Source organism: Mycobacterium sp. E2699, from assembly GCF_001666745.1.
In the GTDB taxonomy this organism is placed as follows: Bacteria; Actinomycetota; Actinomycetes; order Mycobacteriales; family Mycobacteriaceae; genus Mycobacterium.
Genome location: NZ_LZJH01000147.1, coordinates 1 through 114,695 on the forward strand (window position 1 = coordinate 1; position 114,695 = coordinate 114,695).

Below are 114,695 nucleotides of genomic sequence, written 5' to 3' on the forward strand. Positions count from 1 at the left end.
CGACCGCCGTCCCGGCCGCCCTGTCGACCCGCGACAAGCTGGCGCAGCTGCTGATGGTCGGGGTGAAAGACGCCGACGACGCCCGCGCGGTGGTCACCCGCTACCACGTCGGCGGCATCTTCGTCGGCGGCTGGACGGACCTGTCCCTCTTCAAGGGCCCGCTGGCCGACATCGTGCGCAGCGCCGGCCCGTTGCCGCTGGCGGTCGGCGTCTTTCACCCCGACCATCAGCAGCTGCGCCAGCTTGTCGCGGGTCGACAGGGCGGCCGGGACGGCGGTCGGGTCGGCGCAGACCGGCGGCGCGGGGGACGCCGCCGGCTTGCCGGTCGAGGCGCTGGGCGTCCGTGCGGCGTGGTGGCCACAGCCGGCAACCAGCGCTGCCGCGACGGCGAGCACGGCCAGGATCCGGGGGAAAGCCATCGGGACATGTTGTCACGGCGGGCGTTTCGTCCCGCCCGCCAGGGGGCATCAGCGGTACGTTGGCCAGAGCATTTGCCTGGCAGGGAGGAGCCGGCGATGGCGGGGTTCTCGTTGGCTGCCGCGGCCAGCATCGCGGCGGGGCTGATGATCGGCGCCGCGGCGACCGTCGGCGTCACGCTCGCCGTCGGGGACCACAAGACGGCGCCGGCACCGACCGCGCCGGCCGTGCGGAACCCCGCTGGGCCGTATCTGGTGGACTACGGCTCTCGCTGCTGGCATGGTCACTGCGTCCCGTGGCCGTGACTCGGCGGCCCGGCCGGCCGCGGCGGTTCTGCTAGGTTGGCCCTAGGTCGGACGCCACCCAGAGGAGCCATGTTGAACCGGATCATCGCGCCCGCCGCCGCGAGCGTGGTGGTGGGTCTGTTGCTGGGCGCGGCCGCGATCTTCGGGATCACGTTGATGGTGCAGCAGGACACGAAGCCGCCACTCCCCGGGGGCGATCCGCAGTCGTCAGTGCTCAACCGGGTCGAGTACGGCAACCGTAGCTAGCCCCGGGTCGCGAGCGCGGATCGCCGCACCGGCCCCCGCCCCACCGGCTGCCTCGCGCCGCTGGTTGCTGCTGGTCGGCGCCGTCGCGCTGGCGCTGACGTTCGCGCAGTCGCCCGGGCAGGTCTCCCCCGACACCAAGCTCGACCTCACCGCCAACCCGCTGCGCTTCCTCGCCCGCGCGACCAACCTGTGGAACAGCGAGCTCCCCTTCGGCCAGTCGCAGAACCAGGCCTATGGCTACCTGTTTCCGCACGGCACCTTCTTCCTCGCCGGCCACCTGCTCGGCGTGCCGGGGTGGGTGACCCAGCGGCTGTGGTGGGCGTTGCTGCTGACCGTCGGGTTCTGGGGGCTGTTGCGGGTGGCCGAGACGCTCGGGATCGGCAGCCCGGCGTCGCGGGTGATCGGCGCGGCGGCGTTCGCGCTGTCGCCGCGGGTGCTCACCACGCTCGGCTCGATCTCGTCGGAGACGTTGCCGATGATGCTGGCGCCGTGGGTGTTGTTGCCGACGATCCTGGCCCTCCGGGGCTCGACCGACCGGACGGTGCGCGCGCTGGCCGCGCAGGCCGGGCTGGCCGTCGCTCTGATGGGCGCGGTCAACGCCATCGCCACGCTGACCGGGTGCCTGCCCGCGGCGATCTGGTGGGCGTGCCACCGGCCGAACCGGCTGTGGTGGCGCTACACCGCGTGGTGGGCGTTGGCCCTGTGCCTGGCCATGCTGTGGTGGATCGTGGCGCTGGTGTGCCTGCGCCATGTCAGCCCGCCGTTCCTGGATTTCATCGAATCCTCCGGCGTGACGACGCAATGGTCGTCGCTCACCGAGATCCTGCGCGGCACCGACAGCTGGACGCCGTACGTCGCCCCCACCGCCACCGCAGGCGCCCCGCTCGTCACCGGGTCGGCAGCCGTCCTGGCCACCTGCCTGGTCGCCGCGGCCGGGCTGGCCGGGCTGGCGAGCCCCGCGATGCCGGCGCGGGGCCGGCTGGTGACGATCCTGCTGGTGGGCGTGGTGTTGATGGCCGCCGGCTACAGCGGCGGGCTGGGGTCGCCGTTCGCCCACGGGGTCCAGGCGTTCCTGGACGCCGCCGGCGCGCCGCTGCGCAACGTGCACAAGCTGGGCTCGGTGGTGCGCATCCCGCTGGCGCTGGGCATCGCGCAGCTGCTGGGCCGGGTGCCGCTGCCGGGCCGGGTGTCCGTCCCGGTGTGGCTGCGCGCCTTCGCCCACCCCGAGCGCGACCGGCGGGTGGCCGTCGCGATCGTCGTCCTGACCGCCCTGGCGGTCAGCACCTCGCTGGCGTGGACCGGGCGGCTGACCCCGCCCGGCACCTTCAGCGCGATACCCCGCTATTGGCAGGACACCGCCGACTGGCTCGACCGGCACAACACCGGGACGCCGGTCCCCGGGCGGGTGCTGGTGGTCCCGGGATCGCCGTTCGCCACCCAGGTCTGGGGCACCAGCCACGACGAGCCGCTGCAGGTGCTCGGCAGCAGCCCGTGGGGGGTGCGTGACTCCATCCCGTTGACCCCGCCGCAGACCATCCGGGCGCTGGATTCCGTCCAACGCCTGTTCGCCGCCGGGCGGCCCTCGGCCGGCCTCGCGGATACCCTGGCCCGGCAAGGCATTTCGTACGTCGTGCTGCGAAACGACCTGGACCCCGACACGTCGCGCTCGGCGCGCCCGATCCTGGTGCACCGCGCCATCGAGGGCTCGCCGCGGTTGCAGAAGGTGGCGCAGTTCGGCGCGCCGGTGGGCCCCGGCACGGTGGCGGGTTTCGTCGCCGACAGCGGGCTGCGCCCCCGCTACCCGGCGGTGGAGATCTATCGGGTCGCCTCGTCAAATGGCGGGCCCGGGGATCCGGGCGCGCCGTACCTCGTCGACACCGACCGGCTGGCCCGGGTCGACGGCGGGCCCGAGGTGCTGCTGCGTCTCGACGAGCGGCGACGGCTGCTGGGCGAACCGCCGCTGGGTCCGGTGCTGATGACGGGCGACGCGCGCGGCGCCGGGCTGGCCGCGCCCGTCGTCACCGTCACCGACACCCCGGTGGCCCGCGAGACCGACTACGGCCGCGTCGACCAGCATTCCTCGGCGATCCGGGCGCCCGGCGACGCGCGGCACACCTTCAACCGCGTCCCCGACTACCCCGTCCCCGGCGTCGACCCGGTGTTCGGCGCCTGGAACGGCGGCCGCATCACCGTGTCGAGTTCGTCGTCGGATTCCACCGCGATGCCCGACGTCGCGCCCGCGGCCTCCCCGCCCGCCGCGATCGACGGCGACTCGGGAACCGCGTGGGTGTCCAACGCGCTGCAGTCCGCCGTCGGGCAGTGGCTGCAGGTGGACTTCGACCACCCGGTGAGCAATGGCGCGATCACGCTCACGCCCAGCGCGACCGCCGTCGGCGCCCAGGTCCGCCGCATCCTGGTCGAGACCGCCAACGGCAGCACGACGCTGCGGTTCGACGAGCCCGGCAAGCCGCTCGCGGTCGCGCTGCCCTACGGCGAGACCCCGTGGGTGCGGGTCACGGCCGCCGGCACCGACGACGGCTCGCCCGGCGTGCAGTTCGGCATCACCGACCTGTCGGTCACCCAGTACGACGCGTCCGGCTTCGCCCACCCCGTCGACCTGCGGCACACGGTGCGCGTGCCCGGCCCGCCGCCGGGCTCGGCGATCGCGGCCTGGGACCTGGGCTCGGAGCTGCTGGGCAGACCCGGCTGCGCCCAGGCGCCCGACGGCGTGCGCTGCGCGGCCTCGATGGCGCTGGCGCCGGAAGAGCAGGTCAATTTCAGCCGGACCCTGACCGTGGCCGCCCCGGTGGCGGTGACACCGACGGTGTGGGTACGACCACGGCAGGGACCCAAGCTGGCCGACCTGATCGCGGAGCCGAAAACGACTCGGGCCCAAGGCGATTCCGATGTGGTGGACGTTCTCGGCTCGGCGTTCGCGGCCACCGATGGCGACCCGGCCACCGCGTGGACCGCGCCGCAGCGGGTGGTGCAACACCGGTCGCCGCCGACGCTGACCGTCACGTTGCCGCGGCCCACCGAGGTCGCCGGCCTCCGCGTGACGCCCAGCCGGTCGGCGCTGCCGGCGCACCCGACGGTGCTGGCCGTCAACCTCGGCGACGGCCCGCAGGTCCGGCAACTGAAAACGGATGGGCCGCAAACCCTTTCGCTGCAACCCCGGGTGACCGACACCGTCAGCATCAGCCTGCTCGACTGGGAAGACGTCATCGACCGCAACGCGCTGGGCTTCGATCAGCTCAAGCCGCCGGGGCTGGCGGATGTGGCGGTGCTCGGCGCCGACGGCAATCCCATCGCGCCCGCCGACGCCACGCGCAACCGGTCTCGCGAGATCACCGTCGGCTGCGACCAGGGGCCGGTTATCGCCGTCGCGGGCCGGTTCGTGCACACCTCGATCCGCACCACCGCGGGCGCACTGCTGGACGGCGAACCGGTGGCGGCGCTGCCCTGCGACCGGGATCCGGTCGCGCTGCCGGCCGGCCAACAGGAGCTGCTGATCAGCCCGGGCGCCCAGTTCGTCGTGGACGGGGCCCGGCTGTCCACCCCGGCCGCCGCCGACATGCCCGACGCCCCGCTCACCGGTGCCCCCACCGGCACCTGGGGCCCGAGCCGCCGCGAGGTGCGCGCCCCGGCATCAACCACGTCCCGGGTGCTGGTGATCCCGGAATCCATCAACCCCGGGTGGGTGGCGCGCACCAGCACCGGCGCCCGCCTGACACCCGTCGCCGTCAACGGCTGGCAGCAGGGCTGGGTGGTCCCGGCGGGCGACCCCGGCACCATCACACTGACCTTCGCCGCCAACTCGCTGTACCGGGCCGGCCTGGCGGTCGGTCTGGCGTTGCTGCCCTTGCTGGCCGCGCTGGCGTTGTGGCGCACCCGCCGGGGCCGCGGCGACGAGGAACCCGCGCGGCCCTGGCCGTCGGGCCGCTGGGCCGCGGTCGCCGTGCTGGCGGCCGGGGCGGTGATCGCCGGCGCGGCCGGGGTCGTCGCGGTCGGCGCCGCGCTGGGCCTGCGGTATGCGCTGCGCGATCGGCCGCGCCGGCTCCAGGCGGTGACCGTCGCGCTCAGCGCCGGCGGGCTGATCCTGGCCGGGGCGGTGCTGTCCCGGCATCCCTGGCACTCCGTCGACGGTTACGCCGGACATTCCGCGGGCGTGCAACTGCTGGCGCTGACTTCGCTTGCCGTGCTCGCCGCTTCGGCGGTGACCGTGCCGGCCCGGGAGCCGCGGCCCCGCAAGGAGTGACTTTCGGCTGTTGGCTAGGCGTTTTCCGGCTGGTTGACTGGCTATACGTGACGGCCATGGGATGGTTTTCGGCGCCCGAATACTGGCTGGGCAGGCTCGTCGTGGAGCGCGGGGTCGCGGCGATCTACCTGATCGCCTTCGTCGCGGCCGCACGTCAGTTCCGGGCTCTCCTGGGCGAACACGGAATGCTGCCCATCCCACGGTTTTTGGCCAGGCAGTCGTTTTGGCGGGCGCCGAGCCTTTTTCATCTGCGCTATTCGGATCGGCTGTTCGCGGGCGTGGCGTGGCTGGGTGCGGCGCTGTCGGCGGCCATCGTGGCCGGCGCGGCCGACCGCGCGCCGCTGTGGGCCGCGATGCTGGCGTGGCTCGCGCTGTGGGTGCTGTACCTGTCGATCGTCAATGTCGGGCAGACGTGGTACGGGTTCGGCTGGGAGTCGTTGCTGCTGGAGGCGGGATTCCTGATGGTCTTCCTCGGCAACGACCGGGTCGCGCCCCCGGTGCTGACGCTGTGGCTGGCGCGGTTGCTGTTGTTCCGGGTCGAGTTCGGCGCGGGACTGATCAAGCTGCGCGGCGACCCGTGCTGGCGCGACCTGACCTGCCTGTACTACCACCACGAGACCCAGCCCATGCCGGGGCCGCTGAGCTGGTTCTTCCATCACCTGCCGAGGCCGCTGCACCGAATCGAGGTGGCGGGCAACCATTTCGCCCAACTGATCGTGCCGTTCGGATTGTTCGCGCCGCAGCCGGTGGCCGACGTGGCCGCCGTGATCGTGGTGATCACCCAGCTGTGGCTGGTGGCGTCGGGCAACTTCGCCTGGCTCAACTGGGTGACGATCCTGCTGGCGTTCAGCGCGATCGACGACTCGGCTTTCGGGATGCTGTTTCCCGTGCCCGCGCATCCCGCCTGGCCGGCGCCACCCCTGTGGTTCGCCGGCCTGGTGATCGTGTTCGCCGTCACGGTGCTGTTCCTGACGTACTGGCCGGTGCGCAACATGCTCTCCTCCCGCCAGCGAATGAACATGTCGTTCAACCCTTTTCACCTGGTGAACACCTATGGAGCGTTCGGTAGCATCGGCCGCGTCCGGCGCGAGGTGGTGATCGAGGGCACCGACGACAACCAGATCACCGCCCACACCGCGTGGCGAGAGTACGAATTCAAGGGCAAGCCCGGGGCTCTGCGCCGGCCGCCCCGGCAATGGGCGCCGTATCACCTGCGCCTCGACTGGCTGATGTGGTTCGCCGCCATCTCGCCGGGGTATGCGGGGCCGTGGCTGGTGCCCCTGCTGCAGCGGCTGCTGCGCAACGACCGCCCGACGCTGCGCCTGTTGCGGCACAATCCCTTTCCGGATTCGCCGCCCACCTACGTGCGCGCGCGGCTGTATGAATACCGGTTCACGACGTGGCGGGAGTTGCGGCGGGAGCGCGCCTGGTGGCATCGCACGCTCATCGGTCCATACGTGCGGCCGCTGGCCCTGCCGGCTGAGACAGCACCGCGCAACCGTTGAACCCACGCGACCGACGCGGCGATGCCGGGCTCAGGTAACGGGATCGAAGTACAAGGTCCCACCGGTGGTGCTGTACGAGAGGTAGATCGGTATCCCGTCGGGGGCCGGGGTGCCAGGGGCGGGGCCGGCGGTGAGGCCCGTTCCCACGTCGGGGTAACCCGAGAAGGGAAAGATGCCGGAATTGAACCCACTGCTGACAATGCCTATGCCGCCGTTGCTGACCACCTGGTACAGCAGAGTGCCACCGCTGGTGGGGTCGCCAACGTAGACCGAGATGACATCTCCGACTGGCACGTGGGTGGTGCCGACCGGAGTGTTGCCGGGCATCGCGGTCGAGGGGACGACCCCGTAGATACCACCGCTGTCGATGTACCCGACCGACGGGTTCACCGTGGCGCCGGTAGTCGCGCCATCCGTGATCGATATGTAGAGGTTGCCGGAAACCGGCGCTCCGGGAACCGTGGCGTACGGAGTCGCCGGGAGGGTCAGCGGGTTGGCTCCGAACTGCAGAGCGTTCCCCGGATTGTTCAGGAGCACACCCTGATTGAGCGTTCCCGGCAGCGCCTGCACGGGGCTGGTGCCCACCACAACACCCGTGTTCACCCCAACACCCATCTTCGGTGTCGCATAGGTGAGGTCGATGGGGGCCGGAACGCCGTTCGTATATTGCGTCCCGGAGGTCATCACGCCGATGGTGGTTGGCGCGGTGACGATTCCGTTGCCGTAATCCACCGGCGCCATGTACGTGTTGTAGGTGAACACGTCATAGTTGTCGGCGAAGCCGTAGTGGGCCGTGGTGAGTCCCGTCGCGGTGGGCGGGCCGAGGATCGACAGATTGACGTCTTGCGGCGGAACCAGGATGCCCAGTGAGCCGGTGTCGACGATCACCGGAACGCTCGGTCCGCCACCCATGGAGATGTCCACGATTTCGCGGGGGACGATGACGGTCGGCGAGTTGTAGGGCAGCTTCTCATAGGACAAGGTGACGCTGGGCGGGCCGCCGGTGCCGCCGGCGTTCCCGCTCGTGCCCAACAGGCCGCCGAGGCCGCCGGCGCCGCCCTCGCCTCCGGGGACTCCCCCGGCGCCACCCGAGACGCCGCCGGTGCCACCCGGTCCGCCGTTGCCGACGAACAACCCGCCGGCGCCGCCGGTTCCGCCGGTGCCCCCGAGTTCGCCGCCCAGCCCTCCGGGTCCGCCCGTGCCGAACAACAGCGCGCTGCCGCCCGTACCGCCGACGGCGAAGGCTCCGCCGATGCCGCCCGGGCCGCCATTCCCGTACAGCAACCCCCCGGCGCCGCCGACCCCGCCGGGCGCGAACCAACCGCCCAGCCCGCCGGCGGCGCCGGCGCCGATCAGCCCGGCCGGCCCGCCCGGGCCGCCGCGCACCCCGGTTGCGAGGCTGTCGCCGCCGCTACCGCCATTGCCGATCAGCCACCCCCCGGGTCCCCCCGGCGTGCCCACTCCCTGGGTGGTGGTCGTGCCGTTGACCCCGTTGCCTACCAGCGGGCGCCCGGTCAGCGCCACGAAGGGTGCGTTGACCGCGTTGAGCAGAAGCTGCCCGACGCCGGCCGCTTCGCTGGCCGCATACGTGGCGGCGCCCGCATTCAGGGTCTGCACGAACTGGCCATGAAACGCCGCCGCCCGCGCGCTCAACGCCTGAAACGCCATGCCCTGCTCGGAAAACAGCGACGCCACCGCGGTAGACACCTCGTCGGCCGCGGCCGCCAACACCCCCGTGATGGGTGCCGCCGCGGCCGCGTGCGCCGCGTTCATCGTCGAGCCGATACCCGCCAGACTTGCTGCCGCGTCTTCGACCAGTTGCGGCGCCGCGACCGTGAACGCCATGGGACACCTCCGGTTGCCCGTGCGACCGAGCTGCCCCCGCGTTCAGCAATGAATTGATGTTAAGCACCTGAAGTGGCGGATGCCATCCTTCGGGCCACAATCGACTTGCTACAGAAACGGTTACAGCGTCTCGTCCAGCTCGCCGAGCCGGTCGGTCAGCCGCAGGTTCTCCGAGTAGTCGACCGGACAGCAGATCAGCGACACCCCGTCGTCGTCGAGGGCGGCCCGCAGCGTCGGCAACAGCTCCTCGGCGCTGTTGATCCGATAGCCCTTGGCGCCGAAGCTTTCCGCGTAGGTCACGATGTCGGGGTTGCCGAATTTCACGTAGTAGTGCTCGCCGAGTTCGAGGTCCATCTTCCATTCGATGAGGCCGTAGCCGCCGTCCTCCCAGATCAGCACCACGAGGGGAATCCGCTCCCGGACGGCGGTCTCGATCTCCTGGGAATTCATCAGGAATGCGCCGTCGCCGACGACGGCCAGCACCTTGGCGTCGGGCCGCGCCAGCTTGACGCCGAGCGCCCCGGGCAGGGCAAATGCCATGGTGGACAAGCCGTTTGAGATCAGGCAGGTGTTGCGCTCGTAGGTCGGGTAGAGCCGGGCCATCCACATCTTGGTGGCGCCGGTGTCGACCAGCACGACGTCGCTGCGGCCCAGCGCCTCGCGGGTGTCGGCGACCACCCGCGCGGGTGCCAGCGGGTAGCGAGAATCCTGTTGTCCCCGAGCGAATTCCTCGGCGAGCAGGCCCGACCCGGGCACGTCGGCGGCGTGGGTGAAGGTGTGCCCGGCGAGTGCGTCGGTGAGCGCATTGAGGGAATCGCTGATGTCCCCGATGATCCCGACGTCGACCGAGTAGTGCGCGTCGACCTCGGCGGGGAAGCGGTGAACGTGGATGATCCTCTTGTCGGCCTGCGGGTTGATCCGGACCGGGTCGAACTCCTGCAGTTCGTAGCCCACGGCGATGACGGCGTCGGCGTTGTCGAAGCCGAAGTTCACGTAGTCGTGCCGCATGAACCCCAGGGTGCCGATGCTGTTGGGATGGTCGTCGGGCATCACGCCCTTGCCGTGGAAGGTGTTGGCCACCTGGATGCCGAACTCCTCGGAGAACCGGACCAGGGCCTTGGTGGCGTCGGCGCGCGCGGCGCCGTGCCCGGCCAGCACCACCGGGCGCTGCGCCTTGCGCAGTATCTCGACGGCGCGCTCCACCTGCCGCGGGGCCGGCGCGTCGGGGCGAACGACGTTGCGCGGCAACGGCTTCAGGTCGTAGTCGGTCTCGTCGGCGTCGATGTGCTCGGGCACCGCGAGATAGACAGCGGCCGGGCGTTCGGTCTCGGCGACCTTGAACGCCTTGCGGACCATCTCCGGGATGGCCCGCGCGGTGGGGACACCCGCGGCCCACCGGGTGATCGGCGCAAACATCGACACCAGGTCGACGTATTGGTGCGACTCCTTGTATTCCCGGTCCTGGCCCACCTGCGCGGAGATGGCGACCATCGGCGTGCTGTTGGTGGTGGCGTCGGCGACGCCGAGCTGCATGTTGATCGCGCCGGGGCCCAGGGTGGCCGACACCACCGCCGCGCGTCCGGTGACGCGCCCGTACATCTCGGCCATGAAGGCCGCGCCCTGCTCGTGCCGCGTGAGCACGTACCGGATGTGTGATGCGGCCAGCGCCTGCACGAAGCGGATGTTCTCCTCGCCGGGCAGCCCGAAGACGACCGAGACGCCCTCGTTCTCGAGGCACTTGACCATCAGTTCGGCCGCTTTGCTCATCCGGCACCTCCCTCCTCGCCACCCTAGCGGCGACGGTGCGGCGTCAGTCGCGGTGCGGCCCGGCCGGCAACAGCGCGAGAACCGGGATCGTGCGGCTCGTCTTGCGTTCGTATTCCGCGAACCCGGGGTACCGCTTGGCTTGTTCGGCGTATTTCTCGTCGCGTTCGGCGCCCTCGAGTTCGACGGCGTGCACGTCGAGGTGCTCGTCACCCACCTCGATGCTGGCGTCGGGGTGGGCGACCAGGTTCCAGTACCAGGCGGGGTTGCGGTCGGCTCCCGCCGCGGAGGCGAAGACCAGGTAGCGGTCCCCGTCGCGCAGGTACATCATCGGGCTCACCCGTTCCTCGCCGCTGCGCGCGCCGATGGTGTGCAGCAACAGGACAGGGGCGCCCTCGAACTGTCCGCCGACCCGGCCGTGGTTGGCGCGAAACTCCTCGATGTTGCGTCGATTGAAGTCGCTGACGTCGCTGTCGGTCATGGTGCCTCTTCGAAGAGGATCGGTCCAGGGTCGGGTGGTCGGACGAGCGTGCCCGCAGCCTTCCTACCCGCGGCCGAGCCATAAGAGTCGCGGAAGTGGCAGGCTGGTAGGGGACGCTTCTATAAACCCAACCACACGAAGGACGTCAGCGTGCCCATCGCCACGATCAACCCGGCCACCGGCGAGACAGTCAAAACCTTCAGCCCGGCAACCGACGACGAAGTCGACGCGGCCATCGCCCGCGCGTACGCCCGGTTCCGGGACTACCGCCACAACACCACCTTCGCCCAGCGCGCAAAGTGGGCAACCGCCACGGCCGACCTCCTGGAAAAAGAGGCCGACGACACCGCCGCCATGATGACCCTCGAGATGGGCAAGACCCTGAAATCGGCCAAGGCCGAAGTGCTGAAGTGCGCCAAGGGCTTTCGCTACTACGCCGAAAACGCCGAGCAGCTGCTCGCCGACGAGGCGGCCGACGCGGGAAAGGTGGGCGCCAAGCAGGCCTACACCCGCTGGCAGCCGCTGGGCGTGGTGCTGGCCGTGATGCCGTGGAACTTCCCGCTGTGGCAGGCCGTCCGGTTCGCCGCACCGGCGCTGATGGCCGGCAACGTCGGCATCCTCAAGCACGCGTCCAACGTGCCGCAGTGCGCGCTGTACCTGGCCGACGTGATCGCCCGCGGCGGCTTCCCCGACGGCTGCTTCCAGACGCTGCTCGTGCCGTCGGGCGCGGTGGAGAAGATCCTGCGCGATCCCCGCGTCGCGGCGGTCACCCTCACCGGCAGCGAACCGGCCGGGCAGTCGGTCGGCGCGATCGCCGGTGACGAGATCAAGCCCTCGGTGCTCGAGCTCGGCGGCAGCGACCCGTTCATCGTGATGCCGTCGGCCGACCTGGACGAGGCGGTCAAGACGGCCGTCACCGCCCGCGTGCAGAACAACGGCCAGTCCTGCATCGCCGCCAAGCGGTTCATCGCACACGCCGACATCTACGACGAATTCGTCGAGAAGTTCGTCGAGCGGACGCAGGCCTTGAAGGTCGGCGACCCGACCGACCCCGACACCGACGTCGGACCGCTGGCCACCGAGTCGGGCCGCGACGACGTGGCCAAGCAGGTCGACGACGCGGCCGCGGCCGGCGCGGTGATCCGCTGCGGCGGCAAGCCTTTGGACCGGCCGGGCTGGTTTTATGCGCCGACGGTCGTCACCGACATCACCAAGGACATGGCGCTGTACACCGAGGAGGTGTTCGGGCCGGTGGCCTCGATCTATCGGGCCGCCGACATCGACGAGGCGATCGAGATCGCCAACGCCACCACCTTCGGCCTGGGCTCCAACGCCTGGACCCGCGACGAGGCCGAGCAGCAGCGCTTCATCGACGACATCGAGGCCGGCCAGGTGTTCATCAACGGGATGACGGTGTCCTACCCCGAGCTGCCGTTCGGCGGCGTCAAGCGGTCCGGCTACGGCCGCGAACTCGCGGGCCTCGGGATCCGCGAGTTCTGCAACGCCAAGACCGTGTGGGTGGGTTCGTCCGAGACCGGCGACGCCGCCGGCGGCAGCAAGGTGGAGTAGCCGGGCCGCCGAACATGGGGTCCAGGGACTTATCGCGACGACGTTTCGTACGTGGCGCCCACGTTCGGCGAGGGTCAACCGAGGGTCTAGGCCGACGCGCCGGCCAGCGCCTTCTCGTCCTCGTCGGCGAAGGTGTCCTCGAGCGCCAGCGGCGAGTAGTCGAGGTCGATCTCGCCGACCGGCCGGCCGCGGGCGCTGGAGATGGTGCCGAACCGCCGCATCCCCTTGTCGGCGCTGTACTGCATCAGCTCGTCCTCGGTGATCCCGAACGGCATCGGGTCGTACAGGGCGAAGCTCTGCTGGACGGCCTCCAGTGCCATGGGGAGAAGCTCGTTCATGCGGGTTTCGAACACGCCCCAGTTGGCGTCGTCGGCGGCGACGTGGCGGCGGCAGGTGAAGGTGCCCCACGCCATGTGGCGCCGCTCGTCGTCGCTGATGCGCCGGATCAGCTCCTGCATGCCCGGCAGGATGTTGCGGTCCACGCAGATCTTGTGCCAGATGTAGTAGCCCGTCAGCGCCAGCATGCCCTCGACGATGTGGTTGTAGGTCACCGCAGCCCGCACCTGCGCGGCCGGCGACGGGTCGGTCGACAGCGCGCCCAGGCAGTCCGGCAGCTCCTGGTAGAAGATCTGCCGGTATGCGACCAGGGGCTCGAGGAAGCCGTGCAGGTCGTCGGTGATGCCGACCGCGTCCAGCCACATCCGGAACACCTGCGTGTGCTTGGCCTCCTCGAACGCGAACTGCGTCAGGTACATCTCGTCGCCGAGCCGGCCCTCGGCCCGCATGGCCGCCACGAACGGCTGGATGTCCTCGGTCACCGCCTCCTCGCCGGCGATGAACTCGGCGCACAGCCGGGTGGCGAAGTGGCGCTCGACGTCGGTGAGCTTTTCCCAGTCCGCGCGGTCCCGGGAGAAGTCGATGTCGGCGGGATCCCAGAATTTCGCGTTGCCGCCGGCGAAGAGCTTGAGCGGCAGGCTGTCCCAGTTGAGCCCGCCCTGGGCGAGCGAGCCCGAGCGTGAACGTGTCATGTGATCTCCTCAAATAGTGCCGGCCTCGGGCTGACGGCGTGCGCCGAGAACGCGGCCGCCAAGACGGCGACGATCCGGCGCACCGCCAGCGCCGGCTGCTCCGGCGTGGGCTCGTCGAGCCCGAGTATCGGGTCCAGGCCGCGCATGTAGGGGGCCAGCGCAAGGTGCGGAAAGATCAGCAGCAACAGCGAGAGCAGCACGTCGGTGTCGGCGTCCGCCTGCAGGTCCCCGCGGGTCTTGGCGGCATGGACCAGCGGCCGCAACACCTCCAGGTAGTGCCGGTGGATCACGTTGCGCACGCTGACGCGCGCCTCGGTGTCCACCTCGAGCGTCGCCGCGGCGTGCAGCGCTCGTTCGTGCGGGTGCTCGGCGTAGTAGGCCACCCAGCCGTCGAGCAGGTCGGTGAGGTGCTCGAAGAACGGGCGGCTCGGGTCGAGCCTGACGATCAGGTCCTCCATGTACGCCCGCACCCGCTGGCTGCCCATGTCCGCGATGAACGCGTACAGGTCCCGCTTGTCGGCGAAGTACTGGAACAGGCTGCCCTTGGCGACGCCGGCCCGGCGGGCGATGACGTTGAGGCTGCCCCCGGAGAAACCGTGCGCCCCGAACTCGGCCTCCGCGGCCTCGATGATCGCCGCGCGTCGAGCGGGGTCGACGCGCGCCCATGTCACCGTCGGCAATGCGGCCTCCTAGCGTCGATGACCACCGGTCATTCTACGGTGAGCCACGTCACAGTCAAGCGGTGTCAGGGCCGCATGGCGTACGCGCCGTTGATCGGGAGCACGTGTTCCTTCCAGATCTGGTCGTAGCGCGCGGGGTCGTGGGCGGGGCGCCGGATCATCCGCATCGCCAGCCGGGCCTGTTCGTCCGTCGTCGCGGGCTTGTCGCTCAGTTCGACGGCGTAGGCGTTGAAGTCCCGCACCAACACGGCGAAGATCGCGTCGATCAGGGCGTCGTCCACCCCGGACAGCGGGGCCTCCTCGAGTATGAGCTGCGCATACGGCACGGTCGCGAACAGCTGGCCGACGGCAAAGGCGAAGTCAATGTCCTTCTGCTGCACGGCATCCGGGGTGGCGCTGGCCAGCATCTCGGTGAGCACATCGACCTGCTCGCGCAACAGCGCGACGTTGGGCAGGCGGGCGAAGCTGTCGAACGGCGCGCGCCAGTCGGAGAACCGCACCTTGCCCAGCCCCCCGGTGGGCCCCTGGGCGAACAGGAACGTGTCGTCGGCGGCGTCGTCGCGGCGCGCGATGACGGGCAGTTCGGCGTCGGGGGCGAACAGGAAGTTGGGCATGAACTTGCCGAGCAGCCCGATGTTGATGTGGACGGTGCCCTCCAGCCGCGGCAGCAGCCCGATCTCGCGGGTGACGGCCTCGAAGAAGGTGTCCTTCTCAACTCCCTTGGCGGCGATCACATCCCACAACGCGGTGATGACCCGCTCGCCCTCGCTGGTGATCTTGGCCTTGGTCAGCGGGCTGTAGAGCAGGTAGCGGCGGTCGGCGGCCGAGGCGCTGCGCATGTAGTCGCAGGCGCGGGTGGCGACCAGTTTCATCGCGATCAGGCGCACGTAGGCGTCGGTGAGCAGCCGCCGCACGTGCGAGAAGTCGGTGACCACGGTCCCGTAGAGGTAGCGGTTGGCCGCGTGGGTGACCGCCTCGTACATGGCGTGGGTGCACATGCCGACCGCGCCCCAGCCCAGGTTGTACTTGCAGACGTTGACGGTGTTGAGGGCGGCGTGGAAGGCGTCGGGACCGCGGTGCAGGATGTCGGCCTCGGTGACGGGGTAGTCGCGCAGCGCGTAGTTGGCGACGAAGTTCTGCGAGTTGACCACGTTCTTGATCAGCTCGTAACGGTCGTGCTGGGAGTCGGCGGCGAAGAAGACGTATTCGTCTTCCCCACCTGAAGTGCCGGCGATCTTGCCGAAGGTGGAGACCATCCGCGCCACGTTGGCGTTGCCGATGTAGTACTTCTCGCCATTGGCGACCCAGCCGTGCTCGCTGGGCGTCAGGATCATGTCGGTCTGGTAGACGTCGGCGCCGTGCGTCTGCTCCGACAGCCCGAAGGCGAACACCTCGCCGGCCTCCAGCTGGGCCGCGGCCTTGCGCTTGGCGTCCTCGTTGCCGCTCATCCAGATCGGGCCCAGGCCCAGCGCGGTGACCTGGAACGGATACCAGTAGCTCAGGCCGTAGAAGCCGACGATCTCGGCGAACTCGCTGAGCCGGTAGGTGTCCCAGCGGCAATCGTCCGCGCCGTATTCCGCCGGCGTCAGCAGGGAGGCGAAGATGCGCTCGCGCCCGATGTGGTCGAGGAAGTCGGAGTACCAGACGCGGTTGTGGTCGTCGGACTTCAACCGCGCCTTGCCGCGGGACTCGAAGAAGTCCACCGTCGCGGCCATGATCTCCCCGGAGCGGCGGTCCGGGTAGCGGCGTTGCAAGTGATTGGGGTTGAGCAACATGCGGTGACCGTACTGCACCGGCGCCGCCGCGGGAACGCACCGGACAAAACACCTCTGTCGGTCGGGCACCGAGTCGACCTAGAGTCGATCACGTGTCAGAACTCAATACCGCCCGCGGCCCCATCGATACCGCCGATCTCGGCGTGACGCTGATGCACGAGCACGTGTTCATCATGACCACCGAGATCGCGCAGAACTATCCCGAAGCGTGGGGCGACGAGGAACAGCGGGTGGCCGACGCCATCGACCGGCTCAACGAGCTGAAGTCGCGCGGGGTGGACACCATCGTCGACCTCACCGTGATCGGGCTGGGCCGCTACATTCCGCGCATCGCGCGGGTCGCCGCCGCCACCGAGCTGAATATCGTTGTGGCGACCGGGCTTTACACCTACAACGACGTGCCGTTCTACTTCCACTACCTCGGCCCGGGCGGGCAACTGGGCGGTCCGGAGATCATGACCGACATGTTCGTCCGCGACATCGAGGAAGGCATCGCCGACACGGGCGTCAAGGCCGGGATCCTCAAGTGCGCCACCGACGAGCCCGGCGTCACCCCCGGCGTGGAGCGGGTGCTGCGCGCGGTCGCGCAAGCGCACAAGCGCACCGGGGTGCCGATCTCCACGCACACCCACGCCGGGCTGCGGCGCGGGCTCGAGCAGCAACGCATCTTCGAATCCGAGGGCGTCGACCTGAGCCGGGTGGTCATCGGCCACTCCGGCGACACCACCGACGTCGGCTACCTCGAGGAGCTCATCGCCGCCGGCTCCTACCTCGGGATGGACCGGTTCGGCATCGATGCGATCGCGCCATTCGAGGACCGGGTGAACATCGTGGCGCAGATGTGCGAGCGCGGGCACGCCGACAAGATGGTGCTCTCGCACGACGCCAACTGCTACTTCGACGCGCTGCCCGAGGAGCTGGTGCCGCAGGTGATGCCGAACTGGCATTACCTGCACATCCACAACGACGTGATCCCCGCCCTCAAGGAGCGCGGGGTCACCGACGAGCAGCTGCACACCATGCTGGTCGACAACCCGCGGCGCATCTTCGAGCGGCAGGGCGCTTATGAGTGAACCGGTTGCACCCATCGGTTCACAGATTTCGGCGCTGGCCGCCCTCGCCCCCGACGAGCCGGCGGTCACCTGCGATCGCGTGACCCTCACCCGCGCCGAACTCGACCGCTCCACGAACCGGCTGGCCCGCGCGTACGCCGACCGCGGCGTCGGCGTCGGCGACTACGTGACCATGGTGCTGCCCAACTCCGTCGAGTGGATCCAGGCGGCGGTGGCGTGCTGGAAGCTGGGCGCGGTGCCCCAGCCGCTGTCGGCGCGGTTGCCGGACGCGGAGTTGCGGGGGCTGCTGGAGTTGCGTCCCCCCGCGTTGCTGGTGGGCCGCGAGTACGCCGGAATACCAAGCGTCCCAGCGGGTTTCACGCCAGACCCGGCGCTGTCCGACGCCGGGTTGCCCGAGGCGGTCTCGCCGGTGTGGAAGGCGATGGGCTCGGGTGGCAGCACCGGTCGGCCCAAGCTCATCGAGTCCGGCGGCGACAGCCGCATCCCGGCCGCCATCGGCTACCCGCTGGGCGCGCAGGAGGGCGACACGACGCTGGTGCCGATCCCGTTGTCGCACAACACCGGTTTCACCACCGCGACGCTGGCGCTGCTGATGCGCCACCACCTGGTGGTGATGAGCCGGTTCGACCCGCACCGGTTCCTGCGGCTGATCACCGACCACCGCGTCACGTTCCTGACGACGGTGCCGACGATCATGCAGCGCTCGCTGCCCGTCTACCACGCGGACCCCGATTCGTACGACCTGTCGTCGCTGCGGCGGTTCTGGCACATGGGCGCGCCGTGCCCGCCGGCCATCAAGGAGGCGTGGATCGAGCTGCTCGGCCCCGAGGTGGTCTGGGAGCTCTACGGCGGCACCGAATTACAGGCGCTGACCTTCATCTCCGGTGATCAGTGGCTGAGCCACCGCGGCTCGGTCGGGGTGGTGGTCGCCGGGGAGATGAAGGTGCTCGATGACGGCGGCAATCCCTGCCCGCCCGGGGTGGTGGGCGAGATCTACATGCGCCCATCGCCCGGCAGCGCGCCGACGTACCGCTACATCGGCGTGGAGGCGAAGAGCCGCGACGGCTGGGACTCGCTGGGCGACCTCGGCTACTTCGACTCCGACGGGTTCCTGTACCTGTCGGACCGCCGGGTCGACATGTTCACCGTCGGCGGCCGCAACGTCTACCCCGCCGAGATCGAGAACGCGCTGTCGGCGCACCCGGAGGTGCTGTCCTGCCTCGTCGTCGGCGTACCCGACCCGAACGCCGGCGACCTGGGCCAGGTGCCCTACGCCCTGGTGCACGCGGCCGAGGGCTCCACGCTGGACGCCGAAGGCGTGAAAAGCTTTCTGCGCGAACGGATCTCGTCATACAAGGTCCCGCACACCGTCGAGTTCGTCGACACCCCGCTGCGGGACGACGCCGGCAAGGCGCGGCGATCGGCGGTGCGCGAGGACGTCATGGCGCGATTGCGTCCGCCTCAGCGTCTGTGACCTGGCTGGTGTCGGTGCCGCGCTTCTCCCAGCGGCGCAGCGCCTCCCGGCAGGGCGACTCGACCAGGCCGTAGCTGACGGCGGCGATCGCCCAGCCGAAGACCAGCGTCAGCGCCAGCACCGAGGGCATCCGGCCGGTGAAGGCGAAGATGCCCAGCACCGGGAACACCATGTCCAGCGCCGCCAGGTGCCAGATGAACAGGCCGTACGACCAGCGCCCCAACGTCACCATCGTCGTGCTCCCCAGCACCCGGTGCGGGGTGTCCGGCCGGTCCAGCACCAGCGGGGCGACGAGCGCGAAGGCCACCAGCGCGCCCATCGCCGTCTTGACCGCGAACTGCGCGGCGCTGCCGACCGCCAGGCCCGCCGGGCCCGCCAGCGGGGAGGCCGCGACCAGGTAGGCGGCCACCGCGATCGCGGCCATCAGCACGCGATGTCGCGCCAGGCGGTGCGGCAGTCCGATTCCGCTGTGCACCCATTCCGCCAGCAGCATGCCCGCGGCGAACCACGAGAAGAACGCCGGCGGCCAGTCCAGCGGGTTGTTCCACGTCCCGCTGTCGAGCGGCACCCAGGCCCAGGCGAGGCTGAGGGCGGCCAGCGCCGCGATCGCCGGCACCCGGGCCGCCGCCGGCAGGCGACGGGCCAGCAACGCCAGCACCGGCAACGCCAGGTAGAAGCTGACCTCGACGGAAAGGCTCCACATCTGTGTCAGGCCACCGGTCAGGGTGAGCGGCACATAGATCTGGGTGAGCGTGAGGTTGGCCAACCACACCGTCGGGCTGGCGTGATCCGAATCGGGCAGCAGGGTCAGGATCACCACGACCGCCGCCACATAGGCCGGCATGATGCGGACGGCCCGCGAGCGCAGGTAATGCCCGGTACGCGGACGCGGCGCCAATCCCCGTGCCGCGGCGGCGTGCCCGCGCCACAGCAGGAACCCCGACAGCGCGAAGAACACCGCCACCGCCAGGTCGAAGCGCCCGAACAGCCGGCCGGCGACGCCGGTGGAGTGGCCCGTCTGGAAGGCGACGTGCGTGACGACGACGCCCATCGCCGCGCACGCGCGCATCCCCTCCACGGCGGGCAGGAAGCTGCGGATCCCACCCACCCGCTGGCCATCGGTCACGATCACAAGTGTGCCTGTCGTGTGGTGGCCGGCGAATCGGGTATTCGGCGCGGGGCTGCAGGGTTGGTAAGCCGGGGCCTTAAATTCTGCTGTTAGGGTCGAACGGGTTTGGGGACCACAAGGAGGGCGCAGCAACGTGAACCGACCAGTCATGTTGCGATACGCCGCATGCGCGATCATCGGGCTCGGGGCCGCCCTGCTGATCGCGGCGCTGCTGCTGTCGACGTACACCAGCAGCAGGATCACCAAGATCCCGCTTGACATCGACGCCACGCTGATCAGCGACGGCAACGGAACCGCGCTGGACGCCGCCTCGCTGTCCAGCGACCACCTCGTCGTCAACCAGAACGTGCCGCTGGTGTCCCAGCAGCAGGTCAGCGTTGAAAACCCGGCCAACGCCGACGTCGTCACGCTGCAGGTCGGCACCTCGGTCCGGCGCACCGACAAGCAGAAAGACAGCGGCCTGCTGCTCGCGATCGTCGACACCGTCACGCTCAACCGCAAGACGGCGATGGCCGTCTCCGACGACACCCACCCCGGCGGCTCCGTGCAGAAGCCGCGCACCGTCAATGACGAGAGCCCGCCCACCGCGATGCCGCTCCGCCACGACGGGTTGTCCTACCGGTTCCCGTTCCACACCGAGAAGAAGACGTACCCCTACTTCGACCCGATCGCGCAGAAGCCGTTCGACGTCAACTACGACAACCAGGAAGACGTCAACGGGCTGACCACCTACAAGTTCACCCAGAACGTCGGCTACAACGCCGACGGCAAGCTGGTGGCCCCGGTGGCGTACCCGACGCTGTACGCCGACCAGACGACGGACTCCAAGTTCACCGCTTCCGCCGCGATGTGGGGCGTGCAGGGCGGCGACCCGAACGAGCAGATCACCATGACCCGTTACTACGCGGCGCAGCGGACCTTTTGGGTGGACCCGGTCTCCGGCACCATCGTCAAGGAGACCGAGCACGCCAACCACTACTTCGCCCGCGATCCGCTCAAGCCGGAGCTGACGCTCGCCGATTACAAGGTCACCTCGAACGAGGACACCATCGAGGCGCAGGTCAACGCCGCGCGCGATGAGCGGGACCGGCTGGCGCTGTGGTCGCGGGTGCTGCCGATCACGTTCACCGCGGTCGGCCTGATCGCGCTGATCGGTGGCGGGGTGCTCGCCGCCTTCAGCCTGCGCACCGAGAGCGCACTGACCGACCCCGGGCTGGACCGCTCCGATCAGGAGTTCTTCGGACGCACCGGCCCCGAGAAACCGGTGCCCGGCGCCGAGGCGGAGACCGAGAAGCTGCCCACGCAACGCCCGGCCGCGGATCCGGAGTCGCCAGGTGCTGACCCGCCGACCCTGGAGGCCGACGAGCCGCCCGAGCCGGGGCCGCCCGAGCCGGGGCCGTCCGAAGCCCCCGGGCCGACCGAACGGGCCTAGCTCCCTGGAAGCGCTCACCGCGCGCTGGGCCCGACCGGGGTACGCGCTGTTGCTGGCGCTCCTGGTGGTCTCCCCGCTCCTGGCGCCCGGGTACCCGCTCCTGCGCGACGCGGTGTCGACGCCGCGGTCGTACCTGTCCGACACCGCCCTGGGGCTGACGGCGGCGCCGCGCGCGACGCCCCAGGACTTCGCGGTGGCGCTGGCTTCGCGCCTGGTCGACGGCGGGGTCGTGGTGAAGGCGCTGCTGGTGGCGGGGTTGTGGCTGGCGGGCTGGGGCGCCGCCCGGCTGGTCGCCGCGGCGCTGCCCTGCGCCGGCGCGCCGGGCGAGTTCGTCGCCACCACGCTGGCCATCTGGAATCCGTATGTGGCCGAACGGCTCCTGCAGGGTCACTGGAGCCTGCTGGTGGGCTACGGCTGCCTGCCCTGGGTCGCGGCGGCGATGCTGCGGCTGCGGGACTCGGGGTCGGGCTGGTTCGCGCCGGCGTTCTGGATCGCGCTCGCCGGGCTCACCCCGACCGGCCTGTTGCTCGCCGCGGCGGTGGCGCTCGTCTGCGTGGCCGCACCGGGCGCGGGCCGTCCCCGGTGGCTGTGCGCCGCGGTGGCTTCGGGCGTCGCGCTGGTGGTCGCGGCGCCCTGGCTGACCGCGGCGGCGACGGGTTCGCCATCCGCCCCCGACGCCGCGCCCGGGGTGACCGCGTTCGCGCCGCGGGCCGAGCCCGGCCTGGGCACCCTCGGCAGCCTGGCCAGCCTCGGCGGCATCTGGAACGGCGAGGCCGTACCTTCCTCGCGGGCAACGCTTTTCGCGGTGTCGTCGGCCGTGGTGCTGCTGGCGGTGGTGGCGGCCGGGTTGCCGGTGGCGGCGCGCCGCCGCGCGGCGGTGCCGCTGCTGGCGCTGGCGGCGATGTCGGTGGTGTTGCCGGCCGTCTTGGCGACCGGCCCGGGCCGGCACGCGCTGGCGGCGCTGGTGGACGCGTCGCCGGGCTTCGGTGTGCTGCGCGACGGGCAGAAGTGGGTGGCGCTCGCGGTGCCGGGGTACGCCCTGGCGGGCGCCGGCGCCGTGGTGACGCTGCGACGGTGGTTGCGACCCCCGGTGGCGGCGCTGGTCTGCTGCCTGGCGCTGATCCTGGCGTTGCCCGACCTGGCGTGGGGCGTGTGGGGCAAGGTCTCGCCGGTGCGCTACCCGCCCGGGTGGGCGGCGGTGGCGGCGGCGATCAACTCGGATCCGCGGACGGTCGCGGTGCTGCCCGCCGGCACCATGCGGCGGTTCTCGTGGTCGGGCCCGGCGCCGGTGCTGGACCCGCTGCCCCGCTGGCTGCGCGCCGACGTGCTGAGCACCGGGGACCTGGCCATCTCCGGGGTCGTCGTGCCCGGGGAGGGCAATCGCGCCCGCGCCGTGCAGGACCTGCTCCTGACGGGGCCCGATCCCGCCGCGCTGGCCCCGGCCGGCATCGGATGGCTCGTCGTCGAATCGGACAGCGCCGGCGACCTGGGCGCGGCCCCGCGCACCCTCGGTGCGCTGACGCCGGTCTACCGCGACAACGAGTTCGCGCTGTATCGGATCGGCGGCGACACCGCCGGCGTCCCGCCCGCCCGGCGCACCGCGGCACTGATCGCGCACCTGGCCTGGCTGGCCGTGCTGATCGGCTCGGCCGCCGGCGCGGGGCTCTCCCGGGTCAGACGACGCCGCTGACGAACTCGCCGGCCCGAACGGCTTCGAGCACGCCACGCATCGCCTCGGCGCTCTGCGTCCAGGAGAACTCGCCGCTGCGCGCCTGCGCCTTGGCGCCGAGTTGGTCGCGCAGCACCGGGTCGGACAGCAGCTGCTCGAGGCGGTCCGTCAGTTCGGCGCGGCTGTCCACCAGCATCCCGGTCACCCCGTCGACGATCGAGTCGGCCAGGCCGCCCGACGAGCGGTAGCCGATCGTGGGCACCGCGTGCTGGGCCGCCTCGACGACCGCCAGCCCCCAACCCTCCTTGCGCGACGGCAGCACGTGCACCCAGGAGCTTTGCAGCACATGGTGTTTGGTGAGGTCGTCGACGTGGCCGTGGAAGGTCACCGCCCCCGTCATGCCGAGCCGTTGCGCGTGGTCGACGAGCCGCTGCCGCCACCAGCCGTCGCCGACGATGTCGAGATGCAGACCCGGCAGGCGCGGCCGCAGCGCCGCGACGGCCTCGAGCGCGTCCTCGATCTGCTTGTGCGGCACCAGCCGAGACAGCACGGCCACCCGCGGCGCCGCCGAGCGCGGCCCGGGCAGCGATTGCGGGGGCGCCTCGTCGAGGCCGTTGCGCACCACGGCGATCCGCTCGTGGGCCACACCCAGCGCCACCAGATCGCGGGCCGACGGCAGCGACACCGTCACGTACTGGTTGCGCCGGTTCAGCCGCGGCGACAGCCACGACTCGACGAACCAGCCGATCCGGCCGAGCAGGGGCCCCGCCACCGGCCACTGCTCGCGATGGCAGTGATGCACCAGCACCGCGACCCGGCGGCCGTACACCAGCCGGGCGAGGAACGGCAGTCCGTTCTGGGTGTCGACGACGACGTCGGGACGCGCGCGGCGCAGCGGCCCCAGACCGAGCCGCGCCAGGCCCATGGCCAGCAGCGCCCACACGTATACCGAGTACCGGCCCCCGGCGCGGTCGATCCGCACCCCGTCGACCACTTCGCGCCGGGCCGCGCCCGGATAGCGGGCGGTGCGGAGCGTGACGGCGACCCCCGACGCGGCCAGCTGCGCCCCGACCCGCTGCAGATACGCTTCGCTGCCGCCGCCCTGCGGGTGCCCGGTGTCGCGCCAGCACAGCAGCAGGACGGAGCGGAGAGCAGACATTACCGGCCAGCGTAGCCCGGTGACGATGCGCGCCGCGGTCACGCCCGGCGTTGCCCCATCCGTCACATCCGCGCCTGGCTGGAAGGATGTTGTTCGTGTCCACCTCACAGCGACCTGTCTCCGGGCACAGAGACTCGTGTGGTGTGTGTGGCCAACGCGACCGGCGGGTCGTGGGGAGCCCTGGGTGGGAGTGACCGACCTCTTCGCGCGGCGGGCGACGCTTCGCCGGTCGCTGCGGCTGCTGTCGGAGTTCCGCCACGAGCGGTCCGACCCGGCGCGCTTTTATGCGGCGCTGGCCGCCGACACCGCCGCGATGGTCGGCGACCTGTGGCGGGGCCGCCACGGCGAACCGCCGGCGGGCCGCACGCTGCTCGACGTCGGCGGCGGCCCGGGGTATTTCGCGGCGGCCTTCGCCGGGGCCGGTGTCCGCTACCTCGGCGTGGAACCCGATCCGAGCGAGATGCACGCGGCGGGGCCGGCTTTGGCGCGCGGGCCGGGCGCGTTCGTCCGGGCTTCGGGGATGGCGCTGCCGTTCGCCGACGACTCCGTGGACATCTGCCTGTCGTCCAACGTGGCCGAGCACGTGCCGCGCCCCTGGCAGCTCGGCGGCGAGATGCTGCGGGTGACCAGGCCGGGCGGGCTCGCGGTGCTCTCCTACACCGTGTGGCTCGGCCCGTTCGGCGGCCACGAGATGGGCCTGAGCCACTACCTCGGCGGCGACCGCGCCGCCGAGCGCTACGCCCGCAGGCACGGTCGTCCGGCCAAAAACAACTACGGGTCGTCGTTGTTCGCGGTGTCGGCGGCCGACGGCCTGGACTGGGCGGCGAACACGGGCGCGCTCATCGCGGCATTTCCCCGCTACCACCCGCGATGGGCGTGGTGGCTGACGTCCGCGCCGGGGCTGCGCGAGTTCCTGGTGAGCAATCTCGTGCTGGTGCTCGCACCCCGGTAATGAAACGTGTTCTCGTTTTGCGTCGGCTTCGGTAGGGTGGCGCCATGCGCGCCGGCGACGATGCAGCGCGGAGCAATGAGGAGGAGCGGCGCAGATGCCCGACGTCAAGACCGAATACGACAAACTTTTCATCGGCGGCAAGTGGGCGGAACCGTCGACCTCCGAAGTCATCGAGGTGCACTGCCCGGCCACCGGCGAGTACGTCGGCAAGACGCCCCTGGCCGCGGCGGCCGACGTCGACGCCGCCGTCGCGGCGGCGCGCGCCGCGTTCGACAACGGGCCCTGGCCCACCACGCCGCCGAAGGAGCGCGCGGCCGTCATCGCCAACGCGCTGAAGTTGATGGAGGAGCGCAAGGACCAGTTCACCCAGATCCTTGCGGGCGAGACGGGTCAGCCGCCGACCGGCATCGAAACGATGCACTGGATGAGCTCGATCGGCGCGCTGAACTTCTTCGCCGGCCCGGCGGTCGACCAGGTCAAGTGGAAAGAGATCCGCAACGGCGGCTACGGCCAGAGCATCGTCTATCGAGAGCCGGTCGGCGTGGTGGGCGCGATCGTGGCGTGGAACGTGCCGCTGTTCTTGGCGGTCAACAAGCTGGGCCCGGCGCTGCTGGCCGGCTGCACCGTCGTGCTCAAGCCGGCCGCCGAAACACCTTTGAGCGCAAACCTTTTGGCGGAGGCCTTCGCCGAGGCCGGGCTGCCGGACGGCGTGCTGTCGGTGGTGCCCGGCGGCATCGAGACCGGACAGGCGCTGACCTCCAACCCCGACGTCGACCTCTTCTCCTTCACCGGCAGCTCGGCCGTCGGCAAGGAGATCGGCCGGCGCGCCGCGGAGATGCTCAAGCCGTGCACCTTGGAGCTCGGCGGGAAATCGGCGGCCATCATCCTCGACGACGTCGACCTGGCCGCCTCGATCCCGATGCTGGTGTTCTCCGGGATCATGAACACCGGGCAGGCCTGCGTGGCCCAGACCCGCATCCTGGCGCCACGCTCGAGGTACGACGAAATCGTCGATGCGGTAGGCGGTTTCATGCAGGCGCTGCCGGTGGGCCTGCCGTCGGACCCGGCCGCCCAGATCGGGTCGCTGATCTCGGAGAAGCAGCGCGCCCGCGTCGAGGGCTACATCGCCAAGGGCATCGAGGAGGGCGCCCGGCTGGTGTGCGGCGGCGGCCGCCCCGAGGGCCTGGACAACGGGTTCTTCGTGCAGCCAACGGTTTTCGCCGACGTCGACAACAAGATGACGATCGCCCAGGAGGAGATCTTCGGGCCGGTGCTGAGCATCATCCCCTACGACACCGAGGACGACGCGATCAAGATCGCCAACGACTCGGCGTACGGGCTCGCCGGCAGCGTGTGGACCGCCGACGTGCCGCGCGGCATCGAGATCGCGGAAAAGATCCGCACCGGGACCTACGCGATCAACTGGTACGCCTTCGACCCGTGCTGCCCGTTCGGCGGCTACAAGAACTCCGGCATCGGCCGGGAGAACGGGCCCGAGGGCGTCGAGCACTTCACGCAGCAGAAGAGCGTGCTGATGCCGATGGGATACACGGCCGACAGCTGACGCGCAGTGGATGCGCCCGGTGTGCGGCCGGCCGCACGCTGGCGGTGACGCTGCGCATCTCACGCATCTCACGCCTCGGGATTATGCATCAGAGCATAGATTTGCCCCGAGTGACGTTCGCGTCAAAAAGTATTGTGACGGCGGCCACACGACGTTTGCCGTGCTGCTGGACTTACTTAGGGAGTAAAACTTGCTTACTTGACCGATGTCTTATATGCTTCTCAGCATAATCTAGGGCCGCGCTCAGGCCGGGAGAAAAACAATGTGGATCATCGAACTCAACGTCGCCGGCTACCGGTTCACGCGCGAAATGCCCGACTTCAAGCGCCGCTCCTTCCGCTTCGGCCCGCGTAACATGCACTGGCCGGTACCGCGGCATTCGCACGCTGCATGATGCCGGCTTCCACCGACGCGAAGGCGGAGTCCACGCCGACCAAGCGCTGCGACACCCGCAAAAAGATGTTGGTCAGCGCCGCCGAGGTGATGCGCGAGCGCGGGGCCGCCGGGGTGACCATCGATGAGGTGCTCGCCCGCAGCGGCGCGCCGCGCGGCTCGGTGTACTACCACTTCCCCGACGGACGCAATCAGATTCTGGCCGAGGCGCTGCGCTACTCGGGCGACTCCGTCACCGCCATGATCGACGACGCCGCCGGCTGGGGCGCCAAGGCCCTGCTGCGCGAGTTCGTCGAGTTCTGGGAGCGTCTTTTGACCGAGAGCGACTTCGCCGCCGGCTGTGCCGTGGTCGCCGCGGCGATCGGCTCCGACGACGCCGAGCTCAAGCTGTCCGCCGAGGCCGGCGCGATCCTCGGCCGTTGGTGTACCGCACTGACGCGGGCGTTCGGCAACGACGGCTTCGCGGACGCCGACGCCGCGTCGCTGGCGGTCATGTCCATCGCCGCGCTCGAGGGCGCCGTCGTGCTGTCCCGCTCGACCCGCAGCACCGGCCCGCTGCACCAGGTGGGCGACCAACTCGAATTCCTGATCAAGGCGAGGGAATTCGTCATTCGCAACAAGATCGGGCAGTAGTCCACCGCCCCGCCGGGCGCTGAGCGCCGTCAGTCGCTGGCCGGCAGCGGCTTGACCTCCTTGAGCTGCAGCGCGGTCGCACCGACGCTCAGGCTGCCGGCGCCCGGCTTGGTCACCAGCACCTCGGCACCGGTCTCGTCGACGTAGCGCTTGCCCATCACGGTGCCGTCGGCGAAGTTCGGGTCGAGCTCGCCGGACCGTTCGCCGCCGATCGGCACCATCGGCGCGCCGCCGCAGCGCAGGTCGTCGAGGCTGTCGGCGCTTCGGACCACGATGACCTGGGTGTCACACACCTGGCTGGCGAGGCGGGTTCCGTTTTTGATCATGTGTGCAGTCCTTCCAGCTGTTCGACTATCTCGCGGCGCAGCACCTTGCCGGTGGGCGTGGTCGGCAGTTCGTCGGCGAACACCACCCGGTCGGGGGTTCGCGACCCCCGCAAGTTCTTGCGCACGTGCTCGCGGAGTTCCTCCGGGTCGGGGTCGATGCCCGCGGCGGGCACCACCACGGCGACGATCGCCTGGCCCCACTGCGGGTCGTCGACGCCGACCACCGCGACGTCGTGCACGTGGGAGTGCTCGATGAGCACCTCCTCGAGCTCGGCCGGCGCGATGTTCTCCCCGCCGCGGATGATGGTGTCGTCGCTGCGGCCACCGATGAACAGGTAGCCGTCCTCGTCGAGCAGGGCGATGTCGCGGGTCGGGAACCAGCCGTCCTCGTCGAGCACGGAGCCGATCCCGGTGTAGCGGCCGGACACCTGCTCGCCGCGCACGAACAGCTCACCGGTTTCGCCGGGCCCGAGCACCCTGCCGTCCTCGTCGCGGATCTGCACCTCGATGCCGGGCACCGGCCGGCCGACCGATCCCAACCGCCTGGCCGCGTGCGGAACCCTCGCGGCGTGCGCCTCGCGGTGGTCGTCCGGGCCGAGCACCGCGATCGTCGAGCTGGTCTCGGTCAGGCCGTAGGCGTTGACGAAGCCGACGTGCGGCAGCAGTTCGAGCGCCCGGCGCACCAGCGGCAAGCCCACCTTCGAGCCGCCGTAGGCCAGGTTGCGCAACGACGGCAGCCGGTGACCGCCGGCCTCCAGCGCGGTGACGATGCGGTCGAGCATGGTCGGCACCACCGTCGCGGTGGTCACCTGCTCGTCGTTGATCAGCCGCACCCATTCGTCGGCGTCAAAGTTGGGCAGATACACCATCTTTCGGCCGGCGTACAGGTTCGACAGGGCCGCGCCGACCCCGGCGATGTGGTAGGGCGGCACGCAGATCAGCGCGGCGTCGGTGGGGGCGGCCGACTCGAACTCGACCGTCCCGGTGACGTAGCTGGTGAGGTTGTTGTGCGACAGCTCGACGGCCTTGGGCTGCGACGTCGTGCCCGACGTGAACAGCACGACCGCCACCGACTCCGGGTCGGGAAATTCGGCCGCGGGCTCGGCGGCACCGGCCGCCGCCAGGAACTCATCGGACGCCATCACCCGGCCCGACGCGTCGGAGACCATGTCCCGGTAGCGGGCGTCGACGACCACGAGCGGCTCGGGCAGCCGCTCGATCAGCGCCCGGATCCCGTCGGCGGACAGCCGGTAATTGAGCGGGGTGAAGGCCACCCCGGCGCGCGCGCTCGCGAAGATCAGCAGCGGCAGCATGGCGCCGCCGACCCCCACGTACGCCACGTGCTTGGCCGCGGACGCCGCGATGACACCGGCGCCCCCGTCGGCGAGGTCGCTGAGCTGCTGCGTCGTCAGCCGGGTGTCCCCGTCGACGAGCGCCGTGCGCCCGGGGTTGCCCGACGCGGCCATCTCCAGCAGCAGCGAAATGCTCATCCTCGGTCTTTCCGGATCCCCACGACGTTACAAATATTAGTCACAGTGTAACCCGTCCGGCCGGCCGATCACGTGCCCGTCCACCGCGGCGGGCGCTTTTCCGCGAAGGCGATCGCACCCTCTTTCGCGTCGTTCGACACGAACACCGGCGCCAGGATCTTGTTCTGCTCCGCCCACATCGACTCCGGGGTCCAGCCGCGGGACTCGACGATGATCCGCTTGGTGGCCGCGACCGCCAGCGGGCCGTTCGCCGCGATCTTCTCGGCCAGCGCGATCGCGGCGTCCAGCGCCTTGCCCGGCTCGGCCAGGACGTTGACCATGCCCAGTTCGTGGGCGCGCTCGGCGGAAAGGTTGTCACCGGTGAGCGCCAGCTCCATCGCGATGGCCGACGGGATGCGCTGGGGCAGCCGTAGCAAGCCGCCGCCACCGGCCACCAGGCCCCGCTTGACCTCGGGTATCCCGAAGGCCGCGTCGGTGGACGCCACGATCAGGTCGGTGGCCAGCGCCAGCTCCGTCCCGCCGGCCAGCGCGAAGCCCTCCACGGCCGCGATGAGCGGCTTGACGGGCGGCCGCTCGGTGAAGCCCATGCCGCGGCCCTCGACGATGGGCACCTCGCCCCGCGCGAACGCCTTGAGATCCATTCCGGCGCAGAACGAGCCGCCCGCGCCCGTCAGGATCCCGACGGACAGGCCGGTGTCGCCGTCGAGCCGATCCACGGCGTCGGCCAGGCCCCTGCTCACCGCGGCGTTGACCGCGTTCTTGGCCTTCGGACGGTTGATGGTGATGATCAGGATCCGATCCCGTTGTTCGACCAGGACCTCGGGTTCGGAATCGGTGGCCGCTTCGTTGCCGGTGCTCACGGTGCCGCACAGCTCCTTCGGGTAGGGGTGGCTGCTTATCCGACCGATGGTAGCGGTCGGCGGAAATGGCATTGGCACCAGGCGAGAGCCCGGTTTCCGGGGCGGGTCTCAGGCCGGCGCCATCGCCGCCTCGACGACCGTCAGCTCTTCGGAAAGCCCTGCGGCCCTGCGTATCTCGATGAAGTCGGCGACCATGGCCTCCGTCACCTCGTGCGGGTCCTTCAGCGTGGCGCCGTCGGACAGCACCGAGATGTTGATCTGGTCGACGTAGCTCCACACGGTGATGTTCAGGCCGCTGCCGGCGGTCAGCGGGCCGACGGAGTAGATCTCGGTGACCAGCGCGCCGCCGACCCGGCCCCGCTCGCGCGGGCCGGGCACATTCGAGATGTTCAGGTTCAGGATCTTGTTGTGCCCGTCGCGCCCGGACGCCCACCGGAAGAACGCGTGGGTGGGCGCGGGCGGCATGTAGGCCGCCCACCGGCTGACCAGCTCCGGCCCCATCAGCTGGTTGCTTTCCTTGGCGGCGATCGCGTTCTCGTGGCTGCACTGCACCCGCTCCAGCGGGTCGTCGGAGTCGGTCGGCAGGCCCACCAGCACCCCGGTGAAGCGGTTCCCGGAAATCCGCTCGGGCGAGAAGTCGAAACTCATCGGCACCGACGCCAGCAGGGGTTCGGCCTTGCCGTCGTAGCGCAGCAGCAACGTGCGCAGCGCGCCGGCCGACATGGCGAGGACCATGTCGTTGATCGTCGCCCCCAACCGCTTGCCGGTCTCCTTGACGTCGGCAAGCGCGAGGGTGGCGGTGGCGAACCGGCGCTCGGGCGTGATCTTGTGGTTGATGAAGGTCGGCGGCGGCTCGAACGGCCGGGTCAGTTCCGGTGACAGCTTGCGCGAGCTGCGGCGCACCCGGCCCAGGCCCTCGGCGGTATAGCGGACCGTGTGCGGGATGCGCCCGAGGTGACGGAGGTGATCGGCGAAGGCCGAACTCATCAGCTGCCGCGCGGTCGGGGCCGGATCCGAGTGGTACGGCCGACCCTCGGGCCCGGGCTGCAGGTCCATGCCGCGCGCCATCAGGTTCGCCGAGGCGACCCCGTCCGCGAGCGCGTGGTGGATCTTGCCGACGACCGCGATGCGGTGGTTGGCCAGCCCCTCGATGAAGTACATCTCCCACAGCGGGCGTGTGCGGTCCAGCGGGGTGCTGGCGATCCGCCCGATCGCCTCGTCCAACTCCCGGCGGCCGCCGGGCGCGGGCAGCTGCCACGGGCGGATGTGGTAGTCGAGGTCGACCTCGCAGTTCTCCCGCCACATCGGATGGTGGAACTTGAACGGGACCTCGACGAGCTGGTAGCAGAACGGCTCGAGCTTGTTCAGCCGACCGCCGATCACCTGGCGGAAGGCGTCGATGTCGAAGTCGCGTCGGTCCGGCGCGAGTTCGATCACCGCGGCTTTGATGGTGTGCATGTGCACGTTCGGCGTCTCGCTGTACAGCAGTACCGCGTCCCAGCCGCTGAGCCTCTTCACCGGTGCCCCTTACCCATAGGGGGACATTACCCAGCGGCGGGAGCTCAGATAACCTCTTTCGCGCCGATCCGTGTTTTGGTGCGGTAGACGTGGTTGAGGAACAGCGATGCGGCGTGCGCCGCCGCACCGGCCCGCTCCCCGTCGATGAGGTCGTACCCGTGACCGGCGCCGGGCAGCTCCAGGTAGCCGACCATGGAATGCGAGACGGCGCGCAGCCGCTCGACGAAGCTGCGGGCCTGCTCGACCGGGATGATGCTGTCCCGGCTGCCGTGAATCACCAAGAACGGCGGCGCATTTCGATGCACGCGCGCGATCGGTGAGGCGTCGCGGAACACCTCGGGGTGCCGGGCGATCGACTTCCTGACCACCACGCGTTCCAGGAAGTCGACGAACCGGGCGCGTTCGGGAGTGGAACGGTCCTCCCAGTCGTAACGGCCGTAGATCCCGACCACCGCATCCACCGAGCTGTCGGCGCCCTCGGGCAGCTCGGCCCGGTGCGCGGGGTCGTCGGGGGCCAGCCCGGCCAGCGCGGACAGGTGGCCGCCGGCCGAACAGCCCGCCACCGCAACGAAATCGCGGTCGCCGCCGAACTTGTCGACGTTGGCGCGCGCCCACGCGATGGCGGTCTTGACGTCGGTGATGTGCCGAGGCCAGCGGTGGTGCGGCGCGACGCGGTAGTCGATCGCCAGGCAGACCCACCCCTGTTCGGCCAGCCGCGACATCAGCGCGGAGCCCTGGCCCATGCACCTGCCGTGCACCCACGCGCCACCCGGAACGAAGATCAGGACGGGTGCGGGTTGCGCGGGCAGGTCCTTGCGGCGCCAGACGTCGAGCACCTGCGCGGGGCTGTTCCCGTAGTGGACGCCGCGACGGTACAGGTAGCGGCGCCGGCGCATCGCGTCCCAGATCGGTGGCGTCCGCTCCGCGACGGGCCATTCGAGTTCGAGGTCGGCGGCCGAGACGATCCCCCGCAGGGCCGCGACGGACACCTCCTGGATGCTCTCGCGGCCCGGCCGGGGGCTCTCGTCGCGGGGCGCCGGGCGACGCATGCTCATCCCCGAGAAGTAGTCGGGTGCGTGGCGGGCGCCCCAGATGCCCATCGCCGTGAGCCCGCCCAGGGGCTCGAGGTGCTTGCCGACGACCGGCAGAGAAGCGCCGATATCGCTCAGGGCCAGCATGTAGTCCGCGGGTCCCGCCCGCAGCAACCACTTCACGCAGGGTGTCATGCGGGGTCCCCTCGCAGTCATGTACGGACTGTACCCCCGCGCGGACCGGCGAAACTGACGATTGCGTAAAGCTTCCTTTCGGCGCCGGCGAACGGCTGCGCCCGCGATTAGCCAGGCCGCGCCGGCTTACTGCTCAGACCGATTTGGCGGTTCGCCGCGCTGGGCGCCGGCGGCCCGAAAACGCAGCCCGGCGAGTCGCGCGGCGTAGCACAGCGCGCTCGCCGCGAACATCGCCGCGGTGAGCAGCAGCCACCTGCCCAGAAACGGCTGCTGGGTCTGCCCGGTGGCCGCCTGGTAGGTGGGCGCGCCCTGCTGGATGATGCCCGGGAGAAAGATCAGCAGCGTCAGCCCGGCGCCGAGGGCGGGGACCCGAATGTGGTTGCGCGCGCAGACTTTTGGAGGGCTCGACCGGGCGGCGCGCTGCCACAGCAGCCGGTCGGCCAGCGCGTAGAGCGGAAAGAGCAGCAGGTCGTGGGCGATCACCGCGGCGGCCAGCCAGACGGCGATCGACTGCCACCAGGTGCCCGAATTCCACAGCGTCACCGGCCGGAAGGTGGCCAGAACGTAGCCCAGCAGCGCGAAGCCGGACAGCATGGTCAGCAGATGCAGCGGGTGCGCGCCGTAGGCGGCCGCGAAACGCGTTGACAGCCCGGACATTTCAGTTCGGTTTGAATTCGATGGCGGTGACCCATTTGGTATTGTGCACGCCGGGCAGCGCGGGAACGACGATCCTGGCCGGATAGCCGTGATCCAGCGACAGGTCGGCGCCGTTGACCCGCAGCGCCAGCACGGCGTCCGGATCGCCGATCTGGTTGGCCTGCAACGTCGCCGCGCCGAAGGCTCCGCCCCGCTGCAGTGACGTGACGCGGGCCGCGCGGGGCGCGGGCACCCCGGCCAGCCGGGCCAGTTCGGCCAGCCGGACCCCACTCCAGGACTGCACCGTCGACCATCCCTCGACACAGGCGATCGGCAGCCGCGCCCCATGTTGGGGCAGGCCGGCCAGCGTGGCCCGGTCCAGCACCACCTCCGAGGGGCCGCCGCGCAGCGTCAATCGCCAACTCGCGCCGACGCTTTCGGGCGCGATCCCCGCGGCGGAAGCGGTCTTGTTGACCGGGAAGTCACCGCGGCCGCGCGGCAGCAGCAGGGCCGCCCGGCGGGAGGCGCCGCCCAGCGTCTGGCCGGCCGTCAGCACGGCGACGAGCAGGGCGCCGGAGCCGACCAGCGCCAGGGCGCCGCGCCGGCTCATCGTCGGCTCCGCCGGATCCGCCGAGACCAGCCCGTCGGGGTCGGGCGGTTCCGGGCGGGTATCGGTTCGGTTGGTGCGCAACACCTCTCGCAGCGGCATCGACCGCAGCCCGGTGAGCATGCGCGGAATCTTGAGCGCGATGTGCATCAGGAAGCCCGCGATCATGACCCAGGCCCCGAAATAGTGGGCGTCGTAGAAGCTGAACCCGAAGATGTAGTCGTACTGGATGTTCAGCACCCCGGTGACGATCTCGAACAGCACGCCACCGACCAGCATCAGCAACGACAACCGCTCCAGCACCTGCGCGAGGGAGCGCGCCGGCGGCCACACGAACAGTTTCGGGATCACCGACCACAGCTTTGCCAGCACGACCGGGATGATCACCAGGCCCAGCCCCACGTGCAGGCCCTGGGTCAGCCGGTACAACCACGACGGGCGGGTCGGCCAGGCGAAGGCCGGCAGCCGCAGCCAGCCGATGTCCGACGGGATGGCCTGTCCCAGTTGCGGTCCGTAGGCGATGTAGGACAGCAGCCCCGTGACGATGACGATCGGCAGCGCGACGAGCAGCACCAGCCCGAACACCGAGGTCAGCCACGGACCGCGCAGGGGGCTTCGAAACTGGAGGGGCAAGCGGTTCAGCCGCCGCACGCCCGGCGGGGGGTGCCCGTCGAGCGCACGCCACAGCCGGGCGGGGTACCCGTAGTCGCTCACAGGGCGGCCAGGCTCGCGACGACCCGCCCGCCGATCAGCCGGACGCCGGTCAGCGTCAGCCCCACCTGTGCGGCCAGGGTGGCGGCGCTGTCCACGCCGACCGACGCCCACCGGAACCAGGGCCCGACGTCACCGGCCGTCTCCAGCCGCACCCAGCGCGGACGGATGCCGATGGCCTCGGTCTCGAACTCGGCGATGCACCGCCCGCCGCGACCCAGCAGCTCGGCGGCGCGGGCCAGGATCCGGCGCGGATCGCCGCCGAGGCCGACGTTGCCGTCGACCAGCAGAACCGTCTGCCAGCGACCCGTTCCGGGCAGCGGCTCGAAAACATCGCCGAGTATCGCGGGCGCGCCGCCGCGCCCGGCCAGGCGGATCGCGGTGGCGGACCGGTCGATGCCCAGGGCGGGCACCCCGCGGCGGATCAGCCTGGCAACCAACCGGCCGGGCCCGCAACCCAGCTCGATCGTCGGGCCGGCGCACATCTGCGTCACGGCTTCGTCGAACACGTCGTCGACGGCGTCGCGCGGCACGTTGTCCGGGCATCGGTCGCCCAGCCAGCGGTGCGCCGGCAGCGGGCGAACCTCGCCGTCCTCGTGCCGGACCCAACACCTCTCGCCACCGAGCGCCCGATCGTAGAGATGCCCCAGCATGTCATGCCTCTCGCATCGTGCACGGCCGGGCGGCCCGGACGCGCCTCTGCCCCGGTGGGGGGTGTGTACGCGAACCCGCTTCGCCGGCACGCTGATGGACACGGGGTGCGCCGGCATTTCGATCAACGGGATTCCTACCCCGATCTTCGCTTGGCTAACCCAGCGGTTCACGGGAGTTATTCGGTGCCGGAACAAGCCCGGATGGATACTGGATCGGTGCCGAACGATGACGTTCACGACAGCGACGCTCAACACAACGACGTTCACCCCGACCTGCGCCTGTTCGCCCGCATCGTCCCGCGGCACCTGATCGGGCCCCGCACCCTGCCGGTGCTGCGGTCCCTGAGCGCCGTGACGGGGCGCCGGGGCAAACCCGGCGCGTCCGACGTCGAGGTGATCACCCTGGCGTCGGGGGCCGGTGTCCGGCTCTTCCGCCCGGTCGGGGTGGCCGCGCCGACCCCGGGGCTGGTATGGATCCACGGCGGCGGATACGTGATGGGCACCGCCCAGCAGGACGACTGGCTGTGCCGGCGGTTCAGCTCGAGGTTGGGCATGACCGTCGCGTCGGTGGAATACCGCCTGGCGCCCGAACATCCGTATCCCGCGCCGCTGGAGGACTGCTATTCGGCGCTCACCTGGCTGGCCGACCTGCCGGCGGTGGACCGCAACCGGGTGGCGATCGCCGGCGGCAGCGCCGGGGGCGGCCTGGCGGCGGCGCTGGCGCTGCTGGCGAGGGACCGCGGCGAGGTCAGTCCGGTATTGCAGCTGTTGGTGTACCCGATGCTGGACGACCGGAGCTCGGCCGCCGCGGCGAGCCCGCACCATCGGCTGTGGAGCACGCGCAGCAACCACTTCGGCTGGCAGGCCTATCTGGGCGGCGCCGACCCGCGGGTCGCGGTGCCGGCGCGCCGCGAAGACCTGAGCGGACTGCCGCCGGCGTGGATCGGCGTCGGGACGCACGACCTGTTCCACGACGAGGACCTGGCTTACGCCCGGCGCCTGATCGACGCGGGCGTGCCGTGCCACGTCGAGGTGGTGCCGGGCGCCTTCCACGGCTTCGACGCGGTGGCCCGCAAAGCCGCGGTGTCGCGGCGCTTTTTCGACAGCCAGTGCGACAGCCTGCGCGCCGCGCTCGGCCAGGCCGCCTGAGCGCGGGTCACATCGCGAAGTACACGAGCTCCCCGCCGATGACGGTGGCCGCCACCATGCCGGCGTCCAGCTCGGCCAGCACCGTGGCCGGCGGCTCGGTCAGCACGCACAGGTCGCCCGCCTGCCCGGTGTCCACGGTCCGCGCCCGCCCCGGCTGATCCGGCCGGCCCAGAAACATCGTCAAAGCCGTTAGCGCCGAGACACATTCATTCGGGTTGAGGACGGCGCCGCCGGGCGTGGTGCGGTACACCGCGGCGCGCATCGCCGTCCACGGGTCGCCGTGACCGAACGGCATGTCGGTCGACAGCGCCACCGGCACCCGCGCGTCCAGCAGGGAGGCGACCCGCCACAGCTGAGGGTGCTCGGCGGCGGGGACGTCGGCGAGGTAGTGGTCGCCGCGCTCGGCGACGAAGTTGGGCTGGGTCACCACGGTGACCCCGAGTTCGGCGAGATCCGCCAAGTTCTCGTCGGGCACGACGGCGGCGTGTTCGATGCGGTCCCGCGGGTGGCTGCCGGCCGCCCGCAGGGCCGCGATGGTGACCACCAATTGGGCGGCGGTCACGCAGTGCACGGCGACCGGCCGGTCGTCGCCGTGCTGTGCGGCGACCCAGGCCGTCAGGGCGTCCAGGTCGAGGCGGTCGTCCTGCAGGATCTTCTTACCCGGGGACAGGAAGCTCGGACGGGGCCGGAACTCACCGCGCCGGTGCGACACCAGCAGCGCGACCATGTCGTCGGCGGCGAGGTCGGGGGTGGCGTCGGTGACGCCGGTGACGCCGGTCGCGGTGATGCGGCGGGAAAGTTCGGCAAGGTCGGTTTCGCGCTGCGCCAGCGCGTCCGACCAGCCGCGGTCGGCGCTGCGCAGCCGGCCGTCGGGGTGTTCGGGCAGGCCGACCCGGCCCAGCGCCTCGGAGTTGAGCATCCACAGCGCCCCGCTGCGGTGCTGGATGCGCACGGGGACGTCGCGCACGAGCGCATCCAGGGCCGCCCGGTCCAGCTCCCCGGCGACCGACTCGTGGTAGCCGACGGCGCGGATCCATCCGTCGGGCCCGGGGGTGGCGTTCGAGAGCAGCTGCGTCAGTTGCTCTTTGGTGGTGACTCCGGGTGGCCCGACCAGGAAGGAGTCCAGCGCCGACGCCGCCGACCGCACGTGCACGTGGTGGTCGTGCAGGCCGGGCAGCACGGTTCCGCCGCCGGCGTAGAGCACGCCCTCGCCCTTGCGCGCCGCGAGGCCCTCGCCCATCTCCTCGATCTGCGCGCCGACCCGGATGTCGACGGTTCTGCCGTCCAGCAGGGTGCCCCGGTGAATCAGCATGACAGGCAACGCCTTTCGGCGACCAACCGGCGGACAGCCTCGTTGTCGGCGCCGAGCCCGGCCGCCCGACCGAGGGTCGCGGGCGCCCGCGGCGGCGGGGCCGGGTGCGGCGCTTCCGATGCGGCGGTGGGCAGCGCAGCGTAGCTCGCGGCCACTGCGGCCATCGACGCGTGGATCAGCTCGCCGCCGCCGCGGCCCAGCGATTCGGCGACCGCCAGCGTCGCCTCCAGGCCCGTCAGCGGATCGGCGATGGCGTCGCCGCAGAACACCGGCCCTTGGAAACCCGGGCGGGCGGTGCCCACCAGGCCGCCACCCACCGCGGCGTCGTCCCCGAACGCCGGCCTGGGATCGTCATATCCGGTGATCCGCAACCAGATTCGGCCCGCGCGCGGCGCCACGTGGTCCGGTCCCAGCCCGCGCCGCGCGAGCGCCGCGGGGCGCGAGCCCTCGATCACGACGTCGGCCACCGCGAGCAGCTCGTGCAGCTCGTCGGTCTGGGCGTCGAAATCCACGCAGTAGGACAGCTTTTCGGCGTTCATCCAGTCGTAGAAGGCGCGGCTGCCCGCTCGGGTGCCGTCGGGGCGGCGCGGGCTTTCCACCTTGACGACGGTGGCCCCGCCACGCGCCAGCAGCCGCCCGCACAGCGGGCCGGCCCACATCGAAGACAGGTCGGCCACCAGCAGGCCGGCCGGCTCGCGCGGCGTTGCCGGGGCACCGATCCGGCTCATCCGCGGCGGGCCGGGCGCGGCCTCGCCGAGGCAGGCGACCGGGAGGTCGAGCAGGCGCGCACGCTCGACGATCGCGCCCGCCGGATGCGTTGCGGCCCAGCGCCGCAGCGCCGGCCACGGATCGGCGGGCGCCTCGTCAACCGCCAGCAGCGCGGGCACGGCGGCGACGTCGTCGGGGCGCGCCAGCGTGATCGCACACCACCCGTCGGCCGCGGCGAGCAACCGGGTGGCGCCGCCGGCCGACACCCGGCCCGCGCGGGTCAGCCCGAGCAGCGCGGCGCGCCCGGCCAGCAGGGCCGCCGCGTCGACGGCGATGCCCAACCGGCGGCCGACGGCCGCGGCCACGTCCTCGGCGCGGGCCAGCACGTTGGCGCGGGAGAAGTCGGGCGGCCCGTCCGGCATGCCCGTCAGGTAGGCCAGCCCGCTGCTGCCCCACCCGGTCGACGTCGTCACCATCCCATTGTGCGCGTGGGGCGAACTAGAAATGCAGCGCGCTGTATCGCCAGTCCAACACCGGGCGGTCGGGATCGCCCACCGCGTAGACCAGCGACCGCAGCCCCAGCACCGCCCCGCGCTCGGTCGGCCGGGCGGTCTCGACGTGCAGTTCGCTGTACAGGGTGTCGCCCTCGTGCACCGGACCGGTGTGGTCGCAGGACTCCCAGCCCAACACCGTCACCAGGTTGGGCAGCAACCTGCTGGCCTGGGCCAGCGCCAGCCCGATGGTGTGCCCGCCGTACACCAGCCGTTGCCCGCCGACGCGCGAATCGTGGTGTGTGGCGGCGATATTGAGGGTAAGCCTGGCGAGTTCCGTTGCGCCGCTGACCACGTCACCGGTGCTGCGCAGCACCGCGCCCGCCAGGCCGGCGGGCAAATGCGGGCCCGGCACCTTGGTGCGGAACACCTCGGCGTCCCAATGCGCCGTCGGATCGTGGGCCGGGCCGGGAACACCGGCGCCGACGGCCGACAGATCGTCGGCGGGGGCGCGCTCGGGATCGAAGTCCGGGCCGGCCGGCAGCATGGCGCACCGGTAGAAGTCGAGGACCAGCCGGTCGGCCTGGTCGATGGTGATCATCCGCAGCGCGGCCAGCCCCGTCGGCGCCCGGCCCGGCTTGGGCGAATTCGCCCGCAGCCCAACGACTTCGGTGCGCGTGTAGATGGTGTCGCCGACGACCGGGAAGCGGTGAAAGGTCAGCCCCCGATAGAACAAATTGGCTTTCACCCGCTGGGTCACCAGCGTCGACTGCCCGATCGCCACGTCGCAGACCAGCCCCGGGTGGGCCAGCGGCCCCGGCTCGCCCGTCACCGCGGTGCACAGCACCGCGTCCAGCGCCAGTCGCAGCCGATCCCCCAGGATCGCCTGGTGGGCGGCGGCCAGTCCCGAGGACAGCGTCATCGCCGGCGCCCAGTCGAAGACCTGGCCCACCGAGAGATCGTCGAAGTACGGGCCGCCCTCCCGCACACGCGCATAAGTCACCGGGCCAATATGGCACACGTGAGAACAGAGCTGAACGACGAAGAGGACATGCTGGTCGCCACGGTGCGGGCGTTCGTCGACCGCGACGTCAAACCCGGCGTCCGCGAGGTCGAGCACGCCAACGCCTACCCCGAGGCGTGGATCGAGCAGATGAAGCGGATCGGCATCTACGGCCTGGCCATTCCGGAGGAGTACGGCGGGTCGCCGGTGTCGATGCCGTGTTATGTGCGCGTCACCGAGGAGCTGGCACGGGGCTGGATGAGCCTGGCCGGCGCGATGGGCGGGCACACCGTGGTGGCCAAGCTGCTGACGCTGTTCGGCACCGAGGAGCAGAAGCGCGCGTACCTCCCGCCGATGGCCACCGGCGACCTTCGCGCCACGATGGCGCTGACCGAGCCGGGCGGCGGTTCGGACCTGCAGAACATGACGACGACGGCGCTGCCAGACGGCTCAGGCGGGTTGCGGATCAACGGTGCCAAGACCTGGATCAGCAACGCCCGCCGCTCCGGCCTGATCGCGCTGCTGTGCAAGACCGACCCCGACGCCACGCCGCGGCACCAGGGCATCTCGATCGTGCTCGTGCAGCACGGGCCCGGGCTGACGGTGTCGCGGGACCTGCCCAAGCTCGGCTACAAGGGCGTCGAGTCGTGTGAGCTGTCGTTCGACGACTTCCGCGCGCCCCAGGCCGCGGTCCTGGGCGGCCGGCCGGGCGAGGGCTTCGCGCAGATGATGAAGGGGCTGGAGACGGGTCGCATCCAGGTGGCCGCGCGGGCGCTGGGGGTGGCGACGGCCGCGCTCGAGGACGCGCTGGCCTACGCCCAGCAGCGGGAGAGCTTCGGGCGGCCGATCTGGAAACACCAGTCGGTCGGTAATTACCTGGCCGACATGGCGACCAAGCTCACCGCGGCCCGTCAGCTCACGCGCTTCGCCGCCGAGCGCTACGACAGCGGCGAACGCTGCGACATGGAGGCCGGGATGGCCAAGCTGTTCGCCTCCGAGGCCGCGATGGAGATCGCGCTGAACGCCGTCCGCATCCACGGCGGCTACGGCTATTCCACCGAATACGACGTCGAGCGCTACTTCCGCGACGCGCCACTGATGATCGTCGGCGAAGGCACCAACGAGATCCAGCGCAACGTGATCGCCGCCCAACTGGTCGCCCGGGGCGGGATCTGAGGCGAATCTCCCGGATCGCGCTCGGCGCCTGCTGTATATTTGCGGGACTTCTCGCACCGGCAAAGCCAGAGGGAGGCGGCTGCCATGAGTTATCCCCCTGGGCCGTACGAAGGTTCCCCGGAATGGCAGGGCCAACCGCAACCGTATTGGCAGGGCCAGCCGCCGCCCGGTTACCCGGCCCCGCAGCCGGGCTGGCCGGGGCAGCGCGAGCCGGACAACTACCTCGTCTGGGCCATCCTGGTCACGGTCTTCTGCTGCCTCCCGTTCGGGATCGTCTCGCTGGTGTACTCCACGAAGGTCTCCGGGCTGTGGGCGCAGGGACGGTATGCCGAGGCACAGGCCTCGGCCGAAAACGCCAAGAAGTGGGCCATCATCGGCGCGGTGGTGGGTGTGGCGGCGTCCGTCATCGGGGTCATTCTGTGGTTCGCGTTCATCGCGGCGGTGGTCTCGTCCATCCCGTCCACGACCACCACGACGTTCTCCGGCTTCTAACGCCCTTGGGCGCCGGCGAAAGTCGCGTCCACCAGCCCCCACCCGCGCGCGGTACCGGCATCGATCGTGCGCCCGGACAGCACCAGATACGCCGTGCGCCACCGCCCGATCCGGCGGGTGACGCTGACGGTTCCGCCGGCACCGGGGATCAGGCCGAGGCCCAATTCTGGCAGCCCGAACAGCGAATCCTCGTGCGCCTCAACCCATCCGCAGAACGCCGCCATCTCCAAACCGCTGCCCACCACCCGGCCGTGCACCTCGGCCCGGCAGGCCCGGCCGAGGCGGGCGGTCAGCGCTTCGAGCGCCAGGGCGGGGCTGTGCCGGGTGCGGGCCAGGTGCGCGCTCGCCGGGTCGGCGAAGGTCCCGAATTCCGCGAGGTCTCCCCCGCTGCAAAACGACGGGCCGTTGCCGCTCAACACGATCCCGGTCAACGACGGGTCCAGCAGCGCGACGGTCAGCGCCTCGAGCAGCGCGGCCCGCGCGTCGGTGGAGAACGCGTTGTGCCGCTGCGGGCGGTTGAAGGTGATGCGCAGCGTGTCGCCGTCGCGGCGGGTCAGCACCGGGTCGACGAGGCCGGGCGCGCCGGCCGGGCCGCGTTCGTGTAGCCAGCGGGCGAACTCCGGGCCGGCCTGCAGGGTCGAGTAGGCCAGCGACTCGGTCACCACCCCGGCCAGCGCCGGGGCCGCCGGGTCGACCGCGCGCAGCACGTCGTCGCACACGGCGCTGGCGTGCGGCCATCGCTGGCAGCGGCTCGTCAGCTCGGCCAGGGTTTCGGCCACCGACTCGACGGTGACCGCCCGGCGATCGGCACAGGGATCCTCGGTCAGGGTGAAAGTCGCTTGCTGCAGCCACGATTCGCCGGCCGCGATATCGGCGGCCGAGCCGACGGCGACGATCACGCCGGGCGGTGCAGCGGCGTCCGCATCGCCCTCGCTACCGACGTCGACGACCCGCAGCATGGGTCACACCGAATACTTCTCGATCAGCCCGTTCTTGTAGAGCTTCCCGGTGTCGGTGCGCGGCAGCTGCTCCTCGAAGGCGATCGACCGCGGGCATTTGTAGTGCGCCAAGCGGTCTCGCAGCCACGCGGTCAGCTCGTCGGCGAACCGATCGGTGGCGTCGGCGGGGTCGACGGTCTGCACGGCCGCCACCACCCGCTGTCCCATCTCGTCGTCGGGAACGCCGAACACCGCCGCGTCCAACACCTTCGGGTGCGTGACCAGAAGGTTCTCGGTCTCCTGCGGGTAGATGTTCACGCCGCCGGAGATGATCATGTGGTGGCGGCGATCCGTCAGGTACAGGTAGCCCTCGTCGTCGAGGTAGCCGATGTCGCCGACGGTGGCCCACCCGTGCCTGTCGCGCGAGGCGGCGGTTTTCGTCGGGTCGTTGAGGTACTCGAAGGAATACCCGCCCTCGAAGTAGATCTCGCCCGGCTGGCCGGGCGGCAGCTCGGTGCCGTCCTCGGAGAGGATGTGGATCTGGCATGCCATCGGCTTGCCCACCGAACCCGGGTGCGCCAGCCACTCCTCGGCGCTGATCAGCGTCGACCCGATGGCCTCGGAGGACGCGTAGTACTCGTCGATGATCGGTCCCCACCAGTCGATCATCTGCTTCTTGATCTCGACCGGGCACGGCGCGGCGGCGTGCATCACCCGCCGCAGGCTGGACAGGTCGTACGAATCTCGCACGGCGGCGGGCAGTTTCAGCATCCGGGTGAACATGGCCGGCACGAACTGGCCGTGCGTGACCCGATGCCGCTGGATGGCGTCCAGCGTGCCCTCGGGGTCGAACTTCTCCAGCACGACCGTCGTGATGCCGCCGGCCTGCGCGCTCATCGACCACACCGACGGCGCCGTGTGGTACAGCGGGGCCGGGCTCAGGTAGATCGAGTCGGGCGTCATCCAGAACTCGACCAGCGCCGACATCATGCCGGGCGCCTCGGCGGGCGGGACGTGCGGCAGTTCGCGTTTGATCCCCTTGGGCCGGCCGGTGGTGCCCGACGAATACTGCAGCAGGTCACCCTCGAGCTCGTCGTCGATGGGCGTATCGGGCTGGCGCGCAACGCATTCCGGGTAGCGCTCCCAGCCGGGCAGGTCGCCGTCGGCGATCATCAGCAGCTCCGGCAAGCCGTTGGGCAGATGTTCGCGCAGCTGCGCCAGGGTGTCGCGCAGCGCCGCCGACCCGATGATGGCCTTGGCGTTGCTGTTGTCGACGATGTAGGCGGCCTCGGCCGCGGTGAGGTGGGTGTTGATCGGCACGTAGTACAGGCCGCTGCGGCGGGCCGCCCACATCACCGCGTGGATGTGCTCGTTGTTCTCCATCAGGATCGCGACGGTGTCCCCCTCGCGCAGCCCGGCCTGGCGGAATCGGTGCGCCAGCCGATTGGCGCGCGCCTCCAGGTCGTCGAAGGTGACGACCGTGCCGGACGGGTACAGGATGACGGCGGGTTTGCCGGCGCCGACGTGGGGGCGAATCTGCATGCGAGGACTGTACCGCCGCCGAAGTTGACGGGTGTTAAGTGGCGGGTCGAGGCGCGCGCAACCTGCCGAGCAGACACAAAAGCCCCCGACACGCCGTAGGTGTGGGGGCTTTTGTGTCTGCTCGGCCTATCTGTCCCGCAGGAGCAGGGCACTGTCGCCGAACTCGTGCCACAGGTACCCGTGGGCGGCGGCCTCCCGGTAGGCCAGGGCGACCAGGTCCGGGCCGGCGACGGCCTCCAGCAGCAACAGGTGCGAGGCGCCGGCGTCGTGCCAGCCGGTGATCAGGCCGTCGACCACCCGCGCGGGGCGGTTGCGGCCGAGCACGAGATCGGTCCAGCCGACGGCCGGCCGCACCACTGCGTCGGCCGTCGCGGCCGACTCCAGCGCGCGGGTGGCCGTGGTGCCGACGGCGATCACCCTGCCGCCGCCCGCACGCACCGAGTTGACCATCCGCGCGGTGGGCGCCGGCACCTCGAACAGCTCGGGGGTCGGTGGCTCGCCGGCCTCGGCCGACGACACGCCGGCGTGCAGCGTGACCGGTGCGACCCCGATGCCGGCAGAGACCAGAGCGGTGACCAGTTCGGTGCTGAACGGCCTTGCCGCGCTGGGCATTTCGGCGCTGCCGGGGTGGCGGGCGAACACGGTCTGGTAATAACGCAACGGCCATTGCCGCGGCACGTACGCATAGCGGATCGCCCGGCCGTGCCGGGCGAGGTACGAGCCCACCTCCCCCTCCAGGATCACCCGCGCCACCCACAACCGCGCGCCGTCGACCTCGGGCTCGGGGTAGGACGAACCGATGACGAGCGCGGCGCCGCCGGGCAGGTCGATGCGTTCACCGGGCCGGACGTCGGTGAGGTGGCCGGCCGCGTCGGCCGCGGGCCGCAGTTCCACCACCCAGGCCTTTTCGGCGCGCGCCGTCGAGAAGTGCACGGCGATCGGCTGCCCGGCGCGGCGCCCGTCGACCGCCGCGGGCAGGGTGGCCGAGTTGTTCACCACGAGCAGGTCGCCCGGCTGCAGGTGATCGCCGAGGTCGGCGAAGCGCGCGTGGGTGACCCGGCCGGGGCGGGCCACCAGCAGCTTGACGGCGTCGCGGGCCACGCCGCGCGCTTCCGGCGGCTCGATGGCCGCGGTCATGAGCTCGCCCCGGACAACGCCGAATCGGCGGCGCGGTAGCGGCCCGCGGGCGGCCGGGCGTCCAGCAGGCGCAGCAACGCCGGGACTTTCGCTTCCGGCTCGGCGCGATCGGAGATGTCCTCCCCGGGAAACGCGGCCTGGTGCATTTCGGTCCGCATGTCGCCCGGATCGAAGGCGTACACCGCCACCGGCACCTCGGCACCCAGGATGGCCGACAGGTGATCCAGCGCGGCCTTCGACGAGCCGTACCCACCCCAGCCCGGGTATGGCTCGACCGCCGCATCGGACGTGACGTTGATGACGGTCCCGGCGTTGGCGGCGAGCGCGGGCAGCGCCGCCTGGATCAGGGCCAGCGGCGCGAACACGTTCGCCTCGTACACGGCCCGCAACTCGTCGGGCGAGTAGTCGGCGAGCGCCGGCTGCGGGCTGGGCCCCAGCCGGCTGGCGTTGTTCACCAGCAGCCCAAGCGGTCCGGCACCGGTCGCGGCGGCGACCAGGACTTCGCGGTGCGACGCGTCGGTGACGTCGCCCGGCAACGGGATGAATCGGTCCGAATTCAGTTCGGCGGCAGCGGCTTTGAGGTCGACGGCGCGGCGCGCGTCGGCGACGACGGCCCACCCGCGGTCGAGCAGCGCGGCGCTCACCGCCTTGCCGAACCCGCGGGACGCGCCGGTGACGATGGCGACATGAGTTTGAGTCATACGGCCATACTGATAGTTGAAGTAAACTTTAAGTCAAGTCCGCAATTCCGAAGAGGGTCAGATGGACAAGCGGGATCTGTTCACCGTCAGCGAGATCGCGCGCCGCAGCGGCTTCGCCGCCTCGGCGATCCGGTTCTACGAGGGCCAGGGCCTGATCACGGCCACCCGGACCTCGGGCGGTCAGCGCCGATTCGAACGCCAGATGCTGCGCCGGCTGGCCTTCATCAAGGCCGCCCGAAACGTCGGCCTGAGCCTAGACGAGATCGCCTCGGCGCTCGCCGAACTCCCCGACGGCCGCACCCCCACCCGGGCCGACTGGGCCCGGTTGTCCCGAACGTGGCGTACGCGCCTCGACGACCAGATCGCCGGGCTGATCGCGCTGCGCGACAACCTCGATTCGTGCATCGGCTGCGGCTGCCTGTCACTGAGGCGCTGCGCGATCTCCAACCCGGGCGACGCTGCGGCGGGCGCCGGCGCGGGAGCGGTGTACCTGCCGAAATCGCTGCGGCGGCAGGCGATACCGTCTGCCGAGCAGACGTAAAAGCCCCCAATTCCGCGACGGAATGGGGGCTTTTGCGTCTGCTCGCGGGGCTTAGCTCGACTCGGCCAGCCGCTGCTTGAGGGCCTCGAACTCGTCCTTGACCCCGGTGGGCAGCTTCTCGCCGACGAACTCGAACCACTCCTCGATCAGCGGCAATTCCTGCCGCCACTCGTCGGCGTTGACCAGCAACGCCCGCTCGACGTCGGCGTCGTCCACGTCGAGGCCGTCGAGGTCCAGGTCCTCGGCGGTCGGCACGATGCCGATCGGCGTCTCCTTGCCGCCGGCCCGGTGCTCGATGCGGTCGACGATCCACTTCAGCACCCGGCTGTTCTCGCCGAAGCCCGGCCAGAGGAATTGACCCTCGTCGCCGCGGCGGAACCAGTTGACGAAGAACACCTTCGGCAGCTTGGACTCGTCGGAGTTCTTGCCCAGGTCCAGCCAGTGCTGGAAGTAGTCGCCGACGTGGTAGCCCAGGAACGGCAGCATGGCCATCGGGTCGCGGCGCACGGTGCCGACCTTGCCCTCGGCGGCGGCCGTCTGCTCGCTGCCCATGGTGGCGCCCATGAACACGCCGTGCTGCCAGTCGCGCGCCTGCGTCACCAGCGGCACCGTGGTCTTGCGGCGGGCGCCGAACAGGATGCCCGAAATCGGCACGCCCTGCGGGTCGTCCCACTCCGGCGCCAGGATCGGGCACTGCGACATCGGCGTGCAGTACCGCGAATTCGGGTGCGCGGCTTTGGTTTCCGTCTCGCGGATGTACCAGTCGTGACCCTTCCAGTCGATCAGGTGATCCGGCTCGCCCTCCAGGCCTTCCCACCACACCTCGTCGTCATCGGTGAGCGCGACGTTGGTGAACACGGTGTTGCCCGCGGCGATCGTGCGCATGGCGTTGGGGTTGGACTTCCAGTTGGTGCCCGGCGCCACCCCGAAGAAACCGAACTCGGGGTTGACCGCGTACAGCCGGCCGTCCTTGCCGAACCGCATCCAGGCGATGTCGTCACCCAGCGTCTCGGCGCGCCAGCCCGGGATTGTCGGCTGCAGCATGGCGAGGTTGGTCTTGCCGCACGCCGACGGGAACGCCGCGGCGAAGTAGTAGGCCTTGTTCTCCGGGGAGATCAGCTTGAGGATCAGCATGTGCTCGGCGAGCCAGCCCTCGTCGTGGGCCATCGCCGACGCGATGCGCAGCGAGTAGCACTTCTTGCCCAGCAGGGCGTTGCCGCCGTAGCCGGAGCCGTAGCTCATGATCTCGCGGGTCTCCGGGAAGTGGGTGATGTATTTGGTGTCGTTGCAGGGCCACGGCACGTCCTGCTGGCCCGGCTCCAGCGGGGCGCCCACCGAGTGCAACGCCTTGACGAAGAACCCGTCGTCGCCGATCTTCTCCAGCGCGGCCTTGCCCATCCGGGTCATCACCTTCATCGAGACGACGACGTACTCGGAGTCCGTGATCTCGACGCCGAGCTTGGGGTCCTCGGCGCCCAGCGGGCCCATGCAGAACGGCACCACGTACATGGTGCGGCCGCGCATGCAGCCGCGGTACAGGTCGTTCAGGGTGGACCGCATCTCGGCGGGGTCCATCCAGTTGTTGGTCGGTCCGGCGTCGATCTCGCGCTCGGAGCAGATGAAGGTCCGCGATTCCACCCGCGCCACGTCCGACGGGTCGGACAGCGCCAGGAAGGAGTTCGGGTACTCCTTGTGGTTCAGCCGCTTGAAGGTGCCCGCCTCGACGAGCTGGTCCGTCAGCCGCTTCCACTCTTCGTCGGAGCCGTCAGCGAACACCACCCGGTCGGGCTGCGTGAGCTCGGCAACCTCCTGCACCCAGGCCAACAGGCCGGGATGGTTGGTGGGTGCGCTGTCCAGACCGGGAATGGTCGCTGAAGTCATCGAACTCTCCTGAATTCTTCTGCCTGCTAACCGGCATCTTCCGCTTGCGTATGCGTTCGCCCACACAACTGTTTACATGGTGGCGTTAACTACAGGTTATCGTGATCGCCTTGTCGGGGAGGTCTCGGGCAGGTATAAGCCTTCTCACAACAACGATTCAGAAACAGGGCCGAACGTCACCCGGAATCGCCATTCTCGCTCCTCGAAGCTGGTCCATCGTTTTCGCCCTCGGGTTGGGGTGTACCCAGTTCGCCCAGTTCTGCACGCACGGCGTCCAGCGCGGCCTGCACGGTGGGCATCTCCCGGTCACGCGCCGCGGCGGCCCGCGCCGCCGCAATGGCATGCTCGCGCAGTTCGCTGTCGATCGCGCTGACCTGCTCGGCCACATGCGCGTTCTCGGCCTCGTCCCGGGCGACCAGCGCGGTGCTCAGCAGGGACTCGGCGACCAGCACGCGGGTGGCGACCAGTTCCTCGACCGCCGACTGCAGCGACGCCGTCACCTCGCCCGTCCAGCGGTCCAGCAACGCCCGGTCGCGCAGCAGGCCGCGGATGTGGATGACCACGAACGTCACCGCCACCCCGATCGCGACGCACGCCGCGGCCCCGGCCACCGCCAGCGCGGGGCTCAGCCGGGAGGTCAGCCCGCCCACCAGTCGGCTGAGCGTGAGCGCCACGCCGAGCCCGAACGCGGCGCCCAGCAGCATCAACAGCCACGTCTCCTGCCGCCGGGATTTCAGCGGCGGGGGCGGCACGTCGATCGTCGGCAGCTTCTCCACGTCCGGCAGCGCCACCGGCACGCCCAGCACCTGCGCGACGTCGGCGAGCTGGGTGGTGGTTCCCTCGCTCACCTCGGCCACCACCTCGTCGACCCGCCCGCGCGTGTAGGCCTCGAAGCCGGCCATCCTCCCCCGGGACAAGCCGGCGGCGTCCTCCTGCAACTCGCCTCGCACCGACGAACAACGGTTGCGCGCGAAGTAGGACAACTGGACCCGGGCCTGCTGAATCTGGCCGCGCAGGGTGATGGTGCGCTCGGTCCTGGACTGCCGCCGCTGCCGCAGGGCCGCGCTGCGCTCCTCGCGCAGCGCATCGACCCGGGCGCGCCGGCCCGCCCCCTCGGCGTCCCGGTCGAACCGCCGCGTGACCGTCTGCAGCCGGGATTCCCACGCGCGTAACCGGTTTCGCCGCGGGATGTCGGCGTCGTCGAGTTCCGCTGCGACGGTCTGCACCAGGTCGTCGACGTCCGGGTCGCCGAGGTCGGGCAGGGCGGCGGCGCCCACCCACGGCACCCGGCCGTACCGGGGCGCGTGCGCGGCCAGGGCGTCGCGGTCGGCGGCCATCACGTCGCGCCAATTGCGGTGGACGTCGATCTTGGACACCACGCCGACGACGACGTCGGTGTGGTCGGCGGCGGCGTCCAGCAGCGCGCAGTCGGACGGGCTCAGCGGCGCGGCCGCGGACACCACGAAAATCACCGCGGTCGGCGCGTCCCCGGGCCCCAGATCCGTGGACTCGACGAACTTGTGTTGTGGCAGCCGTTCGCGCAGCGCGGCGAGCACCGCGGTGACGCCGGCCAGCCACGGGCCCGTCACCAACACCACGTCGCGGCGGTTGATGGCGGGCGCGTCCAGCCGGGGACCGATCGTCGCCACCAGCGCGTCCACCCGGTCCACCGGGTCCTCGCCGTTCAACAGGACTCCCGGGGCAGCGGCCCGCCGTCGCGCGACCACAGCCGCAGCGATCCCCGGGCGATGTCCGCGCCGCAGGCGCGGTGCAGCTCGCTCACCGGGCCCAGGCCGTAGCGCTGCCAGCGCACGGCGCGCGGCAGGTGCGCGACCGGTTCTTCGGGCGTCGCGCGCTCCAGCCCCGCCGCCTCGGCCAGCTCGACGGCGGCGGCCATGCGCGCGACCACGGTGTCGTCACTGCACAGGAAGCCGTGGATGCCTTCGTCAACCACGGCGAGGGCCTCCAGCTCGGCGACGGCCCGGAGCACCCGCCGGTAACGCACCTCGGCCCCGAGCACCGAGACCCTGCCCAGGACGGCGTCGACGCCGCTGACGCGGCGCAACAACGCGCGGAACTGCGCCGGCGTCCTGCCCCGCCGGGCCGCGGCGATCCCGAGCGCGACGCCGAACACGTCCAGCGCGTCCAGCAGGCGCACCCGCAGCGCGGTCGGCACCGGGTTGTCGGCGGCCAGGAACCCGGCGAACGAGCCGTCGAGACAGGTGGCGCCGCCCGGATCGGCGGCCAGCGCCCGCAGCGCCGCCCACAGGGCGCCGTCCAGGTCCCGCGCCGCGGCCACCGCGAGCAGCCCGCTCATCGGCTCCATCGGCGCCCCCGCGCGCGCGGACAGCTCGGTGCAACGCGAACGCGCCGCCGCCATCGGCCCCGCGCCGGCCCGACCGGACAGCGAGCCGGTCAGGTCGGCCTTGTTCAGGACCGCCAGGACCGGGCGCGCGGCGGCGGCGATCGCCCCGGTGTCCTCGGGTTTGATCACCTCGGCGGTGACATAGACGTCCAGGTCGGCGGCGTCGGTCACCCCCGTGGTCACCGCGAGCCCGGCGAGGGCGAGGGCGCGAGCCACCGTGCGGCGGCCCACCCCGCGGCGCCCGCCGACGGCCACGCGCAGCGGCGCGGCGCATCGCCTCGCGACCACCGTCACGCGCGGGTCGGCGTGGCCGTCGGCAAAGGCCCGCAGCTCGTCGACGAAAATTCCGTGCCCTTGTCTCGTCATTTCCTGTCCGATTCAACCTCACCGAATGGTGGCATCTACGTCACCCAGATGCGAGCCACCGGGCTGTTACCAGTCGAAGGCAACTGTTGGGTATCAATCTGGATCAGGGGCGGCTACATCGGAGGTTCATGGGCCACCATGGACAAATGCATGCGCAACCCGGGGTCGGGACGTGTCCCGACGCGCCGGTGGGATCGGAGGCTGGCCTGGAGACAGGAGTGGGGGCGGTCCCGGGGCCGCCCGATCGGGACCGCCCCGATCAGCGCCACCTCCCGGCCACGAGCTTCCGCTCGCGGCGTTCGGCGCTTTCCGGGGCCCAGCGCGAGACGTGGGAGCGGCTCTGGCCGGAACTGGGCATCTCGGTCGGCACCCCCGCGGAGGGCGCTCCCCGGCGCACGGAGCCGCTGAACACCGAGGCGTGGTTCGGCCGCCGCGCACCGGTGGTGCTCGAAATCGGTTGCGGCAGCGGCATATCCACCCTGGCGATGGCCAAGGACGAGCCCCACATCGACGTGATCGCGGTGGAGATCTACCGCCGCGGGCTGGCGCAGCTGCTGAGCGCGATCGACCGCGAGCGCGTCGACAACATCCGGCTGATCCGCGGCAACGCGATCGACGTGCTGGACCGCCTGATCGAGCCGGGCTCACTGACCGGGGTGCGGGTCTTCTTTCCCGATCCCTGGCCCAAGGCCCGGCACCACAAACGCCGGTTTCTGCAACCGGGCACGATTGGCCTGATCGCCGACCGGCTACTCCCCGGTGGTGTCCTGCACGCCGCGACCGACCACCAGGGCTACGCCGAGCAGATCTCCGAGGTCGGCGACGCCGAACCGCGGCTGCGGCGTGCCGACCCGGGCGCCGCGTTGCCGATCTCGGTCGCCCGGCCCACCACCAAGTACGAGACCAAGGCCCAAGAAGCGGGCAGCGTCGTGAACGAATTCGTCTGGATAAAGGCTGCACAAGGCTGAAAGAGGCAGTGACATGAGCCTGACGGAAGAAACCACAGCGGCCCCGGAAGAGGCACCGCTGGACGCACCGGCGGTGCTGTCCGCCGAGGGCCTGAGCAGCTTCGAACCGCCGGCAGGCCGCGTCCTGCTGGTCTGGGACGCGCCCAACCTCGACATGGGCCTGGGCTCCATCCTCGGCCGGCGCCCGACGGCCCTGGAACGTCCGCGTTTCGACGCCCTCGGCCGCTGGCTGCTGGCGCGCACCGCGGAGGTCAGCTCGGGGCGGCCCGGCGTGGTCATCGAACCCGAGGCGACCGTCTTCACCAACATCGCGCCGGGCAGCGCCGAAGTCGTGCGGCCGTGGGTGGACGCGCTGCGTAACGTGGGGTTCGCCGTGTTCGCCAAGCCGAAGATCGACGAGGACAGCGACGTGGACCGCGACATGCTGGCCCACATCGCGCAGCGGCACCGGGAGGGGCTCGCGGCGCTGGTGGTGGCCTCCGCCGACGGCCAGGCGTTCCGCCAGCCCCTGGAGGACATCGCGCGGGCCGGGGTGGCCGTGCAGGTGATCGGATTTCGTGAACACGCGAGTTGGGCGCTAGCGTCGGATACCTTGGACTTCGTCGACCTGGAAGACATCAACGGTGTTTTCCGGGAACCGTTGCCACGGATCGGCCTGGATTCGCTGCCTGATCAGGGGGCGTGGCTGCAGCCGTTCCGGCCGCTGTCCGCCCTGTTGACCACGCGTGTGTGAGACTGGCGTCAAAAAACCGAAAGAAGCACAGCGCGGGTCGCTAGCGATCCAGTAAGGAGCTTACGTGTTCGCCTGGTGGGGTCGAACCGTGTACCGCTATCGGTACATCGTGATCGGGGTCATGGTGGCCCTGTGCCTCGGCGGCGGCGTCTTCGGCATGAGCCTGGGCAAGCACGTCACGCAGAGCGGCTTCTACGACGACGGCAGCCAATCCGTCAAAGCCTCGGTGCTGGGCGACCAGACGTACGGCCGCGATCGCACGAGCCACATCGTCGCCACCTTCACGGCGCCCGACGGCAAGACCGTGGACGACCCGGCGTGGCACCAGAAGATCGTCGACGAGCTGAACAAGTTCAAGAACGACCACCCGAACCAGGTCGTCGGGTGGGCGGGCTGGCTCGCGGTGGCCAACCCCGCCGACGCGCCCCCGCTGATCAAGGGGATGGCCACCGAGGACAAGAAGCACACCTTCGTGTCCATCCCGCTCAAGGGCGACGACGACGACACGATCCTCAACAACTACAAGACGATCGCGCCCGACCTGCAGAAGCTCGACGGCGGCACCGTCCAGCTCGCCGGCCTCGAGCCGATCGCCAACGCCCTGACCGGCACCATCGCCACCGACCAGCGCCGCATGGAGGTGCTGGCGCTGCCGGCGGTGACGGTGGTGCTGTTCCTGGTGTTCGGCGGGGCGATCGCCGCCGGCCTGCCGGTGATGGTGGGCGGGCTGAGCATCGCGGGCGCGCTGGGCATCCTGCGGTTCATCGCGATGTTCGGGCCGGTGCACTATTTCGCCCAGCCGGTGGTCTCGCTGATCGGCCTGGGTATCGCGATCGACTACGGGCTTTTCGTGGTGAGCCGGTTCCGCGAGGAGATCGCCGAGGGCTACGACACCGAGGCCGCCGTGCGAAGAACCGTCATGACGGCGGGCCGGACCGTCACCTTCTCGGCGGTGCTGATCATCGCGTCCAGCGCCAGCCTGCTCGCGCTGCCGCAGGGCTTCGTCCATTCGCTGACCTATGCGATCTTCGCCGCGGTGGGGCTTGCGGCGATCCTGTCGATCACGCTGCTCCCGGCCTGCCTGGGCATCCTCGGCCGGCACGTCGACGCGCTGGGCGTGCGGACGGCTTTCCGCGTCCCGTTCCTGCGCAACTGGAAGGTGTCGCGCGCCTACCTGAACTGGCTCGCCGACCGGCTGCAGAAGACCAAGACCCGCGAGGAGGTCGAGGCCGGGTTCTGGGGCAAGCTGGTCAACTTCGTGATGAAGCGCCCGCTGATGTTCGCCATCCCCATCGCCGTCGCGATGATCCTGCTGGTGATCCCGCTGGGCAACCTGTCCTTCGGCGGCATGAGCGAGAAGTACCTGCCGCCGAACAACTCCGTCCGGCTGGCGCAGGAGCACTTCGACAAGCTGTTCCCCGGGTACCGGACCGAGCAGTTGACGATGGTCATCAAGAGCAACAACGGCAGCAAGGTCACCGACCAGCAGGTCGCGGACATCCGCAACAAGCTCGCGCCGATCACCGGGTTCACCGACAAGACGTGGCAGGAGCGGCCGTGCCCCACGATCGCCGGCAATCCCTGCGTCAACGGCCCGAACGGGACGTCACAGCCCAAAGACGACTCGATACGGGTCATCCAGAACGGGTTGTCCAATCGCGGTGACGCCGCCAAGAAGATCAGCGAACTGCGCGCCATACCGCCGCCGAAGGGCCTCACCCTGCTGGTGGGCGGCACGCCGGCGCTCGAGCAGGACAGCATTCACAGCCTGTTCGACAAGGCGCCGCTGATGCTGGTCCTGTTGCTCGGCGCCACAACCGTGTTGATGTTCCTGGCGTTCGGCTCGTTCGTGCTGCCGATCAAGGCGGTGGTGATGAGCGCGCTGACGCTGGGATCCACCCTGGGGATCCTGACGTGGATCTTCGTCGACGGGCACTTCTCCACGTGGCTGAACTTCACCCCGACACCGCTGATGGTGGTGCTGATCGCGCTGGTCGTCGCGGTGGGTTTCGGCCTGGCCACCGACTACGAGGTGTTCCTGGTCTCCCGCATGGTCGAGGCGCGCGAGCGCGGCATGTCCACCGCCGAGGCCATCCGGATCGGCACCGCGACCACCGGCCGCCTGATCACGGCCGCCGCGCTGGTCCTCGCCGTGGTCGCAGCGTCGTTCGTGTTCTCCGACCTGGTGCTGATGAAATACCTGGCCTTCGGCCTGATGGCCGCGCTGCTGCTGGACGCGACCGTGGTCCGGATGTTCCTGGTGCCTTCGGTGATGAAGCTGCTCGGCGACGACTGCTGGTGGGCGCCGCGCTGGGCCCGGCGCCTGCAGAACCGGCTCGGGCTGGGCGAGATCGACCTGCCCGACGAGCGCAAGCGCCCCACGCTCAACGGGCGCCCAGCCAGGCCCCCGGTCGCGGCCGCCAGCCTGGTCGCCGCGACGCCGCGCGCGCCGCACGACCCCACGCACCCGGGCGCGCTGGAGCCGTCGCGGGTGGGCCCCCCGGAGCCGAGGCCGGCTCAGGAACCCCCGGCCGGCGAGCCGTCCCGCGCCGACACCACCCGGATGCAGGCCAGGCCGGCCCAACCGGCCGACGCCAAGACGGCGCGTCTCGCGGCGCCGACCGGCACCGGGCCGGCGGCGCCCCGGCCGCCTGCGCCCCCGTCCAGCGGTCAGACCCGGGCGATCCCCGTCCCCACCAGCCACTCCGGGGACAACAGCGGCGACCCGGCCGACCCCACCGCCGCCCTCCCGGTCATGCGGTCCGGCGCCACCGATTCCGACGCGGCCACCGAGCAGCTCAACGCGCGCGGCCACAACGAGCACGGCGGCCAGAGCGACAATGGCGACAGTGGCGACGATTCGCGTCCGCGTCGCCGGGGCGGCGGGGGCGGCGCGGGGGTCAGCGCCCAGGACCTGCTGCGGCGCGAGGGACGGCTGTAAGGGCTCAGGGCCCGTCTCCCGGCTCGTCGGGTTCCGCCTGCACGACCACGCCCGCCTCGTCACCCTCGGCCTGCTTTTCGGCCTCGGCGGCCGGATTCGGGGCGAGCAACACCTGGATCGCATTGTTGAGGAACGCGACCGTCGGAACGGCCAGCAGGGCGCCGACGATCCCGGCGAGCACGCCACCGGTGGAGATGGCCAGCACCACCGCCAGCGGATGGATCGACACCGCCCGGCCCATCACCAGCGGCTGCAGCAAATGCGCTTCGAGCTGGTTGACCGCGACCAGCAAACCGAGGGTGATCAGCGCGTAGACCGCGCCCTTCGCCAGCAGGGCCACCACCACGGCCAGGAAGCCGGCGATCACCGCACCCACCAGGGGGATGAAGGCGCCCAGGAACACCAGCGAGGCCAGCGGCAGCGCCAGCGGGATGCCCATGATCGCCAACCCCGTCCCGACGCCGGCCGCATCGGTCAGGGCGACCAGGAAGGTGGCCCGCACGTAGCCGATCAGCGATCCGTAGCCGGCGTTGCCCGCCTCGCGCACCCTGTCCCGGACGCCGACCGGGAAGATCTTGGTGACGTACTGCCAGATGTTGCGCCCGCCGTAGAGGAAGAAGATCAGTGTGAACAGGGCCAACACGGCGGCGGTGACCAGCTCGGTGATGGTGGCCGCGGTGGCCAGCGCGCCGCTGGTCAGCTTCGACTGGTTGTTGCGCAGCGCCTGGGTCGCGGCGTTGCCCGCGTTGGAGATCTGTTCGCCCCGCAGATGCAGCGGACCCTCGATCAGCCACCGGCGGGTGGAGTCGATGCTGTGGGTGATCTGGTCGGTCAGGTCGGGCAGGCCGTAGACGAATTGCACGATGACGAACGCCAGGATGCCGCCGAAGACGGCGAATCCGCCCAGCAGGACCAGCGCCACCGCGGCGCCGCGGGCCAGGCCCCTCTTGTCGATCCAGTCAACCGCCGGAACCAGCAAAGCGCTGATCATGAGCGCCAGCAACACCGGGACAACGATGACTTCGAGCTTCTTCACCACCCACAGCAGGGCGACGACCGCGGCCAGGATGACGAGCAAACGCCAGGCCCACGCCGCGGCCTTACGGACCAGGGGTTCGACTGACGCAGCCTCCGAGGCGTGGTCGAGGTTTGCCGGCATCGGGCCAGCCTAGCGGGCGCCGCCGCAGCCGGTCGGCGCCCGCATCCCCCCGGAAATCCTCCCGCCCGGCACGATCCGGTTACGACCCCGGAACGACCCTGACACAGTCGGAGCCGCGCCCGGCGGGCCGCGCCACCTGCGCGGTTACCCTAAAGCACGTGCCGCACCACGCACCCGCCCGCAAGCTCGAACTGACGCGTGAAGCTCCCCCGCGCGGCAGATACTGGTGGGTGCGCTGGGTCATCCTGGCCATCGTCGCGGTCGTGCTTGCTGTCGAGATTTCGCTCGGCTGGAATCAGCTGGCCAAGGCCTGGATGAGCCTGTACGAGGCCAACTGGTGGTGGCTGATCGCCTCGGTGCTGGCGTCGGTGGCGTCGATGCACAGCTTCGCGCAGATCCAGCGCACCCTGCTGGGATCGGCCGGCGTGCACGTCAAGCAATGGCGGTCGGAGGCCGCGTTCTATGCGGCCAACTCGCTGAGCACCACGCTGCCCGGCGGCCCCGTGCTGTCGGCGACGTTCCTGCTGCGCCAGCAGCGGATCTGGGGCGCCTCGACCGTGGTGGCCTCGTGGCAGTTGGTGATGTCCGGCGTGCTGCAGGCGGTAGGGCTGGCGCTGCTCGGCCTGGGTGGCGCGTTGTTCCTGGGCGCCAAGAACAACCCGTTCACGCTGCTGTTCACGCTGGGTGGCTTCGTCGCGCTGCTGCTGCTGGCCCAGGCGGTGGCGTCGCGGCCGGAGCTGATCGAGGGCATCGGCAGCCGGGTGTTGTCGTGGTTCAACTCCGTCCGGGGCAAGCCGGCCGACACCGGCCTGGACCGGTGGCGCGAGACGCTCACGCAGCTCGAATCGGTGAGCCTGGGCCGCCGCGACCTCGGCGTGGCCTTCAGCTGGTCGATGTTCAACTGGATCGCGGACGTGGCCTGCCTCGGCTTCGCCGCCTACGCCGCCGGCGACCACGCGTCGGTGGCCGGGCTGACGGTCGCGTACGCGGCGGCCCGCGCGGTCGGCACCATTCCGCTGATGCCGGGCGGCCTGCTGGTCGTCGAGGCGGTGCTCGTGCCCGGCCTGGTGTCCAGCGGGATGTCGTTGCCGAACGCCATCTCCGCGATGCTCATCTACCGGCTGATCAGCTGGCTGCTCATCTCCGCCGTCGGCTGGGTGGTGTTCTTCTTCGTGTTCCGCACCGAGAACGGCGGCGACTCCGACGGCGACGACCCCATCACCGGTCCGTTGCCCGTGGTGCGTCACGACCCGGCCTTCGACACGACCGAGGCCGCCCTGCAGGGCCCGTTGCCGCCGCCCGAGCGGCAGCCGGAGCCCGGCGTTGGGCCGGCTTTCTAGCCGACGTTATTCGGTCGCGGTCCGCCGATCGTGACGCCGGGCAGCGTGCCGCCCGGGGTGCCGGCCGCGGGCGGGGCGGCCGCGGGGTTGCCGGGCAGCGCCGGCAGCCCGCCGGCCGCGCCCTGTGCCTGCTGCATCATGCCCATCGCCTGCGGGATGGTGATCGGCAGCTTGCACTGCGTCGAGATGTTGGTCAATGGCTGCGCGAGCGACGTCATGTCGCCGGCGACCTTGGGGTTGGCCTCCAAATAGGACTTCAGCCCGGTGAGGGATTGTGGCCCGGCCTGCTGCTGCAACATCGTCGTCATCGCCTGGTTGGTCTCGGGATGCGAGTCCAGGTAGTCCCCCATGGACTTCGAGACAGCACCGATCGTGCGGGCGACCTCGCTGGCCGCGCACGGGTCGTTGGCGCCCGTCGCGGGCGGCCCGGCCAGAACTGCGAGAGCGGCGCCGGGTGCGGCGGCGGCGATCAGCCCGGCCAGCAGCCTGCGGCGCGCGGTCGCGGTGACGGTCAGCATGGGTCACTCCTTAGTTTGCGGAGGCGCGCGGCGTCCTGAACGCCCCGCAAACGGTTGGCATGAACGGCTTTTCCCGGCGGGGTTCCCCGCTCCCCCCGCGCGGCCATCGGACATCCTGCCATCCCCGACAGGGCCCTGCCACCTCGTGTGACCGACATCCCGCTTGGTCACCGGTTCACGACGACTTTGTGGCGGCTTGGCAACGTCCGTGTCTGCGCAGCTCAGGAACCAGATAAGCCGACATAATCCACAGGCTGCTGCGGTATTCTCGCCTGCACGCATTGCGCGAGAGCCCGGGGAGTGACGAAATCCAGCAGTTCATGATGCGCGTCAGTCGCAGCCTGCGTAAGTACCGCTGGTTGGTCTTCACAGGCTGGTTGCTGGCATTGGTGCCCGCGGTGTATCTGGCGATGTCGGAGTCGGGAAACCTCACCGGCGGCGGTTTCGAGGTGGCCGGGTCCCAGTCGCTGGCCGTGCACGATCAGCTCGAGGATCTCTACCACGACCAGGGCGCATCGTCGTTGGCGCTGGTCGCGGCCCCGCGACCGGACGCCAGCTACGCCGACATCAACGACGCGGTCGCGATGCTGCGGCAGGTCGCCGGCGAGTTCCCCGGCGTCACCGAGGTGCCCAACCCCGGCCAGCGACCGCCGCAGCCCGACCGTCCGTACGTGGTGTCGCTGCGGCTGGACGCGCGCAACGCCGGCACCAGCGACCTCGCCAAGCAGCTGCAACGGAAGGTCGGTGTCAGGGGCGACCAGTCGGGCCAGACCGCCAACGGCCGGGTGCGGCTCTACGTGATCGGCCAGGGCGCACTGAGCGCCGCGGCGGCGGCGAACACCAAGCACGACATCGCCGCCGCCGAAAAATGGAACCTGCCGATCATCCTGATCGTCCTGCTGGCGGTGTTCGGTTCGCTGGCCGCCGCGACCATCCCGCTGGCCCTCGGCGCCTGCACCGTCGTGGTCACGATGGGCCTGGTCTACCTGTTGTCGACGTACACCACCATGTCGGTGTTCGTGACGTCGACGGTGTCGATGTTCGGCATCGCGCTCGCCGTCGACTATTCGTTGTTCATCCTGATGCGCTTCCGCGAGGAACTGCGCGCCGGCCGCCAGCCGAACGAGGCCGTCGACGCCGCGATGGCCACCTCCGGGCTGGCGGTGGTGCTGTCGGGGATGACCGTCGTCGCCTCCCTGACCGGCATCTACATCATCAACACCCCGGCGCTGAAGTCGATGGCCACCGGCGCGATCCTGGCCGTCGCGGTCGCGATGCTCTCGGCGGCCACCCTGACGCCGGCGGTGCTGGCGACCTTCGGCCGGGCGGCCGCCAAGCGCTCGCGCCTCTTCCACTGGTCGCGCCAGCCCGAGGGCAGCCAGTCCCGGTTCTGGAATCGCTGGATCGGCTGGGTGATGCGTCGCCCGTGGGCGTCGGCGGTGGCGGCGTCGGTGGTGCTGCTGCTGATGGCCGTGCCGGCGGGATCGATGGTGCTGGGCAACAGCCTGCTGCGCCAGTTCGACTCGTCGCATGAGATCCGGGCCGGGGTCGGCGCGGCGGCGCAGGCGCTCGGGCCCGGCGCGCTGGGGCCGATCCGGGTGCTGATCAGCTTTCCCGACGGCGGCGCCGCCTCACCCGAGCACAGCCAGACGGTCGCCGCGATCCGCCAGAAGATGACGCAGGCCCCCAACATCGTCTCGGTGTCGCCGCCGCAATTCGCCGAGGACAACGGGAGCGCACTGCTGTCGGCGGTATTGTCGGTGGACCCCGAGGACATGAAGGCCCGCGACACCGTCGGCTGGATGCGCGTGCAGCTGTCCAAGGTGCCCGACCCGGGCACGGCGCGGGTCGACGTCGGCGGCCCGACCGCGCTGATCAAGGACTTCGACGACCGGGTGTCGCAAACCGAGCCGTTCGTGCTGCTCTTCGTGGCGCTGATCGCCTTCGTGATGCTGCTGATCTCCATCCACTCGGTGTTCTTGGCGTTCAAGGGCGTCCTGATGACGCTGCTGTCCGTCGCCGCCGCCTACGGCAGCCTGGTGATGGTCTTCCAGTGGGGCTGGTTGCGGGGCCTGGGTTTCACCCAGATCAGCTCGATCGACAGCACCGTCCCGCCGCTGGTGCTGGCGATGACGTTCGGGCTGTCGATGGACTACGAGATCTTCCTGCTCACCCGCATCCGGGAGCGCTTCCTGCACTCCGGGAACACCCGCGACGCGGTCGCCTACGGCGTGAGCACCAGCGCCCGCACGATCACCAGCGCCGCCCTGATCATGATCGCGGTGTTCATCGGCTTCGCGTTCGCCGGCATGCCGCTGGTGGCCGAGATCGGCGTGGCGTGCGCCGTCGCGATCGCGGTGGACGCCACGGTGGTGCGGCTCGTCCTGGTCCCTGCGCTGATGGCGATGTTCGCCCAGTGGAACTGGTGGCTGCCCGACTGGCTGCGCCGCATCTTGCCGTCGGTCGACTTCGACAGGCCGCTGCCCGAGGTCGACCTCGGCGACGTGGTGGTCATCCCCGACGACATCTCCGCGCTGGCGGCGCCCAGCGCCGACCTGCGCATGGTGCTCAAGTCGGCCGCGAAGCTCAAACACCTTGCGCCCGACGCCATTTGCGTGGCCGACCCGCTGGCCTTCACCGGCTGCGGCCGCAACGGCACGGCGGGCCACGCCGGCTTTGAGAAAGGCCCCGCCGGGAGCCGGGGGCTCGGCCCCGGGCAGATTCCGCACCAGGTCAACATCGACGACGAGGCGGGGGCCGACGTGAGCCCGGCGGCCAGGAACGGCAGCAACGGTCACCCGGGCGCCAAGAAGCCGGCCGTCGGCCGGGCGTCGCGCAACGGCATCGCCCGCGCGATCGCGGGGGACCGCCCCGTTCATCCCGTCACGCTGTGGCGGGGACGGCTGTCGGTCGCCATCGACGCGCTGGAGACCGGCGTCGAGGAGTGCGACCCCCCGCGATACGAGCGGCGCAGCCCGGTGGAAACCACCAACGTGCAGCTGCCCACCGGTGACCGCCTGCTCGTCCCGACCGGCGCGGAGGCGCTGCGGCTCAAGGGCTACCTGATCATGTGCCGTAACAGCAGCCGCGATTACGCCGAATTTGCTGACATGGTGGACACCGTGGAGCCGCAGACCGCCGCGGTGGTGCTCTCCGGCATGGACAGGTATTACTGGTGTCAAACGCCCAGGCGGGAGTGGATGGCGACGCAGCTGGTCCGCCGGCTCGCGGATCCGCATCCGTCCGATTTGGGCGACAACGGGTGGTCGGAGCCCGACGCCAGGGCAAACTGGGAAGATGTCCGGCAGCGCTGCCTGTCGGTGGCCGTAGCGATGCTGGAGGAGGCGAGGTGACGTTGGCATCCGAGCGACGCCCGGCGCCGCCGCCCCAGCCGCCCGCAGGCGAACGGCGCAGCCCCAACGGGGCACCTCCGGAACCTTTTCAGGACCCCGAGCAGCCGGTGGAGTTCTGGCCGACGGCCGCCATCCGCTCGGCCCTGCAGGGCGGTGACATCGCGACCTGGAAGCGCATCGCCGCCGCGCTGAAGCGCGATCCGTACGGCCGGACGGCCCGCCAGGTCGAGGAGGTCCTCGAGGGGACGCGGCCCTACGGCATCTCCAAGGCGCTGTGGGAGGTGCTGGAGCGCGCCCGCACCCACCTGGAGGCCAACGAACGCGCCGAGGTGGCGCGCCACGTGCGGCTGCTGATCGACCGGTCCGGCCTGGGCGAGCAGGAATTCGCGTCGCGCATCGGGGTGTCGTCCGAGGACCTGGCCACCTACCTGGACGGCAGCATCAGCCCGACGTCGGCGCTGATGATCCGGATGCGCCGGCTGTCGGACCGGTTCGTCAAGGTCAAGTCCGCGCGGTCGACCGAATCGAACTGATCAACGGGAGTTGATCGGCCGCACGTCGGCCACCAGCCAGGTGCCGCCCTTCTTGGCCAGGGTCAACCGCAACGCGGGAGCGACCTGTGTGGGCGGCTGGCCGGGCGCGTTCTGCGTCACCCGCAGGATCACCGCCACGCTGGCCGCCGACGGCCCGAGGGCCTCTACCCCGGCCGCCAGCGTCGCGGCCTGGGCGGTGACGTTGTGCTGGGCCAGGTCTGCGCTCGACTTCTGGTACTGGTCGCGGAAGGCGGCCGCCTGCTCCGGCATCATCAGCGCCGCGGCCCGGTCGAGGGAGCTGGCCGGCGCGCCGGGGGTGAACGACGCCATCGCCTCGGCCATCCCGGTCGCGACCGACACCACCTCCCGGGAATCCTTCTTGAAGTCGCGGTCCGCCCTCGTCCAGTGCGTATAGCCGGTCAGCACCGCCGCGCACAGGGCCGCCGCGCACAGCAGCACCACGGCCAGCCGCAGCCCCGGCGCGTCGTCGTCGGTGCCGACGCTGACCGAATCGCGGCGCAGCAACCAGAAATTGACGCCGACGCCCTCGGCGATCAGCACCAGCAGCGCCGTGCACCCTGCGACCCACCACACCGGCCAGCCGAGAACCACCCCGATCGCCAGCAGGGCGGCGACGGCGGCCAGCGGCGCCGCGATGTCGAAGGCCAGCAGCCGCCACAGGTTTCTCATCGGATGGATCCCAGCCCGGAGATCATCAGCTTGCCGTCCACGTCGGAGACGTCGAGGCGCAGGTTCCAGTGCACCACCTGGGGCTTGGCCCCGACGTTCTCGCTGACCGACGTCGCGACCACCATCACCGAGTCCGTCCGGCTGGCGAACGGCGGCAGCTTGGTGGTGACCACCTCCCGGGGAGGCCTGCCGCCCCCCGGCTGGGTGTCCGGGTCGCGGCGCACCGTTTCGATCGCCACCGCCTCGATCCGCCCGGCGCTCTGCGACTGCAGCTTCTGCACCACCTGCCGGTAGGGCTCCACGGCCGCGTCGAAGTCGGTGTTGAGCTCCCCGACGGTGCCGTCGTGCAGCTTCTGCAAGCTCGAGTCGATGTTGCCGCTGTTCATGTTGATCAGCACGCCGGTCCACTCGGCGGCGGTCTGCATGACGCGGGTCAGATAGGCCCGCTCGCCCAGCTCGTCGCGGTGCGCCGACCAGATGAGGTAGCAGAACACCACCGCGGCCACCGCCAGCACGCCCAGCACGGTCGACGCGATGCCGTACGGGGAAAAGATGCGGCCGCCCGGTCCGGGCCCCGGGGCGCCGGCTTCGGACTCGACGTCGTCCTCGGATTCGACGTCGTCTTCGGAGTCGACCTCGTCGGCGTCGGCGGACATGGGCCGATCGTTGCACCCAAAAGAAGCTGGCAGGATGGCGGGGTGACTGTAGAGGCCATCCGATCGGGATTAGACCTGAGCTTTGTCGACGCGAACGCCCGCCCCCAGGACGACCTGTTCGGCCATGTCAACGGCCGCTGGCTGGCCGACTACGAGATCCCCCCGGACCGGGCGACCGACGGCGCGTTCAGGCAGCTGTTCGACCGCGCCGAGGAACAGGTTCGCGACCTGATCGAGGAGGCCGGCCGGCAGGGCGCCCCGGCGGGCAGCGACGAACAACGCATCGGTGACCTCTACGGCAGCTTCCTCGACGAACAAGCCGTCGAGCGCCGCGGCCTGGCGCCGCTGCTCGACGAACTGGCCCTGATCGACGACTGCGCGGACCCCGACGCCCTGGCCGCGGTGCTCGGCGCCCTGCAACGCACCGGTGTCGGCGGCGGCGTGGCGTTCTACGTGGACACCGACGCCAAGAACTCGGCCCGCTACCTGATGCACTTCTCGCAGTCGGGGATCGGACTGCCCGACGAGTCGTACTTCCGTGAGGAGCGGCACGCCGCCGTGCTCGCCGCGTACCCGGGGCATATCGCGCGGATGTTCGGCCTGGTCGTCGGCGGCGATCACGCGGACGCCGCGGCCCGTATCGTGGCGCTGGAGAGCAAACTCGCGGCCGCGCACTGGGACGTGGTGAAGCGCCGCGACGCCGACCTGAGCTACAACCTGCGCGCCTTCGCCGAGTTGCGGGACGAGGCAACCGGTTTCGACTGGGCCGGCTGGGCGGCGGCGCTGGGCAGCACGCGCGACGCCCTCGCGGAAGTGGTTGTGCGCCAACCGGATTACCTGGCCGCGTTCGCGGCGCTGTGGGACAGCGAGGACATCGAGGACTGGAAGCTCTGGGCGCGGTGGCGGGTGATCCGCGCCCGCGCGTCCTGGCTGACCGATGAGCTGGTCGCCGCCGACTTCGAGTTCTATGGCCGCCTGCTGACCGGCGCCGAGCAGATCCGCGAGCGCTGGAAGCGCGCGGTGTCGCTGGTGGAGAGCCTGTTGGGCGACGCGGTCGGAAAGCTGTACGTGCAGCGACATTTCCCGCCGGGCGCCAAGGCCCGCATCGACGCCCTGGTGGACAACCTCAAGGCCGCGTACCGGGAGTCCATCAGCGAGTTGGACTGGATGACGCCGCAGACCCGCGAGCGCGCGCTGAGGAAGCTGGAGAAGTTCACCGCCAAGGTCGGCTACCCGGTCAAGTGGCGGGACTACTCCGCGCTGGTGATCGACCGCAACGACCTGTACGGCAACTACCGGCGCGGGTACGCGGTCAATCACGACCGCGAGCTGGCCAAGCTCGGCGGTCCGGTGGACCGCGACGAGTGGTTCATGACGCCGCAGACCGTCAACGCGTACTACAACCCGGGCATGAACGAAATCGTCTTCCCCGCGGCCATTTTGCAGCCGCCGTTCTTCGACGCCGAGGCAGACGACGCCGCCAACTACGGCGGCATCGGGTCGGTGATCGGTCACGAGATCGGGCACGGCTTCGACGACCAGGGTGCCAAGTACGACGGCGACGGCAACCTGGTCGACTGGTGGACCGACGACGACCGCACCGAGTTCGGCACCCGCACCAGGGCGCTGATCGAGCAGTACGACGCGTACGTGCCGCGAGCACTCGCCGAACATCAGGGCCCGCCCCATGTTCAAGGCGCCTTCACCGTGGGCGAGAACATCGGCGACCTCGGCGGGTTGTCGATTGCGCTGCTCGCCTACCAGTTGTCGCTGAACGGCGAGCCCGCCCCCGTCATCGACGGACTCACCGGCGTGCAGCGCGTGTTCTACGGCTGGGCCCAGGTGTGGCGCACCAAATCCCGTGACGCGGAAGCGATCCGGCGCCTGGCGGTCGACCCGCATTCGCCGCCGGAGTTCCGTTGCAACGGCGTCGTCCGCAACATGGACGCCTTCTACGACGCCTTCGGCGTGGCCGAGGGTGACGCCCTGTACCTGGAGCCCGGGCGGCGCGTCCGCATCTGGAACTAGGCCGCCTTATCTGGCGAGCAGACGCAAAAGCGCCGCGACACGCCGTCAAACGGGAATTTTTGTGTCTGCTCGGCACAATTCGATGCGGGCGGGCACGTGCTTGTGCCAGGGCGTGCCGGCGTAGGGGTCGCGCCATTGGGTGGACGTCAGCGCGTTCGGGGCGACACCGGGCGTGACGACGTTGCCGTCGTCGTCGACGTAGTCCAGGCCGAAACCGTTGGGCAGGGAAGCGTGCCCGGCGAGCATGGTCTCGGTGATCTCGACCGTCGCCTCGGCGCTGCCGGCCGCGGTGCTGATGCGGGCCCGTGCACCGTCCACCAGTCCGAGGTCCTGCGCGTCCTCGACGCTGACCCGCAGCGCCCCGTCGGCGTCGCGTTTGCGCCAGGACGGGTCGCGGAAGATGTCGTTGGCGGTGTAGGCGCGCCGCTCCCCCACCGACAGCACGATCGGGAACTCCGGTGTGGTCAGCCGGGGCGGCGTCGCGGCCAAGGCCCTTAGCTCGTCGAGCATTTCGGGGATCTCCAGCGCGATCTTGTGGTCGGCGTGGCCGATCAGGCCGAAGTCGTCCTGGTACTCGTGCCGGGTGAAGGTGACGCCCGACGGGTTGTCGAGGATTGCGTCGAACAGCGCGTTGCCGTCGGCGTGGCCGGCCCGCCGCACGGCCTCGGGGTAGGCCATCGCTGTCTTCTGGGCCAGCCCCCACGCGGCGGCCGCGCCGGCCAACCCGTCGGGCAGCGTCGGACCCAGCGTCTCGTAGAGAACATACGGAACCAGTTTCGCCATCGTCGGATTGCTCGCCACCGCGGTCAGGAACGCCTCGGTGTAGGACTGGCGGCCGCGCCGCGCGGCCTCGTGCAGCGGGCGCAACTCGGCATCGTCGAGCACGCCGAGCGCGCGCACCAGCCGCGCCCAGATCTCCGGCTCGGGCAGCGTGCCCGGCAACGGCGGCAGCAGCGGCCGGCGCAACTGGAAAGTGTTGGCGGGGAACTCGAAGTTGAAGAAGGTGGCCTCGCACTTCTCGAACTGCGACGCCGCGGGCAGCACGTAGTGGGCCAGCCGGGCGGTCTCGGTCATCGCGACGTCGACGACGACCATCAGCTCGAGGCTTTGGAAGGCTTCCCGGCACGCGGCCGAATTGGCCAGGGAATGCGCGGGATTCGCGCTTTCGACGATCATGGCCCGGAACCGGTCGGGGTGATCGGTCAGGATCTCCTCGGGCACCGCGTTGCTGGGGATCAACCCGGCGATGACGGGCGCACCGGTGACGGGCGTGCGGCCAGAGACGGTGCTGAACAGCGGCGCAAACGACGAATGCAGGTGCTGGCCGCCCTTTTTCGCGAAGTTGCCGGTCAGGATCCACAGCATCTTGTTCAGGTAGGAGCACAGCGTGCTGTTGGGCGCCTGCTGCACCCCGAGGTCCTCGAACACCGCGACGCTGCCGGCGGTGCCGATGCGCCGCGCCGCCGCGCGCAGCAGTTCCTCGTCGACCCCGCAGCGCTGCGCGTAGTCGGCGACCGGGACGTCGCGCAGCGCGGCGCGCACGGCGTCGGCGCCGTGCACGTGCTGGGCGAGAAACACCTCGTTGCAAAGGTTTTCCTGGACGAGGACCGCGGCCAGCGCCGCCAGACACCACGCGTCGGTTCCGGGCCGCGCCCGCAGGTGGAAGTCGGCCATCTTCGCGGTGTCGGTGAGCACCGGGTCGATCACGATCATCGAGCGCGCCGGGTCCTTGGCGATCTCGTTGAGCACCACGCGGGCGCGCGGGAAGCTCTGGGACATCCACGGGTTCTTGCCGACGAACACCGACACCTCGGCGTGCTCGAACTCGCCGCGGGTGTGCCCGCCGTACAGTTGGGCGTCGACCCACGCCTCGCCGGTCTTCTCCTGCGCCAACGCATTTGACCGGTACCTCGACCCTAGCGCCTTGAGGAACGCCCCGCTGTAGGCGCCGCCGAGGTGATTGCCCTGACCCCCGCCGCCGTAGTAGAAGATCTTGTCGCCGCCGTAGGTGTCGCGGATCTGCTTGAACCCCTCGGCGATCTCGACAATCGCGGTGTCCCAGTCGATTTCCTCGAAGGTTCCGTCGGGGCGGCGGCGCATCGGCGCGGTCAGGCGGGCGCGGTTGTTCTGGTAGTGGTCGAGCCGCAGCGCCTTGTTACAGGTGTAGCCCTGCGACCCGGGGTGCGCCTTGTCGCCCCGGATGCGGGCCAGCCGGCCGTCTTCGACCTGGACCACGATGCCGCAGTTGCATTCGCAGAGGATGCAGGCGGTGGGCTGCCAGTCGGTGGTGGTCTTTTCAGTTGTCGTCATGGCGCGTTCCCTTCGGCGAGCTCGGTGACGAGCAGTCGGTGCAGCTGGCGGTGGACGACATCGAGGGGGGTGAGGTCGCGCCGCACCCGGGCCAGGAGGATCGCGCCCTCCAGCGCCGAGGTCGTCAGCACCGCGAGCTCGTGGGCGCGGTCCGGCGCGATGCCGTCGGCGATGAGGCGCTGGGCGATCAGGTCCGACCACCGGTCGAACACCGCGGCCGCGCGCTCGACCACCGGCGCCATCCGCTCGCGGTCGGACTGCTCGCCGGCCTCGACGGAGACCGCGACGACGGGGCAGCCGGCGCGGAAGTCAGTCTCCAAGAGCTGGCGGCGGTACTTGTCGATGAGCGTGTCCAGCAGTTCCAGGCCGCCGCCGGCCTCGTCGATGACGCCGGCCACGTGCTCGCCGGCGTAGTCGACGGCCTCGCAGAGCAGCTGCGTCCGCCCGCCGGGGAAGTAGTGGTAGGCCGAGCCGCGCGGCGCGCCGCTGTGCTCGAGGACGTCCGAGATGGCGGTGGCATGCGCGCCGCGCTCCCTGATCAGCAGCGCGGCGGAAACCACCATCCGCTCGCGTGGGCTGCGCATATGTATGATGCTATACATAACCCCCGGGCCCGCGAAAGGGGCCCGGCAGTCGCAAAAGCCCCCCATTCGTAGGCGAAAAGGGGGCTTTTGTGACTGCTCGGCTACGCCGTCACGACATCCAGTCGGCGGACCCGTCGTTCTTCTTGTAGTCGCCGCCGGTGGAGTTCTTCACGACGATCGGGTCACCGGGACCGAAGTTGTCGAAGAACCACCGCGCGTTGGACGGGCTGATGTTGATGCAGCCGTGGCTGACGTCGCGCTTGCCCTGGTCGTCCACCGACCATGGCGCACTGTGCACATAGTCGCCGACGTTGTCGAAGCGGACCGCGTCCTCGACCGTCACCTTGTAGCCGTAGGTCGAGTTGACCGGGACCCCGTAGGTCGAGGAGTCCATCACCACCGACGCCTTCTTGTCCTGCACGTAGTAGGTGCCATTGGGCGTCTGGTGGTTGCCGGACGTCATGCCCATCGACATCGGGAAGGTCTTCTCCACGGTGCCGTTGCGGGTGACGGTCAGCTGATGCGTGGCGTCGTCGGCCGTGGCGATCAGTGTGTCCCCGGTCTGGAAGCTCATCACGGTGCCGCCGGCGTCGACGGTCACCGCGGTGTGGGCGGGCCAGAAGCTCAGCGGGCGCCAGCGCAGCTGGGTCGGCGTCATCCAGTAGAACTTGCCCGGCACCGGCGGGGTCGACATCACGTGCACGGCGTCGATGGCCGCGCCCGCGTCCTCGACGGTCCCGGGGAAGTTGATGATGATCGGCTGGCCCACACCCACCGTCGACCCGGGCTTCGGGACGAACGACGGCGGACCGAACGGCGGGGTGCCGGTGAAGGCCGTCGGGTTCTGCCCGGCGGCGGGACCCGCGGCCGCGGGCGCGGCACCGGGGAAGGGCATCCATGGCGCCGGTGGCGGGGCCGCCAGGGGGTCGGCCGGCGCCGGCGGCGGCGACGGCGGTCCGGGAGGCGCGGCGACGACGCCCGGGTCGCCGGGGGCGGGGTCAGGGTCCGCCAGCGCGGGGCCGGCGCTCAGCACCAGCACACCGAGCATTGACGCCACTCCGGCTGCCTTCAGCGCCGCGAAGAGGCCCTTCGACATATGCATCCCTCCAGTCGCCATCTAACGAAACAGTGTGGCATAGCGAGCTGGCCAGCTACCTCCGCCGAGGCCGTAGGCGGGCGGCCCGCCACGTGGTTTACGCTCTTGAGCTGCGCAGCTATGAATTGCGTGAGGTTGCCGCGGCTACGTCGAGCGTCTGCCGGTTGGCCGCCATGGCGACCAGGGCGGTGGCCATCAGGGCCGCCGAGGCGGTCAGCATCAGCGCGACGCTGCGCTCGTAGAGCAGCCCGCCGGCCAGCGAGCCGGCCATGATGCCGACCTGAAACGCCGTCACGTACAGGCCCGACGCGCCGTCCGGGTCGTCGGCCCCGTTGCGCATCGCGGCGGATTGCATCATCGGCGACACGGCGGTGGCCATCGCGCCCCACAGGACGATCGCGGCCGTCCCCGTCAGGGCGGTCACCGCCGCCGGCGCGCCGCCGAACGCGAGCGCGGTCAGCACCACGAACGCGGCGGTCAAGCCGGCCATGCAGAGCAGGACCGCTCCGCGGGGCCGCCGGTCCAGGGGGCGCGCCACCAAACCCACGGCCACCACGCCGGCGGCGCCGTAGGCGGCCAGCACCCAGGCGAGATTGGGCCCGCGCACGCCGACGACGTCGCGGATGATCACCACGATGTACGTGTAGGACACGAAGTGGCCCGTGACCCCGACCATGGTGATCAGGCTGACGATGATCAGCCGGCGGTTGCGGTGGTGCCGCGCCCGCGGACCCACGCATTTGAGCTGATCGTCGGTGAGCACCAGCTCGGGCAGCAACAGCCAGGCCGCCACGGTGACGACGGCCGCGGCGGCCGTAATGCACACCGCGGCCAGCCGCCAGCCCCACATCAGGCTCATGGCGGCGGTGAGCGGGCTGCCGATCACCAGCGCCAGGCTGGTGCCGACGTAGATCGACATCGTGGCGCGCCCCGCATGGCTGGGCGGCACCAGCCGGGTGGCGATCGGGGCGATGATCGACCACAGCAGCCCGTGGGTCACCGCACACAACACCCGCCCGACGGCCAGCACCGCGAAGTTGGGCGCCAGCGCCGAGATGAGCTGCGAGACGGTCAGGCAGACCAGGCTGAACACCAGCGCGCGCCGGCGCGGCCAGTGCGCCGTCCAGCGCACCAGCGGGAACGTCGACAGGGCCGCCACCAGCGCGTACCAGGACAGCAGCGTCCCGACCAGAACCACGCTGACGTGCAGGTTCCGCGCGATCGCCGACAGGGCGCCCACCGGCAGGAGTTCGGCCGTCACGTAGGTGAACGCCGCGGCGGCCAGCACGGTCAGCTGCGCCGCGACCCGTGGCGTCCACGTTCGCGCGGCGGTGCTGGTGGCGGCAGTCATGGCGGTCATCGGTTGGGCACGCAATCGGCCGGGCAAGGCTGCTGGGCGAGATCACGCTGCACCTACCGTACGCACCGCAACAATAGGTTCCCGCGAGTTAGCGGTTCAACACGCCCACCGACGAGCGGTCAGGACCGCACCAGGCGCGCGATCGCTGCCGACGCCTCGGCCAGCTTCTCGTCGGCATCGTCGCCGCCCTCGGCCACCGCGCGCGTGACGCAGTGGCCCAGGTGCTCGTCGAGCAGGTTCAGCGCCACCGAGCGCAGGGCGCTGTTGACGGCGCTGATCTGGGTGAGGACGTCGATGCAGTATTTGTCTTCCTCGATCATCCGCGCGATCCCGCGCACCTGTCCCTCGATGCGCCGCAGCCGCTTGGCGTAGTTGTCCTTCTGCTGCGAATATCCGTGTGCGCTCGTCACCGCTCGAGTCTACCCCATACCCCGACGGGGTATGACCCGCGCGTCTGCGGGGGCGATCGCCCCGGCATACTTGCACGATGAATTCAGGGCAGGCCACACCCACGGATTCGGCGCCACCGAAAAGGGATGCCGACATCAAACCGCGCAGCCGTGACGTCACCGACGGCCTGGAGAAGGCCGCCGCCCGGGGCATGTTGCGCGCCGTCGGCATGGGCGACGAGGACTTCGCCAAGCCGCAGATCGGGGTCGCGTCGTCCTGGAACGAGATCACGCCGTGCAACCTCTCGCTGGACCGGCTCGCCACGGCGGTCAAGGAGGGCGTGTTCTCGGCCGGCGGCTACCCCCTCGAGTTCGGCACCATCTCGGTCTCCGACGGCATCTCGATGGGGCACGAGGGGATGCATTTCTCGCTGGTGTCCCGCGAGGTGATCGCCGACAGCGTCGAGACCGTGATGCAGGCCGAGCGGCTCGACGGCTCGGTGCTGTTGGCCGGCTGCGACAAGTCGCTGCCCGGCATGCTGATGGCCGCCGCGCGGCTGGACCTGGCGGCCGTGTTCCTCTACGCCGGCTCGATCCTGCCGGGGGTGGCCAAGCTGTCCGACGGCAGCGAGCGTGAGGTCACGATCATCGACGCGTTCGAGGCGGTGGGCGCGTGCGCCCGCGGCCTGATGCCCCGCGAGGACGTCGACGCCATCGAGCGGGCGATCTGCCCCGGCGAGGGCGCGTGCGGCGGCATGTACACCGCCAACACCATGGCCAGCGCCGCCGAGGCGCTCGGCATGTCGCTGCCGGGCAGCGCCGCGCCGCCGGCGACCGACCGGCGCCGCGACGGGTTCGCGCGCCGCAGCGGCGAGGCCGTCGTCGAGCTGCTGCGGCGCGGCATCACCGCGCGCGACATCCTCACCAAGGAGGCCTTCGACAACGCGATCGCGGTGGTGATGGCGTTCGGCGGCTCGACGAACGCGGTGCTGCACCTGCTGGCCATCGCCCACGAGGCCGAAGTCGCGCTCACCCTCGACGACTTCAGCCGGATCGGGTCGAAGGTGCCGCACCTGGCCGACGTCAAGCCGTTCGGCCGGCATGTCATGTCCCACGTCGACCACATCGGCGGCGTGCCGGTGATCATGAAGGCGCTGCTGGACGCGGGCCTGCTGAACGGCGACTGCCTGACGGTCACCGGCCGGACCGTGGCCGACAACCTGGCCGCCATCGCACCGCCCGACCCGGACGGCAAGGTGCTGCGGGCCCTGGACAACCCGATCCACCCGACCGGCGGCATCACCATCCTGCACGGATCACTGGCTCCCGAAGGCGCGGTGGTCAAGACGGCCGGGTTCGACTCCGACGTGTTCGAAGGCACCGCAAGGGTTTTCGACGGCGAGCGCGCCGCGCTGGACGCCCTCGAGGACGGCACCATCACCAAGGGCGACGCCGTGGTGATCCGCTACGAGGGCCCCAAGGGCGGCCCCGGCATGCGCGAGATGCTCGCCATCACCGGTGCGATCAAGGGCGCCGGGCTGGGCAAGGACGTGCTGCTGCTGACCGACGGCCGGTTCTCCGGCGGCACGACCGGGCTGTGCGTGGGACACGTCGCGCCGGAGGCCGTCGACGGCGGACCCATCGCCCTGCTGCGCGACGGCGACCAAATCCGCCTCGACGTGGCCGGCCGCACCCTGGACGTGCTCGCCGATCCGGCCGAATTCGAGTCACGGCGAAGGGATTTCAGCCCTCCGCCGCCCCGCTACAAGACCGGGGTGTTGGCCAAGTACGTCAAGCTGGTCAGCTCGGCGGCGATCGGCGCGGTCTGCGGCTAGCCCCGGGTCGCCGCCTCGCGCGTGCGCATGCCGAAATAGGCGGCGTTGAGGCCGACGACCGTCAGCAGCGCACCCGCGACGACGTTCGACCAGATCATGCCCGTCGTCGGCTCGAAACCGCGCAGGGCCCACGGCGACACGACGAGCCAGACGCCGAGCACCGGCAGCGTCCAGGTCATGCCGTGCGCGCGGTCCAGCGCCGTGGCGAACCCGTACGCCAGGAATGCCACCGCGAGCCCCGCGATGAGGTCGGACGTGGCGAGCGGTGCCGTCGCGCTGAACCCGACGATCCACGGCGACGCGGCGACGTACAGGCCCGTCAGCAGGGCCACGCCGAAGGTGACATGCGCACTCGTCGACTCGGCGACGCGCTCGTAATTCGCGCGCAGGGCCAACAGATCGGGGTGGTGATCGATTGATGAATGGACCGTGCTCATTTTGTGACCTTTCTGTAATGCAGCAAGCTCGTTGTGCGACAAGCACAGTGGGCCGCGCTGCAACCCATCCATCCGCTGTCAAGATTACGCCCGATCGACCAACCGCGTAGCGTCGTAAGTCGTGGACATCGCCGACCGATTGCGGCTCGACGTTCCGGTGGGCCAGGCCGGAATGGGTGGCGGCCTGGCGACCGCGCCGCTGGCGGCCGCGGTCGCCAAAGCGGGCGGCCTCGGAACGCTCGGCATCGCCACCCCACGCCAATTGCGGGCGTGGATCGGTCGGGTGCGCGCCGAGGCGCCCGGGCGCGCGGTTGCGGTGAACCTGTTGCTGCCCTTCGTTCATCGCCACCACGTCGCGGCGTGCGTGGACGCCCGCGTGGACGTGGTGGTGCTTGCGTTCGGCGAAAAGCGGGGACTCGTCGAGCACCTGCGCGACGCGGGAGTGTTCGTCTTCGTGATGGTCGGCACCGAGGCGCAGGCGCGCGTCGCAATCGCCTGGGGCGCCGACGGTTTGATCGCCCAGGGCCGGGAGGCCGGCGGCCACCTGGTGGGAACGATGCCGGCCCTGGACTTCCTGCCCCACGCCATGGGGGTGGCCGGCAACCGACCGGTCTTCCTGGCCGGCGGCATCGCCACCGCCGCCGACACCCGCGCCGCGCTGGATGCCGGCGCCGCCGGCGTCATCGCCGGCACGCGGTTCCTCCTGACGCACGAGGCCAACGCGAGCCGGGGCTATCAGCAACGGGTCCTGCAGGCGGACAGGACGATTGAGACGAACCTTTTCGGGCTGAGCTGGCCGTTGCGCCACCGGGTGGTGCCCAACGCGGCCACCCGCCGCTGGTGCGGCGCCGACGGGAGGGCCAAGGCGCTGCCCGCCGCCCTCAACGCGGCCAGCCGCCCGCTGTCGGTGTTGGGCTATTTCGACGCGGGCGCGCTGATGCGCCTGCAGTCGCCGGCCGTCCCGGTCTTCACACCGCTGGCCCCGGTGGCCGGGATGCCCGAGTCCCGGCTGGACAGCGCCGCCCTGTACGCGGGCGAAACCGCGCTGCGCATCGACGAACTCACCTCCGCCGAGCAGGCCGTCGAGGACCTCACGCCGCGCTGACGCCGTTGCGCACCAGCGCGACCGCGAAACCGTCCCAGTGCTTGGCCCCGACGGTCTGGATCACCGCCGTGTCGAGCCGCGGGTGCTCGCCCATCGCCTGCAACGTCTGCCGCGTCGCCTGCACCCGGGCGTCGTCGGACTCCGCATCCAGGATGCGCCCCTCACGAATGACGTTGTCCACCACGATGACTGATCCGGGACGAGCCAGCCGGACCGCCCACTCGAGATATGCGGCGTAGTTCTCCTTGTCGGCGTCGATGAACACCAGGTCGAAGGGCTCGCCGTTCAGGGTCGGCAAGGTGTCCAGCGCGGCGCCGACGATCACCTCGACGCGGTCGCCCACGCCGGCCCGTTGCAGGTTGGAGCGCGCGACCTCGGCGTGCCGGCGCTCGTATTCCAGCGTCACCACGCGACCTTCGGGTCCCGCTCCGCGCGCCAGCCAGATGGTGCTGAAGCCGCCCAGCGTGCCGATCTCGAGGATGCGCCGCGCGCCGATCGCACCGGCCAGCAAGGACAGGAACTTGCCCTGCTGCGCCGAGACCGCGATCTTGGGCAGGCCGGCCGCGTCGCTGGCCTCCAGCGCCGCGATCAGGGCCTGATCTTCGCCGACCACCGTGCTGTCCAGGAATGCGTCGACGTCTTGCGGTGTGGGGTCGTGGCTCATGACGTCCACGCTACCGGGCCCGGCGCGCTTCGCGCCGCCTATTTACGATATACCCGTGGGGGGTATAGAGTGGCCGCGTGGTGTTCCACAACGTGTGAGTCCACAACACAGAGAAGGGTGATGAAAAGATGGCGACCTATGACGCGGGAACCCTGTTGACGTGTGGCCACGAGGGCTGCGGATGTCGCGTTCGCATCGAGGTGCCGTGCCACTGCTCCGGCGCCGGTGAGCCGTACCGCTGCACCTGCGGCGACGAGCTGACCCCGGTCGAGTAGCCCAGGGCCCGCCGGTCGCGCGTTCGGGCCGTCAAGAGTCGTGGCGATCACCGCCCGAACGCGCGACCGGCCAGTTCGACCCCGGCCGACAGGTGCAGCGCGACCGCCGACGCGCCGACCGCCACCGTGTAGCCGCCCCGCTCGATGCGCCAGGTTTGCGCGCCGCCGTCGTAACGGGCGAGCAGGCGGGCGTCGGCCTCGATGGTCACCCGGCGGGTCGCGCCCGGCTCGAGTTCGACCCGCTGAAATCCGAGCAGCCGCAAGCACTGTCGGCCGGCGGCCGCGGTCAGGTACAGCTGCGGGACGTCGGCCCCGTCGCGGCCGCCGACGTTGACGACGCTGAAACTTGCGCTGATCGTGTTCCCGCCGCGGACCACCAGGTCGTCGTACTCAAAGCTGGTGTAGGACAAGCCATGACCGAACGCGAACATCGGCGCCAGGCCGCGCCTGGCGTGCCAGCGGTAGCCGACGTCGGCCCCTTCGACGTAGTCGATGGTGGTCGGCGTGCCCCACGGGACGCTGAGGCCGGGGAGTTCCGGCCGCGGCGTCTGGCCCAGGTCGACCGGGAACGTGATCGGCAGCCGGCCCGACGGATTCACCCTCCCGGCAAGCACTTCCGCGATCGCCCGGCCACCCGCCTGACCCGGATACCACGCCTGCACGACCGCGTTCACCGAGTCGCGCCAGGGCATGTCCGCCGGGTTGCCGGTCTCCAGCACCACTATGGTGTTCGGGTTGGCGGCCGCGACGGCGGCGATCAGCGCGTCCTGGCCCCACGGCAGCGAGAGGTCGGCGGCGTCGAAGCCCTCCCCTTCGGCGCGGACGGCGAACACGATCGCGACGTCGGCCCGCCGCGCCGCCAGCGCCGCCTCGGCCGGCGTCACCCCGGGATCGAACTCGATGCGCGCGTGCGGAAGGAGCTTGCCCAGCTCCCGCAGCGGGCTCGACGGCAGCACGTACAGGCTGCGCATGCCGGCCTCCAAACCCGCACCGCCGAGCGGGATCACGGCCGCGTAACCGCCGGCGGGGACGACGGCGCTCGACCCGTATCCGGCCGCGACCCCGAGTTGCGCGTGGCCACCGATGACCGCGATGCGCGCCGTCGACTCGGGCGACAGCGGCAGCACCCCCCGGTTGACGAGCAGCACGATCCCCTCACGGGCGACCCGTAACGCGATCTCGTTGTGCGCGTGCATGTCCGGCGCGGGCGCGGCGTCGTTCCGGTCGACGCCGACGGCGAATATCGACCGCAGGATTCGCCGCACCATGTCCGACAGCCGCCGTCGGGGAAACCGGCCGTCGGCGTAGGCGGCGCGCAGCGGCTCGCCGAACGCCTCGGCATCCCACAGCAGCTCGTCGATCTGCGCGCCGCATTCCTGGTCGAGGCCGGCCAGCGCGCATTGCCAGCTCGGGGTGGCACCCCAGTCGGACATGACCCAGCCGCGGTATCCCCACGCACCCTTCAGCACCCCGTTGAGCAAGGCGTCGTTGGCGGCCGCGTAATCGCCGTTGACCTTGTTGTAGGCCGTCATGACGGCTCCGGGCCGGGAGCGCTCGATGGCGATCTCGAACGCCAGCAGGTCGGATTCGCGGTGCGCGTCGGGATCGATGACGGCGTCCAGCCAGTGCCGGTTGGTCTCGTTGCAGTTCAGCGAGTAGTGCTTGACCGTCGAGATGACGCCCTGCTGCTGGATCCCGGTGACCGACTCGGCCGCCATTGCGGCGGTCAAAAGCGGGTCCTCGGAGAGGTATTCGAAGTTGCGGCCGTTGCGGGGGTCGCGCGCGAGGTTCATGGCGCCGGCGAGCTGCACGTTGAACCCGCGGCTGCGCGCCTCCCGGCCGATCACCTCCCCGGCGGCGCGGGCCAGCGCCGGGTTGAAGCTGGCGGCGAGGGCCAGGCCGGCCGGCAACGCGGTGGCCGTGTCACCCGGGCGGTAGCCCGGGTTGGTGACGCCCAGCCCGGCGTCGCTCATCAGCAGGGCCGGCACGCCGAGCCGGGGGATCCCGGGCACGTACCCGGCGCTCATCGGCACGCCGGCGGGGATGCGGTCGTCGCGCCGGGGGAACAGTTCACTGGCGCCCATCACCCCGACCAGCAGCGAGAACCGCTCGTCGTCGGTCATCTGGGACTCGACGTCGCGGGCCCGGGCGTCCGGATCGCTCACCGCGCACCCTCTTTGGCGTACACGACCCTCAGCACGTGCCCCACCTCCGGCCCCATCACCAGCTCGCTCAACTCGCAGATCGTCGCGACGAACTCGGGGCCGTGCGGCGGCTCGGCCTGACACAGGTGATGCGCAACCTCGTGCAGCACCACCAGCTCGCGCAACGCCCAGTCGGCGGTGTCGCGGTCGGGCACCGCGATAGTGCCTGCGCCGTCCTGGCTTTCGTAGTGGGCCGCGGTGGCGGCCCGCCGCGACCGTACCTTCAGTGGCGACACGCCGGGCCAACGGCGTCGCACCGACGGCAGCGCCAGCACCTCGTCGACGTAGCGTCGCACGGAGGCGACCGAGCCGAATCGGGCCTCGGGCGGCAGCGTCAGCTGCGTGCCGAAGAAGTCCACCGCCGCAGAGCCGTGCTCGGCGGCACGGTCGAACAACGTGCGGACGAAGTCCTCGGCCGCATATACCTTGGCGCGCTGCGAATCGCGGGCGCCGCCGGCCCGAGTCACCGTCGCAATGCGCTCCGGGCGCCGGGCAGTTCGGGGCTGTTCCCGAGCCGCGCCCGCCGGCCGGCCCGGTCGCCAGCGCGCCGCGCCGCCGACGAATACCCCGCCGTCGCGCGACTCACTTGATAGGTGCCGCGCGCCTTCGACGCGCCCCGGTAGAAGTCCCGCAGCTCGAGCTCCTTGTCGCGCAACGCGATAGCGGTTCCGGGCGGACGGCGGCGATCCGCGGTGGCCGCACGCGTGGCCTCCTCGCGGGCCTCGGCCAGGCGCTGGCCGACGCGGGCCCCGAACGCGAGCTGGAAGTTGAGCCGGGCGGTGATCGTCGGCGTCGGGCGGTGCGCGCCGGACGCGAGGTAGGCGTCCGAGGCCCGCACCATCTGGACGACCAGGCTGGCGTAGAGGGCGTGGGTCGCGTCGATGTCCTCGGCGAATCCGTAGGCGTAGACGAACGTCGAGTTCGACGCCACGTCGCAGCGCACATCGTTGGCCATCGCGATCACCACGAAGAGTTGCACATACGTCCGCAGCCCCCGGGTGCCGGCCGCGCCGATGGTGATGGTCCGCTGCGTCGGCGCCTGCACCGGCGAGCGTTTGGCCGCGTGCGAACGGGCGACCGCGAGGTCGATGGAGGCCGCCGTCGCCAGCCGTTGCGCGGCGCTCATGAAGGCGTCCGCCTCGTGCGCGTTGTCGGTCCCCTCGGCCTGACGCAGCAGCGCGGCGATCCGGGCCAGCATCTTGTCGTCGGTCATACGCGCCAAACTACTTCAGCGGGACGACAGTTTGCCGACGGCCGGTCACAGCCGGGCGGTGATCCAGGAGACCACGTCGCCGAGCACCTGGTCGCGCTCCGGCTCGTTGAAGACCTCGTGGTACAGCCCGGGGTAGACCTTCAGCTCGACGTCGGTGGACCCGACGCATTCCACCAGCCGGCGGCTGCCGGCGACGGGGATGAGCCGGTCGTCGGAGCCGTGCACCACCAGCAGCGGCGCGGTGAGCGCCGGCGCCCGCTGCGGCATGGTCTCGCCGACCTGGATCAGCGCCCGTCCGACGCCGGCCGGCACCTTCCCGTGGTACACCAGCGGGTCGGCGTTGTAGGCGGCCACCACCGCGGGGTCGCGGGAGATCGCGTCGACGTCGAGGTCCTGCACCGGAAGGCCGGGCACCACGACGCCGAGCACCTTGGCCGCGAGCACCATCGGCGGCGACACCAGGTCCTGGGCGGCCACCGCCGGCGCCGAGAGCACCATCAGGTCGTAGCTGTCCGGGCGTTCGACGCCGTACGCGAACACGATCCCGCCGCCCATGCTGTGCCCGAGCACGACGCATTTGAGGCCGGGGTGTTCCCGGGTGGCGATGCGGACCAGGGTGTCGAAATCCGTCGTGTACTCGGAGATGTCCCGCACGAGCATGCGCTTGCCGCCGGAGCGGCCGTGCCCGCGGTGGTCCAGCGCGTAGGTGACCAGCCCCGCGCCGCCGAAGCACTGCGCGACGTGGTCGTAGCGGCGGGCATACTCGCCGAGACCGTGCGACAGGACGACCACCGCCCGCGGCGCGGTGTCCGGCGTCCAGACGTCGTAGACGATGCGCACGCCGCCGACGCCGTCGAAGGTCCGTTCAGTGCGCGTAGCCATCAGAGGCAGCGTAGTGGCTCGGGGGGCGGGCCTTGACCGAGACACTGTCGGACACCCTGCGTAGGCTCGTGCGCGTGAGGCTGCTCACCGAAAACGCCGGGGACCTTGGCGGTGACTCGGCGGTCGGCGGGGACTTCTCCACCGACGCCGAGCCGTACCGCCGCGAACTGCTCGCGCACTGCTACCGGATGACCGGGTCGTTGCACGACGCCGAGGATCTGGTGCAGGAGACGCTGCTGCGGGCCTGGAAGGCGTACGACCGTTTCGAGGGCAGGTCCTCGATGCGGACCTGGCTGCACCGCATCGCGACCAACACCTGCCTGAGCGCGCTGGAGGGCCGCGAGCGGCGGCCGCTGCCCACCGGCTTGGGCCAGCCCAGCTCGGACCCGACGGCCGAGCTGGTGGAGCGCCGCGAGGTGCCCTGGCTGGAGCCCCTGCCGGAGCTGACGGACGACCCGGCCGACCCGTCGGTCATCGTCGGGTCGCGCGAGTCGGTGCGGTTGGCGTTCGTCGCCGCGCTGCAACACCTTTCGCCCCGGCAGCGGGCGGTGCTGCTGCTGCGCGACGTGCTGCAGTGGAAGGCCGCCGAGGTGGCCGCGGCGATCGGCACCACCACCACCGCGGTCAACAGCCTGCTGCAGCGGGCCCGCGCCCAGCTCGAGGCCGTGCAGCCCAGCGCGGGCGACCGGCTGACGCCGCCCGATTCGGTCGAGGCGCAGGACCTGCTGGACCGCTACATCGCCGCGTTCGAGGCGTATGACATCGACCGGCTGGTCGACCTGTTCACCGCCGAGGCGGTCTGGGAGATGCCGCCGTACGTCGGCTGGTACCGGGGTGCGCGGGACATCGTCACGCTCATCCACCAGCAGTGCCCCGCCGAGCACCCCGGGGACATGCGCCTGCTTCCCCTGGTCGCCAACGGCCAGCCCGCCGCGGCCATGTACATGCGCGCCGGCGACGTGCACGTGCCATTTCAGCTGCACGTGCTCGACGTGGTCGACGGCCGCGTGGCGCGCGTGGTGGCATTCCTCGACGGCGCGTTGTTCCCCAAGTTCGGGCTGCCCGCTTCCCTGTGACGATGCCGAATCCCCCGAACGCCGCCCCCGCGCCCGGGAAACCGCTGCTGTTGCTGGGCGCCTTCGACATCACCGCCCTGGGCTACGCCGCCGAGGAGTTCTTCGTCTCCGGAACGGCCTCGTCCTACACCCCCACCGCCGCGTTGGCATCCGACGGCCGCTGGCACGTAACACCGGATCGCACAGCCGAATACACCACGCGCATGGTGGTGTTGACCCCGACCGAGCCGGCTCGTTTCAACGGGACGGTGCTCGTGGAATGGCTGAACGTCAGCGGCGGCATCGATGCCCCGGCCGTCTGGATGATGGCCCATCGCGAGATCCTGCGCGCGGGCTACGCCTACGTCGCGGTCTCGGCCCAGCGGGTGGGGGTGGAGGGCGGCGCGAGCCTGCTCGGCGCGGACATGTCCCTGAAGAGCCGGGACCCGGCGCGGTATGCGCCCCTGCACCACCCCGGCGACGAGTTTTCCTACGACATCTTCTCCCAGGCGGGCGAACTCGTCCGCACCGGCGCGCTGGGCGAGCTCGGTGTGCGCCACGTGATCGCCGTGGGCGAGTCGCAATCGGCGATGTTTTTGACCACCTACGTCAACGCCATCGATCCGCTCGCCCGAAGCTACGACGGCTTCCTGGTGCATTCGCGGTTCGGCTCGGCCGCGCCGCTGGACGGCATGTCCATCTTCGACGAATCGCAGGCCGGCGTGCCGGACGCGGTCGCGTTCCGCGCCGACCTGCGCGTCCCGGTGGTCACGATCATCACCGAGACCGACCTGTTCGGCGGCCCCCGGCACGGCTATTACTTCGCGCGCCAGCCCGACGACCATTCGCTGCGGGTCTGGGAGATCGCCGGCGCAGCGCACGCCGACAACTACACGATCCAGGTGGCGCCCATCGACGACGGCTCCGCTCCGGTTGATGCCATCGTGGCCGCCTACGCGCCGACGAGGATGCTGATGGGCCAGCGGCTGGGGCATTTCATCAACTTCGGCCCGCAGCACCATTACGTGGTGCAGGCGGCGCTCGCCGCGCTGCACAACTGGGTGCGAACCGGCGAGCCGGCGCCCGCGGCCCCACCCATCGAGGTACGCGACGGCGATCTGCCCCGGCCCGTGCTGGATCCCGACGGCCTGGCCCGGGGCGGCGTTCGGACCCCGTGGGTGGACGTGCCGATCGCCCGGACGTCCGGGATCGCCGACGGGGACGGCGTCATGGCGGCGATCTTCGGCTCCGGCGAACCGTTCGACGCCGCGACGTTGCGCCGGCTGTATCCGGGTGGGGCCGAGCAGTACCTCGACGGCTTCACCGCGGCGCTGGACCGGGCGATCGGATCGGGGTTCATCCTGCCGGCCGACCGCGCCGAGATCCTCGAGCTCGCCGCCGCGACGTATCCCGCTTAGAACAGCCGGCTGTCGGGCGCCGGTCCCGCCACCGAGCGGACCAGGCCCGCGCCGGTGATCAGCGGCACGTCCAGCGCCGACAGCAGGCCGGGCGGCGCCGCACAGACCGCGGGGATGGCGTTGACCATCCGCGACGCGCCGGCGATGCGCGCGCCGAGGTCGTGGTCGTGGTCCTCGGCCATCTCGAATTCGCACCGCATTGTCGGCGATCCCTCGATCTCGACGCGATACAGGCCTCGTCCCGACGCGGGGCCGTAGCCGAGATCCTTGGGCGGGATGGAGATGTGCGGCTGGGGCCAGTCGGGGGCGATGTCGTCGCGCATCCGCGTCACGTGGTCGAGGACGAAAGTCGGCTTCCCACGGACATATCCGGTCAGCGTGGAGCGCATGGCCGCGATCGTTCCCGCCGCGATGTGGCCGGTGTGCGTGTCGAAGGACTCGGCGGCGGCGATGCGTTCGTTGCTCTCCTCGATGTTGTCGATCTCGACGCCCAGCCCGGCGGCCAGCTGGTGCAGCACGGGCCCCCAGCCGAAGGTGAAGATTCCCGGCTGGGCCGCGAAGGCCTGGTACTCCGGCGGCTGGCCGAAACCGAGGATCTCGTAGACCGCGGCGCGGTCCGGGTAGGTGGCGTAGTTGAACATCTCGGTCACCCGCACGGACTCGATCGCCCGGGAAACCCCCGAAAGCACCAGCGGCAGCATATCATTGGCGAATCCCGAGTCGATGCCGGTGGTGAAGAACGACACGCCCCCGTCCAGCGCCGCCCGCCGCAGCGGATCGGTGAACGCCGGATCGAGGGCGTCGGGAAATACCAGCGGCACCACCGAGCACGACACGACGTTCTTGCCGGACCGCAGGATCGACGCCATGTCCTCGACGGCGTCGAGCGGACGCAGGTTGGCACCCGCGGCGTACACCACCGCGTCGGCGTCGCCGGCGAGCATCGCGGCCGGGTCCTGGGTGGCGACGACCCCCACCGGAGCGATCCCGCACAGTTCTCCGGCGTCGCGACCGGCTTTGGCGTCGCTGTGCACGACGAGGTCGACGAGCTCCAGCTCCGGATGGTCGATCACGCCGCGCAGGGCGATCACGCCCATGGAACCCGGCCCCCAAACCCCCACCTTGACCACCATGTTCTCCTAATATTAGGACGCTAAGCGTTGGATTTTGGACGGATCGTAGGGAGCTGCGCGTGGGTGAGTCAACCACCAAGTCGCCGCCGACCGCCCGCGTGATGGATGTGCTTGGCGCACTGGCGGATTCACCGGGCGGGCGCACGTCGGCGGAACTGGCGAAGCTCTGCCGCATCAGCAGCTCGACCTGCGCCCTGGTGCTGGCGGAGCTGGAGGGGCGCGGCTGGGTGGCACGGTGCGAAGACCGCCGCTACGTGCTGGGCAGTGGCTTGTTCGGCCTGGTGCATGGGCTGCGCGGGCAGTTCCCCCTGCTGGACCGCGGCCGCGACGCGCTGCGCTTCCTGCACGACACGCTCGGCGCCGGCTGCTCGATGTCGCGCATCGGTGACCGCCACCTGGTCACGGTCGACGCGGTCGGCCACGGCACCGACGGCGAGCACGCCGTCGGCCAGCGTTTCCCCATCGACCCGCCGTTCGGTCTCGTCGCGATGGCGTGGCGCGAGGCCGATTTCGTGGAGGCCTGGCTGCGCCGCGTCACACCGCGGCTGGCGCGCGCCGAAATCGCCGGGCACCAGCGGGTGCTCGCCGACATCCGGGCCCGCGGTTACGGCGCATGGCGCTTCGACGACACCCACTCCTCGCTGCACCACCGCCTGGCCGACGTGCTCGCGTCGCTGGAGCCGACCGCGCGGGTGACGCGCCAGCTCACCACCCTGATGACGATGGTTACGCTGCAATCCGTCACGCATGAACTCGAAAACGAGCTTGCCTCAACGGAATTCATTGTGCTGCCAGTGTTCGGCCGGGACGGCCAGCCGGAGTACCAGATCGAGATCCACCTGGGGCGCCCGGCCGGCCTGACGCTGGCCGCGCTCGACGCCGCGCTGCATCGCGCGCAGGGAATGTTGGCCTAGGCTGGAACCCATGCCTGCCACCGCGGAGATCCGGCGGGCGGCCGACCGGGCCGTCACCACGACGCCCTGGCTGCGGTCGCGGCATTCGTTCTCGTTCGGCGGCCACTACGACCCCGACAACACCCACCACGGGTTGCTGCTGGTGAACAACGACGACATCGTGGCGCCCGGAACGGGATTCGACACGCACCCGCACCGGGACATGGAGATCGTGACCTGGGTCCTCAGTGGCGAACTGACACACCGGGATTCCGCCGGCAACCGCGGGGTGATCTATCCCGGCCTGGCCCAACGCATGTCGGCGGGCAGCGGCATCCTGCACTCGGAGAAGAACGACTCCCCAACGGAACCAGTGCATTTCGTGCAGATGTGGGTGGTCCCCGACGAGACGTCCATCACACCCAGCTACCAGCAGCACGAGATCGGCGACAGGGACCTCTCGGGCGGTCTTGTGACCATCGCCTCAGGCATCCCCGGCAGTGCGGCCGCCATCACGCTGCACAACCGCGCCGCCGCGCTGCACGCCGCGCGGCTGGCACCCGGTGACTCGGTGGACCTGCCGCGGGCGCCCTACCTGCACCTATTCGTCGCGCGAGGCCGGGTCGACGCGGCGGAAATCGGTGTCCTCGAGGCCGGCGACGCCGTCCGGTGCACCGACGCCGACGGGACGCGCGTCACAGCGAGCGACCCGGCGGAGCTGCTGATCTGGGAGATGCATGCGGAGTTGGGCGCCTGAGACCACATAGAGTGGGCACGACAGACAGGAGCCCGCATGTCTCAATCGCAGCCGCGGCACGCGGCGCCCAACCCCAAGCGGAACATCACGGCGGTTCGGACCGTGCGGTTCTGGGCGCTGCCCATCGTTGTCACCCTGGCGCTGATGTCGGCGCTGTGCGCGCTCTATCTCGGGGGCATCCTGAACCCGATGACCAACCTGCGGCACTTCCCGATCGCCGTGGTCAACGAGGACGCCGGCCCGTTCGGGGGCCAGATCACCGATGGCCTCGTCGCCGGGCTGGACAAGGAAAAGTTCGACGTCCGCGTCGTGTCGCACGACGAGGCGCAGCGACAGCTGGACACCGCCCGGGTCTACGCCGAAATGGTGATCCCACCTACCTTCTCGTCCAATTTGCGCGAATACGGGGCCAGCGCGGTCACTCCCGGCCGTGCGACCCGGCCGTCGGTCACCATCGCCACGAACCCGCGGGCGGGCACCCTCGGGTCGAGCATCGCCGGACAGACCCTGACCCAGGCGATGACCGCGGCCAACGGCAAAGCGGGCCAACGGCTTACGGCCGATGTCGCCGCGCAGACCGGCGGCGCGCCGTTGACCGGTGCGTCGGCGCTCGGCCTGGCCAATCCGATCGAGATCAAGGCGAGCGTGTACAAGCCGTTGCCGAACGGCACCGGTAACGGGTTGTCTGCCTTCTATTTCGCGCTCCTGCTGCTGCTCGCCGGGTTCACCGGCAGCGTCGTGGTCAGCACGCTGGTGGACGCGCTGCTGGGCTACGTGCCGGCCGAGTGGGGCCCGGTGTACCGCTTCGCCGAGCAGGTCAGGATCTCGCGCTTCCAGACGCTGCTGCTCAAGTGGGCCATCATGGTGGTGCTGGCGCTGCTGACGTCGGCGGTGTACCTGGCGATCGCCCACGGGCTCGGCATGCCCATTCCGCTCGGCTGGCAATTGTGGGCATTCGGGGTGTTCGCGATCATCGCGGTGGGCATCACGTCGAGTTCGATACTGTCGGTGCTGGGCTCGATGGGCCTGCTGGTCAGCATGCTGATCTTCGTGATCCTCGGGCTGCCGTCCGCGGGCGCCACCGTCCCGCTGGAGGCCACGCCACAGTTCTTTCGTTGGCTGGCCGAATTCGAGCCGATGCACCAGGTTTTCCTGGGCGTGCGGTCGCTGGTCTATCTCGACGGCCGCGCGGATAGCGGTCTGTCCCAGGCGTTGTGGTTGACGGCGATCGGGCTGGTGATCGGCCTGTTGCTGGGCGGCATCATCACGCGTCTCTACGACCGCCAGGGCTTCCACCGGATCCCGGGCGCGGTCGAGCTGGCGATCGCCGCCCAACACCAGGCGGAGCATCAGGCGCGGGTGAACAAGCGCGAGAGCGCCGCCGAAAGCCAAGCTGGCGTGGTCGACACCGAGAGTGAAAGCCCAAGCGAGCAAACGTAATTCGGACGCGCCCTAAGCGTCACGCGTTCGTTATCAAAATTGACAGTGTGACTGGTGTGACTGATGCTATTGATGTTGCATAGCCATCAGTGCCGAAAGGTCCACCGTGCTCACGCCCCTTGCCAGCCTGCGCCGGCTGGCGGCCTGCTGCACCGCCGTGGCGGCATGCGCGGTGCTGGCGAGCACCGCGGGGCAACCCGTCGCGCGCGCCGCCGACGGGCGTGACCTGCTGGCCAACGCCATCGAGACCACCAAGGGCTCCTACCTCGTGTACAACTTCGGTCCCGGTCACCCCACGCCGATGCTCAACGCCGGTGGCAGCTGGTACGAGATGAACAACGGCGGGCACCTGATGATCATCAAGAACGCGGCGGGACGGCTCGCGCCGCACCTGCTCGTCGACACCCACCAGGGCGACCAGGCGCGCTGCGAGAACAACCCCGGCGCCCGCACCGGCGAGGGCCTGTGGCAGGCGTCGGAGATCTACCCGCCGCTGCAGGCATGGCAGCGGCTCGGGCAGCCGACGATCGCCATCAACGCCAACTTCTTCGACATCCGGCCGCAGAAGGCCGGCTCCTGGCGCCAGACCGGTTGCAGCTCCCCGCTGGGCGCCTTCGTCGACAACACCCGCGGCCAGGGCCGGGCGAACCAGGCGGTCACCGGCACCGTCGCGTATCCGGGCAAGCAGGGCCTCTCCGGCGGCGGCGAGAGCTGGAGCGCCCTGTCGACGATGATCCTGCCGTCGGGCGCCGCGCCGTATGTGTTGCGCCCCAAGAGCCCCCAGGACTACGACGTCGCCACCCCGGTCGTCCAGGACCTCCTGAACCGCAACGAACGGTTCGTCGCCGTGTCGGGGATCGGCCTGCTGTCGCCCGGCAAGACGGGGCAGCTCAACGACGGCGGTCCCAGCGCGGCGCGGACGGCGCTGGCCTACGTCAAGCAACGCGACGAGATGTACATCTTCGAGGGCGGCAGCTACACGCCGGACAACATCCAGGACCTGTTCCGCGGCCTGGGCAGCGACACCGCGGTGCTGCTCGACGGCGGCGGGTCGTCGGCCATCGTGCTGCGGCGCGACACCGGCGGCATGTGGGCAGGCGCCGGGTCGCCGCGGGGATCGTGCGACACCCGCGAGGTGCTGTGCGACTCGCACGAGCGGGCGCTGCCGAGCTGGCTGGCCTTCAACTAGACCTCGACGGCGGCGACCCGCTTCGCCCGGCTTCGCCGCCCTCGCGATCGCCGCTAGACCTCGACGGCGGCGGTCCCAGGCGGAAGATCAGCAGGCTGGTCGCGACGACCGCCGCCGTGACCGCGAACACCGGGGCGACGACGAATCGCGACATCGTCGCGCCGACCAGGGCGCCGGCGCACATCGTGAAAACCACGCTGAAGCGCAGCTTTTCGCGGGCGCCGGTCCCGCCGGCCAGGTGACTGTCCAGGCCGAGGCTGACGATCGTCGACGTCAACACCGTGGTGGACAGCTCCTGGATGCCGAACTGGCGCGCGCTCGAGTGCTGCAAGCCGAAGGTCACCGCGAGCAGCCCGATCATGACCAGCTTGCTGTTGTCGTGGTAGTGCAGCACGCCGCCGCCGGCCAGGATCGACAGCGTCACCAGTAACACGATCTCGCTGCCCAGCACCGTGGTGATCCACGGTCGCGTCCGCCCACCGAAATGCCGTGCCAGCCGGCCGCTGACGATCGTGGTGCAGACGAAGGTGGGCAGGGCCACCACGACCGCCGTCAGGTCGATGTTGGTTCGCGGGGCCAGCCAGAAGCCGAGGAAGATCACGTTGCCGGTCATGTTGGCCACGAAGACGTGGCCGAGTACCAGGATGCTGATCGCGTCGGCCAGGCCGGTGGCGAAGGTCAGCAGCAGCAGCGCCGCGACGGTCGCGCGTTCGGAGACCGGTGACGCGACGGGCACGGGCTAGACCTGCGGGGTCAGGTCCAGCGAGGTGATGGTCGTCATCCTCGTCACCAGCCAGCGCCCGCCTGTGCGCTTCATGAACAGCCGATAGGACAGGTATTTCAGCGACGGGATGTTCTTGGTCAGCGGGCTGGTGGACGTGGTGTTGGTGTACACGATGACGATGGCATTTGGATCGTCCAGCGATTCGACCGCTGCGCCGGTGACTTCGGTGCTGTTGGTCACCTTGGCCTGCTTGTTGGGGCCAACGATCGCGTCGAGGAACTTGCGGTACTGGGCCTCGAAGTCACCGCTGAGGTAGACCGCCGCGCGATCGGCGAGGCCGTCCATGTTCTCCGGGGTGTAGGTCCACAACGTCGTGATGGCGTTGGCAGCGGTGCGCGCCACCTTCAGCTTTGTCGCGGTCGTGGCGCGATCGCTCAGGTACGGCTGCATCGCCGCGCCCGCGAACGCCGCGGAGCCGACGAACAGCACGGCGGCCAACGCGATCGCGATGGCGAGCCGCTTGCCGGCCAGGATCTTGCGCCGGGGTCGCTTTTTGTTGGCGTCCGTCGCCGCCTCTTCTTCGTCCGGCGTGGCAGCGTCGGCGGATTCGGTTGCCCCGTCGGCGCTTTCGCTGGTCTCCGCGGCGTCTTCACCGGAGGATTCTTCGGTCTCTTCCGCGTCGGCGGTCAGGTCACCTGCAGCAGGTTGCTGATCTTCCACTGATTCCCTTCCTGCGTGACGGTTGCCGTCCAACGATTGGTGTTGTCGAATACCTGCTTTTCGTCCGGCGACTTGGAGGTCACGTCGGTGGCCACCATCACCGTGGCGCTGCCGTCGTCGTTCCACCGTTCCACGCCGGAGCCCAGGACGGTGCCGGTCGCGGGTTCGGCCCGGGCGACCTGCAGCAGGATCTCGTTTGCCTTGTCGTGGTACTGCTTGGCGAAATCACCTGTCGCCTGGGCCAATACCCGGTTCACATAGTCGTTGGCGTGATAGGGGTCGATGGAGGTGAACTGCGTCATGAACCCGCCCACGTAGGCGAGCACCTCGCGCTCCTTCGACGCGAGGCGCGCACGGCGTTCGTGAGAAATCAGCATCAGCGTGCATGCCGCGATCGACACGACCATCAGCACCGCGGCGCCCGCGCCGACGGCGGGCATCCACCGCGGTCGCGACGCCGGCACCGGGCGCGCCACGAGCAGCGACTCCGCGCCGGGCTCAAACCTGCGGCGGGGGCTCATTTTCCGTTCTCCGGCGGTTTCGGTCTGGTCAGCACGGCGAGGTCGTCAACGCGCCAATGCGCGTCCGCGCCCTTGGCGAATTCCACCTGAACGGTCGCGCTGATGTAGCGCTCGCCGGGTCCCACGCCACGCCGCCCCTGCAGGAACAGCAGCATCGTCGCGCGATCCGGCGTGACCGATTGCACCGACCAGTCGGTGGGCCAGTACTCGTTGATGACCGGATTGCCCTTCTCGACCACGTCCTGCTGCGCCGCCAGCTGGCTTCGGTACTTGTCGGTCGCCAGCGACCGGGCACGAGCGAAGTCGTCGCGCAACGACTTCGGGTCGTACGTCAGCATCTGCGCGACCATCTTGGGCCCCTGCGCCTCGATCTGCGCCCTGCTTTGCTCGCTCGCCCGATCGCGGGAGTACACCACCAGGTAGCTCACGGCCACCCCGGCGAGGCACACCGCCGTCGCGATCAGCACCACCATCGCGGTCCAGCGCCGCAACTTTCCCGGCGCCTCGTCGTCGAGTTCGACGCGGCGCGCTTCGGTGCCCAGCAGCATGTCGGCGAACGTGCGGCGCCGCGAATCCCACAGCGGCCAAAGCCATCCCACTACCGATGCGGTGTCGAGCAGGTGGGCCAGATCCCGCAGCAGCAGCCCCCACGGCCCGATGGCCGTGCCGTCGCGGCGGACCACGGCGATTCCGAACAGGCCGCGTCCCAGGCTCCACCCGGTAAGGGTTGGCAGCATCAACCGGTCGGCCAACATCAGCAGGATGGCCAGGCCACCGACCGAGACACACACCCACCACCAAGCGGAGTACGCGGCGACGGTCCAGGCGACCAACGCCATCGTCGTCGCCACGGCGACGCACGGCACGACGTCGACGGCGAACGCGGCAGCTCGAATTTGCCAGGGCGCCAAGGTGTCCCGCGGTGACTCCGGTACGGCCGCCGTGTTTTCAGTCCGAGCCGGAATCTCCTCGACCACCACCGTCACTTCGTCACCTGGTCGAGCTTGGAAATCCGGTACTGCCCCTCGGCGAATGCCATCTTCACCCGCAGGCGGTAGCCAGTTTCCTTTTGCGACTGGTCGCTTGACACCTTGACGCGCATCGCGACGAGCACGTCGACCGTGCCGTCGTCGTTGTTACGCTCCACCGCCGCGCGCGCATCGGAGACCTGAACGTGAACGTTGGCGGCCTGGTAGGCCTGAACGATCATGTTGGTGTACAGCAGCGCCTGGGAGCGGTACGCGTCCGTGCCGCACTCGATGATCTTCTGTTCGCTCTGGACCATCGCATTGGTGTCGGGCGCCTGAGTCGCCGACACACAATCCACCGCCGCCTTGAGCGCCGCGGCGTCGTTGCGGGCGATCACCTGGCTTTGGTGGTGGTAGCGCAGGGCAAAGTGGCCGCCCGCCCCCAGGCCGGCGGCCAGCAGCATGAGCGCGGCGGCGATGCCGGCCAGCCACCAGCGACCCAGTCGCGACGACCGGCGCTCGACGCCGGCGGCCGCAGCGGCGGTTTCGACCTCGGCCACCGGCGCATGCTCCGCCGGCGCCTCCGGGCTCGTCTCCCCGGCTTCGCCCTCCGGTTCCGGCACCGCGTCGACGGCCGCCGGGGCCGTCGCTTGGGCTTCGGCGGCCTCCGGGTCCTCGGCCGTCAGCTCCGGGGTGGGTTCCTCAGCAGCCGCCGGCTCCTGGTCGATCTTCGGACTGGATCTTTGGGAGGGCCTGCGCAGTCGACGAAACCTCGGCATGGGTGGGGGGTTCAGCCGGCCGGCGCCAGCATCTCCTTCCATCCGTCGTCTCCTGTTTTGGTCGAGTTCTCGACGGAGTATTTCACCCCATCGGGCCCCACCAGTTCACCGCTCTGCGGACTGTAGATGGCGGCGGGGGGCCCGCTCGGAGTGTAGACACACGGATTGGGCTGCTGGCCGTTGCACTGCACCGTGCCGCTTCCCGGCCGCGACAGCGGGTCGCTGGTCGGCGGCGGCGTGCCCGGGACCCGGTCCGACGGCGCCGGGTTCAGGCCGTTGTTGACCGACGGTGCCGGAATCACCATGCCGGGCCGCACCGACTGATCGCAGCGCGCCGCGGGGGCGGGGCAGGTCAGGATCTGGTTCGGGTCCCCGTACCAGGGGTTGGTGCCCGCCGGCACGTACGGGTTGGGGTCCCGGCACTCCCGCGGCGTGGCCGCCCGCTTGCCCGGGACGTCGGTGCACGGGATGTTGCGCGATCCGCGCACGCTGTTGGCCGGGGTCTCCATCGGAATCTTGCAGTAGGTGCCCGACGGCAACGGCGCCAGGCTGGTGTCCGCCGGTGACCGCCACTCCGGCGCCGGAATGAAGCCGGTCAGGCAGGGCGGGGGCTGGTTGATCGACAACGCCAGGTCGAGCGCGGCCTGGTTCGGGAACGGCGCTGCCACCGTCTGCGCGATCGAGGCGCCCTGCGGCAGGAAGACCAGCACCTGCTCCACACCGGTGTGGTAGCGCTTCAGCAGGTCGAACACCACCTCGAGGTTCGCCAGCGTCTGCGGCAGCGAGTCGCGCACGTCGTTGAACACCGAGTTGACCTGGTCGGCCGTCGGCGCCGCCTGGCGCAGCACGCTGCGCAGGTGCCCGTCCTCCTGGGCGGCCTGCGCGGACAGGTTGTTCAGGTTGCGCGCCCAGCGCTCGATCGCGGCGTTGGAGTTGACCTGACTGTCCAGGATCGGCCCGGAGTTCTGGATGATGTCATTCACGTTGGTGATGTTCGTCTTGAAGTCACCCACGATCGCCTGGGTCGAGTCGACCAGCCGCTGCAGGGCGGGGCCCAGCCCACCCACGGACTGCGCCGTCTCGTCGAGCAGCTGGCCGATCTTCTCCTTGGGCAGGACGGCCAGCCCCCGGTTGGCGGTGTCCAGCGCGGGCCCGATCTCGGCGGGCACGGTGCCCCTGGTGATCGTCTGCCCGGACGAGAGGTACTTGCCCGGGTTGCCGGTCGACTCCAGGTCCAGATACTGCTCACCCACCGCCGACACCGAGTGCACGTTCGCGACCGCATCGCTCGGGATCTTGTACCGGCTGTCGATGCTCATCGTCGCCTGCGCGCCCGATTCGGTGGGCTCGACGTCGGTGACCTTGCCGATGGTGACGCCGCGGTAGGTCACGTTCGCCGTCGGATACAGGCCACCGGAGGCGGGCAGGTCGGCCTTGAGCGTGTACCGCCCGATGCCCACCAGGCTCGGGATCTGCAGGTAGTACACACCGAGCACCAGGATCGAGACCACGGTCAGGATCCCGAACGCGATCAGCTGGCGTCTGATGAAAGGAGTCAGCAATTCCTATCCGCCCTCTCCACCAGGGGCCCGCCGGGCGCGTCGTTCGGGTTCGGCGTGTAGCGGACGTCGGGGATCATCGTCTCCGGGTCGCGCCCGTACGACTGCTCGAGCGCCCGCAGCGCCCCCGACAACCCGGTGCCGGTCAGGAACGCGTTGTCGATCGAGCTGTAGGTGACGTCCAGGGTGATCGAAACGTTCTGGTAGTCGCCGCGCATGAGCTTCGGGATGGTGTCGATGTCGTAGGGCTGCGTCAGAATCAGCTTCAGCGCCCCGATCAGATACGGCGACGCCCGGCCGAGCTCCCTCAGCGGGCACTGCAGCGATTGCAGATCCTGGTGCAGCGGTGCTCTCGCCTCCGACAGATACTGGTCGGCGGCCTGGCTGAGCCGTCCCACCGAGTCGACGGCGTTGATCAGCAGCTGCTTGGTGTCGGCGAAATGCTTGATCAGCGGCGGGACGTCGGTCAGCACCCGATCCAGCACATCGGCCCGGCCACCCACGTACGCCAGCAGCCGGTTGGTCGAGTCGATGGCGTGGGTGATGTCATCTCGCTGCTGATTCAGCTGGTCGGTGAAGGTATCCAGCTTGCCCAGGAAGGCCCGGATCTGGTTGCCCCGGCCGTTGAAGATGTTGAAGACCTCGTTCTGCAGCACCTCCAGGTTCGGGATGCCGCCGCCGCGCAGGATCAGCGACAGGCTCGCCAGGGTCTGCTCGGTGGTGGGAAACGCCGACGAGTTCTTCAGCGGAATGGTGTCGCCATCCTTGAGCTGCCCCACCGGGTTGGGCGGCGCCGCCAGCTCCACGTGCTGCGAACCCAGCAGGGAGGTCTGACCGATCTTGGCCGTCGCGTTCTTCGGCAGCTTGACGTTCTTGTCGATGCCGAGCGTCAGTGTGGCCACCCAGTTCTTCAGGTTGATGGCCTTGATCGAGCCGACGAAGACGTCGGCGACCATCACTTTGCTGTTGCCGTTGATCGCGAGCGTGTCCGGCATCTGCACATAGATGGTCATCGCGCCCGAGCCGCTGCCCGGGCCGCCCGGGATCGCCACGTTGGAAATCCCTTTCCATCCGCACGAGCTCAGCACCAGCGCGGCCACCCCGAGCACCAGCCCCTGCCAGGCCCGGTGACGCATCCGACGAGCAATCGCGCTCACTGGCCACCCCCTAGGTCAGCGGCGGCGGGCGCCGCCGGCCCGCCGGCGTTGGGGGCCGGCGCCGCGACCGGCGCGGGCGTCGGAGCGACCGGGCCGGGGGCCACCTCCGGCCCCGGCGGCGGCGGGGGTATCGGCACCTGTGGCGGGTTTTGCCCGATCACCGGCGAGGGGCTCTCGTCGTAGGCGTTCGGCGGCCCGGGCGGGGTCTGAAGGGTCGACTCCACGGGCGGAATGTTGGGCCCACCCATCAGTTCGGCAAGCGACTCAGGCGTCATGAGACCTTGCGTGATCGGTCCCACCTGCTGCCCCTGCATGCCGGGGGCCACGATCCACCCGTGTTGGGTGTTGCGGTGTGACGTCGGCGTATCCGGTGACCAGATGCCCGGGACAGTCGTGTCCTTGTATCCGTTCGGCGGGTGCAGCCGCGGCTCGGAGTAGGCGACGTCCTTGGGCAGCGTCTCGGCCGTGCTGGCGACGTTGAGGCCGAAGGGCAAGTAGTTGAACTTGATCGCGTCGAGGATCGGCGCCAGGTATTGCGCGCACAGCTCGGCGGACTCCTGGTAACCCAGCCGGCTGCCGGCCTGGATCGAGCTGCAGATGAACTGCATCGGGTTGGCGAAGCTGGTGATCGCCGGGATGGCCACCACCGACCCGTGCGTCGGGTGATAGATCTGGTTGATGTTCGCTGCGGCCGTCGGCAGGACGTGCAGGGCGGTCTCCAGACCGTTCAGCGAATCGGGTTGCAGCAGCGCGTTCGTCGCCGTCGCCAGGTTGTTGACGTCGTGCGTCAGCACCTCGCGGTTCTGGTCCAGCCAGGGCCGCACGGTGGAAAGCAGGCTGTCGAACTGTGAGATCGCGTCGGCCAGGGCGCCGTCGGAGCTGGCGAGCCGGCCGGTGACATCGGCGAGGTTCTGGTTCAGCGCGACGAACTGCTGGTCGTCCTGGTGCAGGGCGTTGACGAACAGTGCCAGGCTGCGCACCACCGCGAAGAAGTCGCCGCGCCCCTCGTTGAGCGCGGTCAACGCCTGCGACAGGCTGTTCAGCGTGGTGTTGATCTGCTTGCCCTTGCCGGCCAGGCCATTCGCGTAGGACTCGATGACCTCACCGAACGGGCCCTTGGGCTGCTCGGGCGTCGGGCCGAGCTTGGAGATGATGTTGGTGATGCTGTTGCGCAGGGTGTCCCACTCCACCGGCACCTGGGTGCGTTCTTCGGGGATCACGGCGTTGTCGGCCAGCACCGGGCCGCCCTTGTAGGCCGGCTCCAGCTGGATCGCGCGCGAGGCCACCAGGGTCGGGTTGAGGATCACCGCCGACGCGTTTGCGGGCACCTTGTACTTGTTCTCGTAGTGGAAGGTCACCTTCATCTTGTCGCCGGCCGGCTCGATCTTGTCGATCGTGCCCACCCGCAGGCCCATGATCTGGACCTTGTCGCCGGCGTACAGCGCGTTGGCCGCCGGGAAGTACGCGACGACGGTGTTGTTGGTCAGCTTCTGGTACAGCCGCCACCCGGCGTAGCCGACCACCAGGGCCAGCACGATGACCAGCGACCCGATGATCACCGACGTCCGGGACAGCTTCGGCAGCCGGATGTTGCGGACGTCAAAGATGGTGCTCAATTCTGGCTACCTCCGGTGACGCCGCTACCTCCCGTGCCGCCGGGGTTGATGAACGGTGCCGGCAGCTGGATCCCCGGCCCGGGCGGTGCCGGCGGTCCGGGCGGCAGGGCCGGCGCGAACGTCGACGGGGGCGGCGTCGGGCCTGCCGGTCCCAGGTTCTCGGTCCGCGCGCCCGGCGGCGCCTGAGTCGGCAGCGGCACCGGCGTGCCCGGCACGTTCGGCGGCGGGTCACCCGGCCGCCCGGCGATGTTGATGCCCGGGGTGGGCGGCAGCCCGTCGGGGTTCGGCGGCGACGTCGCGACGTCGACGGGCGCCGGGAAGTTCACTCCACCGAAGGGGCCGATGTTCGCGCCGGCGCAAGGCAACGGATTCCATGGCCGCGGCAGGCCCTCGTCGCCGACGGTGACGTTGCCGCCGGGGTTGGCCGGCGTGTACGAGCACGGCGACCCGGGCGGGACGGCCGGTCCCGGATGGTCGGGCGTGCCCTCCAGCACCGGCGGCGCCGGCGGCGGCGCGCCGTTGGGCTGCCGGGTGCCGTTCGGGTCGGGCCACCGGAATTCCGGCAGACCGGCGCTGCGCCAGAAGTTTTCGGGGTCGATGCCGCGCTTCTTGAACGCGGCGTCGATGAACGGCTGCACGATCTGACCGGGAAACAGGTTGTGCAGCACCACCTTGAAGAACGGTCCCGACGCGATGGCCTCGTTCAGCGATGGCAGGAATTTGCCGACCTCGGTGAAGCCGGTGGCGAGGTCGTCCTTGCGCTGGACCAGGATGTCGCTGACCGTGCGCAACTGCTCCAGCACGTGGTTGAGGTTGGGGTTGTCGTTGATGAAGCCCTTGACCTGCTCGGAGAAGGCGGCGATGTTGCTCAGCAGCGCGTTGATCGCCTGGCCGCGCTCGTTGAACGCGGCCAGCAAGACCTTCGCGTTCACCAGCAGCCGGTCGATCTGCTCGCTGCGGTCACCCAGAATGCCCGCCACCTGATTGGCCTGCGCGAGCAGGTGCTTGACCTGCTCGTCGCGCTTGCCGATGGTGTCGGAGAACTTGGCCACGCCGTCGAGCGCGGAACTCAGGTGCGGGTAGGTCTGATCGATCGTCTCCGACAGCACGTGCAGCGACTGCTTGACCGTGTCGATGTCCCAACCCTGCGCGGCCTTGGTCACGTCGAAGAACGCGTCGTAGATCTGGTAAGGCGTGGTGCTCTGCCCGATCGGCAACGAGTCCCCGGGACGCAGCGTCTGGCTGCCCCGGTTCTCGATCTCCAGGACCTTTTTGCCGAGGATGGTGTCGGTCTTGATCGCCAGCCGGCTTTCGGTGCCGATCCGTTGGCTGCCGAGATTGAACTTGATCAGGATGTGGTCGCCGTCGATCTTGAGGCTTTCCACTTTCCCGACGTCCATGCCGGCGATGCGGACCTTGTCGCCTTTGCTGAGGCCGCCGGTGTCGGTGAACTGCCCGTAGTAGTGCGGCTTGGCCATCAGCATGGGCACGCTGGTGAAGCTTTGACCGACACCGATGACGAGCAGCGTCACGATGATGCCCATCAGGCCGATGCGCATCCGGTTGGGGGGTTCCAGCGTCCTCATTGCGGCGTGCACCTACCCGTCGGCTGCGAGAAGAGCTTGACCGTGCGCACCGGACCACCGGCCTGCAACCCGTTGATCTTGAGGGTGATGTCGCAGGCGTAGAAGTTGACGAAGTCCCCGTAGGAACCGATGGTGCGCCCGATCATGTTCAGCGCGGTCGGCACTTTATGGATGAAGTCGTTCAGTTGCTCGCGCTGATCGATCAGCGGCTGCTGCACCGCGTCCAGGTAGTTCAGGGTGCTGTGCAGCAACCCGCGGTCCTCGGCCAGCAGGTCGGCCACCGTCCCGGCGGCGTTGCTGATGTGCGCGGTGCCCGCCGCCAGCGGTTCGGCGTGGTTCTTCAGCCCGGTGATCAGCACCTCGAGGTTGTTCACCGTCTGATCGAATTGCTGGCGATGCCGGACCGTGGTGTCCAGCACGACGTTCAGGTTCTTGATCACCTCGCCGATCGCCTGGTCGCGCTGCCCCAGCTGGGACGTCAGCTGCGCGGTGTTGTCGAGGATGTCGTTGATGGTGCCGCCCTGACCCTGGAACACCGTGATCAGCGCGGTCGCGATGGTGTTGACCTTTTGCGGGTCGAGCGCCCGAAACAGCGGCTTGAAACCACCGATCAGCGCGTCGAGGTCGAGCGCCGGCGAGGTCCGTGACACGGGGATGAAGCCGCCCGGGGGCAGCACCTTGTCGGCTCCCTCGCCCTCGCCGCGCTTGAGCTCCAGGTACCGGTTGCCGATCAGGTCGAGGTAGCGGATCTGCGCCGTCGTCGACTGATACAGCGGGATCGAACGGTCGACGCTGAAGTTCACCCGCGCGCGCCGGCCGCCGTCGACCAGCTCGACCGAGCTGACCTTGCCGATCTCCACGCCCGAGGCCCGGACGAATTGGCCCTGCCGCAGCCCGCTGATGTTGGTGAATTCCGCGGAGTACCCGTAGGTGCGGTCGAAGCGCATCTGACCGAACACCACGATGATCATCACAGTGAAGACCAGCAGCACCAGGGAGAAGATGCTGAGTCGAACGATGGTTCCGGTGATTTTCATGGGTTGATCGTGTTGTCCCCTACTTGGCGGCCCCAGACGTACTCGATCGCGTACGGGGAACCGGTGTCGAGGTGGTTGTACGGCGCGATGCTGTTGCCGGAGTCCATCACCAACTCGGGCGCGGGCCACAGGTCGTGGGTGATGTGCTGCCAGCAACCCGGCGCACCGCCCGGCCCGCCGCGCGCGTTCACGCGCGGCAGATTCTCGGGCCACACGTACGGGTTCGGCGCCCCGCCGATCAGGGTGGCGATGTTCCCCAGGCCCGCAAGCCCTTGGGTGGGCAGCGCGAAGATTCCGATCAGACCGACGAGGGTCACCGCCGACAGCGGGTTGAGCAACAAGCCCAGTCCGGACAGCACCTTCGTGTCGGCGTTGAGCGAATAGCCGTTGCCGCCGAGGAACTTCTGGGCGATGGGCTCGATGTCGTGGTAGTTGCGGACCGTGCAGAACAGCTCGGGGCTGTAGGTGTCCAGCAGCTGGGCCGTGGGCACCAGGTCCTTGGCCCCGCGGGCGAGGTACGGCCCGCCTCTCTCGAAGATGTCCGCGCCCGTGTTGCCGAAGCCGGCCGCCGACAGCAACGCCTGGTCGAGGTCCTTCTGCTGCGCATTGATCGTGCGCGACGTGACGACGGCGTTGTTGAGGAAGTCGAACAGGTCGGGCGCGGCGTTGGCGTAGGTGTCACCCAGACCCGCGAGCTGCTGGATGTCGTGGCGGGCCTGCGGCATCTGCGGGTTGACGTCGTCGAGGATCGCGTTGGCGTTGACGACCGACTGACCGAACCGATCACCCAGCCCGGTCAGCGCCTGGGCGGCGGCGCTCAGCGTCAGGTTCAGCTTGACCGGGTCCACCTGCTGCGCGATCTCGGTGATGGTCTGGAACAGCGTGTTGATCTCCGTCGTCACCGATCGGGCGTCGATCACGGTCTGCGGCGTGATCCGTTGCGGGGAAGGGTTTTTCGGCGTCGTCAGCGACACGTACTTGCCGCCGAACACCGTCGTCGCCTTGATGTCGGCGTTCACGTTCGACGGGATCAGCTTGAGGTAGCGCGGGTACACGTCGAGGCTGAACTTGGCGGCCGGCTTGCCGTCCTTGACGATCTCGGAGATATTGGCGACCCGGCCGATCTCCACCCCGTTGTAGGTGACCTTGGAGCCCGGATCCATGACGAGCCCGGCCCGGGAGGCCACCATCGTCAGCTTGGTCTTGGGCGTGAAGTCCCCCCGGAACTGCCCGTACACCAAAACCAGCAGCACGGCGGCGACGACCAGCATCGCGACCCCGGCCAGCTTGTAGGGCGGGTTGTGGGGGGCGTTGACCTTTCCGGCGGTCCCTGTCGCAGTGGTCATGGCTAAACCGTTAAAGCGAAGTTGGGGTTGACGCCGTAGAGCGCCAACGCGGCGGCCAGAACGACAACCTGCACCGACACCAGCGAGAAGCGCATCGACCGGCCGACGGCCTCGCCGACGCCGACGGGTCCGCCGCCCGCGTTGTACCCGTAGTAGCAGTGGGTGATCATGACCACCGCCGTGATGATGATGGCCTCGACGAAGGACCAGAACACGTCGTCGGGGCGCAGGAACGTCCGGAAGTAGTGCTCGTAGGTGCCGTGCGACTGCCCGTAGATCACCGTCGTGGTGATCTGCGGCGACAGGAACGACATGATCATGGCCAGCGAGTAGAGCGGGATGATCACCACCAGGCCGGCCATGATCCGCGTGCTCGCCAGGAACGAAATCGACTTGACCCCCATGACCTCGAGGGCGTCGATCTCCTCGCTGATCCGCATGGCCCCCAGCTGGGCGGTGGCGCCGGCGCCGACGGTGGCGGCCATCGAGATCCCGGTCACGACGGGTGCGGCGATGCGCACGTTGATCAATGCGGCGAAGAAGCCGGTGAACGCCTCGACGCCGATGTTGCCCAGAGATGCGAACCCCTGGATGGCCACGAGCGAGCTACCGGACAGCGTGACGAAGCCGACGATCGCGACCGTGCCGCCGACGACGGCCATCGCGCCGGTGCCCATGCCGATCTGGGCGATCAGCCGCAGCGTCTCCTTGCGGTAGTTGCGCAGCGCGTGCGGGATGTTGCCGAGGGCCACCGCCCCGAACCAGCCCATCTGCCCGATGTCGTCGAGTCCACGGCCGAAGGCGCCGCCGTAGCGATTGACGTTCTCGACCGCCCGCGGGAAGCGGGCGCGCAACACCGCACCGGTCGACATGTCAGCGCCCCGTCCCGAACCGAACACCGATCGTGGTCAGCACCACGTTCACCGCGTAGAGCGCGACCACGCAGAGCACCACGGTCTCGTTGACCGCGGTGCCCAGCCCCTTGGACCCGCCGCGCACGGTCAGGCCGCGGAAACAGCCGACCAGGCCCGCGATGAGGCCGAACGTCGCGGCCTTGACCGTTGCGATGACCACCTCCGGCAGGCCCGTGATGGTGGTCAGGGTGGCCAGGTAGGCCCCGCCCGAGACGTTCTGCAGGTACACACCGAACAGGTAGCCGCCGACCAGGCCGACGGTGATCACCAGGCCGTTGAGCAGCGTGGCGACCAGGGTCGCGGCGATCACCCGGGGCACCACCAGCCGGTGGATCGGGTCGATGCCCAGCACCTCCATCGCGTCGATCTCTTCGCGAATGGTGCGGGCACCCAGGTCCGCGCAGATCGCCGTCGAGCCGGCGCCGGCCACCACCAGCACGGTGGTCAGCGGGCCCAACTGGGTGACCGCGCCGATGGCGGCGCCCGCACCCGACAGGTCGGCCGCACCGAACTGGGCCAGCAGGACGTTGAGGGTGAAGATCAGCAGAACGGTCAGCGGGATCGAGACCATGATGGTCGGCAGGAACGCCACCCGCATGATGAACCAGCACTGCAGAACGAACTCGCGCCACTGGAAAGGCCAGCGGAACAGCGCCCTTCCGGTCAGGACGCACATCCGGAAGAAGCCACCGATGAGGGTCAGCGGAGTCTCGAGCTGGTCGCGAAGGTAGCCGACCAGATAGGGGCCGCGTCGACTTTCCGTCGTCGAAGTCACCGCTGCCCCCTCCCCTCGACACCGCGGGACTGGCGGATCCGCGGCCTATCGTGTCGCACGCCGCCCCCGCCTTGCCGCGACCCTACGTCTGTGACCATCGGCTCCCTACCGGCAAGTAGTAACGGAGACCACAGGAATGTACCCGATGGCCGTGAACGTGTGAACTGCATCCGCACAATTAACCCTTCGTCAACAGCGGGCAAACGTTACAGTTTCCGTCAACCTTCCTCTCCGGTAGCTGAATCCCTTGCGCCAGAAGCGCTTTCGGTCACCGTGACCACCCCGTAGCGCACCCGTAGCTCAGTCTTGAGCACCTTTCCGGCCGGGTTGCGGGGAAGGGCGTCGACGATCTCGAGCGCCTTCGGATGCTTGTAACGCGCCAGCCGCTCGGCCAGGTACTCGTGCAGGTCGTCGAGCCGCAGTTCGTCGCCGGCGATGGCCGCGACCGCGATCGGCACCTCGCCCCACTTCTCGTGGACCCGGCCGATGACGGCGACCTCGACGATCTGGGGATGGCCGGCGAGAACGTTCTCGACCTCGGCGCAGTAGATGTTCTCGCCGCCGGAGATGATCATGTCCTTCTTGCGGTCGACCACCCAGACGTAGCCTTCCTCGTCCATGCGCACCAGGTCTCCGGAATGGAACCAACCGCCCGCGAACGCCTCCGCCGTGGCCTCCGGGTTGTTCCAGTAGCCGCTCATCAAAGTCGGTGCCCGGTAGACGATCTCGCCCACCTCGCCGACCGGCACGTCGTTCATGTTCTCGTCCACCACGCGCGCCGCGACCGTGGGGATCACCTTGCCGACCGAGCCGCGCTTCCGGATCGCGTCCTCCCCGAGCAGCATGCAGGTGACCGGCGACATCTCGGTCTGGCCGAACGCCGCCAGGATCTGGGTGCCGGGGAAGGTTGCCGACATCTCCCGCAGCAACGCGTCCGGCGCCGGGGCGGCCCCCCACGACATCACCCGCAGCCTCAGGTCGCGGGGTCGCGCCCGCTGCTCGGCGCACACCGCCTGCCACTGCGCGGGAACCAGGAACAGGCCGGTGACCTTCTCCGCCGCCAGCACGTCGAGCAGCTGCCCCGGGTCGAAGGCGCCGAGCGGATAGATCACCGTGGGGATGCCGAGCAGCATGCCGGTGAGCATGTTGCCGATCCCGGCGATGTGGAAGAACGGGACACCGATGAAACCGACATCGCTATTTATGTCGGCGCCGTTGGTGTAGAGGCCGGTCATGGTCTGGCCGGTCAGATTGGCGTGGGTCAGCACCGCACCCTTGGGCCGCCCGGTGGTGCCCGAGGTGTACATGATCAGCGCCGGCGAGTCGTTCGGGATGTCCGGGATGTCCCTGGACCCGCGCTCGTCGCCGCGCTCGCTAACGAGGTCTTCATAGCCGAAGACACGATCGTCGGTCGCCGCGCCGGCCACGACAATGGTGTCGAGCATCGGCTGGATGTCACGAACGCCGGTGGCCACCGGCGCGAGCACGGCTTCGGTGATCATCACCCGCGCCTCGCAGTCCTCGACCAAAAAGACGACCTCCGCCGAGGTGAGCCGGAAGTTGAGCGGGACCGCGATGGCCCCGAGCGCGTTGGCGGCCAGCACCGACTCGACGAATTCGGTGCGGTTGAGCATCAGGATCATGACGCGATCACCGAAGCCGACCCCGCGGCGGCTCAGCGCGTCGGCCAGCGCCATCACCCGGCGGTGCAGGCCGCCCCAGGTGACCGTGTTGCCCAGGAACCGCAGCGCCGTTGCGTTCGGTTGCATCAGCGCGTGCCGTTCCAGTTGGTTGACCCAGTTCTGCCGCCGGGACAGGTAGGGCTGCTCGGTGGCCCGGGTCGGCTGGCTGGCCAGTTGCGCGGTCAACTAGTTGCCTCCCCTTCACCTCGCGCACCGCTTGCGCCAGGTTGATATTTGATAAAACATAGTGTTGTGTGGGTCACATTATGGCTTTAGTGCCACAAAGACAAGACCCGCCCAGCCCGCGAAACCCCTGGCAGCCCGCGTGAACGCACCGATCAGGACGCACCGGAGGACCCGGCGGCCACTCCGCCGGGCGCAGCTGTCCGACGAGGTCGCGGGCCACCTGCGCGCCGCGATCATGTCCGGGGCGTTGCGTCCCGGGACGTTCATCCGCCTCGATGAGACCGCGGCGGAACTCGGCGTCAGCGTGACCCCGGTGCGCGAAGCGTTGCTGAAGTTGCGCGGCGAGGGCATGGTCCAGCTGGAGCCGCACCGCGGGCATGTCGTGCTGCCGCTGTCGCGGCAGGACATCGAGGACATCTTCTGGCTACAGGCGACGATCGCCAGGGAACTCGCCGCCGCGGCCACCGAGCACATCACCGACGCCGAGATCGACGAGCTGGACCGCATCACCAACGCCCTTGCGGCGGCCCTGGGATCCAGCGACGCCGAAACCATCGCGGGCATCGAGTTCGCTTTTCACCGCGTCTTCAACCAGGCCAGCGGACGGATCAAGCTGGCGTGGTTCCTGCTCAACGCCGCCCGCTACGCGCCGCTGCTGGTGTACGCGGCCGATCCCGAGTGGGGTGCGGCCGCGGTGCAGAACCACCGGCAGCTGGTGGCGGCCCTGCGCCGGCGCGACGCCGCCGCGGTGATCGAGCACGCCGTCTGGCAGTTCAGCGACGCGGCGGACCGGCTGACGGTGATGCTGGACCGCACGGGAGTCTTCGGCTGAGCCGAGCGCCCTAGCCGCCGGCCAGCTGCTCGGCGCGCTGCTTGAGGTTGTTGGCGAGGTGGTCGAGCACGTTGTTGGCGAGCTGCTTCAGCATCGGGGCGGGCACCGGCATGTTGGTCTCGACGTCCATGTCCACCGTCAGCAGGCTGGATGCGCCCGTCTCGACCGCGCTGAACAGCTGCTCCTGCTTGGTGAACAGGTCGCCCTGCTGCAGCACGGTCTGGATCTGGTTTTCCCCCGGGTAGTAGACCGCCTGGATGAACGTCGCCTGCATGCCTTGGTAATCGGCGTCGAGCCGCACCTGGCTGGGGCGCCCGTCGTCGTAGCGGGCGAGCACCCACAGGCCCTTGATCTCCTCGTTCCATTCCGGGTAGCGCTCGAAGTCGGCGACGATCCCCATGATCGACGCGGCGTCGGCGCCGACCTCGACGGTCCTGCTCAGAACTGGCATTGGCGAAGCATAGCCGGGGCGGCGAAAGTGGCCGACTCCTATGCCATCTCGCCAACGCGAGCCGTCGACAGCAGCGAGCGGATGGCGTCGGGAATGGGCACCGGTTTGCGGCTGATCCGGTCGACGTAGACGTGCACCCAGTGGCCCAGCGCCGTGATCGGCCGGGGTCCGCCGCCGTCGCCGCGGAACACGCCGAGCCGGTAGGTGACGCTGCTGCGGCCCAGCCGCGTCACCGCGAGGCCCACCACGAGGCTCTCCGGGAAATGCAGCTCCGAGAAGTAGCGGCAGCCCGACTCGGCGACGATGCCCAGCGCCGGCGTGGTGAGTGGGTCGAGGCCGGTCGTCGTGTTGATCCAGGCGTTGATCGCGGTGTCGAACAGTTGGTAGTACACCGCATTGTTGAGGTGGCCGAACATGTCGTTGTCGGCCCACCGGGTTCCCACCGGCCACAACACCGGGAAGTCGGCGCTGGTGAGGTCGCCCGCCGCAGGTGAGCCCATCGTCTACCAGTACCGCATGGCCTGCCGGAACAGGTCGGCCAGCACCGGTTTGCTCATCTCGCGCGGGGCGTTCTGCAACAGGCGCTGCTGCGGGTAGGCGCCCTCGGTCAGGGCCGCCAGGTCGTCGTCGGTGTAGCCGACCCCGCCCAGCCCGTTGGGCATGCCGACCGCCCGCATGATGCGGATGAGTTCGTCGGCCAGCACCTCGCCCGCATCCCTCGGGTCCGCGCCCCGGGTGTCGGCGCCCAGCAGCCGCGCGCCTTCCAGGTGCCGCTCCGGGCTGGCCTGCGCCGTGAAGCGGAACGACGACGGCGCGTTGAGGATGACGGCCATGCCGTGCGGCACGAGCGGCTCGTCGTCCGGATACCCGGGCGGCCGGAATTCGCGGACCAGCCCGGCCACCGCGTAGGCCATGCCGTGCGGGGCGTGCACGCCCGCGTTGCCGAACGCGATGCCCGCCAGGGTGGCGGCCCACATCATCTGCTCGCGCGCCTCGCGGTCGGAGGCGTCGCTCACCGCGCGCTCCAGGAACTGCCCCAGCACGCGCAAGGCCTCGCGGCAGCCGAGATCGCTCCACGGGTTGGCGCCCTGGCTCATGGGCCGCAGGCTCGGGCGTTCGGGCGCGCGCCGCCGGACGTACGGCCGCGCGGTGTAGGACTCCAACGCGTGCGACAGCACGTCGAGGCCGGCCGACGCGACGACCTCGCGGGGCAGGCTCGCGGTGCAGTCGGGGTCGACGAGCGCCTCGCTGGGGCGCAGCGCGGGCGAAGCGATGCCGGTCTTGGCCTTCAGCGACAGCAGGTCGAAGATCGCGATGCCGGTGACCTCGCTCCCGGTGCCCGCGGTGGTGGGGCAGGCGATGTGCGGCTTGAGCGGGCCGGGCACGGGTCTGCCCTCCCCGATCGGCGCGTTGACGTAGGCCGGGAGATCGGCGGGATGGGTGGCGTACAGGTTGGCGGCCTTGCACGTGTCGATGACCGAGCCACCGCCCAGCGACACGTAGCCGTCGGGGTTCGTCTCCGCCGCGAACCGTGCCGCGTCCCGAAACGACGCGTCGGTGGGCTCGACATGCACGTCGGTGTAGGTGACGACGTCGAGCCCGGCCGCGGCGAGCGAGTCGCGGGCCGTGGCGAAGACGGGCAGGCCGGCCACGCCGGCGTCGGAGAACAACGCCACCCGCCGCATGCCCAGGGCCTTGGCACGGTCACCCACCTCCGCCAGGCAACCTCTCCCGAAGGTCACCCGCGACGCGTCGACGGTGAAGGCTCCGTCGCAGTCCTGGGCGGGAATGGGGTATCCGCAGCACGCCATGCGGCCATTATCTCGGGTGCAGCGGCGCGACCGGTTCGGCGGTGCTGACGAGCAGGCGGTGAGCGTCGATGTAGTCCCACCGGATCAGGTAGCCGAGTCCCGGCGCCTGCGGCAGTTCGACGAAGCCGTCCGGGCCGAGCGGATCGCAGGGCGCGTCGAGGTAGGGCGGGGCGGCGTCGTAGCGGACCCCGGGCCCCAGCAGGCCGCGCTCGTAGTATTCGCAGACGTCTTCGCTTGTGGCGCCGAGGACTTGGAGGTTGCCGAAGCCGCTCATGTGCAGCTCGCAGCGCATGCCGACCGCCTCGCACATGCCGGCCAGCTTCATGACGCCGGTGATGCCGCCGCGCAGCACGTCGATGCGGCTGATGTCGGACGCCTTGCGCAGGATCCAGTCGGCGCGGGTGTCGATGCCGCCCTCGGCGATCTCCGGTGAGCAGATCGGGATTTCGAGCTCGTCGGCCAGCTTCACGTAGGCCTCGACCCGGTGCTCGGGCATCGGGTGCTCGTACCAGTAGAAGCCCAGCCGCTCGAGTTCGCGGCCGACGCGCAGCGCGTCGGCGTAGGTGTGGTAGGTGCCCCACGGGTCGAACATCAGCACCATCTCGTCGCCGACCGCCGCCCGAACCTCCCGGCACACCCGGACGTCCCAGTCCACGTACGACGGCCGCGGCAGCGCGGGTTGGCGGGTCGCGGGGTTCCAGTAGTGGTAGGGATGGATCTTGTAGGCGCGATAGCCCTGTCGTTGACATTCGACGGCGTGGGCGGCGTATTCGTCGGGCGATCCGAGATTGTTGAAGCTGCTCGCATACGCCTTGACCCGGTCGCGAGCACCGCCCAGCAGCTTGCGCACCGGCAGCCCGGCGAGCCGGCCCGCCAGGTCCCACAGGGCCAGATCGATGACGCTGCAGACGTTTTCGGGGAGCTTCGCCGCCCGCAGCTGCCGCCAGATCTCCACCCGGTCGAACGGGTCCTGCCCGGCGAGCAGCGGGCTCAGGAACTGCGTGATCAGTGCCTGGTCCCCGGGCAGCAGGCCGTCCTGGTCGCCGTGGAAGTGACCGCCGAAGTAGTAACCCTCGACTCCCTCGTCGGTGAGCACCTTGGTGACGGTCTGGACGACGCGGTAGTCGGTGTTCAACTGGCCGAACGAGATTCGATCGACGCAGGTCTCGAACGGCACGACCTCAAGCCCGGTGATCTTCATGACAGCCGATTGTTCCGGGCGGATCGCGCGGTCAAGTAGAGCCGAAGGTCCTTGACAGGGCGTGGCCCTGCAGGGCGAACAACCGCTCCGAGTCGGACCAGTCCGGCAGCAGCGAGTCGAAGCCGTGGCAGGCGCCCGGAAACACGTGCAGCTCGGCGGAGACCCCGGCGCGCAGCAGCTGCAGGGCGTAGTCGACCGCCTCGTCGCGGAACGGGTCGATCTCCGCGCAGGTGATCAAAGCCGGTGCCAGGCCGCCGAATTGGCGGCGGCGCGCGGGCACGGCGGCGGGTCCGCCCGTGCCGTCGGGGCCCAGGTAGTGGCGCCACATCTGGTCCGCCGCCTCGCTGTCGAAAGCGGGGCTCGCGCCGAACTCGGCCTTCGACGCGGTCTCCCGATCGTCCAGGACCGGCTGATGCAGCAGCTGGAACGCGACGGCCGGCAGCAACCCGTCGGCGGCGCCGTGCGCCAGGCACGCGGCCAGGGTGGCGCCGGCGCTGCTGCCCGCGACGGCCAGGCGGGCGGGGTCGACGCCCAGCCCCGCGGGGTCGGCCGCCACCCACCGCAACACGGCGACCGCGTCGTCGAGGGCGGCCGGGTAGGGGTGCTCGGGCGCCAGCCGGTAGTCGACCGACACCACCGTGCAGCGTCCGCGTCGCGCGAGCTCCACGCACTGCCGGTGATCGGTGTCCAGATTTCCCAGCGCGAAGCCGCCGGCGTGGCAGTACACGATCGCCGGTGCGGGATCGCCTTGCGCACCGCGATAGATCCGCACGGCCACGCCACCGGATTCGGCCGGCGCGGTGTCGTCGACGATCCGCACGCCGTGGGTGTCGGTGTGCTCGGCGGCCTCGCGGCGGCGCTCGTTGAACGGCTCGCGCATGAGTTGGATCGCTTGCGGCGAGAAGTCGGTTCGCGTCGTCGCCACCGCGCGCAGCGCGGGATCCAGCCGGTCAAAGCCGTGCAATTCGCTCATCGGGCACGCGTCTCGGGGGCCTGGAAGCTGAAGTCGGCGGGTTCGAATCTGCGCGTCATTCCCCAGAAGGTACGCGCGCTGCGCGGCCACTGCGTCACCACTCGGCCATTGGCGGCGCGGAAGTAGTTGCTGCACTGGGTGGTCCACACCGTGCCGACCATCCACCGGTCCACCTTGGCGACGAAGTCCGCCAGCGCGGCGGGCCGCACCGCCAGGTACGTTTTGCTCTTGCGCCGCAAGTACTTCAACGCCCGGACGATGTAGCGGGCCTGGGCCTCGAGCATGAAGATGACGCTGTTGGAGCCGACGTTGGTGTTCGGCCCGTACAGCATGAAGAAATTCGGGAACCCCGGAACGACCATGCCGAGATACGCGTGCGCGCCGTCGCGCCAGACCTCCCGCAGCGTCGTCCCGCCCTCCCCGGTCACCTCCAGCTCACCCAGGTAATCGGCCGCGGCGTAACCCGTCGCGCAGACCACGACGTCGACATCGCGCTCGGTGCCGTCCGCGGTGACCAGGCTGCGCGCGCGCAGGCAGCGCGCCGGGCTGCTCAGCACCTCGACGTTGGGGCGGGTCAGGGCCGGCAGGTAGTCCGAGGAGAACACCAGCCGCTTGCAGCCCATCGGGTGATCGGGGGTCAGCTTGCGGCGCAATTCCTCATCGGCGACGGTCTTTTCGAGCAGGCCCAGCGCAGTCGCGGTGAAGTCCCGGGTTTTTTCGCTGCCGTGCTCGATCACCGAGATGTTGGATTCGCTGCGCAGCCAGAGCCGGGTCCGGTACAGCCTCTTTGCGAACGGCACGTGCGCGAACACCCAGCGCTCCCGTTCGGTGTAGGGCCGGTCGGGCTTGGGCAGGATCCAGGTGGGCGACCGCTGCACGGAATACACCTTGTCGGCCACCCTCGCCAGTTCCGGCAACAGTTGCGAGGCCGTCGATCCGGTGCCCAGCAGCGCGACCCGCGCACCCTCGAGCGGAACCGAATGGTCCCATCGCGACGAGTGCAACAGCGTCCCGGTGAACGGTTCCTCCTCCACCAGCTCCGGGAAGAGGGGCCGGGTGAACAGGCCCACGGCGGACACCACGATGTCGAAGTGGTGCCGGTGGCCGGTCGCTGTGGTCAGGCACCACCGCTGCGTGTCTTCCTCCCAACGCGCGGAGACGATTTCGGTGCGCAACCTCAGGTGCGGGCGCAAGCCGTACTTGTCGGCGCACCGCTGGAAGTACTCCAGGATCTCGGGCTGCGCGGGCCACAGCCGCGACCAGTCCGAATTCAGGTCGAACGAGTAGGAGTAGAGGTGCGACTTGACGTCGCACGCCAGCCCCGGATACGTGTTGATCAGCCAGGTGCCCCCGACGTCGTCTTCGCGGTCAAAGATCGTGAAGTCATGGAAACCGGCCTGGGACAACAGTATTCCCAGTGCCATGCCGCCCGGTCCGGCACCGATGATGCCGACCGACGGGTTGCCGCTCATCGGATCTGCAGGCACTGGCCACCGTCGACGACCAGCTCCGCACCGGTGATGAAGGACGCCGCGTCGGAGACCAGGAATGCGACCGCGTCGGCGATCTCGCCCGGTTGCCCGATCCGCCCGAACGCCGACGCGGCGGCGAGCCTCAGCTGGGTGGCGTCGTCGAGCATCGGGGTCGCGACCGGCCCGGGGAACACGGCGTTGACCCGGACGCCGAGCGGCGCCAGTTCGGCGGCGGCATTCTGGGTCAGGCCACGCAGCGCCCATTTCGAGGAACCGTAGGCGCTGTGCCGGGGGAAGGGGCGGATCGCACCCGTGCTGCAGATGTTCACGACGGCGGCACCCTTGGCCGCCCGCAGCTGCTCGAGCGTCGCCTGGATGCCGAGGAACGCACCCAGACAGTTGACCCGCCAGGCGTTTTCGAATCCCTCGGCCGTCTCATCGGCGAGCGACGCGCGGTGCAGGACGCCGGCGGCGTTGACCAGCGTCGTCAACGCGCCGAATCGGTCGACCACCGCGCGCACCGCCGCTTGCCACTGCGCCTGCGACGTCACGTCCAGGTCGATCGCGATCAGCCCGTCGTCGCCCAGCTCGTCGACCGCGGCGGCCAGTTGGCCGGCCCGGCGGTCGCAGGCCGCCACCGAATAACCTTCTCCGCGAAGTCGTTTGACGATGGCCAAGCCCTGCCCGCCGGCGGCGCCGGCGACCAGCGCGACGCGTCGTTGCATCATGGCACCTCGGGGCTCTCGGACAGGCCGCGGCTGGTGACGAACTGGCAGCGCCGCCGCCGGAAGCGCCATCGCCCGGCGACGCGGACCAGCTCGTCGTCGTACAGGGCGGGCCGCAGGTGCAGATCTCCGGCCCTGACGAACAGCACCTGTGAGCGTGCCGTGGCGGTGTCCCCCCGGACGTCGATCCGCGAGACCCCGGTCAGGTGCAGCCCGCGCGGCGCGTCCCGGAACATCTGGGCGATGTCGCCAACCCCGCCGAACGACCTTCCGTAGACGCGAAACTCGGCGTCGGGAACGAACAGGGCCACGCAGCCGTCGATGTCGCCGGCATCGAGGGCCAGCGCGTACGCGGCGATCAGGTCGCGGATCGCGGCTTCGTCTTCGGTCATTGCCCGGTCGCCTCGCGGAGGTGTTCGGCCGCCCCGCGCCGCAGCGCCTGCGATTCGGCCGCCAGGGTGATCATCCGGAAGCCCAGCTTCGCCATGACGCGACCCGTCGCGCCGTCGCCCGCGTGAATCCCGGTGAGCAGGCCCGCGGCGGTGGCGGCGGCGTGCACCCGGGATATGGCGTCGATGACCGCCGGATGTTTGGTCGCGCCAACCACATCGACGCCCATCGACAGGGCCAGGTCCGCGGGCCCGACGTACAACCCGGCCAGGCCGCCGACGGCGCAGATCTCGCCCAGGCCCGACAGCGCCGCCGCCGTCTCGATCATCGCGAACACGCTCACCCGTGACTCCAGCGCGGCGACGTCGTGGCCCAGGTCGGCGCGCAACGGGCCGAAGCTGCGGATCCCCCGGGGCTGGTGGCGGGTGGCGGCCACCGCGGCGGCGGCCTGTTCCGCCGACTCGATCATCGCGATGAGGACGGCGTCGGCGCCGGCGTCCAGCACCCGCCCGATCGGCGCCGCGTCGGCGTTGGGCAGCCGCACCACCGTCGCGATGGGCACGTGGCCGAGCCGGCGCAGCATGCGCGCGATGTCGGCGTCGTCGAGGTAGCCGTGCTGGGCGTCGAAACCCACGTAGTCGTAACCGGCCCGGGCGAATTCCTCCGGCCCGAGCGCCGTCGGCCCCGTGATCCAGCCGCCCCAGATCGGGGCCGGATGGTTGCGATCGAAGACGCTCATCCGGCGATCACGATCTTGATGCGCTCGGGGACCGGGCGGCAGGCCAGGTCGAACGCGGCCTGGACATCGTCGACGCCGAAGGTGTGCGTGAGGTAGGTGCGCAGCAGCTCGGGGTGCTCGTCGGCGAACTTGGCCGCGAGGTCCAGGACGCGTCGCCGGTCAAGCGTCACACCGGATTTCAGCGTCAGATTGTTGCGCAGCATCAGGCGCATGTTGATCGGGTAGGCGTCGTCGTCGGCCACACCGAAATAGAACACCGTGCCGCCCGGGGTGGCGGCCTCGATGGCGTGCCCCAGGGTGGCCACCTGGTGTCCGACGGCCTCGATAACGACGTCGGCGCGATCGCCGGGAGCCAGTTGGCTCACCCACCGGTCGCTGGTGGCGCGCACCGGGTCGTCCACGCCGAAAGCCGTTGCGTGGCAGGTGCGGTCGACGGGGTCGACGCCGGTGACGCGGCGCGCGCCGGCCGCCTTGGCGACGTAGGAGAACAGCAGGCCGATCGAACCCTGCCCGATGATCGCGACGTGCCGCCCGGACAGGTCCGGCAACTGCTCGCACGCGTACAGGACGCACGCCAGCGGCTGCAGGCCGATCGCCTCCGCGGGGCTCAGCGCCGGGTCGTACGGCGCCAGCATGTTGCCGTCGCTGATCACCCGCTCCATCAAGCCGTCGAACCCCGACGCCCAGCCCACCACGCGATCGCCGGCCCGGTGGTCGGGGTGCCGGCTGGCGATGACCTCGCCGGCCACCTCGTGGACCGGGAAGCCGTCCTTCCCGGCCGCGCTTCTGCCGTCGTCGCCCGGAAGCCGGCCCCGGTTGCCGCGGAAGGCCGGCAGGTCACTGCCGCAGACGCCCGCGGCCGAAAACTGCAGCAACACTTGGCCGTCGGTGAGGTGCTCGACCGTGGTGTCGGGGATCGAGGTCCGCTCGAACAGGTACGGCGCGATGATCCGGTAGGACCACACCTCAGACCTCCACCGGGATCTTGTTGTATCCCCATTGAAAGCTGGACGGCAGCCGGGTGGCGGCGTCGCCGCGGATCGCGAAGTCGGGCACCCGCCGCAGCCATTCGGCCAGCAGCACATCGATTTCCAGCCGGGCCAGGTGATACCCGATGCAGAAATGTTGGCCCCGGCCGAAGGCCAGCGAGCGGCGGATGGGCCGGTTCCAGATGAATTCGTCGGGCTCGGCATACTCCCGCTCGTCGCGGTTGGCCGACGCCAGCAGCGTGATCACGCGCTGGCCCGGCTTGATCGTCGTGTCGTGAATGGTGAAGGGTTTCCGCGCCGTTCGGGCGAACCACTGCGCCGGCGCGCAATAGCGGATCATCTCCTCGCGTGCGATCGGCACATTGGTGACGGGATCGGCGCAGACCGCTTCCATCTGGTCGGGCCGTCGGCTGAGTTCCCACAGCCCGTGCGCGACGATCTTGGGCACCGTCTCCGTCCCACCGATGAAGATGCACAACATCTGGGTGGCGACCTCGACGTCGGACAGGGCGCTGCCATCGGGCAACCGATAGCCCAGCAGGCCGTCGACGACTGGGAGCGCATCGCCGGGGGAGGCGGCCCGGCGGCCCTCGACCACCGGTGTGAGGTACTCGAGGTAGTTGGGCCGGGCTTGCGCGGTGTCGACGCCGACGCCGGGCTCGGCCAAGCTGCCGGCGTTGACCGCGGCCAGCACCTGCGGGGCGAGATCGTCTGGCAGGCCGAGCAATCCGCACACCATCGAAGCCGCGACGATGCCGCCGTACTCTTGAGTCAGATCGAAGGAGCCCCGTGGCAGTAGCTCATCGAGGCGCTCGTTGGCCAGCGTTCTGATCCGTGCTTCCAGCCCGGCGACCGACCTCGGGCGTAACGGCGCCGAATGCGCGCGACGGATCTCGGCGTACAGATCGGTGTCGAAGACCGCGTGAAACGGCAGCGGGTGCAGCGGCGGATCGTCGAGCGGCCCGTCGTTGTGGGAAGCCAGCACTGACGCCGGGGGCAATGTGCCTTCCGTCGCGACGAACGTTCCGTCGTTGACTTCCAGCACCTGCCAGATGTCCTCGAAACGGGACAGCGCGAAGGTGTCCCACTGCGGCATGTAATACACCGGGTGCTCGTCGCGCAGGATCCGGTAGTAGGGCAGCGGGTTCGCCATGACTTCCGCGTCGAAGGGATCGTACGAGAAGGTCACTGCAGTGGCGATGGG

At 70.2% G+C, this 114,695-nt stretch carries 99 protein-coding genes and 3 pseudogenes (1 of these 102 running past the window's edge); 34 read left to right on the plus strand and 68 right to left on the minus strand.

The window, feature by feature from the left end:
• The 4 genes and pseudogenes from A5696_RS29285 to A5696_RS25305 form a co-directional block, all read left to right on the plus strand.
• A pseudogene (locus tag A5696_RS29285) lies at positions 1-629 on the plus strand (hypothetical protein); the annotation flags it as partial.
• A gap of 165 nt (positions 630-794) precedes the next feature.
• A complete protein-coding gene (locus A5696_RS25295) occupies positions 795-968 on the plus strand; it encodes a DUF2613 domain-containing protein (RefSeq protein WP_065443914.1) in 174 nt (57 codons plus the stop codon).
• Positions 969-987: 19 nt separating this feature from the next.
• Complete coding sequence (locus A5696_RS25300; RefSeq protein WP_156738587.1) at positions 988-5,226, plus strand: alpha-(1->3)-arabinofuranosyltransferase; 4,239 nt, start codon at positions 988-990, stop codon at positions 5,224-5,226.
• A gap of 56 nt (positions 5,227-5,282) precedes the next feature.
• Complete coding sequence (locus tag A5696_RS25305) at positions 5,283-6,731, plus strand: lipase maturation factor family protein (RefSeq protein WP_067883733.1); 1,449 nt, start codon at positions 5,283-5,285, stop codon at positions 6,729-6,731.
• Between the two features lie 30 nt (positions 6,732-6,761).
• Here the strand turns inward: A5696_RS25305 and A5696_RS28990 are convergent, their stop codons facing one another.
• The 3 genes from A5696_RS28990 to A5696_RS25320 all read right to left on the minus strand — a co-directional run bounded on the left by A5696_RS28990 (position 6,762) and on the right by A5696_RS25320 (position 10,821).
• Positions 6,762-8,576, minus strand: coding sequence for a PE domain-containing protein (locus A5696_RS28990; protein ID WP_067883734.1), 1,815 nt, complete (start codon positions 8,574-8,576; stop codon positions 6,762-6,764).
• Positions 8,577-8,696: 120 nt separating this feature from the next.
• On the minus strand, positions 8,697-10,343 hold the full coding sequence (locus A5696_RS25315) for an acetolactate synthase large subunit (RefSeq protein WP_067883735.1): 1,647 nt from the start codon (positions 10,341-10,343) through the stop codon (positions 8,697-8,699).
• A 43-nt stretch (positions 10,344-10,386) separates the two neighbouring features.
• On the minus strand, positions 10,387-10,821 hold the full coding sequence (locus A5696_RS25320; RefSeq protein ID WP_067883736.1) for a nitroreductase family deazaflavin-dependent oxidoreductase: 435 nt from the start codon (positions 10,819-10,821) through the stop codon (positions 10,387-10,389).
• Between the two features lie 150 nt (positions 10,822-10,971).
• Here A5696_RS25320 and A5696_RS25325 point away from each other — a divergent pair, with 150 nt between their 5' ends.
• Complete coding sequence (locus tag A5696_RS25325) at positions 10,972-12,390, plus strand: NADP-dependent succinic semialdehyde dehydrogenase (RefSeq protein ID WP_067883737.1); 1,419 nt, start codon at positions 10,972-10,974, stop codon at positions 12,388-12,390.
• Between the two features lie 86 nt (positions 12,391-12,476).
• Here the strand turns inward: A5696_RS25325 and A5696_RS25330 are convergent, their stop codons facing one another.
• The 3 genes from A5696_RS25330 to A5696_RS25340 form a co-directional block, all read right to left on the minus strand.
• On the minus strand, positions 12,477-13,418 hold the full coding sequence (locus A5696_RS25330) for a R2-like ligand-binding oxidase (protein WP_067883739.1): 942 nt from the start codon (positions 13,416-13,418) through the stop codon (positions 12,477-12,479).
• Positions 13,415-14,098 carry a TetR/AcrR family transcriptional regulator gene (locus tag A5696_RS25335; protein WP_067883741.1) on the minus strand — a complete coding sequence of 228 codons (684 nt, stop codon included), beginning with the start codon at positions 14,096-14,098 and terminating at the stop codon, positions 13,415-13,417. The genes A5696_RS25330 and A5696_RS25335 overlap by 4 nt, the downstream gene beginning before the upstream one ends.
• 65 nt (positions 14,099-14,163) lie before the next feature.
• Positions 14,164-15,873 (minus strand): acyl-CoA dehydrogenase, encoded by a 1,710-nt coding sequence (locus A5696_RS25340; RefSeq protein WP_067884207.1) that lies wholly within the window; start codon positions 15,871-15,873, stop codon positions 14,164-14,166.
• 92 nt (positions 15,874-15,965) lie between these two features.
• Between A5696_RS25340 and A5696_RS25345 the strand changes: the two genes are divergently transcribed.
• Together A5696_RS25345 and A5696_RS25350 are read left to right on the plus strand one after the other, a co-directional pair.
• Positions 15,966-16,946 carry a phosphotriesterase gene (locus A5696_RS25345; protein ID WP_067883744.1) on the plus strand — a complete coding sequence of 327 codons (981 nt, stop codon included), beginning with the start codon at positions 15,966-15,968 and terminating at the stop codon, positions 16,944-16,946.
• Positions 16,939-18,420 (plus strand): AMP-binding protein, encoded by a 1,482-nt coding sequence (locus tag A5696_RS25350; RefSeq protein ID WP_067883747.1) that lies wholly within the window; start codon positions 16,939-16,941, stop codon positions 18,418-18,420. The genes A5696_RS25345 and A5696_RS25350 overlap by 8 nt, the downstream gene beginning before the upstream one ends.
• Here the strand turns inward: A5696_RS25350 and A5696_RS25355 are convergent.
• Positions 18,386-19,583 (minus strand): annotated as a pseudogene (locus A5696_RS25355) (acyltransferase family protein). The gene A5696_RS25350 and the pseudogene A5696_RS25355 sit on opposite strands and share 35 nt — an antisense overlap.
• A gap of 99 nt (positions 19,584-19,682) precedes the next feature.
• On the opposite strand from A5696_RS25355, the gene A5696_RS25360 reads away from it, so the two are divergent.
• Positions 19,683-20,981, plus strand: a complete 1,299-nt coding sequence (locus A5696_RS25360; protein WP_067883751.1) for a DUF3068 domain-containing protein — start codon at positions 19,683-19,685, stop codon at positions 20,979-20,981.
• A gap of 4 nt (positions 20,982-20,985) precedes the next feature.
• Positions 20,986-22,671, plus strand: a complete 1,686-nt coding sequence (locus A5696_RS25365) for a hypothetical protein (RefSeq protein WP_067884210.1) — start codon at positions 20,986-20,988, stop codon at positions 22,669-22,671.
• On the opposite strand, the gene A5696_RS25370 is transcribed toward A5696_RS25365, so the two are convergent.
• Positions 22,655-23,809, minus strand: coding sequence for a glycosyltransferase family 4 protein (locus A5696_RS25370; protein ID WP_067883753.1), 1,155 nt, complete (start codon positions 23,807-23,809; stop codon positions 22,655-22,657). The genes A5696_RS25365 and A5696_RS25370 overlap by 17 nt on opposite strands.
• Before the next feature lie 184 nt (positions 23,810-23,993).
• Here A5696_RS25370 and A5696_RS25375 point away from each other — a divergent pair, with 184 nt between their 5' ends.
• The 4 genes from A5696_RS25375 to A5696_RS25385 all read left to right on the plus strand — a co-directional run bounded on the left by A5696_RS25375 (position 23,994) and on the right by A5696_RS25385 (position 27,351).
• A complete protein-coding gene (locus A5696_RS25375) occupies positions 23,994-24,761 on the plus strand; it encodes a class I SAM-dependent methyltransferase (protein WP_067883755.1) in 768 nt (255 codons plus the stop codon).
• Between the two features lie 94 nt (positions 24,762-24,855).
• Positions 24,856-26,325: an aldehyde dehydrogenase gene (locus tag A5696_RS25380; protein WP_067883756.1), complete on the plus strand. Its 1,470-nt coding sequence runs from the start codon at positions 24,856-24,858 to the stop codon at positions 26,323-26,325.
• Between the two features lie 262 nt (positions 26,326-26,587).
• Complete coding sequence (locus A5696_RS28755; protein WP_255383006.1) at positions 26,588-26,719, plus strand: hypothetical protein; 132 nt, start codon at positions 26,588-26,590, stop codon at positions 26,717-26,719.
• On the plus strand, positions 26,716-27,351 hold the full coding sequence (locus A5696_RS25385) for a TetR/AcrR family transcriptional regulator (RefSeq protein WP_369803395.1): 636 nt from the start codon (positions 26,716-26,718) through the stop codon (positions 27,349-27,351). Before A5696_RS28755 ends, A5696_RS25385 begins: the two co-directional genes overlap by 4 nt.
• 29 nt (positions 27,352-27,380) lie before the next feature.
• Here A5696_RS25385 and A5696_RS25390 read toward each other — a convergent pair whose 3' ends face one another.
• From A5696_RS25390 to A5696_RS25425, 8 genes are all read right to left on the minus strand, one after another.
• Complete coding sequence (locus A5696_RS25390) at positions 27,381-27,677, minus strand: hypothetical protein (protein ID WP_067883758.1); 297 nt, start codon at positions 27,675-27,677, stop codon at positions 27,381-27,383.
• Entirely contained in the window at positions 27,674-29,167 is a 1,494-nt protein-coding gene (locus A5696_RS25395) for a class I adenylate-forming enzyme family protein (RefSeq protein ID WP_067883760.1), read from the minus strand. Before A5696_RS25395 ends, A5696_RS25390 begins: the two co-directional genes overlap by 4 nt.
• A 68-nt stretch (positions 29,168-29,235) precedes the next feature.
• Entirely contained in the window at positions 29,236-30,027 is a 792-nt protein-coding gene (locus A5696_RS25400) for a crotonase/enoyl-CoA hydratase family protein (protein WP_067884214.1), read from the minus strand.
• 108 nt (positions 30,028-30,135) lie between these two features.
• Positions 30,136-31,545, minus strand: a complete 1,410-nt coding sequence (locus A5696_RS25405) for a wax ester/triacylglycerol synthase family O-acyltransferase (protein ID WP_067883762.1) — start codon at positions 31,543-31,545, stop codon at positions 30,136-30,138.
• Positions 31,546-31,589: 44 nt separating this feature from the next.
• Positions 31,590-32,792, minus strand: coding sequence for an alpha/beta hydrolase (locus tag A5696_RS25410; protein ID WP_067883764.1), 1,203 nt, complete (start codon positions 32,790-32,792; stop codon positions 31,590-31,592).
• Positions 32,793-32,897: 105 nt separating this feature from the next.
• The gene (locus A5696_RS25415) at positions 32,898-33,428 is read right to left on the minus strand and encodes a hypothetical protein (protein WP_067883767.1); all 531 of its coding nucleotides are present in this window, start codon (positions 33,426-33,428) and stop codon (positions 32,898-32,900) included.
• Between the two features lies 1 nt (position 33,429).
• The gene (locus A5696_RS25420; RefSeq protein WP_067883770.1) at positions 33,430-34,728 is read right to left on the minus strand and encodes a molybdopterin-dependent oxidoreductase; all 1,299 of its coding nucleotides are present in this window, start codon (positions 34,726-34,728) and stop codon (positions 33,430-33,432) included.
• Complete coding sequence (locus tag A5696_RS25425) at positions 34,725-35,378, minus strand: class I SAM-dependent methyltransferase (protein ID WP_067883773.1); 654 nt, start codon at positions 35,376-35,378, stop codon at positions 34,725-34,727. The genes A5696_RS25420 and A5696_RS25425 overlap by 4 nt, the downstream gene beginning before the upstream one ends.
• 201 nt (positions 35,379-35,579) lie before the next feature.
• Here A5696_RS25425 and A5696_RS25430 point away from each other — a divergent pair, with 201 nt between their 5' ends.
• Entirely contained in the window at positions 35,580-36,527 is a 948-nt protein-coding gene (locus A5696_RS25430) for an alpha/beta hydrolase (RefSeq protein WP_067883775.1), read from the plus strand.
• Between the two features lie 7 nt (positions 36,528-36,534).
• On the opposite strand, the gene A5696_RS25435 is transcribed toward A5696_RS25430, so the two are convergent.
• The 3 genes from A5696_RS25435 to A5696_RS25445 are packed head-to-tail and all read right to left on the minus strand — an operon-like array spanning position 36,535 to position 40,041.
• Positions 36,535-37,839 carry an amidohydrolase family protein gene (locus tag A5696_RS25435; protein WP_067883777.1) on the minus strand — a complete coding sequence of 435 codons (1,305 nt, stop codon included), beginning with the start codon at positions 37,837-37,839 and terminating at the stop codon, positions 36,535-36,537.
• The gene (locus A5696_RS25440; protein WP_067883780.1) at positions 37,833-39,023 is read right to left on the minus strand and encodes a CoA transferase; all 1,191 of its coding nucleotides are present in this window, start codon (positions 39,021-39,023) and stop codon (positions 37,833-37,835) included. Before A5696_RS25440 ends, A5696_RS25435 begins: the two co-directional genes overlap by 7 nt.
• Positions 39,024-39,045: 22 nt before the next feature.
• Positions 39,046-40,041 (minus strand): MaoC family dehydratase, encoded by a 996-nt coding sequence (locus A5696_RS25445; protein ID WP_067883781.1) that lies wholly within the window; start codon positions 40,039-40,041, stop codon positions 39,046-39,048.
• A 30-nt stretch (positions 40,042-40,071) separates the two neighbouring features.
• Here A5696_RS25445 and A5696_RS25450 point away from each other — a divergent pair, with 30 nt between their 5' ends.
• Both A5696_RS25450 and A5696_RS25455 read left to right on the plus strand, forming a co-directional pair.
• Positions 40,072-41,217: an acyl-CoA dehydrogenase family protein gene (locus A5696_RS25450; protein WP_082956699.1), complete on the plus strand. Its 1,146-nt coding sequence runs from the start codon at positions 40,072-40,074 to the stop codon at positions 41,215-41,217.
• Between the two features lie 84 nt (positions 41,218-41,301).
• Complete coding sequence (locus tag A5696_RS25455; RefSeq protein ID WP_067883790.1) at positions 41,302-41,709, plus strand: CD225/dispanin family protein; 408 nt, start codon at positions 41,302-41,304, stop codon at positions 41,707-41,709.
• Here the strand turns inward: A5696_RS25455 and A5696_RS25460 are convergent.
• The 4 genes from A5696_RS25460 to A5696_RS25475 form a co-directional block, all read right to left on the minus strand.
• Positions 41,706-42,668, minus strand: coding sequence for an enoyl-CoA hydratase/isomerase family protein (locus A5696_RS25460; protein ID WP_067883794.1), 963 nt, complete (start codon positions 42,666-42,668; stop codon positions 41,706-41,708). The two genes, A5696_RS25455 and A5696_RS25460, sit on opposite strands and share 4 nt — an antisense overlap.
• 3 nt (positions 42,669-42,671) lie before the next feature.
• Complete coding sequence (fadD4, locus tag A5696_RS25465) at positions 42,672-44,189, minus strand: fatty-acid--CoA ligase FadD4 (RefSeq protein WP_067883795.1); 1,518 nt, start codon at positions 44,187-44,189, stop codon at positions 42,672-42,674.
• Between the two features lie 126 nt (positions 44,190-44,315).
• Complete coding sequence (locus A5696_RS25470) at positions 44,316-45,326, minus strand: S-adenosylmethionine:tRNA ribosyltransferase-isomerase (RefSeq protein ID WP_067883797.1); 1,011 nt, start codon at positions 45,324-45,326, stop codon at positions 44,316-44,318.
• On the minus strand, positions 45,323-46,027 hold the full coding sequence (locus tag A5696_RS25475) for an SDR family oxidoreductase (protein WP_067883799.1): 705 nt from the start codon (positions 46,025-46,027) through the stop codon (positions 45,323-45,325). Before A5696_RS25475 ends, A5696_RS25470 begins: the two co-directional genes overlap by 4 nt.
• A gap of 61 nt (positions 46,028-46,088) precedes the next feature.
• Here A5696_RS25475 and soxR point away from each other — a divergent pair, with 61 nt between their 5' ends.
• Positions 46,089-46,568, plus strand: coding sequence for a redox-sensitive transcriptional activator SoxR (gene soxR / locus A5696_RS25480; protein WP_067883800.1), 480 nt, complete (start codon positions 46,089-46,091; stop codon positions 46,566-46,568).
• 51 nt (positions 46,569-46,619) lie between these two features.
• Here the strand turns inward: soxR and A5696_RS25485 are convergent, their stop codons facing one another.
• From A5696_RS25485 to A5696_RS25495, 3 genes are all read right to left on the minus strand, one after another.
• Positions 46,620-48,449: a phosphoenolpyruvate carboxykinase (GTP) gene (locus tag A5696_RS25485; RefSeq protein ID WP_067883802.1), complete on the minus strand. Its 1,830-nt coding sequence runs from the start codon at positions 48,447-48,449 to the stop codon at positions 46,620-46,622.
• Between the two features lie 176 nt (positions 48,450-48,625).
• Entirely contained in the window at positions 48,626-50,137 is a 1,512-nt protein-coding gene (locus A5696_RS25490; RefSeq protein WP_067884217.1) for a hypothetical protein, read from the minus strand.
• Positions 50,134-51,180 (minus strand): hypothetical protein, encoded by a 1,047-nt coding sequence (locus A5696_RS25495; protein WP_067883804.1) that lies wholly within the window; start codon positions 51,178-51,180, stop codon positions 50,134-50,136. Before A5696_RS25495 ends, A5696_RS25490 begins: the two co-directional genes overlap by 4 nt.
• A gap of 128 nt (positions 51,181-51,308) precedes the next feature.
• Here A5696_RS25495 and trmB point away from each other — a divergent pair, with 128 nt between their 5' ends.
• From trmB to A5696_RS25510, 3 genes are all read left to right on the plus strand, one after another.
• Positions 51,309-52,148, plus strand: coding sequence for a tRNA (guanosine(46)-N7)-methyltransferase TrmB (trmB, locus tag A5696_RS25500; protein WP_156738589.1), 840 nt, complete (start codon positions 51,309-51,311; stop codon positions 52,146-52,148).
• Between the two features lie 13 nt (positions 52,149-52,161).
• Complete coding sequence (locus A5696_RS25505) at positions 52,162-52,881, plus strand: NYN domain-containing protein (protein ID WP_067883808.1); 720 nt, start codon at positions 52,162-52,164, stop codon at positions 52,879-52,881.
• A gap of 64 nt (positions 52,882-52,945) precedes the next feature.
• A complete protein-coding gene (locus A5696_RS25510) occupies positions 52,946-55,822 on the plus strand; it encodes an MMPL family transporter (RefSeq protein ID WP_067883809.1) in 2,877 nt (958 codons plus the stop codon).
• A gap of 4 nt (positions 55,823-55,826) precedes the next feature.
• On the opposite strand, the gene A5696_RS25515 is transcribed toward A5696_RS25510, so the two are convergent.
• Positions 55,827-56,981 carry an AI-2E family transporter gene (locus A5696_RS25515; RefSeq protein WP_067883811.1) on the minus strand — a complete coding sequence of 385 codons (1,155 nt, stop codon included), beginning with the start codon at positions 56,979-56,981 and terminating at the stop codon, positions 55,827-55,829.
• Between the two features lie 158 nt (positions 56,982-57,139).
• Between A5696_RS25515 and A5696_RS25520 the strand changes: the two genes are divergently transcribed.
• Positions 57,140-58,321, plus strand: a complete 1,182-nt coding sequence (locus A5696_RS25520; protein ID WP_067883813.1) for a TIGR00374 family protein — start codon at positions 57,140-57,142, stop codon at positions 58,319-58,321.
• Here the strand turns inward: A5696_RS25520 and A5696_RS25525 are convergent.
• Complete coding sequence (locus A5696_RS25525) at positions 58,318-58,839, minus strand: hemophore (RefSeq protein WP_067883814.1); 522 nt, start codon at positions 58,837-58,839, stop codon at positions 58,318-58,320. The genes A5696_RS25520 and A5696_RS25525 overlap by 4 nt on opposite strands.
• Before the next feature lie 320 nt (positions 58,840-59,159).
• Here A5696_RS25525 and A5696_RS25530 point away from each other — a divergent pair, with 320 nt between their 5' ends.
• Both A5696_RS25530 and A5696_RS25535 read left to right on the plus strand, forming a co-directional pair.
• Positions 59,160-62,192: an efflux RND transporter permease subunit gene (locus A5696_RS25530; RefSeq protein ID WP_067883816.1), complete on the plus strand. Its 3,033-nt coding sequence runs from the start codon at positions 59,160-59,162 to the stop codon at positions 62,190-62,192.
• The gene (locus tag A5696_RS25535; protein ID WP_067883818.1) at positions 62,189-62,725 is read left to right on the plus strand and encodes a hypothetical protein; all 537 of its coding nucleotides are present in this window, start codon (positions 62,189-62,191) and stop codon (positions 62,723-62,725) included. The genes A5696_RS25530 and A5696_RS25535 overlap by 4 nt, the downstream gene beginning before the upstream one ends.
• Here the strand turns inward: A5696_RS25535 and A5696_RS25540 are convergent, their stop codons facing one another.
• Both A5696_RS25540 and A5696_RS25545 read right to left on the minus strand, forming a co-directional pair.
• The gene (locus A5696_RS25540; RefSeq protein WP_067883820.1) at positions 62,726-63,415 is read right to left on the minus strand and encodes a hypothetical protein; all 690 of its coding nucleotides are present in this window, start codon (positions 63,413-63,415) and stop codon (positions 62,726-62,728) included. It abuts the gene before it with no gap.
• Complete coding sequence (locus A5696_RS25545; protein WP_067883822.1) at positions 63,412-64,071, minus strand: hypothetical protein; 660 nt, start codon at positions 64,069-64,071, stop codon at positions 63,412-63,414. The genes A5696_RS25540 and A5696_RS25545 overlap by 4 nt, the downstream gene beginning before the upstream one ends.
• Before the next feature lie 42 nt (positions 64,072-64,113).
• Between A5696_RS25545 and A5696_RS25550 the strand changes: the two genes are divergently transcribed.
• Positions 64,114-66,099: a M13 family metallopeptidase gene (locus A5696_RS25550; protein WP_067883824.1), complete on the plus strand. Its 1,986-nt coding sequence runs from the start codon at positions 64,114-64,116 to the stop codon at positions 66,097-66,099.
• 45 nt (positions 66,100-66,144) lie between these two features.
• On the opposite strand, the gene A5696_RS25555 is transcribed toward A5696_RS25550, so the two are convergent.
• From A5696_RS25555 to A5696_RS25575, 5 genes are all read right to left on the minus strand, one after another.
• Complete coding sequence (locus A5696_RS25555; RefSeq protein ID WP_067883825.1) at positions 66,145-68,409, minus strand: molybdopterin-dependent oxidoreductase; 2,265 nt, start codon at positions 68,407-68,409, stop codon at positions 66,145-66,147.
• Complete coding sequence (locus tag A5696_RS25560) at positions 68,406-68,993, minus strand: TetR/AcrR family transcriptional regulator (protein ID WP_067883827.1); 588 nt, start codon at positions 68,991-68,993, stop codon at positions 68,406-68,408. The genes A5696_RS25555 and A5696_RS25560 overlap by 4 nt, the downstream gene beginning before the upstream one ends.
• Positions 68,994-69,102: 109 nt before the next feature.
• A complete protein-coding gene (locus A5696_RS25565; RefSeq protein WP_067883829.1) occupies positions 69,103-70,089 on the minus strand; it encodes an Ig-like domain-containing protein in 987 nt (328 codons plus the stop codon).
• A 118-nt stretch (positions 70,090-70,207) separates the two neighbouring features.
• A complete protein-coding gene (locus A5696_RS25570; RefSeq protein WP_067883830.1) occupies positions 70,208-71,449 on the minus strand; it encodes an MFS transporter in 1,242 nt (413 codons plus the stop codon).
• A 119-nt stretch (positions 71,450-71,568) separates the two neighbouring features.
• Positions 71,569-71,859 (minus strand): metal-sensitive transcriptional regulator, encoded by a 291-nt coding sequence (locus tag A5696_RS25575; RefSeq protein ID WP_067883832.1) that lies wholly within the window; start codon positions 71,857-71,859, stop codon positions 71,569-71,571.
• A 77-nt stretch (positions 71,860-71,936) separates the two neighbouring features.
• Here A5696_RS25575 and ilvD point away from each other — a divergent pair, with 77 nt between their 5' ends.
• On the plus strand, positions 71,937-73,673 hold the full coding sequence (gene ilvD, locus A5696_RS25580) for a dihydroxy-acid dehydratase (protein WP_067883834.1): 1,737 nt from the start codon (positions 71,937-71,939) through the stop codon (positions 73,671-73,673).
• Here the strand turns inward: ilvD and A5696_RS25585 are convergent.
• On the minus strand, positions 73,670-74,110 hold the full coding sequence (locus tag A5696_RS25585; protein ID WP_067883835.1) for an SPW repeat protein: 441 nt from the start codon (positions 74,108-74,110) through the stop codon (positions 73,670-73,672). The two genes, ilvD and A5696_RS25585, sit on opposite strands and share 4 nt — an antisense overlap.
• Positions 74,111-74,231: 121 nt before the next feature.
• Here A5696_RS25585 and A5696_RS25590 point away from each other — a divergent pair, with 121 nt between their 5' ends.
• The gene (locus A5696_RS25590; protein ID WP_067883837.1) at positions 74,232-75,215 is read left to right on the plus strand and encodes a nitronate monooxygenase family protein; all 984 of its coding nucleotides are present in this window, start codon (positions 74,232-74,234) and stop codon (positions 75,213-75,215) included.
• On the opposite strand, the gene A5696_RS25595 is transcribed toward A5696_RS25590, so the two are convergent.
• Positions 75,202-75,879 carry an O-methyltransferase gene (locus tag A5696_RS25595; protein ID WP_067884220.1) on the minus strand — a complete coding sequence of 226 codons (678 nt, stop codon included), beginning with the start codon at positions 75,877-75,879 and terminating at the stop codon, positions 75,202-75,204. The two genes, A5696_RS25590 and A5696_RS25595, sit on opposite strands and share 14 nt — an antisense overlap.
• A 128-nt stretch (positions 75,880-76,007) precedes the next feature.
• On the opposite strand from A5696_RS25595, the gene mymT reads away from it, so the two are divergent.
• On the plus strand, positions 76,008-76,154 hold the full coding sequence (mymT, locus tag A5696_RS27455) for a metallothionein MymT (RefSeq protein ID WP_082956685.1): 147 nt from the start codon (positions 76,008-76,010) through the stop codon (positions 76,152-76,154).
• Between the two features lie 47 nt (positions 76,155-76,201).
• On the opposite strand, the gene A5696_RS25600 is transcribed toward mymT, so the two are convergent.
• From A5696_RS25600 to A5696_RS25615, 4 genes are read right to left on the minus strand one after another with little or no spacing between them, the layout of a single operon-like run.
• Positions 76,202-78,319: a beta-glucosidase gene (locus A5696_RS25600; protein ID WP_197517080.1), complete on the minus strand. Its 2,118-nt coding sequence runs from the start codon at positions 78,317-78,319 to the stop codon at positions 76,202-76,204.
• Positions 78,316-78,825, minus strand: coding sequence for a TIGR04338 family metallohydrolase (locus tag A5696_RS25605; protein WP_067883839.1), 510 nt, complete (start codon positions 78,823-78,825; stop codon positions 78,316-78,318). Before A5696_RS25605 ends, A5696_RS25600 begins: the two co-directional genes overlap by 4 nt.
• The gene (locus A5696_RS25610) at positions 78,822-79,571 is read right to left on the minus strand and encodes a DUF2786 domain-containing protein (protein ID WP_067883840.1); all 750 of its coding nucleotides are present in this window, start codon (positions 79,569-79,571) and stop codon (positions 78,822-78,824) included. The genes A5696_RS25605 and A5696_RS25610 overlap by 4 nt, the downstream gene beginning before the upstream one ends.
• A 45-nt stretch (positions 79,572-79,616) precedes the next feature.
• Positions 79,617-80,456: an alpha/beta hydrolase gene (locus A5696_RS25615; protein ID WP_156738599.1), complete on the minus strand. Its 840-nt coding sequence runs from the start codon at positions 80,454-80,456 to the stop codon at positions 79,617-79,619.
• Here A5696_RS25615 and A5696_RS25620 point away from each other — a divergent pair.
• Positions 80,404-81,529, plus strand: a pseudogene (locus A5696_RS25620) (sigma-70 family RNA polymerase sigma factor). The gene A5696_RS25615 and the pseudogene A5696_RS25620 sit on opposite strands and share 53 nt — an antisense overlap.
• Positions 81,530-81,531: 2 nt before the next feature.
• On the plus strand, positions 81,532-82,926 hold the full coding sequence (locus tag A5696_RS25625) for an alpha/beta hydrolase domain-containing protein (protein WP_067883845.1): 1,395 nt from the start codon (positions 81,532-81,534) through the stop codon (positions 82,924-82,926).
• On the opposite strand, the gene A5696_RS25630 is transcribed toward A5696_RS25625, so the two are convergent.
• Positions 82,923-84,056, minus strand: a complete 1,134-nt coding sequence (locus A5696_RS25630) for a dihydrodipicolinate reductase (RefSeq protein ID WP_197517086.1) — start codon at positions 84,054-84,056, stop codon at positions 82,923-82,925. The genes A5696_RS25625 and A5696_RS25630 overlap by 4 nt on opposite strands.
• 104 nt (positions 84,057-84,160) lie before the next feature.
• Here A5696_RS25630 and A5696_RS25635 point away from each other — a divergent pair, with 104 nt between their 5' ends.
• From A5696_RS25635 to A5696_RS25650, 4 genes are all read left to right on the plus strand, one after another.
• Positions 84,161-84,973 carry a MarR family transcriptional regulator gene (locus A5696_RS25635; RefSeq protein ID WP_067884228.1) on the plus strand — a complete coding sequence of 271 codons (813 nt, stop codon included), beginning with the start codon at positions 84,161-84,163 and terminating at the stop codon, positions 84,971-84,973.
• A 10-nt stretch (positions 84,974-84,983) separates the two neighbouring features.
• Complete coding sequence (locus A5696_RS25640) at positions 84,984-85,709, plus strand: pirin-like bicupin family protein (protein ID WP_067883847.1); 726 nt, start codon at positions 84,984-84,986, stop codon at positions 85,707-85,709.
• A gap of 36 nt (positions 85,710-85,745) precedes the next feature.
• Positions 85,746-87,149 (plus strand): YhgE/Pip domain-containing protein, encoded by a 1,404-nt coding sequence (locus tag A5696_RS25645; RefSeq protein ID WP_067883849.1) that lies wholly within the window; start codon positions 85,746-85,748, stop codon positions 87,147-87,149.
• Between the two features lie 79 nt (positions 87,150-87,228).
• Positions 87,229-88,338: a phosphodiester glycosidase family protein gene (locus tag A5696_RS25650; protein ID WP_156738591.1), complete on the plus strand. Its 1,110-nt coding sequence runs from the start codon at positions 87,229-87,231 to the stop codon at positions 88,336-88,338.
• Here A5696_RS25650 and A5696_RS25655 read toward each other — a convergent pair.
• From A5696_RS25655 to fadD5, 14 genes are all read right to left on the minus strand, one after another.
• A complete protein-coding gene (locus A5696_RS25655; protein ID WP_067883852.1) occupies positions 88,331-89,074 on the minus strand; it encodes a YoaK family protein in 744 nt (247 codons plus the stop codon). The genes A5696_RS25650 and A5696_RS25655 overlap by 8 nt on opposite strands.
• A gap of 3 nt (positions 89,075-89,077) precedes the next feature.
• Positions 89,078-89,782, minus strand: a complete 705-nt coding sequence (locus tag A5696_RS25660; protein ID WP_067883854.1) for a mammalian cell entry protein — start codon at positions 89,780-89,782, stop codon at positions 89,078-89,080.
• Positions 89,749-90,303, minus strand: a complete 555-nt coding sequence (locus A5696_RS25665; RefSeq protein WP_067883856.1) for a mammalian cell entry protein — start codon at positions 90,301-90,303, stop codon at positions 89,749-89,751. Before A5696_RS25665 ends, A5696_RS25660 begins: the two co-directional genes overlap by 34 nt.
• A complete protein-coding gene (locus A5696_RS25670) occupies positions 90,300-91,289 on the minus strand; it encodes an RDD family protein (protein WP_067883857.1) in 990 nt (329 codons plus the stop codon). Before A5696_RS25670 ends, A5696_RS25665 begins: the two co-directional genes overlap by 4 nt.
• The gene (locus tag A5696_RS25675) at positions 91,286-92,092 is read right to left on the minus strand and encodes an Mce protein (protein ID WP_156738592.1); all 807 of its coding nucleotides are present in this window, start codon (positions 92,090-92,092) and stop codon (positions 91,286-91,288) included. Before A5696_RS25675 ends, A5696_RS25670 begins: the two co-directional genes overlap by 4 nt.
• A complete protein-coding gene (locus A5696_RS25680; RefSeq protein WP_067883859.1) occupies positions 92,062-93,612 on the minus strand; it encodes a virulence factor Mce family protein in 1,551 nt (516 codons plus the stop codon). The genes A5696_RS25675 and A5696_RS25680 overlap by 31 nt, the downstream gene beginning before the upstream one ends.
• Positions 93,606-94,745 (minus strand): virulence factor Mce family protein, encoded by a 1,140-nt coding sequence (locus A5696_RS25685; protein ID WP_067883861.1) that lies wholly within the window; start codon positions 94,743-94,745, stop codon positions 93,606-93,608. The genes A5696_RS25680 and A5696_RS25685 overlap by 7 nt, the downstream gene beginning before the upstream one ends.
• A gap of 17 nt (positions 94,746-94,762) precedes the next feature.
• Positions 94,763-96,382, minus strand: coding sequence for a virulence factor Mce family protein (locus A5696_RS25690; protein ID WP_067883863.1), 1,620 nt, complete (start codon positions 96,380-96,382; stop codon positions 94,763-94,765).
• A complete protein-coding gene (locus A5696_RS25695; RefSeq protein WP_067883865.1) occupies positions 96,379-97,968 on the minus strand; it encodes a virulence factor Mce family protein in 1,590 nt (529 codons plus the stop codon). The genes A5696_RS25690 and A5696_RS25695 overlap by 4 nt, the downstream gene beginning before the upstream one ends.
• Complete coding sequence (locus A5696_RS25700; protein WP_067883867.1) at positions 97,965-99,005, minus strand: virulence factor Mce family protein; 1,041 nt, start codon at positions 99,003-99,005, stop codon at positions 97,965-97,967. Before A5696_RS25700 ends, A5696_RS25695 begins: the two co-directional genes overlap by 4 nt.
• Positions 99,002-100,351 carry an MCE family protein gene (locus tag A5696_RS25705; RefSeq protein ID WP_067883868.1) on the minus strand — a complete coding sequence of 450 codons (1,350 nt, stop codon included), beginning with the start codon at positions 100,349-100,351 and terminating at the stop codon, positions 99,002-99,004. Before A5696_RS25705 ends, A5696_RS25700 begins: the two co-directional genes overlap by 4 nt.
• 2 nt (positions 100,352-100,353) lie before the next feature.
• The gene (locus tag A5696_RS25710) at positions 100,354-101,223 is read right to left on the minus strand and encodes an ABC transporter permease (protein WP_067883870.1); all 870 of its coding nucleotides are present in this window, start codon (positions 101,221-101,223) and stop codon (positions 100,354-100,356) included.
• Position 101,224: 1 nt separating this feature from the next.
• Positions 101,225-102,040 (minus strand): ABC transporter permease, encoded by an 816-nt coding sequence (locus A5696_RS25715; RefSeq protein ID WP_067883872.1) that lies wholly within the window; start codon positions 102,038-102,040, stop codon positions 101,225-101,227.
• Positions 102,041-102,258: 218 nt separating this feature from the next.
• Positions 102,259-103,908 (minus strand): fatty-acid--CoA ligase FadD5, encoded by a 1,650-nt coding sequence (gene fadD5, locus A5696_RS25720; protein WP_067883874.1) that lies wholly within the window; start codon positions 103,906-103,908, stop codon positions 102,259-102,261.
• A gap of 139 nt (positions 103,909-104,047) precedes the next feature.
• On the opposite strand from fadD5, the gene A5696_RS25725 reads away from it, so the two are divergent.
• Positions 104,048-104,740 (plus strand): GntR family transcriptional regulator, encoded by a 693-nt coding sequence (locus A5696_RS25725; RefSeq protein ID WP_067883876.1) that lies wholly within the window; start codon positions 104,048-104,050, stop codon positions 104,738-104,740.
• A gap of 10 nt (positions 104,741-104,750) precedes the next feature.
• On the opposite strand, the gene A5696_RS25730 is transcribed toward A5696_RS25725, so the two are convergent.
• The 12 genes in view from A5696_RS25730 to A5696_RS25785 are tightly spaced (at most 38 nt apart) and all read right to left on the minus strand, a layout consistent with a single transcriptional unit that may run on beyond the window.
• Positions 104,751-105,191, minus strand: a complete 441-nt coding sequence (locus A5696_RS25730) for an SRPBCC family protein (RefSeq protein WP_067883878.1) — start codon at positions 105,189-105,191, stop codon at positions 104,751-104,753.
• 38 nt (positions 105,192-105,229) lie between these two features.
• Positions 105,230-105,691, minus strand: a complete 462-nt coding sequence (locus A5696_RS25735) for a thioesterase family protein (RefSeq protein ID WP_067883879.1) — start codon at positions 105,689-105,691, stop codon at positions 105,230-105,232.
• A gap of 3 nt (positions 105,692-105,694) precedes the next feature.
• Positions 105,695-107,002 carry a hydroxyacid-oxoacid transhydrogenase gene (locus A5696_RS25740; RefSeq protein ID WP_067883881.1) on the minus strand — a complete coding sequence of 436 codons (1,308 nt, stop codon included), beginning with the start codon at positions 107,000-107,002 and terminating at the stop codon, positions 105,695-105,697.
• Between the two features lie 7 nt (positions 107,003-107,009).
• A complete protein-coding gene (locus tag A5696_RS25745) occupies positions 107,010-108,203 on the minus strand; it encodes an enolase C-terminal domain-like protein (RefSeq protein WP_067883882.1) in 1,194 nt (397 codons plus the stop codon).
• A gap of 31 nt (positions 108,204-108,234) precedes the next feature.
• Positions 108,235-109,176: an alpha/beta hydrolase gene (locus A5696_RS25750; RefSeq protein ID WP_067883884.1), complete on the minus strand. Its 942-nt coding sequence runs from the start codon at positions 109,174-109,176 to the stop codon at positions 108,235-108,237.
• Positions 109,173-110,648 carry an NAD(P)/FAD-dependent oxidoreductase gene (locus A5696_RS25755; protein WP_067883886.1) on the minus strand — a complete coding sequence of 492 codons (1,476 nt, stop codon included), beginning with the start codon at positions 110,646-110,648 and terminating at the stop codon, positions 109,173-109,175. The genes A5696_RS25750 and A5696_RS25755 overlap by 4 nt, the downstream gene beginning before the upstream one ends.
• The gene (locus A5696_RS25760; RefSeq protein ID WP_067884232.1) at positions 110,645-111,373 is read right to left on the minus strand and encodes an SDR family NAD(P)-dependent oxidoreductase; all 729 of its coding nucleotides are present in this window, start codon (positions 111,371-111,373) and stop codon (positions 110,645-110,647) included. The genes A5696_RS25755 and A5696_RS25760 overlap by 4 nt, the downstream gene beginning before the upstream one ends.
• On the minus strand, positions 111,373-111,765 hold the full coding sequence (locus A5696_RS25765; RefSeq protein WP_067883888.1) for a nuclear transport factor 2 family protein: 393 nt from the start codon (positions 111,763-111,765) through the stop codon (positions 111,373-111,375). The genes A5696_RS25760 and A5696_RS25765 overlap by 1 nt, the downstream gene beginning before the upstream one ends.
• Entirely contained in the window at positions 111,762-112,502 is a 741-nt protein-coding gene (locus tag A5696_RS25770) for an HpcH/HpaI aldolase/citrate lyase family protein (protein WP_067883890.1), read from the minus strand. Before A5696_RS25770 ends, A5696_RS25765 begins: the two co-directional genes overlap by 4 nt.
• Entirely contained in the window at positions 112,499-113,467 is a 969-nt protein-coding gene (locus tag A5696_RS25775) for a zinc-binding dehydrogenase (protein ID WP_067883892.1), read from the minus strand. The genes A5696_RS25770 and A5696_RS25775 overlap by 4 nt, the downstream gene beginning before the upstream one ends.
• 1 nt (position 113,468) lies before the next feature.
• Positions 113,469-114,680 carry a cytochrome P450 gene (locus A5696_RS25780; protein WP_067883893.1) on the minus strand — a complete coding sequence of 404 codons (1,212 nt, stop codon included), beginning with the start codon at positions 114,678-114,680 and terminating at the stop codon, positions 113,469-113,471.
• Positions 114,677-114,695 carry the end of an NIPSNAP family protein gene (locus A5696_RS25785; protein ID WP_067883895.1) on the minus strand. Its footprint extends 686 nt past the window's final position, so 19 of the gene's 705 nt are visible here — the last part of the coding sequence; the start codon falls outside the window, past its right edge — the gene reads right to left on this strand; the stop codon is at positions 114,677-114,679. Before A5696_RS25785 ends, A5696_RS25780 begins: the two co-directional genes overlap by 4 nt.

What these genes read in the sequence shown, in the direction of transcription:
- A5696_RS25710 (WP_067883870.1), bottom strand. Translation starts at nt 101,223, where the DNA reads ATGTCGACCGGTGCGGTGTTGCGCGCCCGCTTCCCGCGGGCGGTCGAG.
- A5696_RS25675 (WP_156738592.1), bottom strand. Translation starts at nt 92,092, where the DNA reads ATGGAAGGAGATGCTGGCGCCGGCCGGCTGAACCCCCCACCCATGCCG.
- trmB (WP_156738589.1), top strand. Translation starts at nt 51,309, where the DNA reads ATGGGCCACCATGGACAAATGCATGCGCAACCCGGGGTCGGGACGTGT.
- A5696_RS25395 (WP_067883760.1), bottom strand. Translation starts at nt 29,167, where the DNA reads ATGAGCATTTCGCTGCTGCTGGAGATGGCCGCGTCGGGCAACCCCGGG.
- A5696_RS25380 (WP_067883756.1), top strand. Translation starts at nt 24,856, where the DNA reads ATGCCCGACGTCAAGACCGAATACGACAAACTTTTCATCGGCGGCAAG.
- mymT (WP_082956685.1), top strand. Translation starts at nt 76,008, where the DNA reads ATGGCGACCTATGACGCGGGAACCCTGTTGACGTGTGGCCACGAGGGC.
- A5696_RS25750 (WP_067883884.1), bottom strand. Translation starts at nt 109,176, where the DNA reads ATGAGCGAATTGCACGGCTTTGACCGGCTGGATCCCGCGCTGCGCGCG.
- A5696_RS25415 (WP_067883767.1), bottom strand. Translation starts at nt 33,428, where the DNA reads ATGTCCGGGCTGTCAACGCGTTTCGCGGCCGCCTACGGCGCGCACCCG.
- A5696_RS25700 (WP_067883867.1), bottom strand. Translation starts at nt 99,005, where the DNA reads ATGAAAATCACCGGAACCATCGTTCGACTCAGCATCTTCTCCCTGGTG.
- A5696_RS25755 (WP_067883886.1), bottom strand. Translation starts at nt 110,648, where the DNA reads ATGAGCGGCAACCCGTCGGTCGGCATCATCGGTGCCGGACCGGGCGGC.
- A5696_RS25475 (WP_067883799.1), bottom strand. Translation starts at nt 46,027, where the DNA reads ATGACTCAAACTCATGTCGCCATCGTCACCGGCGCGTCCCGCGGGTTC.
- A5696_RS25665 (WP_067883856.1), bottom strand. Translation starts at nt 90,303, where the DNA reads ATGAGCCCCCGCCGCAGGTTTGAGCCCGGCGCGGAGTCGCTGCTCGTG.
- soxR (WP_067883800.1), top strand. Translation starts at nt 46,089, where the DNA reads ATGGACAAGCGGGATCTGTTCACCGTCAGCGAGATCGCGCGCCGCAGC.
- A5696_RS25390 (WP_067883758.1), bottom strand. Translation starts at nt 27,677, where the DNA reads ATGATCAAAAACGGAACCCGCCTCGCCAGCCAGGTGTGTGACACCCAG.
- A5696_RS25430 (WP_067883775.1), top strand. Translation starts at nt 35,580, where the DNA reads ATGGATACTGGATCGGTGCCGAACGATGACGTTCACGACAGCGACGCT.
- A5696_RS28755 (WP_255383006.1), top strand. Translation starts at nt 26,588, where the DNA reads ATGTGGATCATCGAACTCAACGTCGCCGGCTACCGGTTCACGCGCGAA.
- A5696_RS25515 (WP_067883811.1), bottom strand. Translation starts at nt 56,981, where the DNA reads ATGCCGGCAAACCTCGACCACGCCTCGGAGGCTGCGTCAGTCGAACCC.
- A5696_RS25645 (WP_067883849.1), top strand. Translation starts at nt 85,746, where the DNA reads ATGTCTCAATCGCAGCCGCGGCACGCGGCGCCCAACCCCAAGCGGAAC.
- A5696_RS25315 (WP_067883735.1), bottom strand. Translation starts at nt 10,343, where the DNA reads ATGAGCAAAGCGGCCGAACTGATGGTCAAGTGCCTCGAGAACGAGGGC.
- A5696_RS25595 (WP_067884220.1), bottom strand. Translation starts at nt 75,879, where the DNA reads ATGAGCCACGACCCCACACCGCAAGACGTCGACGCATTCCTGGACAGC.
- A5696_RS25530 (WP_067883816.1), top strand. Translation starts at nt 59,160, where the DNA reads ATGATGCGCGTCAGTCGCAGCCTGCGTAAGTACCGCTGGTTGGTCTTC.
- A5696_RS25640 (WP_067883847.1), top strand. Translation starts at nt 84,984, where the DNA reads ATGCCTGCCACCGCGGAGATCCGGCGGGCGGCCGACCGGGCCGTCACC.
- A5696_RS25730 (WP_067883878.1), bottom strand. Translation starts at nt 105,191, where the DNA reads ATGCCAGTTCTGAGCAGGACCGTCGAGGTCGGCGCCGACGCCGCGTCG.
- A5696_RS25410 (WP_067883764.1), bottom strand. Translation starts at nt 32,792, where the DNA reads ATGACTGCGAGGGGACCCCGCATGACACCCTGCGTGAAGTGGTTGCTG.
- A5696_RS25470 (WP_067883797.1), bottom strand. Translation starts at nt 45,326, where the DNA reads ATGACCGCGGCCATCGAGCCGCCGGAAGCGCGCGGCGTGGCCCGCGAC.
- A5696_RS25555 (WP_067883825.1), bottom strand. Translation starts at nt 68,409, where the DNA reads ATGACGACAACTGAAAAGACCACCACCGACTGGCAGCCCACCGCCTGC.
- A5696_RS25440 (WP_067883780.1), bottom strand. Translation starts at nt 39,023, where the DNA reads ATGGTGACGACGTCGACCGGGTGGGGCAGCAGCGGGCTGGCCTACCTG.
- A5696_RS25540 (WP_067883820.1), bottom strand. Translation starts at nt 63,415, where the DNA reads ATGAGAAACCTGTGGCGGCTGCTGGCCTTCGACATCGCGGCGCCGCTG.
- A5696_RS25350 (WP_067883747.1), top strand. Translation starts at nt 16,939, where the DNA reads ATGAGTGAACCGGTTGCACCCATCGGTTCACAGATTTCGGCGCTGGCC.
- A5696_RS25425 (WP_067883773.1), bottom strand. Translation starts at nt 35,378, where the DNA reads ATGCTGGGGCATCTCTACGATCGGGCGCTCGGTGGCGAGAGGTGTTGG.
- A5696_RS25545 (WP_067883822.1), bottom strand. Translation starts at nt 64,071, where the DNA reads ATGTCCGCCGACGCCGACGAGGTCGACTCCGAAGACGACGTCGAATCC.
- A5696_RS25735 (WP_067883879.1), bottom strand. Translation starts at nt 105,691, where the DNA reads ATGGGCTCACCTGCGGCGGGCGACCTCACCAGCGCCGACTTCCCGGTG.
- A5696_RS25760 (WP_067884232.1), bottom strand. Translation starts at nt 111,373, where the DNA reads ATGCAACGACGCGTCGCGCTGGTCGCCGGCGCCGCCGGCGGGCAGGGC.
- A5696_RS25455 (WP_067883790.1), top strand. Translation starts at nt 41,302, where the DNA reads ATGAGTTATCCCCCTGGGCCGTACGAAGGTTCCCCGGAATGGCAGGGC.
- A5696_RS25570 (WP_067883830.1), bottom strand. Translation starts at nt 71,449, where the DNA reads ATGACCGCCATGACTGCCGCCACCAGCACCGCCGCGCGAACGTGGACG.
- A5696_RS25460 (WP_067883794.1), bottom strand. Translation starts at nt 42,668, where the DNA reads ATGCTGCGGGTCGTCGACGTCGGTAGCGAGGGCGATGCGGACGCCGCT.
- A5696_RS28990 (WP_067883734.1), bottom strand. Translation starts at nt 8,576, where the DNA reads ATGGCGTTCACGGTCGCGGCGCCGCAACTGGTCGAAGACGCGGCAGCA.
- A5696_RS25505 (WP_067883808.1), top strand. Translation starts at nt 52,162, where the DNA reads ATGAGCCTGACGGAAGAAACCACAGCGGCCCCGGAAGAGGCACCGCTG.
- A5696_RS25560 (WP_067883827.1), bottom strand. Translation starts at nt 68,993, where the DNA reads ATGCGCAGCCCACGCGAGCGGATGGTGGTTTCCGCCGCGCTGCTGATC.
- A5696_RS25635 (WP_067884228.1), top strand. Translation starts at nt 84,161, where the DNA reads ATGGATGTGCTTGGCGCACTGGCGGATTCACCGGGCGGGCGCACGTCG.
- A5696_RS25705 (WP_067883868.1), bottom strand. Translation starts at nt 100,351, where the DNA reads ATGACCACTGCGACAGGGACCGCCGGAAAGGTCAACGCCCCCCACAAC.
- A5696_RS25585 (WP_067883835.1), bottom strand. Translation starts at nt 74,110, where the DNA reads ATGAGCACGGTCCATTCATCAATCGATCACCACCCCGATCTGTTGGCC.
- A5696_RS25685 (WP_067883861.1), bottom strand. Translation starts at nt 94,745, where the DNA reads ATGCGTCACCGGGCCTGGCAGGGGCTGGTGCTCGGGGTGGCCGCGCTG.
- fadD4 (WP_067883795.1), bottom strand. Translation starts at nt 44,189, where the DNA reads ATGCAGATTCGCCCCCACGTCGGCGCCGGCAAACCCGCCGTCATCCTG.
- A5696_RS25320 (WP_067883736.1), bottom strand. Translation starts at nt 10,821, where the DNA reads ATGACCGACAGCGACGTCAGCGACTTCAATCGACGCAACATCGAGGAG.
- A5696_RS25695 (WP_067883865.1), bottom strand. Translation starts at nt 97,968, where the DNA reads ATGAGGACGCTGGAACCCCCCAACCGGATGCGCATCGGCCTGATGGGC.
- A5696_RS25770 (WP_067883890.1), bottom strand. Translation starts at nt 112,502, where the DNA reads ATGAGCGTCTTCGATCGCAACCATCCGGCCCCGATCTGGGGCGGCTGG.
- ilvD (WP_067883834.1), top strand. Translation starts at nt 71,937, where the DNA reads ATGAATTCAGGGCAGGCCACACCCACGGATTCGGCGCCACCGAAAAGG.
- A5696_RS25485 (WP_067883802.1), bottom strand. Translation starts at nt 48,449, where the DNA reads ATGACTTCAGCGACCATTCCCGGTCTGGACAGCGCACCCACCAACCAT.
- A5696_RS25525 (WP_067883814.1), bottom strand. Translation starts at nt 58,839, where the DNA reads ATGCTGACCGTCACCGCGACCGCGCGCCGCAGGCTGCTGGCCGGGCTG.
- A5696_RS25745 (WP_067883882.1), bottom strand. Translation starts at nt 108,203, where the DNA reads ATGAAGATCACCGGGCTTGAGGTCGTGCCGTTCGAGACCTGCGTCGAT.
- A5696_RS25305 (WP_067883733.1), top strand. Translation starts at nt 5,283, where the DNA reads ATGGGATGGTTTTCGGCGCCCGAATACTGGCTGGGCAGGCTCGTCGTG.
- A5696_RS25495 (WP_067883804.1), bottom strand. Translation starts at nt 51,180, where the DNA reads ATGACGAGACAAGGGCACGGAATTTTCGTCGACGAGCTGCGGGCCTTT.
- A5696_RS25340 (WP_067884207.1), bottom strand. Translation starts at nt 15,873, where the DNA reads ATGTTGCTCAACCCCAATCACTTGCAACGCCGCTACCCGGACCGCCGC.
- A5696_RS25370 (WP_067883753.1), bottom strand. Translation starts at nt 23,809, where the DNA reads ATGTCTGCTCTCCGCTCCGTCCTGCTGCTGTGCTGGCGCGACACCGGG.
- A5696_RS25740 (WP_067883881.1), bottom strand. Translation starts at nt 107,002, where the DNA reads ATGGCGTGCTGCGGATACCCCATTCCCGCCCAGGACTGCGACGGAGCC.
- A5696_RS25330 (WP_067883739.1), bottom strand. Translation starts at nt 13,418, where the DNA reads ATGACACGTTCACGCTCGGGCTCGCTCGCCCAGGGCGGGCTCAACTGG.
- A5696_RS25765 (WP_067883888.1), bottom strand. Translation starts at nt 111,765, where the DNA reads ATGACCGAAGACGAAGCCGCGATCCGCGACCTGATCGCCGCGTACGCG.
- A5696_RS25610 (WP_067883840.1), bottom strand. Translation starts at nt 79,571, where the DNA reads ATGACCGACGACAAGATGCTGGCCCGGATCGCCGCGCTGCTGCGTCAG.
- A5696_RS25625 (WP_067883845.1), top strand. Translation starts at nt 81,532, where the DNA reads ATGCCGAATCCCCCGAACGCCGCCCCCGCGCCCGGGAAACCGCTGCTG.
- A5696_RS25565 (WP_067883829.1), bottom strand. Translation starts at nt 70,089, where the DNA reads ATGTCGAAGGGCCTCTTCGCGGCGCTGAAGGCAGCCGGAGTGGCGTCA.
- A5696_RS25435 (WP_067883777.1), bottom strand. Translation starts at nt 37,839, where the DNA reads ATGCTGATTCACCGGGGCACCCTGCTGGACGGCAGAACCGTCGACATC.
- A5696_RS25385 (WP_369803395.1), top strand. Translation starts at nt 26,716, where the DNA reads ATGATGCCGGCTTCCACCGACGCGAAGGCGGAGTCCACGCCGACCAAG.